Here is a 113,625-nt window from a genome sequence, read left to right on the forward strand (position 1 = left end):
CGTGAGCAGGCCCAGCTCCGGCGTGGCCGGAGCGGGCCGGTACACCAACACCTCGCGCGCCAGGGTGCGGGCCAGGGAGTTGTGCAGCCACTGGCGATAGAGCCGCTCGTAGGTGCCGGGGGCAAAATGCTTATCGAGCCGAAAGCGCGAATACTCACCGCTCTGGAGCGCCAGGCTTTCGAGCGGCGCGGTGGCAGCGGTGGCCGGATAAATGTTGGGGGATACGGCCAGCTGCTCCGCCTCCGCCTCAATCGGCATAGCGAACGTGACCTTGCGGTCGACCAGCGTAGCGCCGGCCTCGCGGGCGGCAGCGTTGCTGAGGGCGTCATCGGGCGAGCACACCAGGTAGAGCAGCCGCAGGCCGGCTTGCCGGGCATCGGCCACGCGCTGCCGTAAGGCCGTTGCCGCGAGGCGGTGCAGCAACAGCCGCGCCACGCCGAAGCCCAGAAACTGGCTGTCCCAGGCCAATAATTCGATGTCAGTGTCGGCCATTGCGTATCAGGGTTCCAGGTTCACGGCGCGGTCCACGAGGTACAGCGGCCGGTTTTTTACCTGCTCAAACATTTTCCCAACGTACAGGCCCACCACGCCCAGCACGGAAAGCAGCAGGCCCGAAAAAAACCAGATGGAAATAACCAGGCTGGTGTAGCCAAGCACCACAATCTGCCCCGTCAGGTAGCGAAACAGCGTTACCAGAACCATCAGAAAAGACGCGGCCGAAATCACCAGCCCCAGTTTCACGGTCAGGCGCAGGGGCTTGTCGGAATACGCCAGAATGACATCCAGTGCCAGATAAAGCCGCTGCTTGAAGCGGTAGCTGCTGCGGCCCTCGGGGCGCTCGGCGTGTGCCACGGCCACCTCGGCCGTGCGGAAGCCCACCCAGCGCACCATGGTGGGGAAGTAGCGGATGCTTTCGCGCAGGCTCAGCACGGCGTCAATCACGCGGCGGTGGTAGAGGCCGAAATTGGCCACGGCAGGGTCCTGCCGGGTGTCGGTGAGGTACGAAAGCGTTCGGTAGAAGGCCCAGGACGACAGGCGTTTGAGGGCGGTGTCCTGCCGGTTGGTGCGCCGGGCAAAAACGATGTCGCTGCCCTTCCGGGCTTCGGCCAGCAGCCGGGGTATTTCTTCGGGCTGGTCCTGCAGGTCGCAGTCCATCACCACCACCCATTCGCCCCGGCAATGTTCCAGCCCCGCCGTGATGGCGCGGTGCTGGCCAAAGTTGCGGCTCAGCTGCACGCCTCTGACGCGGCTGTCGCGCCGGGCCTGCGCCGTAATATGCTGCCAGGAATCGTCGGGGCTGCGGTCGTCAACCAGCACGATTTCGTAGTGCGTCGTTATCGGCTCCACGGCCTGCTGAATCCGCCGCACCAGTTCATCAACCACCTGCGCCGCGCGGTACACGGGGCTGACGACGGAGAGCAGGGGAGGAGCGGCAGCGGGCGAATCGGGCATGGACAGGGACAAGGACCTGCAATATTACTCCGTTGTGGGGTTCATGGCCTGCGCCACTTTCCGCGTGGGTCGCCACTGCCGTATCGGGGCCAAAAACGATGACTGCGCCAAGACTGCTGATAATGCGCGAACTTTGCTTCCCAAATGCACATGGGCACGCCACCGCGCGCGCTCCGAAACAATAAACGTTGATATGCTAACTACCTGTGTAATAGGCGGAGCCGGATTTATTGGGAAAATAGTGGTGGAGGAGCTCCTGCGCCGGGGCGACCGTCAGGTAGTGGTAGTGGGCCGCGAAGACGATGCGCCGCACCTGCCGGCCGCCGTGCGCTACATTCAGCACCCGCCCGACACCACCACCGAGCGGCTGGTGGAAACCCTGAGCGCTGTCGATGAGGTGATTGACCTGGCGTATGCCACCGTGCCCGGCACCAGCTTCCAGAACCCGGTGAACGACATTCTGGTGAACCTGCCCGAGGCCGTGCGCCTGTTCGAGCAGGCCGCCAGGCTGCCGCTGCGCAAGTTTGTGTGGGTGTCGTCGGGCGGCACCGTGTATGGCCCCGCCGACGTAATGCCCCTGCACGAAGACCATTCTACCAACCCGATTTCGCCCTACGGCATCACCAAGCTGGCCATCGAGAAGTACGCCCACATGTACTACCACATGAACAAGCTGCCCGTGGTGTGCGTGCGGCCCGCCAATGCTTTCGGCGAGGGGCAGCGGGTGTATGCCGGGCAGGGTTTCGTGGGCACGGCCATTGCCTCGCTGCTCGACGGCCGCACGATTGATATTTTCGGCACCGAAGGCACCATCCGCGACTACCTGCACCTGCGCGACATGGCCAGCGGCATCGTGGCCGCGCTGGTCGATGGCCAGCCCGGCGAAATCTACAACATCGGCAGCGGCGAGGGCCACAGCAACCGCCAGGTGGTGAACCTGCTGCTGCCCCTGGCGCGGGCCCAGGGCATCACGCCCCAAATCCGGATTCTGCCCGAGCGGCCGTTCGACGTGAAGATGAACGTGCTCGACATCAGCAAGATATACGACCACACCGGCTGGAAGCCGTCGCAGTCGTTTGCCCAGGCCCTGCGCCAAACCTGGGACTGGTACGTGCAGCACTACACCCGCGTGCCGGCCGGCAAATAATCCGGGCCGGCAAGTTCAGGCTTCGATTGCGCCTTACTTCCTATTCTATTTCTATTCGTGATGATAACTGGCAAACGCCTGCGCATCGGCTTCATATCCAGCACCGACCCGCTGAACCGCCGTTCCTGGTCGGGGGTGCATTATTCCATTTTTAAAGCCCTGGAGCGCAACATGGGCGAGGTAGTGGCCCTGGGGCCGGTCACGCTGCGCGTGCCCTTTGCGCTGGGCGACCGCCTCAACAGCTGGATTCTGAAACCCCTGACCGGCAAGCGCTACCACTATTCCTGGAGCGTATTTATTTCGCGCTGGTACGCCCGCATCTTCGGCCGCAAGCTGGCGAAGCAGCATTTCGACTTGCTGGTGGCCCCGGCCTCGTTCACCGAAATAGCCTACCTGCGCACCAAGGTGCCGGTGGTGTACATCGAAGACTCCACCCTCAATCAGCTCATCGACTTCTACCCCGGCCTGTCGCAGCTGCTGCCCGTGAGCAAAAAAGAGCTCAACTACATCGAGAAGCGGGCCCAGGACATGGCCAGCCTGGTGTGCTACTCTTCCGACTGGGCCGCGCAGTCGGCCCGCGACGACTACGGCACTCCTGCCGACAAGATTGTCGTCATCCCCTTCGGCTCCAACTACCCCGACCCGCCCACCCGCGAGCAGGCCCGGCACCACACCCCCGCACCCGATGGCAGCTGCCGGCTGTTTCTGCTGGGCGGCGAATGGGGCCGCAAAGGCGGAGCCATTGCCTACGACACCATGGTGGCGCTGCAAAAGCGCGGCATTCCGGCCACGCTCACGGTGGTGGGCTGCCGCCCGCCCGACCCCGAGAACTATACCAATCCCGGCTTCCGCACCATTCCGTTTCTGAACATGGGCGTGCCCGCCGACCGCGACCAGCTGCACGAGCTGTTCAGCACGGCCGACTTTTTCCTGCTGCCCTCGCGGGCCGAATGCGCGGCCATTGCCTTCTGCGATGCCAACTCCTTTGGCCTGCCCGTGTTCACAACCGACGTGGGCGGCATTGCCAGCTTCGTGCAGCCGGGCGTGAACGGCTACATGCTCCCGCTCTCCGCAACGGGCGAGGATTTTGCCGCGCAAATGCAACAGGTGCTGGCCGACCCGGCCTTGTACCAGCAGCTGCGCAGGCAAAGCCGTGAACAATACGAAGCCATTCTAAATTGGGACCATTGGGCGAATGGGCTGCGCAATGCCCTGATAACAAGGGGTATATTGCCTGAATAGAACGGTGTTAAGTAAGCGTTGCCAATAAGCAGGGCTACCTCCGTTATCGGTTTGGGCCTTACCTTTGACGGTAGTAATTGGACATTCTGACCTCTTTTCTCTGTCTTAAGCCTTAAAATTTACCCTGTGAAAGTAGTTATTCTAGCCGGAGGCCTCGGTACCCGCCTCTCCGAGGAAACCGTGCTCAAGCCCAAGCCAATGGTTGAGATTGGCGATATGCCCATTCTGTGGCACATCATGAAAATCTACTCGGCGCACGGTTACAATGATTTTGTTATCTGCCTGGGCTACAAGGGCTACGTAATCAAAGAATACTTTGCCAATTACTTCCTGCACAAGTCCGACGTAACCATCAACCTGAAGGAAAACTCCCTGAAGGTGCACGACAGCTACGCCGAGCCCTGGAACATCACCCTGGTTGATACCGGCCTGGAAACCATGACCGGTGGCCGCCTCAAGCGCGTGCAGCCCCACCTCAACAACGAGCCTTTCCTGCTGACCTACGGCGACGGCGTTTCGAATGTCAACATCCGCGAGTCGGTGGAGTTTCATAAAGCCCAGGGCAAGCTTTGCACCGTGACTGCCGTGCAGCCCAGCGGCCGCTTTGGCGCCCTCGACCTGGGCCCCGACGATGCCATTCACTCCTTTGCCGAGAAGCCCAAGGGCGACGGGGCCTGGATTAACGGCGGCTTCTTCGTGTGCGAGCCCGGCGTGCTGGACTACATCACCGAAGGCGACGCTACCATCTGGGAGCGCGGCCCCATGGAAGGCATTGCCCGCGACGGCCAGATGCACGCCTACAAGCACCACGGCTTCTGGAAGCCCATGGATACGCTCCGTGACAAAGTAGAGCTTGACACCGCCTGGACCAGCAAGCAAGCGCCCTGGAAAATATGGTAAGCGCGGCTGTGAAAAAATCGGCCACCGGCCTCAGCTGGGCCGAGCTGCGCGATACCTACGCCGGCAAAAAAGTGTTTCTCACCGGCCACACCGGCTTCAAGGGGGCCTGGATGCTGGCCTGGCTGCACCAGCTGGGGGCACAGGTAAAAGGCTATGCGTTAGCGCCCGAAACCGAACCCAGCCTGTATGCCCTGCTGGGGGGCGACACGCTGTGCGAATCGGTGATTGCCGACCTCGGCGAGCGGGCCACTTTGGAAAAAGCCCTGCTGGATTTTCAGCCCGACTTTATTTTCCACCTGGCTGCGCAGCCGCTGGTGCGGTTGTCCTACGATATTCCGGTCGAAACCTTCGCCACCAACGCCATCGGCACGGCCAACCTGCTCGATGCGGTGCGGCGACTGGAAAAGCCCTGTACCGTCGTGCTCATCACCACCGACAAGGTGTATGAGAACCAGGAGTGGGTGTACCCCTACCGCGAAACCGACCGCCTGGGCGGCTACGACCCTTACAGCGCCAGCAAAGCCTGCGCCGAACTGGTCATCAACTGCTACGTCCAGTCCTTTTTCAACCCGGCCGACTATGAGCGGCACCGCAAAGGCGTGGCCGTGGGCCGCGCCGGCAACGTCATTGGCGGCGGCGACTGGGCCAAGGACCGGATTATCCCCGACATTGTGCGGGCCCTTGGCCAGGGCCAGCCCGTGCAGGTGCGCAACCCGGCCGCCGTGCGCCCCTGGCAGCACGTACTGGAACCCATTGGCGGCTATCTGCTGCTGGGCGTGCGCCTGGCGACCGACCCGGTGCAGTACACCGGCGCCTGGAACTTCGGTCCGCATTTGCAGGATACATTGCCCGTAAGTGCCCTGGCCGATACTGCCCTGCAGGCCTGGGGAGCCGGCTCTTACGAAACGCCGGCACTGGCCGGCCAGCCCCATGAGGCTGGTTTGCTCAAGCTCGATATCAGCAAGGCCATCAACGGGCTGGGCTGGAACCCGCGCTTTAGCGCCGCCGAGTCTATTCGGAACACCATTGCCTGGTATAAGCAGCTGGCCGGTGGCAAGCCGGCGGCCGAGCTGGTGCAGGCTGACATCGAGGCATATTGCGCCCCAGCCTCGTGAAACCTCGGGTAGTGCTGACCGGGGCCACTGGTTTCATTGGCTCGTATCTGGCCGAGGAGCTGGTGGCCCAGGGCTACGAAGTGGCCGCGCTCCGGCGGGGGCAGTCGGACCCGTGGCGGGTGGCTGCTATTCAGGACCAGCTGACGTGGATAAACTTGGACGCCCCCGATTGGGAGCAGCAGCTCCTGGCCTGGCAGGCCGAATATCTTGTGCACTCGGCCTGGCTGGGAGTAGGCGTGGGGCAGCGCGACAACTGGCAAAGCCAGCTGAGCAACCTGACCTTCACCATGCAGCTGCTCCAGATACTGGCGCAGGGGCCCCTCAAAAAAGTTGTCGTCCTGGGTTCTCAGGCCGAATATGGTGCTTTCCACGGCCGTATCGACGAGACATGCCCGGCCCAGCCCACAGCGGCTTATGGCGCGGTGAAGGTGGCCACGCTGGCCCTGGTGCAGGCCTATTGCCAGGCGCATGGCCTGGAATGGTACTGGTTGCGGGTGTTTGCCGTATTCGGCCCCCGCGAAGACAAGCACTGGTTTGTTTCCTTCGTGGCCGCCAGCCTGCTCCGCCACGAAACGCCTGACCTGACCGGTTGCGAACAGCAGTATGACTACCTGTTTGTGAAAGACCTGGCGCGGGCCATTGTGCAAACCGTACCGGCGGCGTCCGGCCTGAGCGGGGTTTATAACATTGGGGCCAATCACGCCACTTCGCTGAAAAAAATCGTAGACACGTTGCGTGAGCTCACCGGTTCGGCTACGCCTGTAAACTACGGTGCCTTGCCCTACCGGCCCGGCCAGGTGATGCACATGGAAAGCAACTCCGAGAAGTTCGCGCAGGCCTTCGGGCCCATTGCACAGACGCCGCTACCGGTTGCTTTGGCTGCCTCCATCGACTTTGTTAAACAATTGGCCTAAGCAGTTGCTGAAGACCTGCTAATTATCTTTAATGTATGAAAGCATCTGACTATATCGCCTATTTTCTGGAGGCTCAGGGCGTCGATACCGTCTTCGAAATGTCGGGCGGCATGATTACCCACATGCTCGACTCCATGCACCAGCTCACGAAAATTGACATCGTGAGCATGCACCACGAGCAGTCGGCTTCGTTCGCCGCCGATGCTTACGCCCGTGTGACCGGCGTGCCCGGCGTGGCGCTGGCCACCAGCGGCCCGGGTGCCACCAACCTGCTTACCGGCATTGCTTCCTGTTTTTTCGATTCCGTGCCCGGTGTCTTCATCACGGGGCAGGTCAATACGTTTGAGCAGAAGGGCGACCGCGCCATCCGGCAGCTCGGCTTTCAGGAAACCGATATTGTGAGCATGGCCCGCCCCGTGTGCAAAGCCTGCTACGAAGTAAAAGATGCCCTGGAGCTACCCCAGGTGCTGGAAGATGCCTTCCGGACGGCCCTCGGCGACCGGCCCGGCCCGGTGCTGATTGACATTCCGATGAACGTGCAGCGGGGCGACATTCCGCCGCCCGCCAATGGCTTCCAGTGCGTAGTCCGCGAAGGCGTGAGCAATGAGCTAACGCCCGAAGTGCTGGAGGAGTTGGCCCAAGCGCTGGCCGCCGCCAAAAAGCCGCTGATTCTGGTGGGCCGGGGCGTGCGCTCGGCGTTTCAGGTAGAGGCGTTCCGTCAGTTCACCAAAATGGTGCAGGTGCCTGTAGTCGCCTCGCTGCTGGCAGTGGATGCCATGACGTATGACGACCCCTTGCGCGTGGGCTACATCGGCTCCTACGGCAACCGCTGGGCCAACATGGCCATTGGCCTGAGCGACTTTATCCTCGTGCTCGGTGCCCGCCTCGACATTCGCCAGACCGGCCCCGACACCAAGTTCTTCAAAGAAGGGCGCGCTATCTATCACGTCGATTGTGACCCGGGGGAAATCAACAACCGCGTGGTAGGCTGCCGCCCCATTGTGGCCGATTTGGCCGATTTCTTTGCCGCCGCCAACCGGTACTACAGCCCCACCGATTTTGAGGCCCGCCCTGAGTGGACCACCGAACTTCGCGACCTGCAAACCGAATGGGCTGATACCAAAGAGCACCCCAATCTGGTAGGCATCAACCCCAACGAGTTCATGCATGCGCTGTCGAAGCCCGGCCTGGGCTCCGGCTATGTGGCCGATGTGGGCAACCACCAGCAATGGGCCGCTCAGAGCTTGGAGCTCACGGGCGACCAGCTATTTCTGACTTCTGGCGGCTTGGGTAGCATGGGTTATGCGCTGCCCGCAGCGCTGGGCATGTGCTTCGCTACGGGCCGCAAGCCGGTCGTCGTCATTGCCGGCGACGGCGGATTTCAGATGAATATTCAGGAAATCCAGACCATTGCCCACCACAAGCTGCCCGTTAAAATGGTGGTGGTGAACAACAACTGCCTGGGCATGATTCGGCAGTTTCAGGATTCGTACTTCGAGGGCCGTTACCAAAGCACGTTCTGGGGATACAGTGCCCCTGATTTTATCAAGATTGCCGAAGCTTACGGAATTCCTGCTCTTTCGGTAAGCGACCCGGCTAAGCTGGACGAGGCCTCGGCCTGGCTCTGGCAAGACCCGCAGCAGCCTGCCCTGCTGCAAGTGATGGTTGACTCGCATACCAACTGCTACCCCAAGATTGCCTTTGGCCATCCCATCACCCAGATGGAGCCCTTCGTGAAGCCACTGGAAATGGAAGGCACCTGATTCTTCTGCCTGCTGAAAAGCCTGCTACTCAAATCACCTTACCTTTGCGGCACCAATAAGCCGACTGCTACATGCAAAAACAGGAAACCAAATACAAGAATATTAACGAGGCGCTGGAGGCTCAGCTTCAGGAAGCTATTCTACCCAATGTCACCAAAACCATCGTGCCCGGCCAGGATTACATCCCGGTAACCGGCAAGGTGCTGGACGTAGATGACCTGATGTACGGCGTGGATGCCACCATCGACGGCTGGCTGACAACCGGCCGCTTCGGCCCGAAATTCGAGCAGAAGCTGGCCAAGTGGTTCGGCTGCAAGTCGTCCATCGTGGTCAACTCGGGCTCGTCGGCCAACCTCGTGGCCTTCTACACCCTGACTTCGCCCAAACTGGGCGACCGCGCCATCAAGCCCGGCGACGAGATTATTACGGTGGCTGCCGGTTTCCCCACCACGGTCAATCCGATGATTCAGTTCGGCTGCGTGCCGGTGTTCATCGACGTTGACATTCCGACCTACAACATCAAGGCCGAGCTACTGGAGCAGGCCGTGACGCCCAAAACCAAGGCCATTATGATGGCGCACACGCTGGGCAACCCGTTCAACCTGGACGAGGTGATGCGCGTGGCCAAGAAATATAACCTGTGGGTGATTGAGGACGACTGCGACTCGCTGGGTGCTACCTACAACGGCAAAAAAACCGGCACCTTCGGCGACCTTGCCACCCTGTCGTTCTATCCGGCCCACCACATCACCATGGGCGAAGGCGGCGCGGTGCTCATCAACAACATCAAGTTGAAGATGATTGCCGAAAGCTTCCGCGACTGGGGCCGGGACTGCTACTGCGAGCCCGGCAAAGACAATACCTGCAACAAGCGTTTCTGCTGGCAGCTGGGCGAGCTGCCCTACGGCTACGACCACAAATACACCTACTCGCACATCGGCTTCAACCTGAAGGTGACCGATATGCAGGCTGCCATTGGCCTGAGCCAGCTCACCAAAGCCGACCACTTCGTGCAGCGCCGCCGCGAAAACCACGCCATGCTGTACCAGAAGCTGAAGCAGTTTGAAGAGCACTTCATTCTGCCCGAAGCCACGGAAGGCGCTGACCCGAGCTGGTTTGGTTTTCTCATCACGCTGCGCGACGACAGCCCGCTGAGCCGTCAGGACATTGTGGAGTACCTCGAAGAGCACAAGATTGGCACCCGTCTGTTGTTTGCCGGCAACCTGCTGCGCCAGCCCGCTTACCAGGGCATTGAGCACCGCGTGGTGGGCGACCTGGCCAACACCGACACCATTATGAACCGCTCGTTCTGGCTGGGCGTGTGGCCCGGCCTGCAGGAAGTGCACTACGACTACATTGTAGAGGTAATCGGCCAGTTCCTTGCTTCGCGCTAATTATACTATGACTGGGCTTGCAAGCCGTCTTTTTCGTCCCTAAAAGCGTTAGACCTCACCCGAGCACATTCGCTTAGGTGAGGTCTAATACTTGGTGGATAGCAGGAGCATTCCGGCAGGCTAATTCATTCTTTATCACTAACGCCATTTTCAGAATAAATAAAGCAAGCTAATGACTGAGCACATTCCCCAGGTAAGCGTATTAGTGCCTACTTACAACCGCAGGCAGCTTATTCAGGATACCATTGCGAGTATTTTAGCTCAGACCTTTCAGGATTTTGAAATTATTATTACCGATAACTGCTCACCCGACGATACGGAGCAGGTAGTCGCCGCTATTAACGACCCCCGGATTGTTTACGTTAAAAATGCCGTTAACATCGGGCCGGTTAATAACTATAACAAAGCCCTGCGGCTGGCGAAAGGCAAATACGTTTACGTATTTTCCGACGATGACACCATGGTGCCGGAAAATCTGGAATTGCGTGTGGCCGTCATGGAGCAGTATCCAGGCGTCGGGCTCGTGCATTCCGATATCAATGTAATTGATGGCAATGGTACGGTGACAGCTCCCAGCCACTGGGCTGCCCGCCACCCCGGCATGGCCAGCATGTGGCAGGAAATAGTAGCCCAGCCGTTAATGGACAAAAGCCGGGCGTTTCATTACCTGTACTACAATTGGAATTTCGTCTCGATGCCGGCCGTGCTGATGCGGCGGGAATTGCTGCTGAAGCACGGCTTGGAATTCAACAACCAGCTGCGCTACATCTGCGACTGGGATTTGTGGATGCGCGTGGCATTGTTCGGCGATTTCTATTTCATTAATAAACCGTTGGTTTCGTACCGGCTGCACGCCAGCAACGATGCCAAAACCCTCACGGCGAAACTCTACCTCCGCGAAATAGTGGTGAGCAAGCTGGGCATGGTGAACCTGTTCAATCGGCTGGACCTGCACAAAAAAAACTATCTGGCTGATATCGTGCGGCTAGCTAAACAGCAGCTGGTATATGCCGGCGAGAATGAAACCTTCTTCCAGGAGAAGTCGCAAGAGCTGCGCTCATACCTGAAAAAGAACCTGTCGCCGTCGTCTCTCGACTGGCTAAAAAAACTCAGAAAATAACGAGCTGCGAATTGCGTGGCGGCTGAAGGCCACATTCCCCGTTTATGTGCCGCGCGCCCCGGCGATGCCCGCACCGTTTCATGACTACCTATGGCCAATTCCGTTTCCCGTAGCCGTTCCGCGCTAATGGGTACTATTTCCTCGCAGGCGTTTACCATCATTTCCATGATGGTATCCATTGTCAGTACCCCCATGATGCTGCGGTATCTGGACAAGGATGCGTATGGCCTGTCTATCCTGTTCTTTCAGATAACCAATTATTTAGGCTCTTTCGATTTTGGCATCGGAACCGCCGTTATCCGGCAGCTGGCCATGTATCGCGGCGACGATGAGCACAATACGTTCATGGTGAACCAGGTATTGAGCACGGGCACTATTGCAGCGGGCGTTTTGGGGCTGGTGGTCACCATTGCGGCGTTTTTCTTTGCGCCGTTTGTGCCAAGCATCTACCACCTCCGCCCCGATTTGGCTTCGGATGCCGTGCCCATTATCTGCTGGATGGGTTTGTATGCCGGCCTGCAGTTTCTGCAGCGCGGTACGGGCGGGCTCTTCTTTGCGCACCACCGCCAAACGCTGATTGGCACCGCCACCTTCGTGGTTACCCTATCGGGCACTATTCTGACCGTCGTGTTTCTGTATTTTGGGGGCGGGCTGTGGTCATTTGTGTATAGTGCATTCTTTCAGTTGATTGCAAACGGAGTTGTGCAGTTTGTGCTGTTGCGACGCTATTACCCGCACCTGCGCATAACGTTCCGTTATTTCGATGCGAAGCTGTTGCGCGAGCTTTTCAACTATGGCATTTTCCTGTTTGTGAACGGAGTGGCCGGCCTGATTATCATGCAGACCGACCGCCTGGTCATCGGGCAGATTATCTCATTGGCAGCCGTATCGGTGTTTTCGCTTACTACGCGCATTCCGGAAATAGCCATGGGCCTCATTGCCAAAGTGATGGACAATGCTACGCCCGCGCTGATGGAAATCACTACCCGGGAAACGAAGGAGCAGGCCCTGGTGCAATACAAGCGCATTCTGGTGCTGGTGACAGCCCTGTGTATGCTCTTGTTCTGGCTCATCGTGAGCCTGAATGGCTGGTTCATCGCCCTTTGGGTAGGGCCTAGTTTCTTTGCCGGCAAGCTGGTGCTGGTGCTCGCGCTGGGCATTACGGTGCAGCAAACGCTGGTGCGGACCGGGTCTTCGTTTCTTTACGCCAAGGGCATTACCCGTTCCATAAGCCTGATGGGCCTGGTGGAGGCTCCCATCAACATCACGCTGTCCATATTCCTCGGGCATCGCATTGGGCTGCCGGGCGTGCTGATTGGTACGCTGGTGGCTTCGCTGCTCACCTCGGTGTGGTACACCCCCTACCTGCTGAAAAAACATCTGGACCTGACGCTGGGAGCCATCATGGGGGCCGTGGTGCGGCCGCTGATAGGCATAAGTCTGGCGGGGGCGGCCATCTATGGCCTGGTATGGGGCGTGCGCCAGGTACTGCCCGACTCGCTGTGGCTGTTTGGGGCGGTCGGAACCGTGGCTACGCTGCTGCTCACGGCATTTACCTGGCTGCTTTTCCTGCGCACGCCATTTGCCACCTACGTGCCTGCGCCGTTGCGCCGCTACCTGCTGGTGACGGCCTAAGCCGGAACGCCATCGCCAGAACTTTTTTGGCAGGCTGCGGGTGTTGTTCAACGCAATTGACGAAACGTGCTGGCTGATAGCGACCAACCAAAATTTGTTGACAGACTATGAAAATCCTGCTTACGGTGGAGGACCTGCGCACCGGCGGTGCCCAAACCTTCGTTCTCCGGCTGGCGCAGGCGCTGCACGCGGCCGGGCACAGCGTCCATCTCTACAGCCACTACGCTCACCATACCAACGAAGACCTGGTGCGCCAGCTGGCCCCCGATGTGCCGGTCATTGCCTTTGGCGGCAATGGCGTAGCCGATACTGCCCTGCGCAAAGCCGACGGCCTGCGCCGCCGCTTCGGCTTCACCTCTTCGTGGCGCGAAACCCAGCTGATACGGCACCTGCGCCAGACCATCGAGCGCCTGCGGCCCGATGTGGTGAACACGCACACCATCAAGGCCGATTATGCGGCCGCCAGGGCACTGCAAGGGCTGAATATTCCGCTGGTTATTACCATGCACGGCTGCTACGAGCTGTTTCTGCACAAAGCTGATGCGCCCGAAGTGACGCCCAAAGGCAACTACGCCCTGCAGCACGCGGCCAGCGTGGTGTACCTGACCGACAAGAACCTGGAAATTTTCCGGCAGCCGGGCGTGCGGCCCCTGGCCAGCCTGCCCCATGCAAAAATCTATAATGGGTTCGATGGGCAGTTTTCGGCGGCCAAAGCGGAGCACACCCGGCAAAGGCTGGGCATTCCGGCCGATGCCTTTGTGGCGGGTATGGTGGCGCGGGGCATCCCAGAGAAAGGCTGGCAGCACGCCATCGACTCTTTTCTGGCCCTGAGCGAAGCCTTCGAAAACCTGCACCTCGTGCTGGTGGGCGACAGCGACTACCTCACCGGCTTACGGGCGCAGTATCCGCATCCGCGGCTGCATTTCACGGGCTTCTCGCGTAATCCCATCGATTGGGTCGATTTGTTTGATGTGGGGTTGCTGCCCAGCTATTTCCACGCCGAAAGCCTGCCCAATTCCATTGCCGAATATCTCTCGTGCGGCAAGCCCGTGATTGCCAGCCGTATTGGTGAAGTGCCTGCCATGCTGGAAACCGACCAGGGCCTGGCCGGGGTAGTGCTCGACCAGGCCGACTGGCGGCTGACTGACCCGGCGCAGCTTACGGCTGCCCTGCGGGCTTACCTGCTCGACCCGGCCTTGCTGCGGCAGCACAGCCAGCTGGCCGAGCGGGCCTTCGAAAAATTCCGGATGGACCGTTGCGTAGCCGCCTACTTAAAGATGTACCGGCCTGGCTAAGCCGGCGGGACCACGCGCCGGGCTTCCCATCGTGTAATATCTTTGTTCTTCAACTTTAACCGGCCGGGCCTGAAGCGTATCAGCTGCACCGGTTTCTGTTAAGTCTAAATGTGTATATGCAAAATATTTTAACCCGTTTTACCCGCTTCGTTTTATGGCGTACCGGCCTGGGGCGTAAGATTGCCGCCCGGTTCTGGCAGATTCGCAGCGACGACTCGGTGCATGAGCAGCTGCTCATGCGGCAGGAAAACGTGTTCGATAATTTGCCTACGGAGTTTGACGACCCGGTTTTCAGCGCTTTCGTTGCCGAGGACAGCGCCAAATGGAATACCCAGACCGAGTACGTCATCGGCATCGACGATGTATTGATTGAGCCGGAGCGACTGCTCGGCACCAAGGGCTTCAATGAGCTGATAGAGCAAACGGTCGTGTTTAAGCACGACCGGCAATATCCCTACATCATGCCGCATCTGCTTAATCGCAACTCGGCCAAGCCCATTGAGAAAGCCGTGCTGTACGATGGCTCGGCCACGCGCAACTACTACCACCATTTTGTGGATGCGCTCAGTTCGCTCACGGTGTGGGACCGTACCAATCTGCCGCACGACCTGCCGCTGCTGGTGAACCGCTACGTGTACGAGCAGCCCTTTTTTCAGTACCTGTATAAGAGAAGCCACCAGTTCCGGAGCCTGAACTGGCGCATTGTGGAGCCCGGCGAATGGCTGCGCGTGGGCAAGCTCTACAAAATGCAGGCACTGCATTTCAGCAAGGAAACCTGGCGCCAGATGCGCCAGCTGTATGAAATGCCCGAAAGCCGCCCGCACCGCCGCGTATTCCTGAACCGCGACCGCAAGCTCTATACCCGCTACCTCACCAACGAAGACGAGGTGTGGGCCATGCTTCAGCGGCACGGTTTCGAGATGGTGCTGGCCGAGCACCTCACCATTGACGAGCAGGCCCAGCTTTTTCAGGAAACCGAACACATGGTGGCCCTGCACGGAGCGGGCATGATTCAGATGTTCTACATGAACCCCGAGTTCAGCCAGGTCATCGAGCTAATGCCGGCCAACTACCTCATGCCCTTGTACTACTGGCAGGCATATACCATGGGAATGCGCTACTACGACGTAGTGGTGGGCGGCGAGCTGCAGAACGGCAAAGACTACGCCGTGGACCTGCAGAAGCTGGAAGCAGCCGTGGTGCGGATGCTGGCCAACAACAGCCCCACCCCCGTGTACGGCAAGACGCAGCTACCTGCCTGAGCGCACGGCCTCGTTGATTTTCAAAAGTTAAGAAGCGGCAAACCCGGGTGGGTGCCGGAAGGCGTTTCAACGCCTGCGCGGCAAAAGTTGGCCGCCAGCTAGTTGTGCCACCGATTTTGCAAATGATGACAACCAATTCGGATACCCGGCCCCGGCTGCTGTTAATTATTCCAAACCGTGGCTTGGGCGGTGCCCAGCGCGTGTTCCACGACCACAGCGTGGAGCTGAGCAAAGACTATCAGGTAACGGAAGTCGTCTTCAATAAAGACGATGCTGACCTCTACCCCAGCGGCAACCCGGTAGTGAGCCTGGATGTGCCCGGTGGGGGCAGCCCCCTGGCCAAAGCCCGAAATTTCTGGCAGCGGGTGCAGCGCCTGCGCCAGCTGAAAAAAGAGCTGGCCTGCGACGTGGCTATCAGCCACCTGGAAGGGGCCGACTATATTAATCTGCTCAGCAAGGGCCGCGAAAAAGTGGTGCTGCTCATTCACGGGTCCAAGGTGCACGACCTCAACATCAGTGGGGCCGTGGGCTGGCTGCGAAAGAAGGTGCTGATGCCCCGGCTCTACCAGCGGGCCGACAAGGTGGTGACCGTGAGCCGTGACATTATTCCGGAAATGGCCGGGATATTCGGCGTGCCCCAGGCTAAGCTGCTGGCCATCAATAATTCATTTGAGGTAGAGCAGGTGCGGGCACTGAGCCGCAAGCCGCTCGATGCCGCCATGCAGGCCGTGTATGATGCCGCCCCGGTGCTGGTGACCTCCGGCCGCCTGGCGGTGCAGAAAAACCAGGCTCCCCTGCTCGATGTATTTGCGGCGCTGCTGAAGCGGCAGCCTGCCAAGCTGGTCTTCGTGGGCGATGGCGAGCTGCGCGAGCCGCTGGTGAGCCACGCCCGGGCGCTGGGCCTGCGGGTGTACCAGGCCATGAGCCAGCCCGCCGAGGCATTGACTCCGGACTACGACGTGTACTTCGTGGGGATGCAGAAAAACCCTTTCCAGTACATTCGGCCAGCGGCGGCGTTTGTGTTTCCCTCGGCCTGGGAAGGCTATCCGATGGCCCTGGGGGAGGCCATGATTTGCGGCATTCCGGTGGTATCAACCGACTGCCCCACCGGGCCCCGCGAAATGCTGGCCCCCACCACGGCCGCGCCCAAAACGCCGCTGCGCCACGCCGAGCGCGCCGATTTCGGCCTGCTGATGCCCATGCTGAACCAGCCCGCCAGCCTCACCGCCGACATTGCCTGCTGGACCGATACCCTGGACCAGCTGCTGCGCGATGCCCCGGCCCGTGAGCAGCTGGCCGTCGCTGCCCACCGCCGCGCCAACGATTTCACGCCCGAGCACATCTTTGCCCAATGGAAAAAGCTGATTTCCGGCTTATTGCCTGCCAAAGCACGTTAGGCAACGGTGCTTAGCGGCAAGGGCTTTTTCGATTTGCTATGAACCCAACTCCCCGTGCTGTTCCCGTCCGGCCCCTGGTTCTGCTCGTAGACAACTCGCGGGCGGTAACCGGTGCCCTCAATGCGCTGCGCCACGCCACCAGCCCGCTCCGCGACCGATTCGATTTTGCGTACGTGCTGCCCACCGGCAGCACCGGCCGCGCTGTGCTGGAGGCCGATGGCTACCGGGTACACGAGCTGCCGTTTGTAGAAATCAGCCGACGGCCGGCCGATTTGCTGCGCTACCTGCCCATGCTGCTGCTCAATGGCTGGCGGCTGCGCCGACTGGCGCGGCAGGAGGGCGCGCGGGCGCTGCACATGAATGACTTTTACAACCTGACCGGCTACGTGGCCCGCTGGCTGAGCCTGGGAAAGCTGCCCGTGCTCACGCACGTGCGGTTCCTGCCGCAGGTGTTGCCGCAGCTATTTGCGCGGCCGTGGCGCTGGCTGGCCGAGCACGCCGCTCAACGGGTATTGTGTGTGTCGGAGGCCGTGCGGAGCTACTTTGCTTCGACCAATGCCCACGTGCAAACCGTGTACGACCCGCTGCCTGCCCGGGGCGAGGAACTGCCGCCCTACACCGTTGGCACCAGCCCGGCGGCCTCCCTGCGGCTGCTGTACCTCAGCAACTACATCCGGGGCAAGGGCCAGGACCTGGCGCTGGCGGCGTTTCGCACTGCGTATGCTCAAAACCCGGGCCTGCGCCTGCATTTTGTGGGCGGCGACATGGGCATGGCTAAAAACCAGGAGTTTCGGCAGGAGCTGGAAGCGGCTGCCCGGGCAGCCGGCTTGCAGGATGCCGTTCAGTTTGACGGTTTCGCGGCGAATACCGAAGCGGCCATGAAGGGGCACGACATCGTGCTCAATTTCTCCGAAGCGGAGTCCTTCTCCCTCACCTGCCTCGATGCGCTGTACTACGGTGTGCCCCTCATTGCCTCCGACTGTGGGGGCCCGGCCGAGCTGTTTGAAAACGGCCAGTCCGGCCTGCTGGTACCCAACCGCGACGTGCCTGCCATGGCGGCCGCCATCGTCCGGCTGGCCGCCGATGCGGCGTTGCGGCAGCAATTCTCAAAAGCCAGCCGCCAATTTGTGCGGACAAAATTTGCCCCTGCCGGTACCTATGAGCTGCTTGCGGCGTGCTACCAGCGCCTCATCGGCCCTTTGCCGGCCTGATGGGCCTTGCCGTCGCCTTTGCCGCGCGGCGTACCTTTGCGGTTTATTTCCAAAGCCTATTCGCTCGTGCGTATTCTGTTTCTAGTGCCTTATCCGCCCGGCCGGGCTCCCTCGCAGCGCTTTCGTTTCGAACAATACCTCGGTTTGCTGACGGCGGCGGGCCATCAATATCACCTGGCGCCGTTTATATCGGTGGCAACCTGGGACATTCTCTACAAGCCCGGGCAGGCTGCCGCAAAGGCGATGGGTATTCTGGGTGGTTTTCTGCGTCGGGCCAAGCTGCTGTTTTCGGTGCCGAAGTATGATTTCGTGTTTGTGCACCGGGAGGCCGCGCCGGTGGGCCCGCCCGTGTTCGAATGGCTGATTGCCAGGGTGCTCGGCAAGAAAATCATCTACGATTTCGACGATGCCATCTGGCTGGCCAATACTTCCGAGGCCAATAAGATTGCCGCCGGGGTGAAGTGGCACCACAAAGTGGCCGACATCTGCCGCTGGGCCTACAAAAACAGCTGCGGCAATGCCTATCTGGCCGATTATGCCCGGCAGTTCAACCCCCGGGCAGTGGTCAACCCAACCACCATCGACACGGTGCATCTGCACAACCAAGTGCGCGACCAGGCTGCTCCCGGCCGCCTCGTCATTGGCTGGACCGGTACCCATTCCACCCTCAAATACCTCGACCAGGTAGTGCCCGTGCTGGCCCGCCTGGAGGCGGAGGGACTGGATTTTGAGTTCCGGGTTATCTCCAACCAGCCGCCCAATCTGCCCTTGCGCTCCCTGGTTTTCCTGCCTTGGCGCAAAGACACGGAAATCGCCGACCTGCTCGGCTTCCATGTGGGCCTGATGCCGCTGGAAGATGACCCCTGGGCCAAAGGGAAGTGTGCCTTCAAGGCCCTGCAGTACATGGCCTTGGGTGTGCCGCCGCTCGTGTCGCCGGTTGGCATGAACACGGAAGTGGTGCAGCATGGCCAGAACGGCTTTGTGTGCGCCACGCCGGCAGAGTGGGAAGCCAGCCTGCGCCAGCTATTGCAGGATGCCAGCCTGCGGCAGCGTCTGGGGGCGGCCGCCCGTACCACCATCGAGCAGCGCTACTCGGTACATGCCAACACAGCTAACTTTTTGGGCTTGTTTGCTTAAGCACGGGCCAGCTGCCGGGCTGTGAGTTGTTGGCGTTTGGGCTTGGCCGCGCTTACTGTTGCGCTTTGCAGGATGTAGAGGCCCGCGAGGTAGAACGGCATCAGCGGGACTTTATAGCGCACCAGCGTGCCGAAGTTGCCGCTGGAAATCCCCACGGAAATCGCAAAAATCAGGCTGAAAACGAAGCAAAGCGTTAGTATCGGCATGCTGCTGATGGCTTTCAACGTTTTGAAGAACCCCACGCGCCAGAATATGCGCAGGGTGAGGAACAGAAAATAGGTGGCTTCGAGTGCCGAAAGGGCCATGGTTGGGTTGCGGGCCTCCCACAGAAACGGCCGAAACAGCGAAACGATAATGGCCTGCGGGGCCAGCTTTACCATGCTGCCGATGGTTCCGTCCTGCACCCCGATGTTGTAGCCCGAGCCCTGTTCGGTTTTACTTACCTGCTGCAGGTAGTCGGCCGTGAGCTTGCTCTGAGCCCCAATGTTGTCGATATTGAAGCGGGCGTCGGCCGCCGAGAGCTGGGCAATGGCGTAAACGGCAATAAGCGCGCCCACTCCCAGAAACAGCGGTTTTACCAGCCAGCGCACGGCCGTGTTGCTGATGTCGCGGGTACTTTCGTTGAAGACCCATAGCAGGGCCGGCGGCAGAAAAGCCAGAAGAATGTAAATCTTCATGGCGAAAATCACCCCGATAGCACCTGCCCCCAGCAACACGCAGCGCAGGATATTCTTCCGCTCAATCGCCCCGCGGTAAAAGGCATAGAAAAGCCAGCCCAGCGCGCCCAGACAAAGTGAATCCTTCAGCAAGCCCGAGCCCCAGAAAAACACCGACGGCAGAAAAAAGACGGCAGTGGCAAGCTCCTTGTACGCCTGCGGCCGGATTTTGGCAAACGTCATGTACATCGCCCACATGCCGGTGAACGTAACCGCCGCAAACATTATTGCAATAACTGTGTAAGTATCAAAGGAAAGCAGCGCAAATACGGCCGCTACCCTAATGACGAAGTACTCGTTGCTGCCGTGCCCGAACCAGGTAAGCTGAGCCACATATTTGCTGATGGCAGGGGTTTCATCGCCTGCAGTGGTGACCAACTCCCAGCCCGCCGCAAACGAATCGAAAAAGGCATTGTACACGATGCCAGCCTGACGATAGTAGTTATTGGTATCGCCGCCGTAGAGGGTATGATATAGAATGCCCAGCGCAATGGCCCCGATAAGCTTAACCGATAGCGCCGGAATAAAATACTTTCTGGTGTAAACGTTGGTAACGGAAGCGCGTAGCGAATAGGCAATCAGGTAAATAATTGCCAGGTAGAAGGGCGTTATATAAAGGTCTTTTAATTCCATTCTGACCGGCGGCTACTTAGCTTTCTTCAGATACAACTTCGCCTCCTTGTATTGTTCCGACTTGTGGTCGGCTTTGTCGGCCACCACGGTGTAGTAGCGCTTGGCGGCGGCCAGGTCCTTCTCCTTAGCGGCCAGCCGGGCCAGGTTGATGTTGGCAAACAGGTAAAACCCGCCCGAGGTGTCGCCGGTGCTTTCGGCAAATACAATGCACCGCTGATAATAGTCTTTGGCCTTGGCAATGTCGCGGTAGCGGTTCTGCATCAGGTAGCCCAGGAAGTAGCTGGCGTAGCGCCCACTGATGCCTTCGTAGCCGGGCATGCCTTTGTTTATCTTGTCGAGAATCTCGCGGCTTACCCGCTCACAGTCGGTAAATTCGCCCTGGTCGTAGGCCAGCAAAGCATAGAAGCGCTGGAAGTATCCATTATCCGGAAACTTTGTGGCCAGGTATTTCGAAACCGGCATGGCCTCTTCGGCATTGTTCTCCTCATTTTTGAGAATACGCATGAGGAATACCCGCGCCTCGGTAGCGGTGTAAAACCCGTTGTTGGCCACACTGCGCAACTGTTGCAGGCCCAGCTTCTTATCGCCTTTGGGAAAGAACAGCAGCACGGGCTTCAGCAGCGGGTAGTTGTCAGGAATCCAGACGGCGTAGTAGTTAAACAGCGCCTGCCCGAACTGAAACTCCGGGCTCAGTCCATTGGCTTCCTGGCTTTTCTTCAGAAAGTTCAGCGAGCGCCGGGCCCCCACAGTGGCCTTGCGCCAGTCGTGCCGCTCGGCGTGCAGCCGCGCATCGAAGCCGTAGGCGGCCGAGAGGAAGAAGCTGGCTTCGTAGTTGTTGTTATCGGCATCGTAGAGCCGTTGCGCCTTGGTCACGGCCGTGTCCATGTAGGCGAAAAAGGTTTTGTCGTATTGCGACGACTGAAAATTGGTGGGCATAATCTTCCACCACGTGCTCAGCCCCAGCAGAAAGTAGGGCATGGGGTGGTTGGGATAGCGCCGCCGCAACGAGCGAAACTGCTTTTCGGCCCGGTCGTACTTGAAATTGTAAATATTCTGGACAGCTCCGTCCAATTCCAACTGAATATCCTTATCCAGCAGCAGCCAGCCTTTGGTATCAATGGCCGAGGGCAATACGCCCACCGAGTCGAGGGCGACGGTTTTCATGGCCGGAGGAGTGCGGATTGTATCAAGCTTCTGAGCTCTGCCCAGCAATGGTGTCAAAAGCAGACCCAAACAGATACAAAACAGCAAACGCAGCATAGAATAGAAATAGAAGACAGGCCTAACCGGAGGCCCGCCCGGCGCTAATATGACGGAAAAGGGAATGGTCCTGCTAAAGTACGGACTTTGGCCTAGCTTTGGGCGTAATTCTCTTTGCCCATGCAACTGCTTCACGACCTTTGCCGCATTCCGGCCCCCGCCGGCCACGAATCGGCCCTCACCAGATTTGTACTGGACTACGTTCGCCAGCATCAGACTTCCTGGCAACACCAGCCCGAAATAATCGCCGATGAGCGCTTTCAGGACTGCGTGCTGCTGGTGTTTGGCCAGCCGCGCACGGCCGTGTTTGCCCACCTCGACAGCATCGGGTTCACGGTGCGCTACGGGCGGCAGCTGGTACGCATTGGCGGCCCGCAGGCCGAAGCCGGCTACCGTTTGGTGGGGCAGGATTCGCAAGGATTGGTAGATTGTGAGCTAACCATAGACGAAGAAACCGGGCAGCTGGGTTACGCGTTCCACCGCGAAATAGACCGGGGCACGGAGCTTACCTTCTATTGCGACTTCCGCGAAACCGAAACTACCGTGCAAAGCTGCTACCTCGACAACCGCCTCGGGGTGTGGAATGCGCTGCGCCTCTGCGAAACCCTGGAGCACGGCATTATTGCCTTCTCCTGCTGGGAGGAGCACGGCGGCGGCTCGGTGGCCTACCTGGCTAAGTACATCAATGAAACGTACGGCGTGCGCCAGGCCCTGATTTCGGACATTACCTGGGTGACGGAGGGCGTGCACGCCGGGCAGGGCTGCGCCATCTCCCTGCGCGATTCGCTCATTCCGCGCCGCGCCTACGTGGACCGCATCCGGGCCATTGCGGCGGCCTCGGGCATTGCGCACCAGCTCGAAGTAGAAGGCAGCGGCGGCTCCGATGCCAAGGAATTGCAACACGCCGCCGCGCCCTGGGACTGGTGCTTCGTGGGTGCGCCCGAAGACCACGTGCACACGCCCGATGAGCTGGTGGATAAGCGCGATATTGCCAGCATGCTGGCGCTCTACCAGGTGCTGATGCAGGAGCTGTAGCCGGGCGGGTTAGCGGGCGGCTACAGTTCCTGTGCTTCGGCCACGGGCGAGCGCTCGGGCGCGAAAGTGTATTGAACGGCCTTTTCCAGCACGAGCTTGCGGCGGTAGTCCAGCAACTGGTTGAGAACCGGAATCTTATGTTTCTTGATGAAGCCCAGGGTTTGACCCATGAGGCTGTTGTTGGCTACGTAATCGATGTCGCTGGTGAAGCCGGCGGGTTTCATCAGAAAAGGCGTGACGCAGCGCAGGCTATGAATGGCTTTGTCGCGGTAAAAGGAATACCAGGCATCGGGGGCATCGCGCAGCGGAAGCACCCAGTTCATCATGCCCCGCGCCGCCTCCAGGCTGATAATGTAAGCGGCCGTCGAGCCAAAGGCCCACGGCATCATCGGGTACGCTATCCGGTAGGGGCCGCTGAGCTTCTCGGTGTCCTGCTCAGAAAATACGGTGAGCATGTGGTTATTCTGCGAGAACAGCAGAATGGCCTCGTTGGTCCTGATTTTCGGCTCTATCTCGGCCAGAATAGCTTTCAGGCCGGGCTCAATAATAATATCGTCTTCCATAACCAGGGCATACGGCAGGTTATCCGCCACAATGCGCTGATAGATATGGTAGTGGCTCAGAATGCAGCCGTACATGCCCTTGTGCATGAGGTGCTGCCGCTTATTAAGCTCTTCATAATCACACACCTGGTTGAGGTACTCATCCGTGAGGGTAGCGCCATCCACTGCCTTTACAAACTCAAATTCGATGCCTTGCGCATCAAGCTGCTGTTGCATAGAAGCCCGCCGGGCGGCCGAGCGCTCAAGATTAATTACAAATGCTTTCATAGAAATCAGGGCCTGATTTGCCGGTATAAATGGCGGTAGGGTAAAAACAAGCCCAAAGATATAGGCTAGGGGGAGAAGACCGGAAGAACTATCTTTTTATATGAATTGCCAATGCGCAGCCCAATCATATAAAAGCAAAGAATCAGCGGCCTTTGCGGCGCGTGGCTGGCCGTGAGCTGCCCTCGCGCCGTCTTGCTCTCAAACGGGTGGTAGCACCGGCTGGCATTCAGGTATTTGGTGGCATGCTGTCGCATTTAGCCGGGTGAATTTGACATTGTGCAGTAATCTGAGGCGAGTACGCTACTTTGCAGCGCAAATCCCACTCATTCTTACTGTTCTCTCTTATGACCCAATACCTTTACGCTGTGCCCGCGCTGGGCATTTTCGCCTTGCTCTATACCTGGCTGCGGGCGGGCTGGGTGGCCCGGCAGGATGCCGGCGACGCCCGCATGACCACCATTGCCGGCTACATTGCCGACGGGGCCATCGCCTTTCTTAAAGCTGAATACAAAGTGCTGGCCCTCTTTGGCTTGATTGCCGGGGCGTTTCTCTTTTACCTGGGCAGTACCAGCGGTAATTCCAGCCCGGTCATCGTCATCGCCTTTCTGATTGGTGCGGTTTTCTCCGCGCTGGCCGGCTACATCGGGATGAAAATTGCCACCAAAGCCAACGTGCGTACTGCGCAGGCGGCCAAAACCAGCCTCAGCGGCGCGCTCAACGTGTCGTTTTCGGGCGGCTCGGTGATGGGCATGGGCGTGGCCGGCCTGGCTGTGCTGGGGCTGGGCTCGCTGTTTATTGTTTTTTATAAGATGTTCGTGCCCAGTGGCCTTGCCAATGGTGCCGAGATGGAAAAAGCGCTGGAAGTCCTCACCGGCTTCTCGCTCGGGGCCGAGAGCATCGCCCTGTTTGCCCGCGTGGGTGGCGGCATCTACACCAAAGCGGCCGACGTGGGGGCCGACCTAGTGGGCAAAGTCGAAGCCGGCATTCCCGAAGACGACCCCCGCAACCCCGCTACCATTGCCGATAACGTGGGCGACAACGTGGGCGACGTAGCTGGCATGGGGGCTGATTTGTTTGGCTCGTATGTGGCCACTATTCTGGCTACCATGGTGCTGGGCCGTGAGGTAACCAATCTGGGTGAAAACGTCTTACACGATAATTTTGGCGGGCTTTCGCCTATTTTCCTGCCCATGGCTATTGCGGGCATGGGCATCCTGGCCTCGCTCGTTGGCATTCTGTGTGTGCGGGTGAAGGAAGGAGGCAACGTGCAGGGCGCGCTGAACCTGGGCAATTATATTTCAGTCCTTGTTTCGGCGGCGGCATCCTACGGCCTTATCATGTGGATTTTGCCGACTGGCAATTTTGAAATCCGGCACATCAGCTTCGATGCCATGCACGTATTCTACGCCGTGCTGGTTGGCCTCGTGGTCGGCACCCTGATGAGCATCATCACCGAGTATTACACCGCCATGGGCAAGCGCCCGGTGATGAGCATTGTGCAGCAAAGCAGCACCGGCCACGCCACCACCGTCATCGGCGGCCTGGCCGTGGGCATGGAATCGACGGTGCTGCCCATTCTGGTGCTGGCGGCCGGTATCGTGCTGAGCTTCAAGGCGGCCGGCCTCTACGGCGTGGCCATTGCCGCTGCCGGCATGATGGCCACCACCGCCATGCAGCTGGCCATCGACGCCTTCGGCCCCATTGCCGACAACGCCGGCGGCATTGCTGAAATGAGCGAGCTGCCCAAGGAAGTGCGCGAGCGCACCGATATTCTGGATGCCGTGGGTAACACCACGGCCGCTACCGGCAAAGGCTTTGCCATTGCCTCGGCGGCACTTACGTCGCTGGCGCTGTTTGCCGCCTTCATGGGCACGGCCCATATCGACACCATCGACATCTCGAATGCGGAAGTGCTGGCCGGCCTGTTTGTGGGCGCCATGATTCCGTTCATCTTCTCGGCGCTGGCCATCGCGGCCGTGGGCCGGGCAGCAATGGCCATGGTGCAGGAAGTGCGCCGGCAGTTCCGCGAGATTCCGGGCATCATGGAAGGCACGGGCCGGCCGGAGTACGAGAAGTGCGTGGCCATTTCGACGACGGCGGCTATTCGCGAGATGATTCTGCCGGGGGCCATTGCGCTGCTCACGCCCATTATTATCGGTTTCCTGTTTGGTCCGAAGGTGCTGGGCGGCCTGCTGGCGGGCGTGACGGTGAGCGGGGTGCTCATGGCCATGTTTCAGAGCAACGCGGGCGGCGCCTGGGACAACGCCAAAAAGTCCTTCGAAAAGGGGGTGATGGTGAACGGCAAGATGGAATTCAAGGGCTCCGACGCGCACAAAGCCTCGGTGACCGGCGACACCGTGGGCGACCCTTTCAAAGACACGTCCGGCCCCAGCATGAACATTCTTATCAAGCTGATGAGCATTGTGTCGCTGGTTATTGCTCCGCACATTGCCCAGAAAGGCGGGGAGCGGGGCATGGCTCCGGTGCAGCTCGAAAAGCGGGTTGAGGTAGCTGCCCGGCCGCACGTGCGCTACGCAGAGGCCCTGGCACCAGCGGCAGCCCAGGTGATTTATACGGTGTTGCGCGAGGTGAAATAGCCCGGAAAGTATTCGGCTTTCCCGGATTCTGCCCCCGCCCGAAGGCAAGGTGCCAGTTGCGGCGCGAAAAAAAGCCACTCCAAAGGGAGTGGCTTTTTTCATAAAAACGCTGCCGAGCGGGGCGCTGGCTGCATTGCGGTAAAGCAATCAACGGCTCCTTATAACGTCCATAAAATCTGGCAAATCTGATAAAGCCAAACGAATCCGTGGTTCAGACAGTAGCTTTGCACCCTCATTACTCACTTCCCGCGCCGCATGGGCCATTCAACCATTACCATCCATAACAAAGAATTTCGGCCGTATTTCACTGCCGCTCAGTTGGATGAGGTGGTGACCGGTCTGGCCGGCCGGCTCAGTGCCGACTATGCCGGGCATAATCCGCTGTTTGTGGTGGTGCTCACGGGCGGCTTCATGTTTGCCTCCGACTTGCTGAAGCGCTTTGTGGGCGAGTGCGAAATTGTTTTCATCCGCGTGGCCTCCTACGAAGGCACCGGCAGCACGGGCGTGGTGCAGGAAATTCTGGGCCTGCGCGAGGAAGTGCAGAGCCGCCACCTCATCATCGTAGAAGACATCGTGGACACGGGCACCACAATGCACCACCTCATGCCCACGCTGCTGGCCAAGGGGCCGGCCTCGGTCGAGATTGCCGCCTTGTTTTTCAAGCCCGCCAGCCTGCGCCACGAGCTGAGCGTGCGCTACGTGGCCAAGGAAATCCCCAACGACTTCGTCGTCGGCTACGGCCTTGACTACGACGGCCTGGGCCGCAACCTGCCCGATGTGTACGTGGCCGTGTAGTAACGTTTCTGGTAACGATTGAGTAACTTGCCCAAACCCACCTCACCAAATCATCTCCCGCGCACAACGCGTCTTCCACAATGTTGAATATCGTGCTGTTCGGCCCTCCCGGTGCCGGCAAAGGAACCCAGAGCCAAAAGCTCATTGCCCACTACAACCTCGTGCACCTGAGCACCGGCGACCTGCTGCGCGCCCAGATTGCCCAGGGCACCGACCTCGGCCTGCAAGCAAAAAAGCTGATGGATGAAGGCCTGCTCGTGCCCGATGCCGTGGTTATTGGCATGATTGGCAGTGCGTTGAAGGATAATCCCCAGGCCGGTGGCTTTATCTTCGACGGGTTTCCCCGCACCGTGGCCCAGGCCGAAAGCCTCGACCAGCTGATGGCCGCGCACAACACGCGCATCGGCTGCATGATTGCGCTGGAAGTGGCGGAGGAGGAGCTGGTGACCCGCCTGCTGGAGCGCGGTAAAACCAGCAACCGCCCCGACGACCAGGACGAAACCAAAATCCGCCGCCGCGTGACGGTGTACAACACCGAAACCGCCCAGGTGGCCGGCTACTACGCTGCCCAGAAGAAATTCCACGCCCTCAACGGCATCGGCCCGATTGACGACATCTTCGCTCAAATCTGTGGTCTGATTGACCAGCACCAGGCTGCCAAGCCCGAAGCCCCGGCCGCCGCAACCAACGAAGTAAAAGCTTAAGAAGTGTTGAATGTTGAGTTTTAAGTGTTGAATAAACACTGACGAGTTGCCGGGAAAGGGCCTTTGGCTCATTTCCGGCAACTCGTTTTTTAACTCGGTTCCTCAGCCGGGGACTCTCTAATCATTCAACCCTCAACCCTCAACACTCAAAATTTCAATACCCCGTGGCCTCCAATAACTTCATCGACTACGTCAAACTCATCTGCCGCTCGGGCAAAGGCGGTGCCGGCTCGCACCACTTTTTCCGGGCCAAGGGCCTGCCCAACGGCGGCCCCGATGGCGGCGACGGCGGCCGTGGCGGCCACATCATCCTCGAAGGCAACTCGCAGCTCTGGACGCTGCTGCACCTGCAGTACCAGAAGCACGTCTTCGCCAAAGACGGCGAGGGCGGGGGCGAAAACCTGCGCTCCGGCGCGCAGGGCGAAGACATTGTGCTGCAGGTGCCCCTCGGCACCGTGGCCCGCGATGCCGCTACCGGCGACCAGATGCTCGAAATCACGGAGCACGGCCAGCGGCTCATCCTCGTGCCCGGCGGACGCGGCGGCTGGGGCAACGACCATTTCAAGAATTCCATCAACCAGGCCCCGCAGTACGCGCAGCCCGGCGAGCCGGCCATCGAGGCCATCATCATCCTGGAGCTGAAGCTGCTGGCCGACGTGGGCCTGGTGGGCTTCCCCAACGCCGGCAAAAGCACGCTGCTGTCGGTGGTGAGCGCGGCCAAGCCCAAGATTGCCGACTACGCCTTCACCACCCTGGTGCCCAACCTGGGCGTGGTGGCCTACCGCGACTACAAGTCGTTCGTGATGGCCGACATTCCCGGCATCATCGAGGGCGCGGCCGAGGGCAAGGGCCTGGGCACCCGCTTCCTGCGCCACATCGAGCGCAACTCCATGCTGCTCTTTATGATAAGCTGCGACTCGCCCGACATCAACGCCGAGTACAACGTGCTCATCGGCGAGCTGGAGCAGTTCAACCCCGACCTGCTGGACAAGAAGCGCCTGCTGGCCATCACCAAGTCCGACATGATTGACGAGGAGCTGGAGGCCGAAATCCGCGCCACGCTGCCGGAAGAAGTGCCCGCCATCTTCATTTCCAGTCTCACAAATAAGAACATCCAGCCGCTGAAGGACCTGATTTGGAAGGCGCTGCATGACTGATTCCCATAGCCGATGCCTGGGGCTCAATAGGTGGCCAGCACAGTTGGCAGTTTCCGGACGGCCAAAGCCTTGCCGGGCTCAAACAGTACTGCTTTGATTTCGGGGTACCGCCGGGCCACTTGTTGCACGCGCTGGGGGTGAGCTGCGGGCACCTGCCCGGCAAAGAGCAGGATGGGCTTGCTCTGCATCTCAATCTGAATGGCAACCTGCTGGCGAAACTGCAGGTAGCAGCCGGTGGCTGGCACGCTGGGGTTGGGCAGGGCAGGGCAGGAGGTCGCCACCCACGTCACGTAGGCGGAGCCGGGGAAATAGCTGGCCACGGAATCGGGGCGGGGCGGGGTCCAGACCCATACGGCTGTGGTGTCGCCGCTGGCGCGGTAGGCGGTCACGAGCTGTTGCCAGGCCCGGCGGTAGGCCCAGGGGCTGCGCGCCGGCAGCAGCGGGCGCAGCAGCAGCTGGTTTTTGCGCTTGATGATGCCCTGCACCGCTTGCTGCAGTGCCTGGCGCTGGGCCAGGGAGCCATTGGCGGGCCAGGTAAGCACGGGAATGCCGCCGCGCTGATTGATTTTCTCAATCAGCCCGACCGGAACTTCGCTAGCGGCGGAGGGCAGCTGCAGGTTGACCAGCTGATTGGTTGAATTGGCAGCTTCGGTCCAGACGGCATCATTGCCAGGAGCTGGCTGGGCGGCCGGCGGCCGGGTGCCGGGCAGCTGGCCGCCGATGCGCAATGGCCCGAAACCAGTATGGGCCCAGATGTAGGCATCGGAAATGGAAACCTGCTCGTGCCACTGCGCCAGCACCAGGCCCGCCGTGCCCAGCACGTTGAGCACAGCCAGCCCGGCGGCAAACGCGATGGAGCCGGAGCGCAGGCGCCGGTTGATGATGCCCGCACCGTTGGCCAGGGCATGGTCGATGCTTTTTTTGAAGGCAAAAAGGGGCTGCCGCGACCATAAAAACTGGCGCAGGCGGTTCAGGAAAGCATGTTGCGCCATCAGTATCGACAGCAGCAGAATCACCACATTGATGAGGGCCAGCGTGGCCATCAGCTTGGTGTAGGGGCCGCGGGTGCCCGGCACCTGCATGCTCACCACCACCGCCACCAGGGATAGGCCAACCAGCACCAGATTGGGCAGGCACAGCAGCCATTCGTTTTTCACGGTGCCCTGCTTGGGCGTGGGAATGTAGGGCACCCGTACGTTAAAGATTGTGTAAACCAGCCCCAGCGAATACACCCACCAGGTGGCAATGCGCAGCAGCCCCCCCGCCAGGTGCAGGCCGGGCTCGTGCGGCTCGCGCAGCCAGTGCTGGGCGTGGTAGCGAATGAGCAGGCCAATGGAGGTGACGGGCACCATGTGCAAGGCGAACTCCGGCAACGAGAGGTGCCACGGAAACTGCAGCAGCAGCAGCGAGGCCACCGGCACCACAATATCGACCAGCGCCACCAGGCCCGAAATAAAGTACAGCGGCACCGTGAGGTAGTGCAGCCGCTGCCGCCCGCTGAACTGGCTGAATAGCTTCGGGTACACGTGGAACAGCAGGTCGAAGGTGCCGCGGGCCCATTTCAGCTGTTGCATGTAGAAGGCCCCGAGGGTGGACGGCACCAGGCCACGACTCACCACCACGGGGGCATATACCGATTTCCAGCCGGCGGCGTGCAGGCGCATGGCCGTGTGCATGTCTTCGGTGAGGCCCGCGGCGTGCCCCCCGATGCCATCGAGCGCCGCCCGCCGAAACGTGCAGTTGGCCCCGATGGCCTGCACGGTGTTGTAGTGGTTCATGCCCATCATCAAGGGGCCGTAGAAGTGGTAGGTTTGCTCGGCGGCGGCTTTCGCAATGAGGCTTTCCTTTTGGTTGCCATAGGCTTGCACCACTTGCACGTAGCCCACGGAGGGGTCGTCGAAGTAAGAAACCACCTGGTCCAGAAAATCGGGCATTACCTCGTGGTCGGGGTCCAGCACCACGCACAGCTCGCCCGTGGCCTGGCGCAGCGCGTTGTTGATATTGCCCGCCTTGGCGTTGCTTTTGTCGAGGCGGGTGACGTGTACCACACCCAGACGGGCGCACGCTGCTCGCAACTCGGGCTCGTCGCCTTCGTCGCACAGGTAGGTGGTGTGCGGGTAGCGCACGGCCACCAGCGCCTCCAGACTTCTGATAATCATGTCGTGCGGCTCGCCGGGGCAGGCCGTCGTGAGCATGTCCACGGTGCGCAGCCGGGTAGCCGGGCTCAGGGGCATTGGCACGGGCACTTTCACATAGGCATAGTGGTACCACTCCTGGAGCATGCGCAAGAGCTTGTAGCCCAGCGAGAACGTGAGCAGCCAGAAGAGCGGCGCATACCCGATGTGACTGCTGTCGGCAAACCACCACACAAAATGCCCCAGCAGCAGCACGCCGATGATGACCAGAATACGCATATGGCGCGCCCCGGCAGCGTGCTCAAACCGGACTTGGGGAAGCTGGGCCTGCTCAGGCTGTGTGGAGGCAAACGGAACGGTTGCTAAGGGGTCAGACATAAAAGGAGTAGCAACCGGATGATAGTGTCTTGCAATATATTATAAAAGAATGTTTTATTTTATTTATAACAAGGTTCTGTCGTAGATTAGCTTTGTAACCATTGCCTTCCTCCACTCTTATTGTTTCACCGCTGGGCTGATTTTGCCCGCCTGAGCCCGTTCTGGGTGGGCGGTCCGGCGGCATGCGCGCTTGCTGAAACAATATTTTTTCTGCTACCCCGTGGCCAATCTACCCCGTCTCGCCCCCGCTTTGCGAGGTTTTCTTGTGTGCCTGTGGGGTGCGGCCATTGGGCTGGGCTGCCGGCCGGCACCCGCGCCCATGGGCACCGACGTGGTGCCGCTTCAGCCGGAAGCGGGCGTGGTGCCGGTGCGGCTGGCGCACACCGCCACGGGCTACCAGCTGCTGCGCAATGGCAAGCCCTATTTCATAAAAGGCGCCAGCGGGGTGCAGCGCTTCGACCTGATTCGGCAATGTGGCGGCAATTCGGTTCGCATCTATTCCCCCAACTATGCCGATGTGCTGCTGGACGATGCGCAGCGCCAGGGCCTCACCGTCATGTTTGGCCTGTGGATGCGCCCGCCCTATGAAAAGTTCGACTACTACGACCCCCAGGCGGTGAGGGCCCAGCAGGAGGAGATATGTCGGCAGGTGATGCGCTACAAAAACCACCCGGCCCTGCTTATGTGGAACCTTGGCAATGAGCTGGATAACAACAACGGCGACTTCAAGGTGTATCAGGTGGTGAACGAAACCGTGCGCATGATTCACCAGCTCGACCCCAACCACCCGGTGACCACGGCCGTCACCGATGGCATTTACGCCATCCCGGCCATTGCCAACCTGTGCCCCGACCTGGACGTCCTCACCGTCAACGTGTTCGATAAGCTGGCCATTGAGCCGGCCCGCCTGGCAAAAGCCGGCTGGTCGCGGGCCTTTGTCATTGGCGAGTTTGGCGTGCGGGGCTGGTGGGAGTCGCCGCTCACCAGCTGGAATGCGCCCATCGAGCCAACCAATGCCGAAAAAGTGGCCACCATTGAGCGCGGCTACCGGGCGGCCATCGTGGGCGCCCCGGAGCGCTGCCTGGGCGGCTACGTGCTGTATTGGGGCAACCGCTTTGAGCAAACGGCCATGTGGTTGAGCCTGCTATCGCCGGCGGGGGAAAAAACGCCCCAGCTCGATATGATGCACTACCTCTGGACCAATCAGCGCTTTCCCAACCTGGCTCCGCAGGTGGGCACTGTCCGACTGGCCGGCCGGCAGCCGCTCGATGACGTGGCGCTGCTGCCCGATACCGACTACCCGGCCACCGTTAGCGCGACCGACGCCGAGGGCGACACGCTCCGGGTGCAATGGGCCGTGACGCGCGATGCCGATGAGCTGCACACGCTGCCCCAGAACCGCACCGCGCCCGAAACCATCCCCGGCGCCATTCGCCGCGCCACCGGCCTGCGCGCCGTGGTGCACACCCCCCGCGAGCGCGGGGCCTACCGCCTGCTGGTGAGCGTGCGCGACGGCCACGGCAGCCTGGGCACCGACAGCTTTCCCTTCTTCGTGGGCAAGCCCGACCATCCGGAGCTGGGCATTCATGCGCGCTAAAGCGGCTCGGGGCGCGTGGCCGAATGCCTGCGCTGAAGCTCCGCGTAAACAAGGTTGGGGTGTTGCTGTACGCGGCAGCGGAAGTGGCTAGCAAGCACATTAGCCGAAAAATCCAGCCCCGACTACTCCGGTACCGGCATCCGCAGTTTCGGGGCTGCCCATGGCTGCGCCACAGCTGCAAGTAGAATGCGGGAAACAACGGTCCACGTTGCCCTGCCGCCGGCAATGGAAGCCAGATAGCCGGACCGCCGAATGACCTTAATAATTGCTGGTAAGCTCGTAGTGTCAGCAACAGTCATTCCGCGCTGATGCGGCGCATCAGCGTCGTCACGCATTGCCACACTTTCGCGGGTTAGAATAATTTTCATCGCGCTTTGGCCATCGGTTTATCAAAAAATCTGTAGTGCCACTATGGCAGCCATTGCCGCTTTGGCCCACTCCTTGCGCCCGCCACCTGACTAACCGGCTAACCCCGTGAAAAACCCCTTCCGACGAATATTTCCGCAAATGGCTAACGAAACTAACCTGCCGCAGGACGACAACCTGACTGCTGACCCCAACCACGTAGCTGGCGAAATGGCCGATGCCGACGGCGAAACCACCGACCCGGACATGACCGCCACCGGCGCGCCCCAGCCCGAAGCCTCGCGCACCGATGCCGAGCTGGCCGACCTCAAGGACAAGTACCTGCGCCTGGCCGCCGAGTTTGAGAACTACAAGCGCCGCACCACCAAGGAGCGCATCGAGCTGTTTAAAACCGCCAACCAGGAGCTGATGACGGCCCTGCTGCCCGTGCTCGACGACTTCGAGCGCGCCCGCAACGCCACTGCCAGCACCACCGATGCCAACGCCGTGCGCGAAAGCATCGACATTATTCAGAACAAGCTGAACAAAACCCTGCAGCAAAAGGGTTTGACCGCCATGGATGCCAAGGGCGGCGACTTCGATGCCGAGCTGCACGAGGCCATCACCCAGATACCGGTGCCCAGCGACGACCTGAAAGGGAAAATCGTGGACGTGGTGGAGCAGGGCTACTATTTGGGCGATAAAGTCATTCGCCACGCCAAAGTGGTGCTGGGGCAGTAATTTTAGGGGTTGAATTGAGGTTGAAAAAATAAAATAGCTGTCATCCTGAGCGCAGCGAAGGACCTTATCACGATGGAACGATACGCAGTAATTACTGCGGCTGACATGATAAGGTCCTTCGCTGCGCTCAGGATGACAGACGATTGACAGACGGATTCATAAAGCAGAAGATGGCCAGCATTAAGCGCGATTATTACGAGGTATTAGGCATTGCCAAGAATGCGGAAGGCGACGTTATCAAGTCGGCTTACCGCAAGATGGCCATTAAGTACCATCCCGATAAAAACCCCGACGACCCCACGGCCGAAGACAAATTCAAGGAAGCGGCCGAGGCCTACGAGGTGCTCAGCAACGCCGATAAGCGGGCGCGCTACGACCGGTACGGCCACCAGGGCATGGGCGGCAACGGCGGCGGCTCGCCCAATATGGAGGACATCTTCTCGCAGTTCGGCGATATTTTCGGCGGGGGCGGCGGTTTTGAGGGCTTCTTCGGGGGCGGGCGCCAGGGCGGTCGGCGCCAGAAGAAGGGCTCGAACCTGCGCATCAAGCTGAAGCTCGATTTAGAGGAAATCGCCAACGGCGTGGAGAAGAAAATTAAGGTGAAGCGCTACGTGGCCTGCCAGCCGTGCAGCGGCACCGGCGCCAAAAATGGCACCGACCTCAAAACCTGCCCCACCTGCCAGGGCCAGGGCCAGACCAAGCGCGTGGTGAACACCATGCTGGGCCAGATGGTGAGCTCCAGCACCTGCCCCACCTGCAACGGCGAAGGCAAAACCATCGTGACGACCTGCGACGTGTGCAAGGGCGAAGGCCGCCAGCTGCACGAGGAAGTGATTCCCATCAACATTCCGGCCGGCGTGGCCAACGACATGCAGCTGAGCATGAACGGCAAGGGCAACTTCCCCGAGCGCGGCGGCGTGCCCGGCGACCTGCTCATCCAGATTGAGGAGGAGCCGCACGAGTTCCTGAAGCGCGACGGCAACAACATCATGTTCGAGCAGTACATCTCGTTTGTGGATGCGGCCCTGGGCGCCAGCCTGGAGGTGCCCACCATCGAGGGCAAGGTGAAAATCAAGGTGGACCCCGGCACCCAGCCGGGCAAAATCCTGCGCCTGCGTGGCAAGGGCATCAAGGACCTGAACGGCTACGGCCGCGGCGACCAGCTCATCCACCTCAACGTGTGGACGCCCAAAAACGTGAGCAGCTCGGAGCGCGAGCTGCTGGAGAAGCTGCGCGACTCGGACAACTTCACGCCCCACCCCGGCAAGAACGAGAAGGGCTTCTTCGAGAAAGTGAAGGAGTATTTCGCGTAACCTTGTAGCACCTGCTTTAGCTTGTGCCCGTCGAACGACGCACAAGCTAAAGCAGGTGCTACAAAGCAACTTTCTCTCAGAGAATTCTGTATATTTGACCAACAAAAAATGAGGGGCCGGGCACTCGGCCCAACCCCTCACTAACTACCGAAGCAACTGCGTGAGCAGGAACAGGCCAATGGCCTTTCCCACTCCGCTCGCCACTCCCAGCAAAACAGCTTTTCCAACCGTTTGCAGTAGTTTTCTCACGCGGTCCCTATTCATGTTCCAGAAGAAGTAAAGGGTTCCACTAAAACCCCCACACTTCTGAAGCCCCGGTCTGTTACAGCAGCCGGGGCTTCCTCTTTTCAGAGGACCCGGTTCGGCTGGGGGACATACCTAACGCGCTTAGGTCAAAGATACAGAATGGCCTAGGTGGCAGATAGTAATTGCTAATGTTTTTGGATGAGAAAAAAGACCGTCAACTTTTTTTGACAGTCGTGTAATGCCCGGCCGCGGCCGCCGATTCACCTCCCGAAACACTCTTACCCGCATGGCCTCCGCCACTCCGTCTGCTGATTTTCTGGCCGCGCTGCACGAGTACCAGCCGCTGCTGCGCCGCGTGGCCCGGCTGTATTGCCAAGATGCCGACGACCGCCAGGACTTGTTTCAGGAAATGGTGCTGCAGCTGTGGCGGGCGTGGCCGCGCTACGTGCCCCAGCCCAACGCCAAGCTCAGCACCTGGCTCTACCGCATTGCCCTGAACGTGGCCATCTCGAACCTGCGCCAGCGCACCCGCCGCCCCGCCCCGGTGGGGCTCGATGCCGAGGCGCTGGCCGTGGCCCAGGCCCCCGAAACCGGCTACGATGCCGACGACCGCGCCCAGCTCTATCGGGCTATCGGCCGGCTGTCGGACGTGGACAAGGCCTTTATTCTGCTCTACCTCGAAGACCGGCCTTATGAAGAGATGGCCGAGATTCTCGGCATCACCCAAAACAATGTGCGCGTGAAAATGCACCGCGTGCAGGAAAAACTCCGCGCCCTTTTAGTCCCCGCCGCCTGATGGAACTCGATGACCTTCGCCGCCAGTGGCAGCAGCCCGAACCCGCCGCGCCGCCGCTCGACCAAGCGGCGCTCAGCCACTTGCTGGCCCAACGCTCCGACGGGCTGGTGGAAAAGATGCGCCGCAACGCCCGCTGGGAAACCGCTTATGTGGCGCTCATTGCCGTGGCCATGCCGCTGCTAATTGGCTTTGCCGACAATTTCCTGGAGCGGGCGGAGGTGGTGAGCCTGTTTCTGCTGGCGCTGGTGATGCTGGGCTATTACTACCGCAAGCTGAAGATGCTGCGCCAGATGACCCAGCCCGACGGCCATGTGCTGGGCAACCTGCGGCGGCTGTGCGCCGGCCTGCGCAGCATGCTCCGCTTCAACTACCGGCTGACGCTGGGCACGGCCCCGGCCGCGCTGCTGCTGGTGTACGAATACGTGGTGGGCAAGGAGCTGAGCCGGCCCGGCGGCGTGCGCACCGCCCTGCTGCTGGGCCTGGGCGCGGCCCTGCTGGCGGTGGGCCTGCTGCTGCAATGGGCCGTGGTGCGGGCCGCCCGCTGGTACCTGCAGCGCCTCTACGGCCAGCACCTCGACCGCCTCGAAGCCAGCCTGCGCGAGCTGGACGAGCCCGAGCCGGTGGCCGCCCGCTAGGTCTTCGGCTCCCATTCATCGGCCTTATTCACCGTTTGGGGGCCGCTTTCGGCCGCTTGCTGCCTGCGGGGTTGTGCCCGGCGCGCAGAGGCGGCTACATTTGCTTTCACCCGGCTATTCTCACCTTTTTTCTCGCCATGCAACCAACTACTTCCCGGCCCATTCTCGAAGCCATCGACGTGCGGAAGGCCTACGCCAACCACGTCGCGCTGTCCGGCGTGAGCCTTGCCATTCCCGAAGGCAGCATCTTCGGCCTGCTGGGCCCCAACGGCGCGGGCAAAACCTCGTTCATCCGCATCATCACCCAGATTACGGGGGCCGACGAGGGCGAAATCCGCTTCCGGGGCGAGCGGCTCAACCCGAGCCACATTGCCCAAATCGGCTACCTGCCCGAGGAGCGCGGGCTCTACAAAAAGATGAAAGTGGGCGAGCAGCTGCTCTACCTGGCCCAGCTGCGCGGCCTGAGCCGGGCCGAGGCCACGGCGCGCATCAAGCACTGGCTGAATCGTTTCGAGATAAAGGAATGGGCCGGCAAAAACGTGGAAGACCTCAGTAAGGGCATGCAGCAGAAGGTGCAGTTCATTGCCACGGTGCTGCACGAGCCCAAGCTCATTATTCTGGACGAGCCCTTCTCGGGCTTCGACCCGATTAACGCCAACCTCATCAAAGACGAGATTCTGGAGCTGCGCAAGCAGGGCGCCACCATCATTTTCTCGACGCACCGCATGGAATCGGTGGAGGAGATGTGCGACAACATTGCCCTCATCAACCGCTCGCGCAAGGTGCTGGACGGGCCCATTGAGCTGATTCGGAACCAGTTCAAGACCAATACCTACGAGGTGGAGGGCGTGGGCAAGCCCATCGTCACACATCCCGACTTTGAAGTGGTGGAGCAGAAGGCCCGCGAAAACGGCCATTTCTACCTCCGGGTGCAGCTGCACGAAGGCGTGCGCCCCAACGAGCTGCTGCGCTACCTCATCAACTCGCCCGCTATCGAGATAGAGGCCTTCCGCGAGAAAATCCCGAGCATCAACGAGATTTTCATCCGGCGTGTGCGCGAAACCATGCCCGAAACGCTGGTGGAAGAGCCGGCCTAATCACGCCTGTCCGGCCGACGGAGGAAGCACCTTATCACGGCTGCCCGCGTCGGCAATTTCAATTCCAGCAGTGCGGGCGTGATAAGGTCCTTCGCTGCGCTCAGGACGACAAAAACAACCATCATGGCTTCTAAATTTTTACTCGTTGCCCAGCGCGAATACCTCACCCGGGTGCGCAAAAAGGCCTTTATTGTGCTCACGCTGGCTGTGCCACTGCTGCTGGCCGGCTTCGGCTTCGTCATTGCCAAAATGGCCAGCTCCGACAACGACACCACCGACGTGGTGGAAGTGCGCGACGACTCCGGCCTCAACATTGCCGGCCGCCTCGTGAGCACCCCGCAGCTGCGCTTTGTGCCCGCCACCGGCACCCTGGCCGAGGCCAAAAAAGGCTTCCAGAAAGCTAAGCACGACGGCCTGCTGGTGCTCCCCGCCGGCCTCGACGTGGAGAAGCCCGCCGGCGTGCAGTTCTTCGGCAAAGGCAACATCAGCCTCAAGAAGCAGCTGGCCGTGGAAACGGCCCTCAACAAAGCCTTCTCGGAGCTGAAAATGCAGAAGTCGGGCCTCTCGCAGGAGCAGCTCGACCGGCTGCGCTCGAAGGTCGATTTGCAGGCCATCAGCTTGGACGAAACGGGCAAGGAAGCCGACAGCAACGCCCTGGCCACCTCGGGCACGGCCTACGTGCTGGCGCTGGCCATCTACATGTTCATTTTCATCTACGGCGTGCAGATTATGCGCGGGGTGGGGGAGGAGAAGTCGAGCCGCATCATGGAAGTCATGCTCTCCTCGGTGAAGCCGTTTGACTTGATGATGGGCAAAATCGTGGGCATCGCGGCGGTGGGCCTTACGCAGTTTTTGCTATGGGGCGTGCTCTCGTTCGGGGTATCGTCGGTGGTGTTGCCGCTGCTGATGGGCAACGAAAAGCCCAAAACGGAGATGGCTGCTGCGCCCACAGCCCCTGGCGCTGCCAAAGCTTCGGCCGATGATGAGCCACGCTCGGCTGCCGCCGCCTTCGATAAAGGAATGGATGCGCAGAAGCAGCAGTCCGTGATGACCGGGCGTTTCAAGGCGTTCGAAGTATTGGCAAACCTGCCCATCGGCACCATCCTGTTCGGCTTCATCATCTACTTCCTGGGCGGCTACCTGCTCTACGGGGCCCTGTTCGGGGCCGTGGGCGCGGCCGTGGACGACCAGACCGACACCCAACAGTTCATGTTTCCCATCACGATGCCGCTTATTCTGAGCTACATCGTGGGCGTGTCCGTCATCCTGCGCAACCCCGACGGGCCGGTGGCCTTCTGGATGTCGATGATTCCCTTCACCTCGCCCATTGCCATGGTTATCCGGTTGCCATTTGGCGTGCCCATGTGGCAGCTGGCGCTGTCCATCGTGCTGCTCATTCTCGGCTTTGTCGGCACGGTGTGGGTGGCGGCGCGCATCTACCGCGTGGGCATTCTGATGTACGGCAAGAAGGTGACCTACAAGGAGCTGGGCAAGTGGATGTTTTATAAGGGGTAAGTTCGGTATCTCGCTTGACGACCTTTGAACGTCATGCTGAGCTTGTCGAAGCATCTCTACTGCTGTGGTATTCCAATCGAAAGGATTTACTACAGCAATAGAGATGCATCGACAAGCCCGGCATGACGTTCTTTGTTAATAATAGCCTCCGCCCGATTCTATGCGTTTCCTTCGCCTCACCAGTTGCCTGCTGCTGCTCATTGGCCTCGCCAGCTTCACCCTGCGCGGCGACCGGCCGGCCTACCGGCTCTTCACCGCCGCCGGCCCGCCCGCCGATTTCGACCAGATGATGCAGGACCTGGCCCAGGCCGATGTCGTGCTGTTTGGCGAGCAGCACAACGATGCCCTCGCGCACTGGCTGGAGCTGCAGGTGGCCAAGGACCTGGTGAAGCTGAAGAAGCCCGGCCAGCTGGTCATCGGCCTGGAGATGTTTGAGCGCGACGTGCAGCCGCTGGTGGCTGCGTATTCCACCGGCGAGCTGGCCGATACCGCCTTCGAGCGCCAGGCCCGCCCGTGGCCCAACTACGCCACCGACTACCGCCCGCTGCTGCGCTTCGCCCGCGAAAACCACCTGCCCGTCGTCGGCACCAACGCCCCGCGCCCCTTCGCCAAAGCCGTGGCCCAGCGCAGCCTCACCGCCCTCGACAAGCTGCCCGCCGCCGACCGCGCCCTGCTGGCCCCGCTGCCGCTGAAGGTGGACTACGACCTGCCCGGCTACAAAAACATGGCCGCCATGTTCGGCGGCGGTAGCCAGGCCCACGGCGGCGGCGCCCAGAACATCATCCAGGCCCAGGCGCTGAAGGATGCCACCATGGCCCACTTCATCATGGCCAGCCGCCAGCCCGGCCAGACCCTGCTGCACGTCAACGGCAGCTACCACTCCGACCACCACGACGGCATTGTGGCCTGGCTGCGTCAGTACGCGCCCAAGCTGCGCGTGAAAACCCTCAGCGTGGTAACGCAAGCGCAGCTCCAGACGCTGGAGAAGGAAAATGTGGATATGGCCGACTATGTGGTGGTGGTGCCGGAAGATGGGGCCAAGACGTATTGAGTGAAACCGGCCCGGCCTGTTAGCAGGGCGGGTGCCTGCCAACGGACACTTCGCTAAATTGCGCCGTTGACCTTTGTTGCTATTTTTTTAGACTTACCACATGCCCGACACCGACCCGCAAAAACGTGCCCTGTTCCAGCAGGTAGCCGAGACGCTGAAGCAGCAGGGTTTCACCATCGCCAAAGAAGACCCGACGCGGCCCTGGGGCGGCTTTTTCGTGATTGACGAAGACCAGGCCCAGCAATTTGCCAACGTCTATTTCGACGGTTTATCGGTTGATAACCTGCGGATTTCGGGCAAGCTTAGCCCCAAGGTATTGCTGGTGGCGCCGCACCAGCGCCTGAGCTGGCAGTACCACCACCGCCGGGCCGAAATCTGGCAGGTGGTGCAGGGCCCCGTGGGTGTGGCCATCAGCGACACCGACGAGCAGGGCGAAGTGAAAAGCTACCAGGTGGGCGAGCGCATCATCCTCAGGCAGGGCGAGCGCCACCGCCTGGTGGGCCTGAAAGACTGGGGCGTGCTGGCCGAAATCTGGCAGCACACCGATGCCGACAATCCGTCGGACGAGGACGACATCGTGCGCGTGCAGGACGACTTCGGGCGGTAGGACGAATCCTCCGAAACGTCCTGCTGAGCTTGTCGAAGCAGGACGTTCTTTACTTTTTCCCTTATTCAAGCCATGAACCCTTCTGATGCTACCACGGCCAGTGCCTTCGACAAAGCCCGCACCGGCCTGTGGGCGAGCCTGCAAAAGCACCTGGCCACCGTGTACGAGGCCGAAACGGCGTATGCCCAGGCCACGGCCTTTGCCGAGGGGTTTCCGTTTGCGGTGTCTTCGGCCAGCGAAGAGCAGCTGGCCACGTACTGGCTGCGCCGCCGCACGCTGCGCGATTTATTCACCGACGAAACCAGCCAGCTCGATACGCTGAACAAAGCCATCCGGACCAAGGGCTACGCCGAGGCGGAGAAAAAGCAGCTCTACCTGCTGCTGCTCGGCTACATGGACATTGCCGCCACCATCTTCGAGCGCCTGCACACGGAGGTGCCCAGGCCTTTGGCCAAAGACGAAGAGCTGGACGAAACCACCGCCCGCTTCGACCGGGTGCGCAAGTTTGCCCGGCTCAATGTGAAAGGCATTAGCGGGCTGCTGGCCCTGCCAGCGCACTAGCCGGCGGCTACTCCGGCTTCGCTTTTTTCAGGGCTTCGGCCAGCGACTGCTGCAGCTTGGCGCCCGAGTCGGCCGGGGCCTCTTCCCTGATGCCGTACTGCTTTTGCAGCCGCTCCCATTCCGCCAGCGGAATAAAAACGCCGGTGATTTTGCCTTTGTCGTCCGACAGGTATTTGATGTCCATGATGTAAAGAAAAAAGGGCAGTAGCACGGTGTAGAGACGCATATTTGCGTCTCGTCGTTGAACGGATACCGATGAACGGCTCGGACGACGAGACGCAAATATGCGTCTCTACACCGTACCGGCGCATTCGAACAGCCGCTAAGCAAAAAGCCCCGACTACTCAGCCGGGGCTCTTTTAGCAGAATCAGTGCCTTATTAGGCCGAGAACGACGAGCCGCAGCCGCAGGTGCTTTTGGCCTGGGGGTTGTTGAAGACGAAGCCGCGGGCGTTGAGGCCGTCCTGGAAATCAACCTCCATGCCCAGCACGTACATGGCGTGCTTCTTGTCCATGATGAGCTTCAGGCCGTCGAGGTCGTAGGTTTCGTCGGCATCCTTGGCCTTGTCGAAGCCCAGCAGGTAGCTCATGCCCGAGCAGCCGCCGCCCTGCACGCCAATGCGCAGGCCGTAATCGTCGGGGACGTTTTTCTCGATGATGATGTTTTTCACCTCCTGCACAGCGCGGTCGGTGAGGCTTATGGGGGCGAGGGTGGCAACGGAAGCCATAGTGAAAGTTGATTTAAAAAGAGATAATAACAAAGATACTGCCGCCGCCGATGTGGGCGTTACGACGGCCGCTGCAAGGAAACAGGAGTTGGGGCCCGGCGGTTCACGGCGTAAGTTTGCGCCGGGTGCGGCAAGCCTCAGCTTGCCCGCCCAAACCTGTTTCTCGCAACCAATGGCAAGCTAAAGCTTCCCTCCCAATGGACTCGACTACCTATTTCTTCGACCTGCTCAAAATTATTCTGCCGGCCCTCATCGTGGCCGGGGCCATTTACTTCCTGTTTAAAGAGTTTCTGGAGCGTGAGCAGCAGCGCCGCCTCATCGAGCTGCGCCTCGAGAGCAACAAAACCACGCTGCCGCTGCGCCTGCAGGCCTACGAGCGGGTGGTGCTGTTTCTGGAGCGCATCTCGCCCAATAATATTCTGGTGCGCCTGAGCAGCGCCGGCTCCACCGCGCCGGAGTTTCACCGCCTACTGCAACAGGAAATCCGGGCCGAATACGAGCATAACCTCTCGCAGCAGCTCTACATCTCGGCCGATGCCTGGACGCTGGTAAAAGAGTCCAAAGAAAACGTGCTTACGATGGTAAACCGCGCCTACCACGGCCTCGGCAACCCTGCCCAGGCGCGCGGCACCGAGCTCGCCAAGCGCATTCTGGAAGGCCTGATGTTGGACGGCGCCGAGCCCACCGCCCAGGCCCTGGCCGTGGTGAAGAACGAGGCCATCGGGCTGTTTTAACGTGCCAATGAGAGCGTCGAGCGCATTGTTGGTACTGGCAAGCGGGCTATGTACGTTGCCAGCCGCTGCCGAAGCCGGTAAAGGGCTCTCGCGCATATCTCAGGGAGAGATACTGTGGGCCATGTTTCTGTTTGGGGTGTGCGTGCCAGTTGCTTTAGGGCTGGGTTTATTCAGCCTTATGAACTTAAGCAAATCCACCAAACCTAATATGGTTGCCACGCTTCTGCTAGCTGTATTAGGCTGGTGGTTTGGACTATATTTGATGTTTAAAAGCAATAGCAGTGAGGTTGGCTGGTGGATACTGCTGCTCACAACCTTTGTTCCGGCCGCATTGGCTGGCTATGGCGCTGGGAAAGTAAAAATTGTAGATGCAGAAGAAGCTGAGGCTTCAGGGCAAGACCAATAACGTTCCCGCGGCTGCGGCTACACGCCCACGCTCACGGCCTCCATGGCTTTGCGGTAGCATTCCTCGTAGCGCGGCACAATGTTCTCCACCGCAAATTCCCTGGCCCGGGCCAGGGCGGCGGCCTTGAAGCGGGGCAGGTTCTCGTCGTCGAGCACGTAGAGGGCGTTTTTCACCATGTCGGCCACGTCGCCGATGTCGCTAATCATGCCGGTCACGCCGTGCACGTTCAGCTCGGGAATGCCGCCGGCATTGGTGCTCACCACGGGCACTTCGCAGGCCATGGCTTCGAGGGCGGCGAGGCCGAAGCTCTCGTTTTCCGACGGCATCAGGAACAGGTCGCCCACGCTGAGCACTTCCTCCACGGCTTCGAGCTTGCCCAGGAAGCGCAGGTCGCGGTGCACATCGAGGTCGCGGGCCAGCTTTTCCATGCGGTTGCGGTCGGGGCCGTCGCCCACGAGCAGCAGCTTGGCCGGAATCTGCTCCCGCACGCCCACGAAAATGCGCAGCACGTCTTCCACCCGCTTCACGGTGCGGAAGTTGCTGGTGTGGATGAGCAGCTTTTCACCCTCGGGCGCGATGGCGGCGCGGAAATGGCTTTTCTCCTGCTTCTTGAAGCGGTGCAGGTCGATGAAGTTCGGAATGACGGTGATGTTCTTCTCCACCGCGAAATACTGGTAGGTTTCGCGCTTCAAATCATCGGAAACCGACGTCACGCCGTCGCTCTGGTTGATGCTGAACGTCACCACCGGCTCGAAGCTGGCATCCTTGCCCACCAGCGTAATGTCGGTGCCGTGCAGCGTGGTCACTACCGGAATCTGGATGCCCCGGGAGCGCAGAATCTGCTTGGCCATGTAGGCGGCCGAGGCGTGCGGAATGGCGTAGTGAACGTGCAGCACGTCAAGCTTTTCGTTCTGCACAATATCGACCATCTTGCTGGTCAGGGCCAGCTCATAGGGCGGAAACTGGAACAGCGGATACGCCGGCACATACACCTCGTGGTAAAAGAGGTTTTCGTTGAAGAAATCGAGCCGCACCGGCTGGCTGTAGGTGATGAAATGCACGCGGTGCCCGCGCTGGGCCAGGGCCTTGCCCAACTCGGTGGCCACCACGCCCGAGCCGCCAAAAGTGGGATAACAAACGATACCGATGTTCATGAGGAAATGCTGTTGCGCTTAGCGAACCGGGAAACCGGCGCATTGTTGCGCCAGCCGCGAAGTGCCGTGGCTGACGGACGAGGAGTAGTTTTATTTGCTACAACCTCCCTACGTAATCCCGATGACCTTCCGACATCCGACCTGCCTGGTAGTTGCGTGGCTGCTGCTGCTGGCCAGCAATCGGGGGCAGGCGCAGCACCAGCAATGGTACACCTCTGAAGTTGCTGTAGAAACCGGCCATGCGCCGTGCGATAATTGCATGCTGGGCATGGGAAACGACACGCTGGTCGAAACCGGCTCAGGCCAGATAACCGCAGTGACCATGTTTGTATTCGACACCATTGCCACCTATGCGCAGGGCCGCATTGTCGACATTGCTACGGGCAAACCCATTGCAGGCGCCGTCATTCAAGCGCAACACGCCTGTCATAACGGATGCGACGTGAAAATGGCCGCCACCAATCAGGCCGGTTTTTTCCGCCTGGGCTGGGTAGGATGCCACGGTCCGAAAGACTGGCGCTCCAACCGACCGCTGCTGATACTGGCTCCCGGCTACAAATCCATCAGGACCGAGGCGGTGAAATTCGGTGGAGGTGCCTACCTGCATGTTGAGTTGGCAAAGGTTGACAAAAAGTGAGCGTGTCTCCCTTCACCAAAACCTTACCCTCGACGTGCAATACTGCGTGAATTATTCTCCGGCACGCAGGTCATTCAGCAAGGAGCAGCTCAACGGTTTGACCTCATTATCATTGCAATGCATGGTCAGAAAAACACCCCTTGCCGGCCTGTCGGCGGCCGTCGCCCTGTTGCTGATGCCCGGCCGCGCCGCCGCTCAGATTGGGGCCGAAGCCCAGGGCGGCAAGCTCACCAGCTGGGTCGCTTTTGGGTTCGATAAAGAGCTTTCGGAACGCTGGACGTCGGTGACGGACGTTGGCTTCGGCCGGCACAGCGACCCCACGGGCGACCTGAACCCCGTGAAGCGGCAGGGGCTGCTGGTGCTGACGCAGGACTTCATCTACCGGCTGAGCCCGCACTGGCGCACGGCCGTTTCGGCCGGCTACTGGCGGCGCAACGCGTACTCGGAAGAAGCGCCATACGACGCCAGCCAGCCCAACCGCTACCGCAACGAGCTGCGCCCGTTTCAAAAGCTGTATTACGATACCAAATTCGGCAAGGTGCTCTTCACCAACACGCTGCGGGCCGACTACCGGTTTTATTTTACGCCTGACTTTGGCCGCTGGCCCACGCCCTTCGAATTTCGGGCCCGCGACATGGTGAGCGCTGCCATTCCGCTCGACGAGGCGCACCGCCACTGGCTCATCGTCAGCGATGAGGTGCTGACGGCATCCGACGACTACAGCGCCGGCACCGCCGAAAAAATGGGCCACCACTGGAGCCCCTACAAGCTCACCGAAAACCGCGCCTCTCTCTATTACCGGCGCAGCTTTTCCGAGCACAAGCTCAATTGGGATATCGGCATCATGCACCAGCGCTGGCGCGAAACCCAGCAAACGGCCTTCGGCACCAGCTACAACCTGATGATGGACTTCCTCATAAAGTGAAAAACAGCACGGGCCCGCGACTTTGCAGTCGTGGGCCCGTTTTAATTCGATAAGACAAGAGGACTATTTCTGCGCCGCCGCGTTGGCCGAAGCCAGCTTCCTAGCGTTTTCCGCCGCCAGCGACTTGTAAATCACTTCGTGAATGCGCGTGCGGATGTTGTACTGGCGCAGCTTGTTGTTGCCCGCGTCGGGGTACACGCGGTTGGAGAGGAAGACGTAGAGAATCTGGTTGTCGGGGTCCATCCACACGCAGGTGCCCGTGAAGCCGGTGTGGCCGAAGGTGCTGGCCGGCGAGAGGTTGCTGGTGGGGCCTTCGGGCTTGCTGGGGTCGCCGTGGTCCCAGCCCAGGCCGCGCCGGCCGCCGTTCTGCGGGCGGGCAAACTCCGAAACCACCGGATTCTGGAAGTAGCGGGTGCCGCCGTAGTTGCCGTTTTGCAGGTTCATCTGCATCAGCACGGCCAAATCATTCGCGGTGGCGAAAAGGCCGGCGTGGCCGCCCACGCCGCCAACCAGCGCGGCGGTTTGGTCGTGCACGGTGCCTTGCAGCTGCTCGCGGCGGTAGTAGGTGTCGTTTTCGGTGGGCGCGATGCAGCTTTTAGGGAAGCGCTGCAGGGGGTTGTACGTCATACTGCCCAGGCCGAGCGGGCGGTAGAAATTGTCCTGCAAAAAGCCCTCAATCGGCTGCTTCAGAATCTTTTCGCACACCCGCTTCATCACAATGAAGCTCAGGTCGGAATACTCGGTGGGGTACTTGCCTTTGATTTTGGGCAGCAGGCTGGAGCGCATGGTCCAGGCCCACACGGAGTCGTCGGCAGCTTTGGTGCTGTACTCGCCGGGCGCCACCTCGTTGGGGAAGTCGTCGGAGCGGGTGCTGGCGTAGAACGTGGGTTTCAGGCCGTTGCCGTTGATGGTGCGCTCCCAGGTGGGAATGCCCGGCTTGAGGCCGGCCTGGTGCAGCAGCACGTCGCGCACGGTCATGTCGCGCTTGTTGGTGCGGGCCAGCTCGGGCAGGTAGGTGGCAACTTTTTCGTCAATGTTCAGCTTGCCCTGGTCCTTGAGGTACATCACGGCCTGCAGCGTGCCGGCCACTTTGGTCACCGAGGCCAGGTCGTATAAGGTGCTGCTGGTCACGGGCTGGCTCTGGTCGTAGGTGCAGTAGCCGTAGCTTTGGTCGAACACCACCGTGCCGTTTTTGGCCACCAACACCTGGCAGCCGGGCGCGGCGGCGTAGGTCTGGCTTTCGAGGGCGATGTTATCAATCTGGGCCAATACCCGCGAGCTCAGGCCCTGGCTTTCGGGGGCGGCGTAGCGCAGGCGGTGCAGGTCGGGCGTGGCAATGCCGGTAGCCACGGGCAGCGTGGGCGATACCGTGACCGGCAGCTTGCCCCGCGCCGGCAGCGCCCCGAACAGTACCTGCGGCACCACCAGCTGCGCGGCATAATGGTCCTCATAGCCGCACACCAGCGTGCGGGCATCCTCCAGAAACTTCAGCGAGTAGGCGTTGCCCATGGCCACCACCACCGTTTTGAAGCGCTTGCTGGCCTCCAGCTGCTTGATGAATTTCAGCGCCCCGTCGCCGATGCCGTAGTTGTGGCTGGGCGTATTGTTCATCTGGTGCAGGCTCACCACCACCACGTTGTAGCCACTGAGGCGGCTGCTGATGCGGGCAAACGTGCTGTCGGGCGCGTAGCGGTCGGCCACGGCATACACCGGGCCGGGCTGGTATTTGTTGAAAATAGTGGCATACGGCCCCTCCGCCTGCGTGCCGATGGTGATGGAGGCAATCCGCAGCGTATCGAGCCGCTGGAAGGGGAGGAGCTTGTCGTCGTTTTTCACAACGGTCACGGCGTGCTCAAAAATCTCCTGGGCCAGCACTTTCGATTTGGGCTGGTTCAGGCTGTCGCGCAGGGTCACCAGATTCACCGGCCGGTATTTGTCAAGCCCGGCCCAGTACTTGGCCCGCAGTATCTTCTTCACGCGCAGGTCCAAATCTTCCTGCTTCAGCGTGCCCGCCGCCACGGCCTCGTGAATGCGCAGCAGCGCCGAGGGCACATCTTCCGAAAACAGCAGAATGTCGTTGCCGGCGGCCAGGGCCATGGCGTCCAGCTCGCCGTCTTTGTAGAGCTTGCTCACGCTGCGCATGTTCAGCGCATCGGTGAATACCAGGCCTTTAAAGCCCATCTTGTCCTTCAGCAGGTCCGTTACCAGCGCGTGCGAGAGGGTGGTGGTTTTGGCATTGGTCGTGTCGAACAGCGGCATGTAGAGGTGGGCCACCATCACGCCCATGATGCCGTTCTCGAACGACTGCTGAAACGGCACCAAATCCACTTTCGTCAGCCGGGCCAGGTCGGTGTTGATAACCGGCAGGGCCACGTGCGAGTCGGTGTCGGTGTCGCCGTGGCCGGGGAAGTGCTTGGCCACGGCCATCACCTTGTTGTCCTGCAAGCCCTTGAGGTACTGCACGCCCAGCGCGGCCACGCGGTTCTGGTCTTCGCCAAACGAGCGGTTGCCAATCACGGGGTTGCCGGGGTTGGAGTTCACGTCGAGCACCGGCGCGAAGTCGATGTGCACGCCCAGCGCGCGCATTTTGCGGGCAATGTCCTGGCCCATCTGGTACACGTACCTGGGGTCGTCCATGGCGCCCAGCGTCATCTGCTTGGCAAAGTGGGCCGAGGAATCGAGGCGCATGTCGAGGCCCCATTCAGCGTCCATGGCCACCAGCAGCGGCACCTTGGCGGCGGCCTGCAGGCGGTTGGCCATCAGGGCCTGGCGCTTGGGGCCGCCCTGCATAAACATCACCCCGCCAATGCCCTGGTTGCGCACCAGCCGCTCGATGCGCTCGACGTGGCTGCGGTCCTTGTTGGAGTACGCGGCCACCATGAAAAACTGGCCCAGGCGCTGGTCCGGCGTGAGCGAGTTGAACACGCTGTCGACCCAGGCCACCTCGGCCGGCGTGTTGATGAACGGGTCGGCGGGCAGCTTTTTGATTTCCGAAAACGACAGCAGCAAACCCGCCGCCAGCAGCAGAGCCGCCGTGCTTAGCAGGAAAGGGATGCGCATCAGCCCCGTGGGGTTGGTGGGTTTATTCAAGGGGCAAACGGGCCGCGGAGGCCGTACTTTTGTCGTGGGTAGCAGCGGAACCCCCGGGCTGGGTTTGGAGGTTCCACTACCAGGAACATGTAATCCGTAGCGGGTGCCCAGTTGTTGGATAAGAACTTCTTTTTCCGACGACTAATTGCCCGATACTGACCACTTAAAAAACACCAATTTGGCCGCAAAGGTACGCACAAAACCCCGCCGAGGGTTTACAACGCGGTCGATTTTTGGTTATTGTTGGGCACGGTTTCGCTTGTCTCCGTGCTGGTTAGCTTTTCTCAGTTTCCCCGGCGCAAGCTGCTGCCTGCGCGACATTCTATGCCTGATATTATTCACCTGCTTCCCGAATACCTCGCCAACCAGATTGCGGCCGGCGAGGTAGTGCAGCGCCCCGCCTCGGTGGTGAAGGAGCTGCTGGAAAACGCCGTCGATGCCGGCGCTACTCAGGTTCAACTCATTGTGAAAGAGGCTGGCAAGCAGCTGGTGCAAGTGGTGGACAACGGGGCCGGCATGAGCCCCACCGATGCCCGCATGAGCCTAGAGCGCCACGCCACCAGCAAAATCCGCTCGACCGACGACCTGTTTCGCATCCGCACGCTGGGCTTCCGGGGCGAGGCGCTGGCCAGCATCGCGGCGGTGGCGCAGGTCGAAATCCGCACCAAGCAGCGCGACCAGGACACCGGCACGCTGCTGCTGGTGGAGGGCTCCCAAATCACCAGCCAGCAGCCCACGGCCTGCCCCGACGGCACCAGCATTGCGGTCAAGAACCTGTTCTTCAACGTGCCGGCCCGGCGCAACTTCCTCAAGAGCAACGCCGTGGAAATGCGGCACATTCTCGACGAGTTTCAGCACGTCGCGCTGGCCAATCCGCAGATTGCCTTTTCGCTCTATCAGAATGATTTGGAGGTGTTTGGCCTGCCCGCCGGCAAGCTGAGCCAGCGCATTGTGGGGCTGCTGGGCAACGGCTACAAGGAGCAACTGGCGGCCTGCGAGGAGGTGACGCACTCCATTTCGGTGCGCGGCTTCGTGGGCAAGCCGGAGTCGAGCAAGAAAAGCCGGGGCGACCAGTTTTTCTTCGTCAATAACCGCTTCATTCGCTCGGCCTACCTCAACCACGCCGTGCTGGCGGCCTACGAAGGCCTGCTGGCCCGCGACACGCACCCGTTCTACGTGCTGTTTCTGGAGCTCGACCCCAAGGCCATTGACATCAACGTACACCCCACCAAGACGGAAATAAAGTTTGAGGACGAGAAAACCGTCTATGCCGTGGTGCGCGCCGCCGTGAAGCAAAGCCTGGGCATCCACAACATCGCGCCGTCGCTGGACTTCGACGGCGACGTGAATTTTGCGCCCATCCGGCCGCTGCGGGCCGGCAAAGCCACCGCAGAAACGGAAGAAAACCTGCCCGTGGTGACGCCCCTGGCCCGTGCCGCCAGCGCCGACGGCTACCGCCCCGATGCCCTGGCCGATGCGGCGGCCTCGGCCTCCACGCGCGCGCCGGCCGGCCCGGCTGGCTTCGCCAACTTCAACGCCGATACCCGCCGCGACGGCTTCGAGCGCCCGCTGCCGCCGCGCCCCACCGAGCAGGCCAGGCGCGAGCTGGAGGCTTTTTACCGCGAACTGGGCCAGCCCGTGCGCGAAGACGCGGGCATCGACAGCGTGACGGCCCGCAGCTTCGAGGCCGCCGCGCCGGCGGCTGCCCCCGAAGCGCTCAGCTTTCACGTTGCGGGGAAAGAAGCGGCCAATCCGGCGGAATTGTCGCTGGGCCTGCCCGGGCCCGAAGCCCCAGCCAGCCGCCCCGCGCCGGCCCGCGAGGGCGGCAGCCCGGGCAGCCGCGCCGTACAGGTGCAGCAGCGCTACGTGCTGGTGCCCGTGAAGTCGGGCGTGCTGCTGATTGACCAGGAGGCGGCCCGCGAGCGGATTCTCTACGAGCAGTACCGGCAGGAGCTGGGCCGCGCCGTGGGCACTTCGCAAACGCTGCTGTTTCCGCGCACGGTGACTTTCAGCCCGGCCGATTTTGCCGTGCTGCGCGAGCTGACCGAGCCGCTGCACGCGCTGGGGTTCATCTTCAACGAGTTCGGCCCCAGTACCATTGCCGTGGAGGCCATTCCGGCCGGCATGCCGCCGCAGGACGAGAAAGACCTGCTGGAAAGCCTCATCGAGCAATTTCGCAACACGGCGGGCCCGCTCAAGCTCGACCAGAGCGAGGGCCTGGCCCGCGCCCTGGCCCGGCGCGTAGCCGTGAGCACCGCCACCGCCCGCCTGCCCGAGTCTGAGCTTAGCGCCCTGGCCGACCGCCTTTTCGCCTGTCAGACCCCCGGCTACACCCCCGACGGCCGCAAAACCCTCGTGCTGCTGGATGGCCAGCAGCTGGCCGACTTCTTCCGTAAATAACGCCTGGCCGCGAAGCATTCGCGGTGCCTACTTTCGCTGCATGTTCAATCTCACCCCCACGGTTCGCAACCTGCTGATTGCGAATGCTGCTTTTTTTCTGGCCCAAACCAGCTTATTGCCTTTGCTGACCCAGGTTGGCAGCCTGTACCCGATAGGCTCGCCGTACTTCTTTCCCTGGCAGTTCTTTACCTACATGTTTTTGCATGACCCGAACGATTGGAAGCATCTGGTTTTTAATATGTTCGGCCTGATATCCTTTGGGCCGCTGCTGGAGCAGCGCTGGGGCGCATCCCGCTTTCTTACTTTCTGGGTGATTTGTGGCGTGGGTGCTGGCATGTTCTACGAGGGCGTGCGCGGGTACGAGCTTTATAGGATGGACCAGGCCCGCCAGGAATTTCACCAGGACCCAAGCGGCGGCAATTTCTCCGCGTTTTTCCATGCCTACCTGCCCGAAGCGCGTGGCTATGAGGTCGTAGCCCGCGAGCTGGAGGCACACCCCGGCTCGCCGGAATACGTGTCGTCGGCCACGCAAACCATCGATGCCATCGTGAGCGAAAGCCGCGATTCTCCGCACGCCGGTATGCTGGGCGCATCCGGCGCACTGTTTGGGCTGCTGTTCGCCTTCGCCTACCTGTTTCCCAATACGGAGCTCATGATGCTCTTTTTCCCCTTTCCCATCAAGGCCAAATACTTTGTGTTCGGCTATGCGCTGCTTGAGCTTTACAGCGGTGTGCACCGCGTGCCGGGCGATAATGTGGCCCACTTTGCTCACCTCGGCGGCCTGCTCATCGGGTTTATTGTGGTCAAATACTGGGAAGGTAGCCGGAATCGGTTTTATTAGCCGGCGGTTGTTATTACAAAAGCGGCGTTGTTTCGGCGGCGTCCCGTCACCATTCGTTTCTCCCTCTAATCCGCGCTACGTGCCATGAGCATCGTTCAAGATATCCGCACCGCCTTCAGCCGCCGCGACAATGCCCTCGTTCAGCTCATTCTGCTGAACGTGCTGGTGTTTGCGGCCGTGGTTGTGCTGGAAGCCATTACCTACCTGGCCCAGGCCCCGGTGGTGCTGTTGCAGGTCATGCGTCAGCTGGAGCTATCGGCCAACCTAGGCATCCTCATCCGCCACCCCTGGACGGTGCTGACCTACGCTTTCACCCACCAGGGCTTCTTTCACATTCTATTTAATATGCTGAACCTCTATTGGTTCGGGCAATTGCTGCGCGAGTATCTGGGCGACCGGCGGCTGGTGAGCATCTACATTCTCGGCGCGCTGGCGGGCGCGGCGGTTTTCCTGCTGGCCTACAACCTGATTCCGATGCTGCAGCCGGCGGCGGCGGCGGGCCAGCCGGTGCTGGGCGCTTCGGCGGCGGTCACGGCCATCATCGTAGCGGCGGCCACGCTGCTGCCCGACTACACCTTCATGCTGATTCTCATCGGCCCGGTCAAAATCAAGTGGATTGCCGCCGCCGTGGTGCTGATTTCGCTGGCCGGCATCAACGGCGGCAACACGGGTGGCGAAATCGCCCACCTCGGCGGGGCGCTGCTGGGCTTCGTGTTCATCAAGCAATTGCAGGCTGGCCGCGACCTCGGCCGCCCGGTGCAGGCCGTCGGCAACTGGTTTAGCAACCTCACCAGCAGCCGGCCCGCCATGCGCGTGAGCAGCAGCACCCGCCGCCCCGAGCCGGTGGCAGCCTCCTCCACCGGCAGCGCCAAAAAGCCCGCCGCGCCCGGCCAGCCCCTGCAGGATGAGATTGACAACATCCTCGATAAAATCTCCCGCTCCGGCTACGAGAGTTTATCGAAGGAAGAAAAGCAGAAGCTGTTCCGGGCCAGCCAGCAGTAGCAATTGCTTGCGAATCAGGCCGTCATGCTGAGCGGAGCCGAGGCATGACGGCCTGATTTGTGGCTTCTTACGGACCGCCTTAGCCCTCCCGCAGCCAGGCTTTCGCCAGCTCAATATCCTGAAAAAGCCGCATCTCAAACTGCTTGCCTACGCGGGTAACCAGCTCAGCGGCTGAGGCTTGCCCAAAAATGCCGGGCGACACGATGTGCGCGAAACGCTTCAGCCCCAATGCCAGCACCTGCGGCACCCAATGCTGGCCAATCCACTCGTTGGCCGAGCTCCACGAGCCCACGACGGCGCGGTTGTCGTTGAGCATCAGCGAGCAGGGGTTTTCGCGTAGTGCCTCAATGGTCGCCTGGCAGCCCTGAATCACTTTTTCCGTCGGCAGCACGCCCACCCAGTTGTTATAAATCCACTGATTCGCCTCATCAAATTCGATGGTCAAATACACTTTGTCAAACGAATTGGTAAGTTCTTTTCTCATGGATGGCCGTGGAAAGCTGGCTGGGAACAGTGCAAGGTAAACATATTATTCCGGCTGTTCCGGCAACAACAAAAAAGGCCGGTACTGCACGTACCGGCCTTTTTGCGCCTCTCATTGAGTTGCTATGCTGGCTGGGCCGCGCTCATCTTGTCGAGGGCTTCCATTACCTCTTTCACGTGGCCGCGCGAGGTTTCGAGCAGGGCTTTCTCTTCGTCGTTGAGCTGCAGCTCAATTACGCGCTCGATGCCGTTTTTGCCCAGGATAACCGGTGCACCGAGGTACACGCCGCTGATGCCGTACTCGCCCTGCAGCTCCACGCACACGGGGAACACGCGGCGCTGGTCGCGCACAATGGCTTCTACCATTTGGGCGGCTGCCGCGCCGGGCGCGTACCAGGCCGAGGTGCCCATCAGCTTCACCAGCTCGCCGCCGCCCACGGCGGTGCGCTGCACAATGGCGTCAAGCTCTTCTTTGCCAATAAGTTCGGTAACCGGGATGCCGCCCACGGTGGTGTAGCGGGGCAGGGGCACCATGGTGTCGCCGTGGCCGCCCATCAGCACCGCCTGAATGTCTTTGGGGCTCACGTTCAGAGCCTCGGCCAAGAAGGCGCGGTAACGGGCCGTGTCGAGGATGCCGGCCATGCCGAACACTTTTTCGCGGGGCAGCTTCGAGGTGAGGTGCGCCTGGTAGGTCATCACGTCGAGCGGGTTGCTCACCACGATGATGATGGCGTTGGGCGAGTATTTCACTACCTGCTCGGTCACCGATTTCACGATGCCGGCGTTGGTCGAAATCAGGTCGTCGCGGCTCATGCCGGGCTTGCGGGGCAGGCCCGAGGTGATAACCACCACGTCGGAATCGGCGGTGCGGGCGTAGTCGTTGGTCACGCCCACGGTGCGCGAATCGTAGCCGATAATCGGGGCTTTCTGCCAGATATCGAGGGCTTTGCCTTCGGCGATGCCTTCTTTGATATCGACCAGGATAATTTCGTTGGCAATTTCACGAGTGGCGAGTACATCAGCGCAGGTTGCGCCCACGTTGCCGGCTCCGACTACGGTAACTTTCATTGGGAGGAGAGTTGGATGAGAAAACGTTATCGGCCGTAAAAGTAAGGCCGAATGCAGGTTGTGCCGGTAGAAAATCCGTGTTTTTCTGGGACGGGTGATACATTGCCCGCCCGGCTACAGGCGCTGCACGGTCAGCACCCGTTCGCTGGCCTCCTCTACCTTAAACCGGTCATCGACGCGCCAGCCCACCACCCAGCAGATTTTGCCGTCGGCCGAGGTGAGCACGCGCACTTCGTCCTTGAGGTTCAGCGGCACTTTCTGGTCGATGAGGAAGTCGCTGAGCAGCTTCTTGCCCTTCATGCCCAGCGGCATAAACCAGTCGCCTTCCTGCCAGCGGCGCAGCGTGAGCGGGAATTTCAGCTTGTCGGCATCGAGGGCGGCCGTGCTTTTCGAGCGCGGAATGATGAAGTGCTTGGCATCATCGTGCAGCTCGGCTTTCAGGCGCATGCCGTCGGCCAGCAGGTCGGTTTGGCCGGCCGCCAGCTGAAACGTGCCGAACTGTGCCAAGCGCCGTGGCGTGATAACCAGGTTTTCGCGGTCCTTCACCAGCCGGTGGGTGGGCGAGTCGAAGCGCCGGCCCGACTCGCCGGAAAACGCGGCCACAATGTCCTTCACTACCGGCCAGGCAAAGCCGAAGGGCCGCAGAATTTCGTGCAGCACCAGCGTGGTGGCGGCGGTTTTCTGCAGCGTGGCAATGTTGAGGTAGGTGACGTCGGCCTCGTCGCGCCGGGCCTGGGCGGCGGTGTCCTCCACGTAGCGGCGCACAATTTCTTCGGCCCCGCCCACGCGCTCGGCGGTGCCGTGCATGGTCTGGTCGAGGTTGGGGTTGATTTCGCGCAGCACGGGCAGCACCTCGTGGCGCAGCAGGTTGCGCTGGTACACGGGGCTGTCGTTGCTGTCGTCTTCGCGCCAGCGCAGGCCGCGCTCCACCAGGTAGTCGTGCAGGTCGTCGCGCCCCAGGCCCAGCAGCGGCCGGATGACGTGCCCATTCTTCACCTGAATGCCGTGCAGGCCGGCCAGGCCGGTGCCGTGCGTGAGGTTCAGCAGCATGGTTTCGGCCTCGTCGCGCTGGTGGTGGGCCGTGGCAATGTAGGCCAGTTGCTGCACCTGCCGCAGCTGCTCAAACCAGCGGTAGCGCAGAAAGCGGGCCGCCATCTGGGTCGAAATGCCTTCCTGCTCGGCGTATTCCTTGGTCCGGAAAAACTCGGCGAAGTAGGGGAGGCCGTACTGCTTGGCCAGCTTGCGCACAAACTGCTCGTCGGCGTCGGCATCTTCGCCGCGCAGGCCGAAGTGGCAGTGCGCCACCGCCACCTGCACGCCCAGGCGGTGCAGCACATCGAGCAGCACCACCGAATCGAGCCCGCCGCTCACGGCAACCAGAATGGGGTCGTTTTCGATGGAAAACAGGCTGTGCTCTTCAATGAATTGGCGGACGGATGCTAGCATGGACTATCGACAGGAGGAAGTTTCGGGCGCAAAAGTACCTGCTGTTTGCCGCGTTGCCGGGCACTATGGCGCCCGGCTGCGCGTTACGCCCCGCTGCCCGCTGTACCTTTGGGCCCCGAATGGCTTTTTTCCGCGTCTTTGCTTTTCTGTTGCTACTGGTGCCGCTGCTGGGGCAGGCCCAAACCCCGGCCCCGAAGCCACCCGCTGCGCCCGGCCCGCGCCCGGCGGCTACCCCGCCGCCCGCCGCCGCCAACGGGTCGCCCATCAAGCTGCTCACGGCCGGCGAGCTGGTAGGCGGCGACTTCAACGGCGTGAAAATCCGCAAGCTGCTGACCAACGTGAGCTTTCAGCAGGACGACGTGTTTCTGTACTGCGATTCGGCCTACCAGTACCTGGAGCGTAACCAGGTGGAGGCTTTCAGCAACGTGCGCGTGGTGCAGAGCGACACCATGACCATTACCGGCGACCACGGCTTTTATGACGGCGCCCGGCGCACCGCCCGCATGACCGGCAACGTGGTGATGCGCGACCCGCGCATGACCCTGACCACGCCGGCCCTCGACTACGACCTGAACCGCAAAACCGCGTCGTACACCGAAACCGGCCACCTCACCGACCCGCAGAATACCCTCGACAGCCAGCAGGGCTTCTACGACACCAATACCAAGGTATTCGTTTTCAAGCGCAACGTGCACCTAGTCACGCCCGATTCGGAACTGAACAACGACACGCTGCGCTACAACACCGTCAGCAAAATAGCCACCTTCAACGGCCCCACGCGCATCAAAGGCAAGCAGGGCAACCTGTACGCCGAAGCCGGCACCTACAACACCAAAACCCGCGTCTCAAACTTTCAGAAAAACGCCAAAATCGACACGCCCAACTACCTGCTGGGCGGCGACCGGCTGGTGTATGACGAGGTGAAGCTCTACGGCGTGGCCAACGGGCACGTCTCGCTCACGTCGAAGAAGGATAACATTGTGCTGCGCGGCGACGCCGGCAAATACTGGCGCGGCCTGGGCCGCACCAAGCTCTACGGCGGCCGGCCGGTGGTGCGCAACATCGGCACCCAGAAAGACACGCTTTATATGGCTGCCGATACGCTCATCAGCATTGAGGCGCGGCCCGGCCAGACCACTACGCGCAATATTCTGTACGCCTTCCCGAAGGTGCAGATTTTCCGGGGCAACCTGCAGGGCATCTGCGACTCGCTGACCTACGACCGGCAGGACAGCATCATTTACCTGAACCAGGACCCGGTGCTGTGGCAGGCCAAAAACCAGCTTACGGCCGACTCCATTCAGATTCGCTCGAAGAAGGGCAAGGTGGATGAGATGCGCCTCTACGCCAATGCGTTTGCCGTGAATCAGGACACGCTCCTGAACTTCAACCAGACCAAGGGCCGCAACATGATGGCCTACTTCCGCGACAACAAGATGCGGCGCGTGGACGTGCTCGGCAACGCCGAAAGCATCTTCTATGCCCTCGACGGCGATACCGTGACCACGGGCATGAACCGGGTGCTCTCGGCCAACATGCGCCTGCTGTTTGTGGATAGCAAGCTGAATAAAATCTCGGTCCTCACCAACCCCGACGCCAAGTTCATTCCGCCGCACGAGCTCAAGCCCGAAGACGAGCGCCTGAAAGGCTATACCTGGCGCGCCAAGGAACGGCCCACCCGCCGCCAGGTGTTGGGCAAGCAGTTCGATGACCGGCCGGTGAAGCGCAAGCCGGCGAAGAAGAACGCCAAACCTGCCGCCAAGCCGAAAGCCAAAACCCGGAAGCTGCCGCGGAAAACGGCTCCAAAAACAACCAGCCCTGCCGCCCGGCCACCAACCGCCACGGCTCCCACCAGGCGCTAGCTGCAACCTTTCGGCCGTTGGCGGTACTCCTTCGGCCGGGCGGGCCGGCCCGAACTGCCGGCGGGTTTGCCTCCGCCGGCTCAAATCGTTACCTTTGCACCCCTTATGCCGATTTCCCGCCTCACGGTTCTGTTTCTGCTTGTTAGTACGCTCGTGCTGGGCTCCTGCGCCAGCGGCTACCAGAAATTGCTGAAAAGCACCGACGTCAATAAAAAGTACGAAGCCGCCGTTAAGTATTACGACAAAGGCGACTTCTTCCGGGCCGGCACGCTGCTCGAAGACCTCATTCCGCTGCTGAAAGGCCGCCCCGAAGCCGAGAAAGCCCAGTTCTACTTCGCCAATACCAACTACAAGCAGCGCAACTACGTGCTGAGCGCCTTCTATTTCAAGTCGTTCACCGATACGTACCCCAACTCGGAGTACGCCGAAGAAGCCTCGTTTCTGCACGCCAAGTCGCTGTTTCTGGACTCGCCCAGCTACGAGCTCGACCAGACCAACACCATTTCGGCCCTCGAATCCATCCAGGACTTCCTGAACCGCTACGGCGAGAGCAAGTACAAGGCCGAAACCGAGAACATGGCCCAGGAACTCCAGAAAAAGCTGGAAAACAAGGCTTTCGAAAGTGCCAGGCTCTACTACCAGCTGCGCTACAACCAGGCCGCCGTGGTGGCCCTCACCAATTTCCAGCTGCAATACCCCGCCTCGGCCTATGCCGAGCAGGCCGCCTTTCTGCGCCTGACGGCCCAGTACGCCTGGGCGCAGGAAAGCGTGGAATCGAAGCAGCGCGAGCGTTTTCTCGAAGCCGTGAACTTCTACCAGCAGTTCATCGATAACTACCCGAAAAGCAAGAGCCTGAAGGCTGCCCAGGACATGTACGACATCAGCCAGGCCGCGCTGACCCGGCTGAAGGCAACTCCGGCCGCTGCCGCCAACTAATTTCCCTCGTCGCCGGTTTGGGGTAGCCAGTGCCCCGAGAGCCGGCCGCGAGCAACCAGCAACTAATTTAATAAGCCCATGAAACCTAATCCCAACACCCCTTCGAGCTCCATCGTGACGCGCAACATCGCCGACATCACCGGCGACAACGGCAACGTGTACGAAGCCATTGCCGTGATTTCGAAGCGCGCCAACCAGCTGTCGGTGAAGCTGAAAGAAGAGCTGAACGACCGGCTGGCCGAGTTCGCCTCTACCGTCGACAACCTGGAGGAAGTGTTCGAAAACCGCGAGCAAATCGAGGTTTCGAAGCAGTACGAGCGCATGCCCAAGCCCACCAGCCTGGCCATCGAGGAGTTTCTGCAAGGCAAAGTGTACTACAGCACGCCCGAGCCCGAAGAAGTGCCGGTGCCCCGCGAGCTGTTCTAAGCGCTGGCTGGCGGTTTGCCAGGCAACCCCATAGCTTGAGAAGAACGTCATGCGGAGCGAAGTCGAAGCATCCTTGTCGCGCAACTAATCAAATTTAGTAGTGCGGGAGAGGTGCTTCGACTTCGCTCCGCATGACGTTCTTTGTTGTGTAAAAACGATTCCTGACCAATGGCCGAAAGCAGCGACAAACAAGCTACCACTTCGCTTGCCGGCCGGCGCATTCTGCTGGGCGTGAGCGGCAGCATCGCGGCCTACAAAGCCGCCCCCCTCACGCGCCTGCTGGTGAAAGCCGGGGCCGAAGTGCAGGTCATTCTCACCGAAGCGGCCACGGCCTTCGTCACGCCGCTCACGCTGGGCACGCTGTCTAAAAAGCCCGTGCTGACGGGGTTCCTGCGCGATGCCGCCGCCGGCGAGTGGCACAACCACGTTGAGCTGGGCCTGTGGGCCGATGCGCTGCTGATTGCGCCCGCCAGCGCCAATACCATTGGCCAGCTGGCCAACGGCCTGTGCCCGAACCTGCTCTGTGCCGTGTACCTGTCGGCCCGCTGCCCGGTGTTTCTGGCCCCGGCCATGGATTTGGACATGTTTGCTCACCCGGCCGTGACGCAGAACCTGGCGCGGCTGCGCAGCTTCGGCAATCACGTTTTCGACTCGCCCAGCGGCGAGCTGGCCAGTGGCCTCAGCGGGGCCGGCCGCATGCTGGAGCCGGAAGATATTGTAGCGGCGCTGGCGCGTTTTTTTGAAAAATAATTGAACGTCATGCTGAGCGCAGCCAAAGCATCTCTAACGTAATAGTAATGATTACTCCTGCGGTAGAGATGCTTCGGCTGCGCTCAGCATGACGTTCTTGGTATTACTTGTTTCTTTAACAACAAATGCACGTTCTTCTCACCGCCGGCCCCACCTACGAGCCCCTCGACCCCGTCCGTTTTCTGGGCAACCGCTCTACGGGCAAGATGGGCTACGCGCTGGCCGCCGCCTTCGCGGCCGAGGGCGCAGACGTAACCCTGGTGAGCGGGCCCAGCCACCTGCCCGACCCGGCCAGCCCGCGCATCCGCACGGTGCGGGTGGAAACGGCCGCCGATATGTATGCCGCCGCGGCCAAAGTGGCGGCTGAGGCCGATGTGTGGGTGTTTGCCGCCGCCGTGGCCGACTACCGGCCGGCGCACGTGGCCACCGAAAAGATTAAGAAAGCCGGCGAAACCCTGACGCTGGAGCTGATGAAAAACGTGGACATCGCCGCCACCCTCGGCCAAAGCAAGCGGGCTGAACAATTTGCCGTTGGTTTTGCGTTGGAGACTACGAACGAGCTGGCCCACGCCCAGGACAAGCTGCACCGGAAAAACTTCGACCTCATTGTGCTGAACTCCCTGCGCGATGCGGGCGCGGGCTTCGGGCACGACACCAACAAGGTGACCGTGCTGGATGCCGCCGGCCAAATCGTTAATTTTGAATTGCAGTCCAAGGCCGAGGTGGCCCGCGGGCTGGTTAGCCTCATCTTGGCCCGTCTGGTCCCCACTAATTGATGCCCATGCTGCGAAAGTTCTTCGTCATTCTGCCGATGCTTGCCCTGCTGCTGGCCGGCCCCGCCGCCCACGCGCAGGAGCTGCTGGCCGAAGTGCGCGTTTCGACCGAAAACGTGACCATTTCGGACCCCACCATCGTGACGCAGATGCAGAACGACATCCGCAACCTGCTCAACACCCGCGCCTGGACCAACCAGGCCTACCGGCCCGAGGAACGCATCAAGCTGAAAATGTTCATCGGCATCACGGCCATCCCGCAGAACGGCACCTACAACTGCACCATGCGCCTGATTTCGACGCGCCCGGTGTACGGCACGGGCTACGATACCAACGTGGTCAGCCTCAGCGACCGGAACTTCAACTTCAATTATTCGCCGCAAAATCCGCTGGATTTTTCGCCCAACAGCTTCGTTTCCAACCTGTCGTCGCTGGTGGGCTATTATGCCTACCTCGTTATCGGGCTCGACCGCGACACCTTCTCGCGCCTCGGCGGCACGCCCTATTACGAGCAGGCCCGCACCGTCGTCAACTACACGGCCAACCAGACCCAGACCAACGAGCCCGACGAAGGATGGCGCGGCTCGGGCTCCCGCGAGCGCCACTGGCTGCTCGATAACATCACCGACCCGCAGCTGGAAGCCTTCCGCACCGGCCTCTACGACTACTACCGGCAGGGCATGGACGTGTTTATCGAAAAGCCGGAACAGGCCCGCGCCTCGGTGATGACGGCCCTGACGGGCGTGCAGAAGGCGGCGCTCACGCGGCCCGGCACCTTGTTTGCCCGCGCCTTCTTCGATGCGAAATCGGATGAAATTGCCAATATCTTCCGCACCAGCCAGGACCAGAGCCAGAAGCAGCAGCTCGTGACCATGCTCACGGAAGTGGACCCCACGAATTCAGCCAAATATCAAACCGTATTGAAGTAGATTGTGAATTATAAATTATGAATCATGAATTGCTTTTGGAGTGATTCTCTAATTCATAATTCATAATTCAACATTCATAATTACTGTAATGCTAGTCGATTTACGAATTAAGAATTACGCGCTGATTGAGCAACTGGAATTGCGTCCGTCTCCGCTGCTGAATATTATTACGGGCGAAACCGGGGCCGGCAAATCCATCATGCTGGGCGCTATTGGCCTGCTGCTGGGCAACCGGGCCGACTCGCGCATGCTGTTCGATACCGAGCGGAAATGCGTGATTGAAGGGCAGTTTGATATTGCTAACTACCAGCTGCAGGATATTTTCGAAGCCGAAGATTTGGACTACGACACGCACTGCATTCTGCGGCGTGAAATCAGCCCGAACGGCAAGTCGCGCGCGTTTGTGAACGACACGCCCGTGACGCTGGAAGCCCTGCGGAAGATTGGCGCCAACCTGATGGACATTCACTCGCAGCACGATACGCTGCTGCTGGGCGATGGCGTTTTTCAGCTGAACCTGCTCGACTTGTACGCCGGACTGGTGCCGCAGCGCACCCTGTACAGCAGCGCCTTCCGCCAATACCGCAAGCTGGAAGTTGATTTGCAAACCCTGGAAAGCCAGGCCGCGCAGGCCAGCAAGGAGCTCGACTACAATAGCTTTCTGCTGAATGAGCTCGAAGAAGCCCGCCTCGACAACGAGGACCAGGAAGCGCTGGAGCAGGAAATCAAGCAGCTGGAGCACGCCGAAGAAATCAAGTACAAGCTGAGCCAGGCCCTGCACGGCATGCGCGACAGCGAGACCTGCGCCACCGGCAACCTCAAGGAAGCTGTGACGCTGCTGGGCCAGGTGGCCAACTACGCCGAGAGCTTCCGCGAGCTGCGTGAGCGCCTGAACTCCTGCCTGATTGAGCTGCACGACATTGCCGACGAGGTGGAAACCGCCGAGCGCCGCACCGAGGGCGACCCCGCCCGCGCCGAGGAGCTGCAGGACCGCCTCAACGTGCTCTACACCCTGCAGCGCAAGCACCAGGCCCGCGACCTGGCGGCGCTGATTGAAGTGCGCGACAGCCTGCGCCAGAAGGTGAGCTCGGTGCTGAGCCTGGACAAGGAAATAGCGCGCCTGCGCAAGGATTCCGATGCGGCCCTGGCCTCGGTCACCAAGCAGGGGAGCAAGCTCTCGGAAAGCCGCCGCAAGTCGTTTCCGAATTTTGAGAAGCAGCTGGGCCTGCTGCTGGCCGACCTGGGCATGCCCAATGCCCGCATCGTCATTCAGCACAGCACCGGCGCGCCGGCTACCAGCGGCATCGACGTGGTAAGCATTCTCTTCACGGCCAATAAAGGTGCCCAGCCCCAGACGCTGAGCAAGGCCGCTTCGGGCGGTGAGTTCTCGCGCCTGATGCTGTGCATCAAGTACATGCTGGCCGACAAGACGGCGCTGCCGACCATCGTGTTCGATGAAATTGACACGGGTATTTCCGGCGAGATTGCCGTGAAGGTGGGCCGCATGATGCAGCAGATGGCCCAGAAGCACCAGCTTGTGGCCATTTCGCACCTGCCCCAGATGGCGGCGGCCGGCGACGTGCACTACTTCGTGTATAAGGAAGACCGCGCCGACCGCACCGTGAGCCGCATCCGCGAGTTGAACCAAGAAGACCGGGTGAAGGAGATTGCGCACATGATTGCGGGGGCCAAGCCCAGCGAAAATGCCTTCCAGAGCGCCCGCGAGCTGCTGGCGCTGCGGGGCGAAACGGTGAATGGGTGAATGAGTGAATGGGTGAATGGCTAACTTGCGCTGAAATGGAGAAGCTGTCGAAGTGACTGTGCCATTCACCCATTCACCCATTCCCCCATTCACTCAATGCCTAACAACCTCCTCGCCGGCAAAGTCGGCATCATTTCCGGCGCCCTCAACGAGAAATCCATTGCCTGGAAAGTAGCCCAGCGCGCCCACGCCGAAGGGGCCCGCTTTGTGCTCACCAATGCGCCGCTGGCCATGCGGATGGGCGAAATCAACAAGCTGAGCGAGGAATGCAACGCGCCCATCATCCCGGCCGATGCCACGTCGACGGAGGAGCTGGAAAAGCTGTTTGCCGGCGCTCAGGAGCAGCTGGGCGGCAAGCTCGACTTCGTGCTGCACTCCATCGGCATGAGCCCCAACATCCGCAAGGGCAAGCACTACGGCGAGCTGAACTACCAGTGGTTCCAGCAGACGATTGACATTTCGGCCCTGAGCCTGCACAAGATGCTGGCCGTGGCCGAGAAGCAGGATGCCTTCAACGAGTGGGGCTCGGTGGTGGCGCTGAGCTACATCGCGGCCCAGCGCGCCTTCCTCGACTACACCGACATGACCCAGGCCAAGGCCATGCTCGAAAGCATTGCCCGCAGCTACGGCCAGCGCCTCGGCAAGCTGAAAAAGGTGCGCGTGAACACCATCTCGCAGTCGCCCACTAAAACCACGGCCGGTACCGGCATCAGCGGCTTCGACGCGTTTTACGAGTTTGCCGACAAGATGTCGCCCCTCGGCAACGCCCCGGCCGAAGCCTGCGCCGACTACTGCATCTCGCTCTTCTCGGACCTGACGCGCTACGTAACCATGCAAAACCTGATGCACGACGGCGGCTTCAGCACCACCGGCATCTCGGCCGAAATCGTGGATTTGGTGAGCGCGGCAGCCGGCGCGCAGGAGTAGATTGGCCTTATTGAAAAGCGAAAGCCCGGCCACCTGGCCGGGCTTTTTTATTGATGGGGCTGTTTAAAAAGTCCGTTTGGAGGGCGCGTCTGTCGTCCTGAGCGCAGTGCAGGATGACAACGGTATTGACTTCCTGAGCAGCTTCGATATACGCCGGCATCGATTGCGCAGAAAATCCGTGCTTTCGGACCCGCCAGCCGCTAGGTTTACGGCAGAAAAACCGCTGAACCATGAAGCATCTGTTGTTGCTAGTGCTGCTGCTGAGCAGCCTTTCCCCGAGCCGGGCTTTCGGCTACGATTTTGTGGTGGCGCAGAACGGCAGCGGCCGGTTTCGCACGGTGCAGGAGGCGTTCAATGCCGTGCCGGACTTCCGGAAGAAAGTCACCACTATTTTCATCAAAAAGGGGATTTACAAGGAGAAGCTCATTCTGGCCGGCTCGAAGCAGCTGGTGAAAATTATCGGTGAAGACCGGGACCTGACCATCCTGACCTACGACGACTACAACCAGAAAAAGAACATTTTCGGGGAGGACAAGGGCACGTCGGGCTCGGCGAGCTGCTACATCTACGGCACGGATTTCTCGGCCGAAAACCTCACGTTTCAGAATTCGGCGGGGCCGGTGGGGCAGGCCGTGGCCGTGTGGGTCGACGGCGACAAGGCGGCGTTTGTGAACTGCCGGTTTCTGGGCTTTCAGGACACGCTGTACACCTATGGCCGCGGCAGCCGGCAGTTTTACAAGAGTTGCTACATCGAGGGCACGGTGGATTTCATCTTCGGCTCGAGCACGGCGTGGTTCGAGGACTGCGCCATTTTCTGCAAGCGCGGCGGCTTCGTCACGGCGGCCAGCACGCCCGACACGGCGCGGTTTGGCTACGTGTTCAGCCATTGCCGCATTGGTGGCGATGCCCCGGCGGGCAGCTTCGGGCTGGGCCGGCCCTGGCGGCCCTACGCCAAAACCGTGTACCTGCACTGTGAGCTGGGGGCCATGATTCGGCCCGAAGGCTGGGACCCCTGGGACAAGGAAGCCAACAAGAAAACGGCCTACTACGCCGAGTATAAATCGACGGGGCCAGGAGCCGCGCCCGCGAAGCGCGTGCCGTGGGCGCACCAGCTCACCGACGCCGAAGCCCGGCACTACACCCGCGATGAGGTGCTACACGGCTGGAACCCGCTCGCCAACTAAGCTTTTTTTCGGATGAAACTTCTGCCCCTGACGTTGCTGCTGACCGGTTTTTTCGCGCACGCCCAACCCGACCCCAAAACCGGCCCCATCACCGTGGCGCAGGATGGCTCGGGCACCTACCGTACCGTGCAGGCCGCCGTGGATGCCGTGTCCAATCAGGCGCAGCAAACCATCACCATCTTCATCAAAAGCGGCACCTACCGCGAAAAGCTGGTGGTGCCCACGCTCAAAACCTGCATCAGGCTGGTGGGCGAAAGCGCGGACAACACCGTCCTGACGTTCGACGACCACACCGGCGACGCGGCCGGGCACGACACGTACAGCTCGCACGCGGTACTGGTGCAGGCCAACGATTTCACGGCCGAAAACCTGACGTTTGAAAACAACGCGGGCTACACAGCCGGCCAGGCCGTGGCCCTGCACGTAGAGGGCGACCGGTGCACGTTCCGCAACTGCCGGGTGGTGGGCAATCAGGACATCCTGTTTCTGGCGGCGGGCCATACCCGGCAGTATTTCAGCGGCTGCTACCTGGAAGGCACGACGGATTTCATTTTCGGCGCCAGCACGGCCGTGTTCGACCACTGCACGATTAAGAGCAAGAAAAATTCCTTCATCACGGCCGCCTCCACGCCGGCTGAGCAGCCGTTCGGCTTCGTGTTTCTGAACTGCAGGCTGACGGCCGACACCGTGCTGGCCAAGCACGTACACCTGGGCCGGCCCTGGCGGCCCAACGCCAAAGTGGTGTTTCTGAACACGGAAATGGCCCGCCACATTGCCGCCGCCGGCTGGGACAACTGGAAAAACCCGGAGAATGAAAAGACGGCCTACTTCGCCGAATTCAGTTCAACCGGCCCCGGCGCCAATGCCCGCGGCCGGGTGGCCTGGTCGCACCAACTCACGGCCAAAGAGGCGAAACGGTACACGCTGAAGACAATTTTTGCGGCTGCTGAGCCGTGGATGCCGGCCGGCAAGCGCCCCTGACGACGGGCAATCAATAGCCCCGGCGCAAGTCCACCGGGTTCTCGAAGGGCTGGCCGGTGCGCAGGTTTTCCAGGTTGCGCAGCAGCACATCGGCTTTGCGCTCGTCCTCGAAAGCCTGGCCGCCGCCGGTGTGCTGGGTGAGCAGCACGTTGGGCAGCGTCCAGAGCGGACTATCGGCGGGCAGGGGCTCGGTGGCCGTCACATCCAGCACCGCGCCGCCCAGGTGCTGGCTTTGCAGCGCCGCAATGAGGGCGGGCTCGTCGGTGGTATTGCCGCGCCCTACGCTGGCGTAGATGCTACCGGGGCGCATGGCGGCAATAAGCGCGGCCGAGAAAAACCCCACGGCGCTGCCGGGCAGGGTGTTGATGACAATGTCGGTGTCGGGCAGGGCGGCCAGCAGGTCTTCTCTGGAATGCAGCTCAGCCTGCGGCGAGGTGCGGGCCAAAAGCTGCACTGCACATTCGAACCCGCCCAGCTGCTGGCGCACGGCCTGCCCAATGGCTCCCGCGCCCAGCACCACCACGCGCTTCCCGCGCAGCAGGCCCGAGCGGTTGCGCACGAAGGCTCCGCCCACCCACTTTTTTTCGGCCTGCAGCACGGCCAGCTCGGGCAGGTGGCGGTAGAGGGCCAGCAGGCCGCCCACCATGGTTTCGGCGCAGGGCCAGGCAAAGAAGTCGCCCATGTTGGCCACCGGCACGCTCACGTGCACGTCGCGGTAGCGCTCAAAGCCGGCTGAGTCGATTTGCCAGAACTTCAGGCTGGCCGGTGCGCCGGCCTGGAACCAGGCCGGCGGTGGGTTGCCGAGGAGCACATCGGCCGTCTGGAAGGCGGCCTGCTGCTGGTCGGCCGGCAGGTCGGGGCCGAAGGTGAGCGCCCAATCGGTAGGCAGCAGCTGCTGCAAATGTGCCCGGGCCGAAGCACTCAGGGGAGAATAAACAAAAAGATTCATAGAAAGGCCACCGTGACTGCGGCAGCTGGCATAAGGACGAGTGGACTATACGGGAGTTGCGCGGATTGTAGCGGGAGAATGGCGGAGCAGCCCGCAGCCGGGAGCTTCTAAACCTGCTGCAGAGGCCATTGTTGATTGGCGGCGCCGAAGTGGTTCCGGGAAAATATAGCTTTCTTGCAGGTTCCATTCGTTGAATTTTCCGGCTCCGGCGCCGCAACCCGGTGCTGGGGACAGACAGGCCTACCATTACCGATGCGCTTGAGGGCTATTTTTACTAAGTTGGCGATGTTGCCTGTGCTCTGGCCGGAGCCCGGGCGGCCGGCCGCTGCCCAGCGCCCGGCCGCCGGCCGGCCCACCACGATACTTTTTGTAGGCAATAGCTTTTTTCACGGCAAATACCAGCCGGTGCTGGCCTACAACGCGGCCCGCGTCACCGACGAAAACTTTGGCCTGCCCGCCGGCCATCCGCGCTGCGAAACAACCACCGGCGAGCCCGTGGTGTGGGGCGGCATTCCGGGCATCTTTCAACAGTTCACCGAAGAAGCCGGGCTGAATTACGAGGTGCATTTTGAGGAAATCAACGCCAAGCCCCTGCAGTACCACCACGAGCACGCGCTGGCCATCATTCAGCAGCCGCGCTGGAACAAGGTGGTGCTGCAGGAATACAGCACCGGCCCGCTGCCCGCCCGCCACGGCGGCCACCCCGATAACTTCCGCGACTACGCCACCCGCCTGGAGCAGGCCGTGCACGCCGCCAACGACGAGGCCCGCGTGTACCTGCTGCAAACCTGGCCCCGGGCCGACCTGTGCTACCCACCCGGTACCCCATTTGCCGGCCTGCCCCTCGACTCGATGACCCAGGAGCTGCACACGGCCTACTATGGCCTGCTGCGCCACAATGCCGGCTTTGCCGGCGTGGCTCCGGCCGGCGATGCCTGGCTGCGCGCCGTGCAGGCCGGCGTGGCCCTGCCCAATCCCTACGCCCCCGAATCAGGCAAGCTCGACCTGTGGGCAGCCGACCATTACCATCCCAGCAACTGGGGGGCCTACCTCACGGCCTGCGTGCTGTTTGGCGAAATCACCGACCACGACCCGTGTGCCTTGGGCGGGGCCGAGCAGGCTGCCGCCACGCTGGGCATTGCCCCCGCCGAAGCCGTGGCCCTGCAGCGCATCGCCTGCGAGCAGATTCGGGCGGCCCGCCCCACTGCATTCACTGGCCCGGCCGGAAGCCGGCCCCGCAAGTCCAAAACCCGGCTCAAATCCTGACCGCTGGGCGTGCTAGCGCGCGCTTTCGTCGCCATCTACCGGGGCGCTCTGCTTGTGCACCTGGGCAGCCACCAGCGGGTCGGGCATCACCTTGCTCATGCCCACCTGCACATTATTCATCAAGCCGGAGATGATGCGGCTTTCGCCGGCCATCAGGGCTTTGTAGCCGTCTTTGGCCACGTCGGCGGGGTCGGCGCCGCTGCCGTCGGCCACGTTCTTGGCGCGGGTCATGTCGGCTTTTTCGAAGAAATCGGTTTTCGTCACGCCCGGCAGCAGGTTGGTGATGGTGACGTTGCTGTCTTTGTTTTCCTCCTGAATGGACTCGGCGAAGGAATTCACGAAGGCTTTGGTGCCGTGGTACACGGCTTGCAGCGGGCCGGGCAGCTCGCCCGCAATGCTGCCCACCAGCAAAATCTTACCCTCGCCGCGCGCCTTAAACTCTTGCAGATACAGCTTGGTAAACACCACGTAGGCCCCGATGTTGAGCTGGATAATGTCGAGCTCGCGGTTTACGTCGGTGGTGTCGAAGGTGCCGTACTGGCCCTGGCCGGCATCGTTCACCAGCACGTCAATTTGAGTGCCTTTGGCCTTGATTTCGTTGTAGACCTCAAACGGAGCGTCACGCTGGAACAGGTCCTTGGCAATGGTCGTGACTTCGATGCCAAACTGTTGTTTGAGCTCCGAAGCCGTCCGGCTCAGCTCGCCCTGGTCGCGGGCCACGATGACGAGGTTGTATTTGTCCTGCGCGAAGCAGTTGGCCAGCGCGCGGCCAATGCCGCTGGTGGCGCCGGTGATGAGGGCGGTTTGTTGGGTTGCCATTCGATGTGGAAAGGTTTGGTTGGACCGGAATCCTAACGCAGGCCCCTGACCCGGAGTTATTGTCGCGCTTACGGCTGGTTAAGCTGAAATCGCAATGTCCCAGCTCCCTCCCGGCACTACCGCAATGGTTATCTTTTCGCCGGGCTCGTGCTCGGCGGTTGGCACGCGTACCCGCACGCTGTTCGCGCCCAATTCGGCTTCGACCTCATAATAGCTGCCCAGAAACCGCACGGCCCGCACGGTGCCGGTCGCCCCGCTGCCGTGCATCGGCCCCAGCCGCAGCTGCTCGGGGCGCACCAGCAGCGCCGTGTTTTTGCCAAAGCGCCGGCCGGGCAGCAGCGCCCGCCGTTCGGCCCCGCGCACCAGGTTGTAGTCGCCAAACAGGGCGGCCGTGGCCTCGTCCACGGGCTGGTGGTAGAGCTGCCGGGGCGGGCCCTGCTGCACCAGCCGGCCCCGGTGCAGCACCAGAATTTCATCGGCCCAGGGCAGCACGTCGGTGGCATCGTGCGACACGAGCAGGCAGGTGATGCCCAGGCGCGTGCCCAGCTCCTCAATAATGCCCTGCAACAGGCGCTTGTGCGTGCGGTCCAGGTTCGAAAAGGGCTCATCGAGCAGCAGCAGGCGCGGGGCGCCCAGCAGCAGCCGGGCCAGCGCCACGCGCTGCTGCTCGCCGCCCGAGAGCTGGTCGGTGCGGCGCAGCATCAGGTGGTCGATGCGGCACAGCGTGTACACGGCCTGGGCTTCGGCCTGGGGGCGCTGGTTGGCGTAGCGCAGCACCTGCTCCACGCGCAGGGAGTGCGGCAGGTCGGACTTCTGTGAGAGGTAGGCCACGCCGGGGTGGCCGGGCACCAGCACCTCGTGCGGCCCGCGCACCCGGCTGCCGAGCGCGTGCACCGTGCCGGTGCTGGGCTGAATGAGGCCGGCCACGAGCTGCAGCAGCGTGCTTTTGCCGGCCCCGCTTTCGCCGGCCAGCGCCAGCTTCTGCCCCGCTTTTTGGGTGAAGCTGATGGGCTGGAGCGCGGTGAAGCCGTTTTCGGTGAGGCTGAGGTTGGTGACGGTGAGGATGTCCATTCGCCGGCAAAGAAAGGGCCTGGCCGCTCGTTGCTGGCGCGCGTCTGCGACGCGTGCCGACTGGCGGCGAGCCTGTGGCTCGGGCGTTGGGCCGCTGGATAAGCCTTGCCGCAAGTCGTTCGAACCCGAGCCGCAGGCTCGAACCCAGCCGGCACGCGTCGCAGACGCGCGCCAGCAGCAACATCGTCATTTTGCCGCGCAGCGTCTGTAAACCGATTCGCGGCCTATGACAAGGGATTCGGAGCGTCTGACAAAGGCTTGTCGGCCTCAGCAACGGGTTGGCAGCGTCTGACAACCGATTTGCGGCTTCTGACTACGGCTATGCAGTACCTGACAACGGGCTCGTGGCCTCTGACAAGGGATTTACGGGGTGTGACGGCAGCTTCGCAGCGGCTTACGAAGCGAGCAGGAGTTGCTTGCCGGGCTTTTCGTGGGGGTAGTTGGCGATGATGTCGCGCAGGATGGCCATGTCGTGGGGGCAGGCCTGGGCGAAGACTTGCCAGTGCTGCAACACCACGGTATCCGGCATTTCGACCACGGCGATGATGGCATCCCAGAAAGCGTCCCAGTTCTCGCCGTACCAGTCCGGAAAGCCCAGCTGGCTTTTCATCGTCTGGTGAAAAGCGGCTTTGGTGTCGATGCCGGTGAGGTCAATGGTCATTTCAATGAGAAAAACTAAAACCCTTTTTGAGGGAGCTTTGGCAATTGAAATACATTGCTGCTGAGTTTCTTTTCTTGAATACTTATGGCAGTGTATGTAAGAGAGAAATTAGCTCCATTATAAACGTATTTCAAGTAAGGTGATTTGGCCTTTTCGTAATACACATTGAAATAGCCAAACTTATGGTTCTTGAAATTACTAGGGTCTATATAAATGGATGAATCAAACCAATATTGGTTTTGCGTTGTGCCTAAGTTATTGGTTAACAAGCGGCATTTATGGCTTAGGATAACTGCCGTTCCTGTTGTAATTGTCGAACTTACAAGCTGCCGTTTCTCCTCGGTACAATTCGTTATGAATAAGGTGTCAATATCGTTTCGCAGAGCATATTGCTTGTTCGTTGAACCCAAATAAAACACTTCTTTTAAATCCAGTCCACTATACGACATTCGGTATTTGTTGCCCTGTATTGATAGTGCCATTTGCTTACCATACAATTTCTGCAGGTTCTCCGTGGAAATATTAGGCGTCTTTGATTGCGCGTCAATCCGATACACTATGGTGCCTTCGAACGATTGTTTCTCTTGTGGCTTGAAGGAACTGATAGTAATTCCTGCGAGCAAGAAGGCAGAAGCGAAGTATGCTTTCATAGTGTGACCAACAGAGTTGTGATATTCTTCGAGAAGCAACTAAGATATAGCGGTTTATTCTCACGAAGCCGTATCCAGCACGTCGTCCCCGTCATCGGCCATGGTCTTAGCCAGCTTCTCGATATTTAAGCTGCGGGCCGAGGCGTCGAATATTTCGCGGTAGGTGCCGCGCATGTCGTAGAGCTCGTCGTGGGTGCCGCTTTCCACCATATGGCCTTTTTTCATGACGTAGATGCAGTCCGAATCCACGATTTGGGCGAGGCTGTGGGAGATGATGACCACCGTGCGGCCCTGCTTGATGGCGTCGAGCGAGTTTTTGATTTGCTCGGTGGCGATGGCGTCGAGGCTGGCAGTGGGCTCGTCGAGGAAGATGATGGGCGGGTTTTTGAGGAAGAGCCGGGCGATGGCGATGCGCTGCTGCTGGCCGCCGCTGAGCTGCTGGGCATCGGACTCGTACTGGCGCGGCAGGTCCAGAATCTGGTCGTGCAGGTAGGCCTGCTTGGCGGCTGCTTCAATCTGAGCCTGGGTGGCGGTGAAGTCGCCGTAGCGGATGTTTTCTTCGATGGTGCCCTTGAAAATGTGGTTTTTCTGGAGCACCAGGCCGATTTCCTGGCGCAGGGCGAAGGTGTCGTACTGGGCCAGCGGGTGGCCGTCGAGGAGGATTTCGCCGCTGTCGGGGCGGTAGAACTGGCAGAGCAGGTTGATGATGGTGCTTTTGCCCGCCCCGCTGAGGCCCACCAGCGCAGTAGTTTTGCCGGCCTGAATGGTGAGGCTCACGTCGTGCAGGGCGGCCGTGCCGCTGGGGTAGGTGAAGTTGACGTTGCGCAGCTCGAACTGGCCGCGCAGGTTGTCGCCGGGTTCGAGCGGGCCGGGGCGCTCGCGCTGGTCGTCGGCGTCGAGGATGGCGAAGAAGCCTTCGGAGTAGGTGAGGGCCTCGTTCATTTCGTCGTAGATGCGGTGGAGCTGCCGGATGGGCGCCGACACGTTGTTGAACAGCAAAATGTGGAACATGATGGCCCCGATGGAAATCTGGCGGCCGAGCACGAGGTAGGCCGTGAGCACGATGATGGCCACCACGCCAATCTGCTCGACGAAGGTTTTGAGGCCGTCGAAGCGGAAGTTGGTTTTGCGGGTCAGGAGCTGGGCGCCTTCGAGTCGGCTCTGCACGGCCGCCTGCTTGCGGCCCTCGTAGGGCTCGCGCACGAAACTTTTGATAACCACAATGCTGTCGATGATGCTGATGAGGCCGTGGTTTTTCTCCTCGCGCAGGCGCTGGAGGCAGCGCCGCACGCCCTGCAATTTCGCGGCCTGCGCGTAGCTGAGCCAGAAATACACCGGCAATACCGCCAGCGCCACCAGCCCCACCCACTTGTTGTTGAGGAAAATGACCACCAGCGCCACAATGGCGTTGGCGAAGAGCGGCATGATGTCGATGAAGAAGTTTTGCACCAGCTTCATGAGGCTCTCCACACCCCGGTCGATGCGGGTTTGGAGCTTGCCGGTCTGGTTGCCATCGTCGGAGAAAAAGCCGAGCTGGTAGCTCAGAATCTTGCTCACGGCCGTCTGGGCCAGCACGCCGGAAATCTGGATGCGGATTTTCTCGCCGTAGTATTTCTGCCCGAACTGGATGAAGGTGTTGATGATTTCCTTGCCTAGCAACAGCCCGCTCACCCAGGCCAGCAGCGTCCAGCCCTCGGCCAGGCCCTGGCCCTTGTCGAGCATGCCTTGCACGGTATCAACCGTGTAGCGCAGCACAAAGGGGTTGACCTGCGCGGCCAGCGAGCCCACCAGCGTGAGCAGCAGCGTAGCAATCACCAGGCGGCGGTAGGGCCGCACAAAAGGCAGCAGGCGTTGGATAATATGCCAGAGGCTCATCGGAAAGGCGTTTTGTAGGGGCGGGGGCAGGCCCCGCACTACAGTGGAGCCGGTTAGACGGGCGGGGCGGGGGTGGGGTTGTTGATTAAAAAAGAAGCTGGGCTACTTCTTCTTTATCCTTTATCACGCCCAGCCAATTCAAATTGGCTATTATTGGTCGTGTTACTTCGATTTCAAATTGTTTATGCCGCCGACCTTGCTCTATTCTAATTGACGCGAATACTTGGTCGTCACCTAGGAATCTGTAACTGCCAGAGAAATAGTAGCGGTAAATGCCAGCTGATATATTCTCAAAAGGCTGAAATGATAGCAGCTTTTTCAGCATCATGTAGCCAATCTCAGTTACGCTAAAGCGTAATTTAATGAATTCTCTTTTTAACTCAATTATAGCTTCGCATGAGTAAGAATTGGCAGCAACTTTCTGTGAGCCGATGATTTCAACCATGCCTTCACTATTATTTCTCATGTCGTAGCTTTAGGTTCCGGTATAGCATTTCTAAGATTATGCTCCGAAAGTAGCACCTGATGGGATTGTTCAGCCTACGAACCTTGCACGCATAAGTAGCGTTACACAACCACTCCGGCCGCTTATCTTTGGGGCAGGTAAAAAATAAGGGAGCCCGGCCCTGGGCCAAACTCCCTTACCAACTACCGGAGTAGAAGCGAAAGCAGTAGGGCCACCAGGGCCTTTCCGATTCCGCTAGCCGCTCCCAACAAAATAGCTTTGCCAGCCGCTTGTAGTAGTTTCATCGCGCGCTCCTTCTTCATTCTTGCTGGAAGTGAAGGGTTGTCAAATAACCCCCAACTTCTGAGGCCCCAACTGCTGCCAGGCGGTTTGGGGCCTCGTCTTTTTACAAAGAATCTCGGTAGGGCTGGGGGCGTACCCCCGCGCGACGCGGTAAAAGTAGCAACCAGTCGGCAGCGCGTCGCGGACGTGCGCCAGCTATTCGCCCTTAGCAGTCGAACCGGCCAGCAGCTCCGCCAGCGCGGCGGCTTCGGTTTCATAGGCTTCGGCTTGCAGGCGGAGCAAGTGATACTGGGCGGCGTGGCTGGGCTTGAAGCGGCGGGTGAAGCTGGGCAGCCACCGCCGCACGGAGGCCCCCGGGTCCTCCTCTTCCGGCAGGGGGGGGAGGAGGGCGGCGGCAGTTTCAAGGTCGGTGAGGATGGTGGGCAAGGCCTGCTGCCAGCGGCTGGCGTACACGGCGCGGGCCGTGAGCTTGCCGAGCTCGAGGCGCAAGCTGGCGGCTCGGTGCAGACACACTTTGCGGCGGAGCTCCAGCGGCGCGGCCTCGGGGGCGGGGGCCGTGGCGGGGAGCGGCTCGTGGTCGGGCACCAGCAGCGGCGGGGCCGGCAGGTGCCGGGTCAGGGGCAGTAGCCGGAGGCGCAGGGCCACGGTGAGGTCGCGGCGGCCGGCCTCGATGTGGCTGACAATGGCCCGGCTCACCTCCAGAAACAGGGCCAGTTCCTCCTGGCTGAGGCCAAAGTAGCGGCGCACGGCCCCAATCGGGCTTTCGGTGGAAATACGGCGGCGGGGCATAGGCAGGCGGAAGGATTTGTAGCGTTTTTCCAGAAAGTTACTAATAACGCTACACATCCGTAGCGTTATTAGTAACTTTCTGAAAAAACGCTACAAATATTCTGTTGCTTAGGGCTAAACTTGCGCCAACAGCGCAAAAAAAGACACCCCGGCCCACCGCAACCACGCGGCCCGCCGGGGTGCCTCTGCAACTGGCCGCAACCGGAATTACTTCCCGTACACGCCCGCCAGATAGGTTTTCAAATCCGTTGGCTTGCGGCCCAGCAGCTGCTCAAACGTGCCGCTGGCGGCATCAAATTCACCCTCCTTCATGGCCTTGCTCATGCCCAGCAGCAGGTTGATGAACGGCTCCGGCACCTGGTGCTCGCGCAGGCTGGCCGCAATTTCCTCGTCCGAAACGGGCGCGTATTCCACGGGTTGGCCGGTTACCTCGCTCAGGCCGGAGGCAATATCCTGGAAGGAATAAGCGGGGCCGGGTGCGATGTCGTAAATCTGATTGTCGTGGCCTTCGGAGGTCAGCACGTTGGCCAGGGCCTGGGCAATTTCTTCGCGCAGGGCGTAGCTCACCTTGCCATCGCCGGCCGAGGAGTAGAGCTTGCCGCTGGGCAGCGTGCCTTCGCCCACCAGCATCGGGATGATGTCGAGGTAGAGCGTGTTGCGGAAAATAGTGTAGGCGAGGCCCGAGGATTTCAGGTATTCCTCGGTAGCAAAGTGGCTGGGCGAGGCACCGAAAGCTGATTCCGGCGACGGATTCACCACGCTGGTGTAGATGAGGTGGCGCACGCCGGCCTGCTTGGCGGCGTCAATCACGTTCTTGTGCTCGCGCAGCCGGGCTTCGTATTCCAGCTCACTGGTGGAAATGAGCAGTACCGTTTCAACGCCCTGGAAGGCGGTGAGCAGCGCGGCCGGGTCGTTGTAGTCGCCCTGGCGCACGGCCACGCCTTGCGGGAGCGTGTTGGCGGCTTTCTGCGGGTCGCGCACAACGGCCACGATTTCGGAAGGGGCAATTTGGGCCGCGAGGGCTTTGATGGTGGCGAGGCCGAGGTGGCCGGTGGCGCCGGTGATGGCAATCATACAGTTGGAGGTTTAAGGACCAATGGTTACTTTTGGTAACTCAAAGGTATTCGGCTCTTCTGCCCCGGCGCAAGAAGGCATTTATTTCTGCTTAAGGCACATGGAGGTAACTACTGCTGACAATCAGCCCACTAAAATTCAGGCGGCGGCCAGGAAAATCATTACTGTGCCCGCCGATGGCTTCGGCCTGTGCCCGGTGCGCGACATCCTGGACCGCATCGGCGACAAATGGTCGTTGCTGTCCATTCTGCACCTGGGCAGCACCGAGAGCCTGCGCTTCAACGAGCTGCGCAAGCGCATCGACGGTATTTCGCAGCGCATGCTCACCGTCACGCTCCGCGCGCTGGAATCCGATGGGCTGGTGGCGCGCACCGTGTATGCGCAGGTGCCGCCGCGCGTGGAATACGAGCTCACGGAGCTGGGCCAGGGCCTGCTGGGGGCCGTTATTCAGCTGGGCAACTGGGCCGCCGCCCATGCGCCGGCCATTGCCGAAGCCCGGAAGCGGGTGGCAATGGCCGCGTAGCGCGTCGGGCGGCGGGCCTGCCGCCGGGCCGCCATGCCGGGCTGCGCTACGGCTGGGGAAACGCAAATGGAATAGGAATAATAACCAGCTTTATTATTCAATAAATAATGGCATAAGTGCTAACCAGCTCGGCCGCTAACGCGGCAAATGACAGTTAATCTGCTGCTTATTTCGAAAAAAGCGGAAAAATATCTCCGGCCTTTTACTAACTCATTTTCAGCCGTCCAGGTAGCGGATTGGTCGATTGGGGCGACGGAATGGGCGAGTAAAAACCCGCCCGATGTAATAATTCTGCGGTTTGTGGAGTTAGTAATGCAGTAGCAAGCCGCTACCGATGGCGAAAACCGCCGTTCGAAACGTGCCACCATTCACACCTTTTTGTATGCTGCGTACCGCTTTGTTGTTCTTCCTCCTGCTGGGTTTTGCGAGTGCCGAAACCTACGCCGCTTCGGCAGCGGCTGCTACGTCGCGGCCCATTCACCGGCGCAAGCCCATGGCCGGCAACTACGTGCCGGTGTACCGCTACTACCGGGGCCACAGCAGCCAGAAGTCGGGCTTCTTCGGCCTGTTCAAGCACAAGCCCACGGCGCGGCGCAGCGCCACGCCCCACACTAGGAGCCGGGCGCACCGCACGCTGTAAGGCAGCAGGTGGTTTCCTTTGTCGCACAAGCGGCTACTCCTGAGGCAGGGGTAGCCGCTTTTTTTGTGGCAGAAACCCGCCAGTGGCATGTAGCAACGCGGCACTTCGCGTCCCGTCATCTGCCCCGTGTGTTAAAGCTGCACGGTTGCAACGCACCCATTTCACCGGCCGTAAAGTGGCGGACCCTCGCCACCGCTCCATGGAAAACCACCTGCCCCCGCCTTCCGCAGCCATCGGCGAGCCACGCAGCCGCGTCGATGGGCGCCTGAAAGTGACCGGCCAGGCCCGCTACGCCGCCGAGCACGCGGTGCCCAACTGTGTGCACGGCGTGCTGGTAACCAGTGATATTGCCAGGGGCCGCATCAAGTGGCTGGACACTGCCGCGGCCGAACAAGCCCCCGGCGTGCTGGCCATCGTCTCACACCTGAACGCGCCCAAAGCCCCCGGCTACCAAAGCCCCCAAACCAATAAAAACCCTCGGGTGGAAGGCCAGGAATTCCGGGTTTTTTACGACGACCAGGTTCAGTTCAGCAACCAGCCCGTGGCCCTGGCCGTGGCCGAAACGCTGGAGCAGGCGCACTACGCCGCGTCATTGGTTCGGGTGGAGTATGAGGTGGCCGCGCACAAAACCAACCTGGCCCGGCATCTTGCCCGAAACGTAGCACCCAGGCAGGAAGCCAGCTACCTGCGTGGCCAGCCCGATGCCTACAAAACGGCCCCGGTGCGCGTGGAGCAGGAATACCGCACGCCCATGCAGGTGCACAACCCGATGGAAATGCATGCCGCCGTTGCGCTGTGGGAAGGCGAAAAGCTAACGGTTTACAACAAAACCCAGGGCCCGAAGCTGGCGCAGGGCGACCTGATGCGCATGTGGCAGCTGCCAGCCGACAGTGTGCAGGTGCATTCGCCGTTCGTGGGCGGGGCGTTTGGGGGCTCGTCGCGCATCTGGCCGCCCGAGATGGCCGCCATCATCGCCGCCAGGAAGCTGGGCCGGCCGGTGAAAGTGATGGGCCGCCGCGACCACGAGTACAACATGGTGGGCTACCGGCCGCAGTCCATTCAGAAAATCGGCATCGGGGCCACGGCCGATGGCACGCTGGTCGGCATCACGCACCAGGCTTACGGCAGCACCTCGCAGCACGAGCAGTTTGCCGAGCGCATCGTGCACCCCACCAAAACGGCCTACGCGGTGCCCAACCTCAACATCAGCTACCGCCTCGTGCCCCTCGACCTGAGCACGCCCTGCTGGACGCGCGGCCCCGGCGAAACCAGCGGCTCTTTTGCCCTGGAAAGCGCGATGGACGAGCTGGCCGTGGCTCTGAACATGGACCCGCTGGCCCTGCGCCTGAAAAACTACGCCGCCCGCGACCCCGAAAACGACAAGCCCTGGAGCAGCAAGCACCTGCGCGAATGCTACGAGCGCGGCGCCACGCTGTTCGGCTGGCACAAGCGCACCGCCGCGCCCGGCTCCATGCGCACCCCCGACGGCCACCTGCTGGGCTGGGGCATGGCCACCGGCATCTACAAAGCCGAGCGCAGCGCCGCCACGGCCCGCGCCCGCCTGCTGCCCGACGGCACCCTGCTGGTGCAAAGCGCCACTGCCGACACCGGCCCCGGCACCGCCACCATCATGACCCAGATTGCGGCCGATGCCAGCGGCGTGCCGGCCGCCAGCATTCGCTTCGAGCTGGGCGACTCATCATTGCCGGAAGCGCCGCTGCAGGCGGGTTCGCATACGGCTACGTCGGTGGGCTCGGCGGTGCATGAGGTGTGCGCGGCACTGAAAAAACAGCTGCTCGACCTGGCCGTTCGACTACCCGGCAGCCCGCTGGGCAAAACCGGGCCGGAAGACCTGACCACCGAAAACGGCTTTGTGGTATCGACGCGCAGGAAGGGGCGACGCCTGAGCTACGGCGAGGTGCTGAAGCAGCACCAGCTGCCCGCGCTGGAAACGACGCAGAAAGCCGATAAGTCGCCGGAGATGGAGAGCTATTCCGGCAAGTCCTTCTGTGCCAGCTTTGTGGAAGTGGAGGTGCACCCGCTCACCCGCGCCGTGCGCGTGAGCCGCGTGGTGTCGGTGGTGGATGCGGGCACCGTGCTCAACGCCAAAACGGCCCGCAGCCAGGTGCTGGGCTCGGTGGTGTGGGGCATCGGCATTGCGCTGATGGAAAGTGCGCAAATCGACCACCGCTACGGCCGCATCCTGAACCACGACCTGGCCGAATACCACGTCCCCGTCAGCGCCGACGTGCCCGAAGTCGAAGTCGAATTCATCAACCAGCCCGATTATCTGCTCGACCCCGTGGGCGCCAAAGGGTTGGGCGAAATCGGTTTGGTCGGTTTCCCGGCGGCGGTGGCCAATGCCGTGTATCACGCCACCGGCCGCCGCGTGCGCGAGCTGCCCATCACGCCGGACAAGCTGACGGGGCCAATGGCAGCAGCTGGTTAAGCCAGCCCATTGCCTGCAAACGCAAAAAGCCCCGGCCGAATGGCCAGAGCTTTTGCTTTCCGATTGAGCGGCAGGTGGTTAGTTCTCGGCTTTGGTCTTTACGCCATCTGCCTTCACTTTCACCTTGTCTTCCTTGGCTTTGATTTTATCGCCGTCCTTGGTTTTGGCTTTCATCTTGTCGATGTTGGCATCAGGACCGGGGCCGCCCATGCCGGGGCCACCGCCGCGGTTCATGCGGTTGGCCTGCATGCTGGTGTACTTGGTGTACTGGTCGGCGGTCAGCACTTCTTTGTATTGCGCGTCGTATTTGGCGCGGCTGGCCTGCATTTGCTCGCGCATCTTGTCGCGGTCGCCGCCGGCCTGGCCGCGCATGGCCTGCATTTCCTGGGCGCGGGCGGTCTGAATTTGCTGCACCTTGGCGGCCTGGTCGGCGTTCAGGCCCAGCTCCTGGGTCATGCGCTCGGTCTGGCGCTTGGCCATCTCTTCGGGGTTGCCTTGCATGCGGCCGTAGCCGCCGCCCGGCATCCCGCCCTCAGGCGCCTGGGCCGCAGCCGTTCCGATGGTGAGGGCAAAAGCGGCCAGCAGGGTCAAAAAAGAAGCTTTCATTGAGTTGGATGGGAAAAGTGAGAAAATGGGAGCCTAAAGTCCCGGGACTCAGGCGATGAGCCCCGGGGAGCATACGTTAGTGGCGGTCATTCCGATGAGCTTCTTCCCAACGGGCGCGCTCCTGGGGCGTCACCTTGTGGTTTTTGTCGAAGCCGTAATTGAAGTCTTTGTCTTTGCGCTCGTCTTTGCGAGCGTCTTTCATGTCTTCCCGGCGGTCCTTGCGCTCGTCTTTGCGCTCATTTTTGTAGTCTTTGCGGTCGTCCCTGAGGTCATTTTTGTGGGCCTCTTCCCAGCGCTTGCGCTCGTCCGGCGTCACTTTATGGTTTTTGTCGAAGCCGTAGTTGAAATCCCTGCTGTTGCGGTCGTTGAACCGGTCGTTGGGGTTTTGCTGCTCGGTGCGGAGCTCGGGGCCCGGCAAGGCAGGCGTGGCGGCCGATGCGCTGGCCGTCAGCAGGCTAGCGGCAGCAAGGATGGAGAAAAGGGCGGTTTTCATAGCGCTTTTGGGGTGAAGGGTACTGAAAATTGGGGGGATGGCTGGCGGCTGCTCGTTTCAGCAAATCAAAGCGTGCCGGTCAGCCAGCATGAGTGCAAACCTGCTACCGAAAGCAGGTGCTGAAAAGGAAGGTGGACCGAGACAGGCGAATCATCGACCAAACCCAACAAGTAGTGGATGAGTGGCCCGGAGCCAGGGGGGCCGGGCCTTATTGCCCGGCTCCCGGTGGCATTAGCGGTGGCCGTCGTAGCGGTGGGCGGCTTCCCAGCGCGCACGCTCCTGGGCCGTTACCCGGTGGCCTTTGTCGAAGCCGTAGTTGAAATCGCGGCTGTTGCGGTCGTCGAACCGGTCGTCGCGGCGGTCGTCGCGGCGGTCATTGCGGTATGCAGCTTCCCAGCGGGCGCGTTCCTGGGGCGTCACGCGGTGGCGCTTGTCGAAGCCGTAGTTGAAATCCTTATCGTTGCGGTCATTCAGCCGGTCGTAGGGGTTGCGGTTATCGAGCGGAAAAGCAGCCGGAGCAGCGGCCATCGAAGGCGTGGAGACGAACAGCGTAGCAGCGGCGAGGATGGAAAACAAAGTGGTTTTCATGGTTTCTGAAGCAGTGAAGTGAGGGGAGAGAAAAACGGTTGGAGCCTGACGGCTGCAGGCAGCGGGCTCCGGCTGTGGGAATCGAATCGTCCTGCCAAGGTATTTGCAAAGCATCGGCCACAACTGGCCCGGAAATAAAAAGGTGGACGGGCCAGCCGGAAATCCCGACCAGCCCGCCCACTTTCCGGACTTATTGCCTCTAATGACCGGTTGGCCCGGCATCATTTCTTATTCCACCAGCCCCAGCGTGCGGGTCAGGCCGTTCTTCGGAATGCTGAACCGGAGGCTGTGGTCGCGTTTTTCCGACCGCTCCTTGCGCCGGTCCAGCAGGGCCTGCACCTTGTCCTTGCCGTCATCATCGCGCGAGAACAGCACGCTGGCCACATCCGACACCAGCGACACGGCCCGGGGCACCGGCACGCTCACCTGCTGGTAGTCAGGGTCGCGAGGCGGCGGGCTCGTCGTTTGCGCCCGGCCGCTGACGGCTTTGAGCAGCAGCGCAACCAGCAAAACGGATACTTTTTTAGCAGACATGGGAAGCGGATGGACACTGCAAAGATGCCACCCAATGCCGCTCGGTTGTCTGGCTATCCCAGTTTTTCCTTGAAAAGGCGCAGCGTGCGCTCCCAGGCCAGCCTGGCGGCTTCGGCGTTGTAGCGGGCCGGCGAGGTGTCGTTGTTGAACGCGTGGTTCACGCCTTCGTACACGTACAGCTCGTACTTGGTGCCGGCCGCTTTCAGGGCCGCTTCGTAGGCCGGAATGCCGGCGTTGATGCGCTGGTCGAGGCCGCCGTAGTGCAGCATCACGGCGGCTTTGATTTTGGGTACGTCCTCGGCTTTGGGCTGCTGGCCGTAGTACGCCACGGCCGCGTCCAGCTTGGGGTCGTGCACGGCCAGCTGGTTGGCCAGGCCGCCGCCCCAGCAGAAGCCCACGGCCGCGGTGCGGCCGTTGCAGTCGGCCCGGCCGCGCAGGTAGGCGAGGGCCGCGAGGTAGTTGTTGAGGTTTTTGGTGGCATCGAGCTGGCCAATCAGCTCCCGGCCTTTGTCTTCATCGGCCGGCGTGCCACCTACTACCGACAGCGCATCGACACCCAGTGCCAGATAGCCGGCCTGCGCCACGCGCCGCGTTACATCCTTAATGTGCGGCGTGAGGCCCCGGTTTTCGTGAATGACCACCACGGCCCCGCGCTTTTTCCTGCTCTTCGGCTTGGCCAGGTAGCCGCGCACCGTGGCGCCATCGCCGGGCCAGCTCACGTCTTCGGTGTCCAGGTCGTCGGCTTCGGGCGCTACGGTGGCCGCCGCCGCATAGCCCGGCTCCAGCACCGACAGCGCCGTGAGGGCCAGGGCCGTGCCGCCGGCTAGCTTAATGAGCCGCTCCATAAACTCCTTACGGGTGAGCGGGGCGTGGGTGTATTCGTCGAAGAGGTTGATGATGCGCTGGTCCATGCGGCTAAAAGTAAGGGGGGTGAATCAGAAATTATTCGGCCTCCCGGTTCACCGTATCGGGGCTGAAGGCCGGCACGCAAATCGACCAGTACTCGCACTCTTCCCCAAACGGATTGGAGTAGCGCACCCGCGCCCCGCCCTTAATCAGCAGGGCCTGCCCGGCGTGCAGCTCCACCACGTCGCCGTCAATCTCAAACCGCTTCCGGCCGCGCACCACGATGGTGATTTCATCGAAGCTGGGCGTCTGGTGCGGTTCGCTCCAGTGCGGCGGGGCCACCATGTGGGCCAGGCTGTAGGCCGAGGTGCCGGTGCTGGCCCCGCCCACATGCTCTTCAATGAGCTTGCCGTCGGTGGTGGGTACAATGAAAGGGGAGGGGTTGAGGATATAGCGTTTTTCGCTCATGGGTTGGTGAGATTGGGAATAGGTTGCGTTAATGGGCCGTCACCCGGAATGAAACGCCGTTGAAAACGACGAAGCTGTTTAGAAAGGCTGATTTGCCCACACGTCTGTCATCCTGAGCGCAGCGAAGGATGACAGACGATTTTGACTTTCTAAACAGCTTCGACGTTTCTTCGGCTGGCAGGTGCTCTACGGCTTCAGCTTTTCTAACAGCTCAAAAAGCCGTGAATTATACTTCCAGACAAAAAAATACGGCGTCTGCACCGCCCCAAACCGCACCCGGATGCGCTCCACGCCCGGCAGCATGCTGCCCTCGAAATCGAAGCAATCGAGTCGCAGCACTTCGCTGGCGTAGCGAATGCACTCCCAGGCCAGCAGCACGCCCGCGCCGCTGGCCCGCAGGGCCGGGTCGTCGCCGGCCAGCAGGTAGTAGGCCGTGGTGGCATCCCAAATCAGGTACGCCACCGAATGCACCCGGCCCTGCTCATCCACGGCAAAGAACAGCTGCCGGGCCTGCCGGGCCACCAGCGCCGCATCGAGCCGCCGGAACTGCGCTTCGGAATACGGCGCGGGCAAGCCCTGCCGCGTGAAGCTGAGCTGGTTCACCTGGTAAAAGGTGCTCAGCGGCAGGTCGTGCGCCACGCGCACCTTCTGCCGGGCCAGCCGAATGTCGCGCCGGATGCCGGTGCTCAGGCCCGCCTCTACCTCTGCCAGGCGGCGCAGCCGGTGCAGGCGGTAGGTGTAGAAAGTAGTCTGCCGGAATTTCCCCCAGTAGAATGGCAGCCAGTTGGTGGCCGTGGGGTAGAAATTCTGCTTGAAGGCTGCAAACTCCGGCAGCTGCGCCAGCAGCAGCTGCAGCAGCTCGTGCTCCTTCGGCAGCCGGCCCCGGAACTCGGGCAGCACGTACGGCCCCAGCCATTTCAGGAAGAGCGGCATCGTGACGTAGCGAAACGGGCCTTTCTGCTTGTAGAAATACGGCAGTGCCGCCACTACCCGGCCTTTTTCCTCGGCCAGCACCACGTCCCAGCTGCCGCCTTCGGCGCAGGCATCTAGGTACCACGGTTGGGCAAATACCGGCACATCGGGCGCGGCGCGGCAGAAGTCGTGGTAGCGGGCTTTGGCCGACATGGCGGGGGTTACTTGCCGCCCGTGCAGGGGCCGGGCGTGGTGCGGCGCACGCCGGCGTTGGCGGCGGCGCAGGGGTTGGCGTAGGTCATGCCGTCGCAGCCGCACACGGGGTTGTATTCCATGGTGCAGATGCCCTGCGGGTTGATTTTGCTGGGGTCGATGCAGTCGGTAGTGGCCGTGGGCACGGCGTGGCGCTGGCAGGCACCGGCCAGCAGCAGGGCTGCGCCCAGAATCCAGGATGCTTTCATGTAGAGCCGGGGTGGGTGAAGGGCGAATCTACGCCGACCAGCTTAAATAGCCTTCACCATAGAAACCCCGGAAGGCCGGGATATAGCCGATTACGGAAAATTTACCCGCAAGCTCAACCCCTGGCAGTGCCTGCCGTATAGTCAGCCAGAACAACCGCCGCCCAGACACCCTGCCGGGTGCTAATCTGGCCCGGCGCTCCCTCTAGCCAATCTTTCAACACCCTTTCACCCTTCATTACCCCATTACCATGTCGTACCACGAAGAAGACAACAACGCCGGTAAAATTCTCCTCGCTGCTCTCGCCGGTGCCGGCGCGGGCATCATTGCCGGCATCCTGTTGGCCCCGGACAAAGGCTCGGCCACCCGCGAAAACTGGAAAGGCGCTGCCACCAAATACAGCAGCCAGCTCGGCGAGCAGGCCACGAAGCTGGGTTCGGACCTCGAAGCTAAATTCAAAGAATACGCCGGCAAGCTCGAAGACCTCGGCGTGACCCTGCCCGGCAGCAGCCTGAAACTGAAAGGCAGCTGGGACGAAATCAAAGGCAAGCTGAAGCAGCAGTACGCGCAACTCACCGACGAAGACCTGACCTACACCGAAGGCAAAGGCGACGAGCTGGTGGGCAAGCTGCAGGACAAGCTTGGCAAAGGCAAAGCCGAAATCACCAAGATGCTGAACGATTTGTAAGCCGGCTTTGACCTGATTACAGAACAGCCCCGCACCTGATGGTGCGGGGCTTTTTCGTGCCCCAACCACAAGGGCGGTTTCACCGTTATCGAATAGTTACATTCCTCCATTTTCCTGCAAAGCCCAACACCATGAAAGACGACAAAGGCAAAGTCATTTTCTCGCTCATCGCCGGGGCTACCGCCGGCATTGTGGCCGGCCTGCTGCTGGCTCCCGAAACCGGCGACGACACCCGCGCCAGCCTGCGCAAGTCGGCCGCCAAGTGGGGCGGCGACCTCAGCAAGCTGGCCAAAGACACCCTCGCCAAAGTGAAAGGCGAGGCTCCCGGCCACACCAACTCCGATGCCGCCGTGAGCGAAGACAAACAGGCCGCCGACCGCCTCCTCCAGGGCCTGAGCGGCACGCCCTCCACCGCCCACACCCACAATGAGGATAACCCGGACTATGACGGCTTCGGCGACGATACCCGCCACCAGCCCAATATGTAAGCTTCAAAAATATTTTTGCGCCAGCTGTAACCCACTCATCAGCACCTGCGTAAAATTCCCTACAATCGCCTTGAAAGAAGGCCGAAACGAATTACCAGTAAAATTGCCGGCCGTAGGAGCTTCTACTGAAATTGGTCAAACAATCAGGTAGTAAAATCAGACGTTCCATCGCAAGCTTCTCGTAAAAACGACGGTTTGAAGGGTAAGGAGGTTGTAAAAAGAAAAGCCCCGCACGACATTTCGTGTGGGGCTTTTCTGATTTTATACTTCCATCAATCGCCTGTCATCCTGAGCGCAGCGAAGGACCTTATCACGTTAGCATAAGCCATTCAGCCGTGATTAGGTCCTTCGCTCCGCTCAGGATGACAGATGCGAGGTCTATTTCTCCTCCTGTTTTTCTTTCTGCACGTTCTCCGGCTTCATCTGCGGGAAGAACAGCACGTCCTGAATGGAGTGCGAGTTGGTCATAATCATGCTCAGGCGGTCGATGCCGATGCCCAGGCCGGCCGTGGGCGGCATGCCGTACTCCAGCGCGCGCAGGAAGTCGTCGTCGAGCACCATAGCCTCCGTGTCGCCGCGTTTGCCCAGCTCCAGCTGGTCCTCGAAGCGCTTGCGCTGGTCGATGGGGTCGTTTAGCTCCGAGAAGGCGTTGCAGATTTCCTTGCCGTTGCAGATGGCTTCGAAGCGCTCCACCATGCCGGGCCGGTCGCGGTGCTTTTTGGCCAGCGGCGACATTTCCACCGGGTAGTCGGTGATGAACGTAGGCTGGATGAGCTTGGGCTCGACGTGCTCGCCGAAAATCTCGTCGATGATTTTGGCCTTGCCCATGCTGGGGTCGAGGTGCACGTTCAGCTCCTGCGCGGTTTCGCGCAGGGCGGCCTCGTCCATCTCACCGATGGCCTTGCCCGTGTATTTCTCAATGGCCTCGAACATGGTGTAGCGCTGCCAGGGACGCTGGAAGTTGATGACATTCTGGCCCACCTGCACTTCGGTCTTGCCGTGCAGGGCCATGGCTACGCGCTCCACCATTTCCTCCACCAGGTCCATCATCCAGGCGTAGTCCTTGTAGGCTACGTACAGTTCCATCTGGGTGAACTCGGGGTTGTGGAAGCGCGACATGCCTTCGTTGCGGAAGTCCTTGCTGAACTCGTACACACCATCGAAGCCGCCCACAATCAGGCGCTTGAGGTACAGCTCGTTGGCGATGCGCAGGTACAGCGTCATGTCCAGCGTGTTGTGGTGCGTGGTGAAGGGCCGGGCCGCCGCGCCGCCGTAGAGCGGCTGCAGAATCGGCGTTTCCACCTCCAGGTAGCCCTTGTCGTTGAGGAAATTCCGCATCGACTGCACCAGCTGCGTGCGCTTGATGAAGGTGTCGCGCACATGCGGGTTCACCACCAGGTCCACGTAGCGCTGCCGGTAGCGCTGCTCGGGGTCGGTGAAGGCGTCGTAGGTGGTCACCTCGCCGGTGGCTTCATCCTTGTGGGTTTTCACCACGGGCAGCGGGCGCAGGGCTTTCGAGAGCAGCTTCAGTTCCGTGACGTGCACCGAGGTTTCGCCTACCTGCGTCTTAAACACGTGGCCTTTCACGCCGATGAAGTCGCCCAAATCGAGCAGCTTCTTAAACACGACGTTGTATAGCGTCTTGTCCTCACCGGGGCAAATTTCATCCCGGTTGATGTAGAGCTGAATGCGGCCCGAAGTATCCATCAGCTCCGCAAACGAGGCTTTGCCCATCACCCGCGACGACATCAGCCGGCCGGCCAGGGCCACTTCCTGGAAATTGTTCAGCTCCGGGTGGTAGTTGTCGTGAATTTCCTTGGCATAAAACGTCACGTCAAACAATTCCGACGGATAGGCCTCGATGCCCAGCTTTTCCAGCTCTTCAAGTTTCTGGCGGCGCTGAATTTCCTGTTCGCTAAGGTGTTGCATAAATAATCTGAACCACGGATTCGCTCGGCTTTTTCAGATGCCACAGGCTTTGTGGACCATTCCTTCGGCAAATCATCTTCTTGGCCTGAGCGAAGAAGTGCGCAGTAAAATTTGAAGTGAACCGCAAAAGTACGGCACGAAAAAGCCGCTCCGAAACCGAAGCGGCTTTCCATGCCCAAAATCAATGGCCTTAGGCCGCCATACGGTACTGCGGAGCCTCGGCGTTGAGGGCCGGTGCGCTCGGCGGCGTGGGGGCCAGCACCGGCTCGACGCGGGTGCGCAGCCGTTCCTGCACGAAGCCGGCCTGCAAATGCACCGGCAATTCGGCCACCAGCTGGCGGTAGCGCTCCAGGCCCAGGGCCTTGGCCACATACGTTTCGTGGATGCCGTTGAGGTAGCTCACAATGTTGAGCAGCGAGGCGTGGAAAAGGCGGAAGTCAATGTCGGCCTCCACGTAGCGCTCAATCTCGCGGCTGGTTTGCGAGATGCGCAGGCGGCCCAGCAAGTCGAAAATGGTGGTATAGCCCAGGCGCCAGGTAATCTGCTGCCAGTGCGAAGCCGTCCATTTGTCGAGCGGACGCCCGGTTTTCTGGCTGCGGATGGCCGTGTTCGGGTTGGCCTGCACTTGGGCACGGGTCCACTGCGCTTTCATCTTGCGGGTAGTGCGGAGGAACTGGCCAATCTGCGCCTGCGCGTCAATCTCCTTGCTGGCAATGTGCAGCCCGGCCTTGTAGCCTGCCAGCGGCAGGCGGTGAATGCTGAAGTCGCCATAGGCCCCGGCCGCGTAAAACGAAACCGGCCGCGGATAGGCGCTTTTCACCACCAGCCGGCCCACCTCGCGGTGAATGAGCTGACTGTTGTTGGAATGCACGCCGATAGTGTACAGAAATGCCTGTAACCCCGACCAGATGGTGTGGTACGCCTGCGGAAACGTCCAGTGCAGCGCGTTGCGCAGAAAATTCTCATCGCCCAGCTCGGCCGTGGCGCGTAGCGCATACTCCGTGCTCCAGCTGGCGTGCAGCAGCTTGGTAATGGCGGCAGCATCGGCGTCGCTCAACTCAGCCGTGTGGCTGCGGAAAAACGGCAGGTTCTGCAAGCCGCCCAGCACGTCCTCGCTTTCCTGAATGTGGTAGTTGATGGCAAAGAAATAGTTGAGGAAAACCTGCGCCGGAATCGACTTGCGCCAGTTTTCGTCAGCCAATTTCTGCTGTTGCTCGTCGCCGATAGCTGCTACCTGCGGGTTGAGCGGAATGATGCGGGTTTCCTCTTTCGTAGTCATGCCAAGTAAACACATTCGCGCTGGCTTTTAGTTTCTGATTTACTAAAAATATTGACAAATTTTACTAAAGAAAATAGTGCTGATAGTCAGATGACTACGCACATAAGGTTGGGCTATGGGGTGCTGGCCGATACAGGTGGTTTTACTAACGAGGTTGACAGGAGTGGCTGAGCTAAAAAAAACGCCCTCGCTCAATCAGAGCGAGGGCGCTAACAAGCAGCCAAATCAAGAAATTATTTGTTTATCTCGTCCTGAATCACGGCCACGGCCTCGCCAATGGTGATGTCCTTTTTCAGGCCTTTGGTGAAGCGAGCGGCCCGGTTCACTTTCACCGTATCGCCATTCACGGCCCGCACATCGGCAGACAGAGGCGAGAAAATAAGGGCCGTAGCCGTTTTTTGCGCCGCTTCGTAGCGGTCCGAAATAGCTTTCGACTGCAGCTGCTCGGCGCGGTAGGCGCTGAGCTTCAGCGACACCGTGGTTTCGTCCTTGCGCTTGCGCATGCTGTTCACCATCTCGTCCATCACCTTGAAGCTGGAGTTGTTGGCCACGCGGGCTTTGCTGCTGGCGCGGAGCTTTTCCAGGTTCGGCGCGTCGGCCCACGGGCGGTAGCGAGCGGGCTGAATCTCATCCCATTTCAGCGGGTAGTCCGATTCTTTTTCGCCCTGGTCGAGGTAGGAGTAGAGGTCGGGCACCACAATGTCCGAAGCCACGCCCTTGAACTGGGTCGAGCCGCCGTTCACGCGGTAGAATTTCTGAGTGGTGAGCTTCAGCGAACCAATGGGCTTGATGCTGTTCAGCTCTGTCGGCAGGGCATCGTCGAGGTCGAAAATGCGCTGCACGGTGCCCTTGCCATACGTGCTGGTCGAGCCCATGATGATGCCGCGGTGGTAGTCCTGAATGGCAGCGGCCAGAATCTCGGAAGCCGAAGCGCTGTACTTGTTCACCAGAATCACGAGCGGGCCGCTGTACTGCACGCGGGGGTCGTTGTCGGTCAGCACCTGCGTGCGGCCCTGGCCGTCGCGCACCTGCACCATCGGGCCACTGTCGAGGAACAGGCCGGCCATCGATACGGCATCGCTGAGCGAGCCGCCGCCGTTGAAGCGCAGGTCCATCACCAGGCCTTTCACGCCTTCGGCCGTGAGCTTGGCCAGTTCCTTCTTCACGTCATCCGACGAGCTGCGGCCGCCGTTGTCGTTGAAGTCGGCATAGAAGCCGGGCAAGCGCAGGTAGCCGATTTTCTGGCCCTTGTCCGTAATCACCGACGACTGCGCGTACTTGTCATCAACTACCACCACGTCGCGGATAATGGGAATAATCTTGGTGCTGCCATCGGGCTTTTTCACCGTGAGGCGCACCTCCGAGCCTTTTTTGCCGCGAATCAGCGTCACCGCCTTCGCCGTGTGCCAGCCCTCAATGCTTACCGGCTCAGCCGCGCCCTGGGCTACACGCAGAATGGCGTCGCCTTTTTTCAAGTCGCCCTGCCGGGCCGAAGCCGAGCCGGGAATGATTTCCTCGATGTAAATCAGGCCATCCTTCTCCTTCAGCGTGGCCCCGATGCCCTCGAAGCGGCCGGTCATTTCGTAGTCGAAGTCCTCCTTGGCCTTGGGCGCGAAATATTCGGTGTGCGGGTCGTAGGTGTTGGCAATGGTGTTGGCATACGTAGCCAGCCGCTCATTGGCGTCGATGTCGTTGATTTCCTCGAACTGCTCGTCGTAGTATTTCAGCACGCGCTTGCGGGCTTCGGCTTCCATCTGGGCAGGCGTGCGGACGGGTTCGGCTTCGGTGGGGGCCGAGGCGTTGGCGGCAGCCGGGGCGGCGGTGGCTCCGGTGGGTTTGGCTTCTTTGGCCTTCTCCTGGGCTTCCATCATTTCCGAAACGCGGCTCAGGGTTTCGTACTTCAGCAGCTTGCGCCACAGTTCGCGCTGGGCAGCCTTGTCGGCGGGAAAGCTGGCTTTCTCGAAGTCGGTCTGGAAGGTTTCATCCACTGTGAAATCGAAGGGCTTGGCCAGCAGCTCACGGTAGAGGCCCTGCATTTCCTTGGTGCGGTCGGCCATCAGCCTGGTGCTGAGGTCGAGGAACTCATGGGTGCCGGCCTTCACCTCGTCGTCGATGCGGGTCTGGTAGCGGCGCAGCTGCTCCACATCCGAAGCCAGCAGAAACTGCTTGCGGTAGTCGAGGTGCTTCAGATACAAATCGAAAACGCGCTTGGAAAACACGTCGTCAACCTTCTCGGGCTGGTAGTGGGCAGCCGTGAGGCCTTGCAGCATGGTGCCAATCAGCACCTGGTCTTTCGTCGGAACCGCCGAGTCGGACCGGCGCAGGAGCCGGTAGGAAGCCAGAACAAACACGGCTGTCACCAAAAAAGCGTACAGCCCGACTTTCAAGCGGGGAGAAGACATCAGCAAAAAAGAAAACGGGAAGTGAAAATCAAATATACGGAGAGTACGAGGCAATCCGGGGCCGCATTACTACGATTCAAAACGCCTTGGTGCAGGAAATAAGTGCCCGCAGTAAAGCGTCGGTTAGCCATCGGTTTACTAACCCAAAGAAGCGGCTTAGGGTTGCAAGAAAAAAGCCTTCCCCGGATGGAGAAGGCTTTTTTGCAGACTTACGGGCCGAAGCCCGGGACCAGACTAGTACTTGTAGATTTTGTCGCCGTTGTTGCGGCGGAACTCGTCTTCAAAATACTTGGCGTCTTCTTCGTTGCGGGGCTTCACGCCCATCACAATGCCGCCATCCTTGATGCCGCTTTCGTACTCAGCCGCGTGCTCTTCGGGGATGCCCGAGCCTACCAGCGCACCTACCAGGCCGCCCGTGAGGCCACCGGCACCGGCACCAGCCAAAGCGGCTGCCAGCGGGCCGGCAATAATCAGGCCCAGACCGGGCAGGGCTACCGAAGTACCGATGGCCGCGATTGCACCGATAACAGCGCCCGCCGTGCCACCAATGGCCGAGCCTACGCCGGCACCTTCCATGGCTTTGTCGCCGAGTTCGGTATGAGCGGTGTCGTCACCGAAATGGGTTTTGCGGGTTTCGTCCGACATGAGCAGGTTCACATCATCTTTGCCGTAGCCGCGCGAGTGCAGCGACTGATATGCTTTCTCGGCGCTGCTCCGGTCACGGAACATGCCGGTCATCGTGCTGCCGTCGCGGTAGGGCTCGCCGGTTACGGCGTGAGCGGCGCTGTCGGCCGTGTTCTGCACGCCGTCGATGGCGCGGCCTACTACGGCACCGGGGGTGCCGGCAATAGCAGCACCTTTGGCCGTGGCGCTGAAGTCGTCGCCGTCAACATTGTTGGTAGGAGTGGTTACCGAAGCACCCGAGGCCGAGTTTACACCCGTGCCGGAAGTGGAGCCGGTGCCAGCGTTGTAGCTGGTGCCTTCATTGCTCAGGCCGGTGCTGTTGCCGAGGCCGGTGCCGGTGGTGCTGGTGCCATAATTAGCGCCAGCTCCGGTACCAGAATTTTGCGGGTTGTTCGAATCGTTCGTATTCATTGGGAAAGAATAGTAAATGTGGAAAAAGAAATCAGCCTTCCAGCCGATATGTGTCCCTTAACGCGGTCGGTTCGGCAGGGGTTACGTCAGGCCCGAATTCTATTTCATCCTCGTTTTGAGCAATAATTCAAAAAGTCGGTAGTAGCTACAAATGCCAACGGCCGTGCTACAGCACGGCCGTTGGGACAGTTTCCGGAATGATAACCGCGAGAATTAGTCGTTGGACAGAGCGTCCGAAAACTGTTTGAAATTGGCCTCATCGCGCCAGAAGGCACGGCAGTCGCGAATGAGGTTTTTCAGAAAGTCCTCATCCTGTTTCAGACTGCGCCATTCGCCCATGCCCATCTTTTCGCAAAGCTTGTAGAAATTGTCGCCCTGGCCTTTCGAGCCCTGCACTTTCACGAGGGCGCTGAGGGGTGGGCGGCCAGCCTCATGCTCAATCAGTGAAATCTCAGCGAGCATTTCGTTGAGCCGGGATTTCTCGTGTGAAATTTCCAGGTTGAGCCCCAGCTCGGCTTCCTGCACCAGGGTGAGGTAGCTGACGGTTCCGGTTTGTAGCCGGGAATAGCGAATTAAGTACGTGCGAATACGACCAATCATGGCAGGGTTACAAGTGAACAAAAAACCGTTTGGGGGCTGAAAATTAGTGATTTTTAGTTGCGTAATGCTACATCGCTGCAACGATTTCGCTACTCATCTTCAGCCCAGCGGCTTGCACCGTACCACAATCGTTCCTAAATTCTACGAAGCCATTTTTTAATGCCAAAAAGCGGGTATTTCCGGCCCTGTTCAGGTGCAAAATTCCGGCTTCAGATGTACAGAATTACTGCCAACTGTTTCGACGGATTTCCTTCAGAATTACCGTTTCTGCAAGCGCAGATTTCCTTCAGAATTAATTGTTTTTCCGACGCTGCATTTCTTTCTGAATGAGCAGAAACTCACGGCTGCTCTGGCCCGCAATAGCGGTATTTTCATCGGCCCGGCGCAGCAGGTAAGGCATCACGGCGGCTACCGGGCCGTAGGGGAGATATTTGGCGGTGTTGTAGCCGGCATTGGCGAGGTTGTAGGTGAGGTTGTCGCTCATGCCGTAGAGCTGGGCAAACCAGATGCGCGGGTCGCTGGGCGCGAGGCCGGCCTCCTGCATGAGTTGCGTGAGCAGGAGGGAACTGGCCTCGTTGTGGGTGCCGGCGCAAATGCTGATGCGGTCAATATGCTGCACGCAGTAGCGCAGGGCTTCGTCGTAGAGGTCGTCGGTGGCCTGTTTGGTGGGGTTGATGGGGTTTTGGTAGCCGCGCTGCCTGGCTACGCGGGCTTCTTTTTCCATGTAGGCGCCGCGCACCAGCTTGGCCCCGATGTAGTAGCCGGCTTCGGCAGCGGCATCGTGGGCGGCTTTGAGGGCGTCGAGGCGGTCGTGGCGGTAGAGCTGGTACGTGTTCCAGACAATGGCCTTCTCGCGGTTGTAACGGGCCATCATGTCGTAGGCCAGCAGGTCGATGGTGTGCTGAAACCAGCTTTCCTCGGCATCGATAAACAGGCGGATGCCATGCTGATGGGCACGGGCGCAAATGGCCTCCACGCGCGCTACAGCGCGGCTGTGAGCGGCTTCTTCGGCGGCGGTGAGCAGCTGGCCGGCCTGAATTTTTTCCAGAATGGCTACGTCGGCCACACCGGTGACTTTGAATACCGAAAAGGGAATGTTTCTGGAGCGATGAGCCTCTTCGATGGTGGCGAGGATTTCGTCGCGGGTGTGGTCGTAGCTTCGGTCGCTGCCTTCGCCCTCCACCGAGTAGTCGAGGATGGTGCCGATGTTGTACTTGCCCAGCTCGGCCGTGACGGGGCGGCATTCGGCAATGGTTTCGCCGCCGCAGAACTGCTCGAAGATGCTGTGCTTGATGAGGAACTTCGTGCCGGGCAGGTGCCACTTCAGGGCCGTTTTCATCAGGCCGCTGCCGACTTTGACCAGACTGCCGTTGTTCATGGCCGCAAACAGGGCATATACTTTGCGCAGCTGCGCATCGGACTTGGACGCGAAGGCGACGCGGGTGTCTTCGAACGAGATGGGTGGGGCTTGGATGGAAGAAGCGGAGGGCATGGGCAGGGGCTCTGTGGTGGGAAGCAGGACCGTATGCGACGGGCCGGCGAAGGTAATCGGTAAACAACGTTTCGGGGAAACGAGTTACGTTTGCCCTGCTTTCCGGCCACTCCGCCGGGAAAATTCCCCGCCATACGCGCGCTCGAAATGCCTACTGTCTCTAATACGTTCTTTACCCGGCTTTTGGCTCAAAAGGGCCAGCCCATTCTCATCGCCGGGCCGTGCTCGGCCGAAACCGAAGAACAGGTAATGGCCACGGCACACGGGCTGAAGGCGCTGGGAAAAATTGATTTGTTTCGGGCCGGCATCTGGAAGCCGCGCACCCGGCCGGGCTCGTTTGAGGGCATGGGCGCGGCCGCACTGCCCTGGCTGCAGCGCGTGAAGGCCGAAACCGGCATTCCGACGGCCATTGAGGTGGCTACGCCGCGCCACGTAGAGGAGGCGCTGGCCCACGGCATCGACGTGCTCTGGATTGGGGCCCGCACTACCGTCAATCCCTTTGCGGTGCAGGAGCTGGCCGATGCCCTGGCCGGCACCGGCGTGCCCGTGATGGTGAAAAACCCCGTGAACCCCGACGTGGCCCTGTGGGCCGGCGCGCTGGAGCGCCTGGAGCGGGCGGGAATTACGGATTTGGCGGCTATTCATCGCGGATTCAGCACGTTTGCACCCAGCCGCTACCGCAACGCGCCCACCTGGATATTGCCCATCGAGCTGAAAACGCGCTTCCCCCATATTCCGCTCATCTGCGACCCCAGCCACATCGGCGGGCGGCGCGATTTGCTGCTGCCCATTTCCCAGAAAGCGCTGGACCTGGATTATGATGGCCTCATCATCGAAACCCACCCCGACCCCGACCATGCCCTGAGCGATGCCGAGCAGCAGGTGACGCCCCAGCGTCTGGGCGAGATTCTGAGCGAGCTGAAGTACCGCTACCGCTCCTCTGACAACGCCGACTACCTCAACAAAGCGGAGGAGCTGCGCCTGAAAATGGACGTGGCCGACCGCGAGATTGTGGAAGCCCTGGCCCGCCGCATGGCGCTGGTGGAAGAGCTGGCCGAATACAAGAAGGAAAACAACGTCAAAATCCTGCAATTTGACCGGTGGCAGGAAATCTTTAATACGCGGCCCGAGTGGGCCGAGAAGCTGCGCGTGAACCCGCAGTTTGTGGCTGAGCTCTACAAGCTCATTCACATTGAGAGCATCCGCAAGCAAACCGAGGTGCTGAACGGCCGGCCGCTGGATGGTGTGGTAAACCACCTGGGCCCGGGGCTGTAGTAGCGGGGCTACAAGTGGTGCCAGCGATAATATTCTACGGCACCCCCATCAACACAATTCGACTCGCCCGTTATGGTGAGCGTCGTATCGGTGGCCGAAAAATTTAGCCGATACCGCCGCAGTGGGTCGTTGGGGACCTGGGGCTCAGCGGTATATTCGACCAGGGGCTGGGCTACGGGACTGACGCAGATATGAGTCAGGCCGGTGCGAAGCGCAAAGGATGGCTTGAGGACTAGCTGGCGGTTGTGGTAGATGTCCAGGTGGCCGTCAGCTTTAAAAATGAGCTGACGCGTGAAACCGGTTTCGGTAGGGGTAATGGTTCCGCTCATGCGAACGTTTTGCAGCCACTCCCAATACCCATGAGCCCTGGCCAGCTCGTCGTTGCCCCCGGTAAGCGGCACCACGGCCGGCTTGGGAGCAGGCTCAGGCTTGGCAGGCGAAGATTTGCAGCTGCCGACGGCCAACAGGCTCAGCAGCAGCAGTGAATAAGCGGGTGTTTGCATAGCTCGTTGAGTGGTAACGAACAGAAAAAGAAGCAGAACCGAAAGGTATTGCCTTATGGCTTCGTGCGCAATAGCCCCCCGCAATTTAGCGTGCTACTGCACCCGCTCGTAGGTGTCGCGCGGAGCATCGCAGGGGCCGCCGTAGTCCAGAATAAGCCGGTTGCCGGTGAGGGTGTACTGCACCTCGGGCGAGCCAACATTGGGCTGGTTGCTGCTGAGGCGCAGGCCCGGCCCGGAGCCCGCCATGCCGCACACGCTGACCGTGGCCGGGGCGTAGGTACCGCTGGATTTGAGCTGGCCGTTGGCCGTGAATGCGAAAGCCGTGGGCGTAAACACCGCGGTTTCGTGGGGAGTGGGTGCCGGCACGCAGTAGCATTGCCGGTCCACCAGCTTCCAGGTGCCCACCAGGCCCTCGCCGGAGGGCGCAGAATGGTCTTTGCTGCAGCTGGCCAGCGAGATGCCTGCAGCGGCAAGCAGGGAAGGCAGGAAAAGGCGTTTCATGAGCAGGAAAATGGGGGGAACAGAAAAAGCGTTAGCGCCGGACGTAATGGTGGCTGAAGCCATCGTAGACGTTGTCTGACAGCCAGAAATCGGTAGCGGAAACTTCGATGGGGCCATTGGCGAAAAAGCCAGGGATGCCATTGCAGGTGAGAAAAGTCTTGTTGGTCCCCGTAATGGCGTCGGCCTGGTGAAGGGAGTAGGGCGCAGTGGCGGTGCCTGGGCCATTGAGCAAGCCAATGGCTTGACCGCCAGAGGTGAAAATGATTTCACGCTTCCGGGCCGGGTCGGCGGCATAGGTCTTTCCGGCGAAGCCGCCGCTGCTTTCCACAAATTCCCAGCGCCCAGTCAATAACGTGCGGGTAGCGTTTTCGGGTGAGGCATCTTCTTTCTTACAAGCGCTGAAACCGAGTAAAATGGCCAGCAGCAAGCAGTGGCGCGCGAGGCAGGAAAACCAGACCATGACGAAGGGGGTAAACGATGGAAACAGCATCTGGCCCTTCTGACCGGCTGCCTCGCCGGCAGGTTGCACGGCCACTGGCTTGCCACAATTTTTTGTGCCGACTTTTGCCCCATGGATAATTCTGTCATCATCGGCCCCGAGGCCCTGCCCGCGCTGGGCGAACTGCTGCACCGCCCGGCCGTGAGCCGTGTGTTCGTACTGGCCGACGGCAACACGACCCGCCTGTGTTTGCCCCTGCTCGAAAAATCCCTGCCGACCGATTATAAGCTCATCGAAATTCCGGCCGGGGAGGAGTATAAAACCCTGACCAGCTGCGATGCCGTGTGGTGCGAGCTCACCGAGCAGCACGCCGACCGCCACGCCGTGCTGGTGAACGTGGGCGGGGGCGTGGTCACCGATTTGGGCGGCTTCGCGGCGGCGCTATACAAGCGGGGCATCCGGTTTGTGCAGGTGCCCACCACGCTGCTGGCCCAGGTCGATGCCAGCGTGGGCGGCAAAACGGGCGTCGATTTTCAGGGCTTTAAAAATCAATTGGGCGTATTTCAGGAACCGGCCGGGGTGTTCATCGAGCCCGGGTTCCTGCAAACCCTGGACCCGCGCCAAGTGAAATCCGGCTACGCTGAAGTCATCAAGCACTGGCTCATTGCCGATGCCGAAGGCTTCAACACCAACCGCCGCCTGGGCTGGCTCACCGACGACTGGACCCCGATTATCCGCGAATCGGTCGCCCTCAAGCAGCGCATCGTGGCCGCAGACCCCCTCGAAGCCGGCCCGCGCAAGCTGCTCAACTTTGGCCACACCGTGGGCCACGCCCTCGAAAGCTACCTGCTCACCCAGCCCGGCCGCGAAGTGCTGCACGGCGAAGCCGTGGCCGCCGGCCTGGTGTGCGAAAGCTGGCTGTCGGTGCAGCACGGGCTGCTGAGTGCCGACGAGCTGGACAAAATCGAAACCTTCGTTTTTTCGGTGTTCGATAAAATTCCGTTTATCAGCCTCGAAACCGAAGCAATTGCTGAATTCGCCTTGCAAGACAAGAAAAACACGGGCTCCACCATCAACTGTACCCTGCTCCAAAGCATTGGCAGCGGCGTGTACGACCAGCCCGTGACGCTGGCCGAGCTTGCGGAGTCGCTGCGCTATTATCATCGCCTGCAGGCGTAGAGGCTTTCGCTTGCCCCCGCCCTTAAAACTGAACGCTCAAAAGCGCAAGCGGTAGCCTGCGCTGCAATTCTATGCACCTATCCTGGCCCGGCGGCCCGCTCAGCGGCACCGCCCAACTTCCGGCTTCCAAAAGCGAAGCCAACCGTGCCCTCATTCTGCAAGCCCTGGCCGGCGGCGGCACTATCGGCAACATCTCCGATGCCAACGACACGCAGCTCATGCGGCGCCTGCTGCTCGCGGCGCCCGCTGCCAATGAGCTTGATGCCGAGGATGCCGGCACCGTGATGCGCTTCCTCACGGCTTATCTGGCCGTGAGCAACTGGCACGGGCACCTGACGGGCACCGCCCGCGCACAGGAGCGGCCCATTGCGGTGCTGGTTGATGCCTTGCTGCAGGCCGGCGCCCGTATCAGCTACCTGAATAATGAGGGTTTTCCACCCTTAGCGTTTGCCGGTTTCACGGCGGCGGCCGATGCGACGCAGCCTACCGAATTATCCGTTCGCGGCGACATCAGCAGCCAGTACATCTCGGCGCTGCTCATGGTAGGGCCGCTGCTGCCCGGCGGCCTGCGCCTTGCGCTCACCGGCCACATCGGCTCGCGCCCCTACATCAACATGACGCTGGCGCTAATGCAGCTGTTCGGTGCCGGTTATTCGACTCAAAGCGATGTATTAACTGTGCCGCCCGGCACCTACCAGCCCACCGATTACACGGTGGAAGCTGATTGGTCGGCGGCCAGCTACTGGTATTCACTTGTCGCATTAGCCCCGGCTGGCTCGGAGATTACGTTGCCCGGCCTGCGGCAGAAATCATTGCAGGGCGACCAGGCCATTGCAGAAATAATGACGCATTTCGGTGTAGAAACCACCTTTCTGCCCGATGCTGTCCGCCTGAAACAGCTGCCCCGCGCACCCCAGGCCGAAATCCAGACCATCGATTTCACCGACTGCCCCGACCTGGCCCAGACCGTGGCGGTTGTGGCCGCCGCCCTCGGCCGCCCCGTGGACATGACCGGTCTGGAGAGCCTGCGCATCAAGGAAACCGACCGCATTGCCGCGCTGCAAACCGAGCTGGCCAAATTCGGCGGCGAACTGCGCGACCTAGGCGAAGGCCGCTTTCGGGCCGATTCGAAGGGTTTTGCGGTAAATAGCCAGTCGGTGGCTACCTACCACGACCACCGCATGGCCATGGCCTTCGCACCGCTGGCCCTGCGCGGCCCACTTGCCATCGAGGCGCCGGCGGTGGTGCGCAAATCGTACCCGCAATTCTGGAATGAATTGGCGAAAGCCGGATTTGTAATTAGCGAAGCGAATTGAAATAAGCGGACGATTTCCGTAGCCGGCTGCCATACCAGCTAAATAATTCGCCGTCCACAATTTCAATTTTTGCAGCAGGGCAAATAGCTTTAAAATCGGCAATATGCTTCTCGGCAAATGGGTACGGCTCGGAGGATAGCAGTATGCGGCGCGGTGCGGCAGCGGCTAATTGTTCGGCCGTTATTTCCGGGTAGCGCTGCTGGCTGGCAAATGCATTTGCAAAGCCGACGCGGCGCAGCATATTGTCAATAAATGTGCCCGTGGCGGCTACCATGTACGGTTTTCGCCAGATGAAATAGGCGACTGCTTCAGCCGGCTCATTCGAGGCGGCAGCTGCCAATGCGGCAAACGATGCCTCAATTTCTGCTGCAATTAATTCGGCTTTTTCTTTAGCGCCGCTGATAAATCCAACCCGCCGAATCATATCCAATGCCTCTGCCAGGCTGCTGATGTCGCTCAGCCACACCGGATAATCAGCGGCTAATTTCTCGATGCCCGCCTGATAGTTTTCTTCTTTATTGCCGATAATTAAATCGGGCGTAAGAGAGGCTATTTTTTCGAAATCGAAATTTTTTGTGCCGCCGATTACAGCAGCATTTGCGCGCGCTTCGGTTGGGTGAATGCAGAATTTGGTGACGCCAACTACTTTCTTCCCTACTCCTAAATCGAACAATAATTCCGTTTGCGAAGGCACCAGCGACACAATGCGCTGCGGTGGAAACGGCACGGTCACGCGCCGGCCCATTTGGTCGGTGACGGTGAGCGGGAGGGAAGGAATTATTGGTAGCTCCATCTGAAAAATGCTGTAATCCTGAACGCAGTGAAGGACCTTATCACGGCTGAGCGAACTGTCTCAACGCGATAAGGTCCTTCACTGCGTTCAGGATGACAAAAAATGGAAAAGATTTACTTGAAATACCGGAAATCCTGCCCGTCCTCAATGCGCAGCAGCGTTTCGTAAATCAGCTTGGTCACGCTCTCCACGTCGTCTTTGTGCACGGTTTCCACGGTGGTGTGCATGTATTTCAGCGGCAGCGAAATCAGGGCCGACGCCACGCCGGAGCCGGAGTAAGCGAAGGCATCGGTGTCGGTGCCGGTGGCGCGGGTGGCGGCGGCGCGCTGGAAGGGAATTTCGGCCTGCCTGGCGGTTTCAATGATGAGGTCGCGCAGGTTATTCTGCACGGCCGGGCCGTAGGTAATCACCGGGCCTTTACCGCAGCTGATGTCGCCGGCCGTCTTTTTCTCGTACATCGGCGACTGGCTGTCGTGCGTCACGTCGGTGATGATGGCCACGTCGGGGTTGATGCGGTGGGCCACCATTTCGGCGCCGCGCAGGCCGATTTCCTCCTGCACTGCGTTCACGATGTAGAGGCCGAAGGGCAGCGTTTTATTGTTCTCTTTCAGCATGCGGGCCACCTCGGCCACCATGAAGCCGCCCACGCGGTTGTCGAGCGCGCGGCCCACGTAGAATTTGTCGTTCAGCACCGTGAATTCGTCCTCAAACGTCACCACGGAACCGACGTGAATGCCCATCTCGGCCACTTCGTCGGCGCTGCTCGCGCCGCAGTCCAGGAAAATAGTTTCGATGGTGGGCGCTTTGTCCTGCTCCACTTTGCGCACGTGAATGGCCGGCCAGCCGAAAATGCCTTTCACGATGCCTTTTTCGCCGAAGATATTTACCCGCTTGCTGGGCGCTACCAGGGCATCGGAGCCGCCGTTGCGGCGCAGGTAGAGGTAGCCTTCTTTGGTGATGTAATTCACGAAATAGGAAATCTCATCGGCGTGCGCCTCGATGACGACTTTGTATTTCGCTTCGGGGTTGATGACGCCCACCACCGTGCCGTAGGTATCCACGAAATACTCGTCGATGTAGGGCTTGATGTACTCCAGCCACAGTTTCTGGCCTTCTTTTTCGAAGCCGGTGGGGGAGGGGTTGTTGAGGTAGTTTTGGAGAAAGGTGAAGGATTCGGGACGCATACGCGAGGGGAAAAATTAAATTGTCTTGCTGGCGAATGTACGGAGCGCCAGTCCGAGCAGTAGGCTGAGGCTTCCGCCTAATAGCCAGTAATTGCTGGCTTTGATGGGGTCGTTGCTATCCGGGGGGTCGGCAAAGTCGCCACTCAGCAGCGAAATGACTGTCAGTATTAGCAGCAACGCCACTAACAGCCAGCGCCCCGCCTGAAACCGCAGCAGCACGCCCACCACCAAGGCAAAGACACCCAGAGCCGAAAGAATGTTGCCGGTGTCCTGCCAGTTCATCGCGTGGAGATTATAGCGGAATGTTGCCGTGCTTCTTACGCGGCATGGTATCCACTTTGTTTTCCAGCATCTTGAAGGCGCGAATCAGTTTCTGGCGCGTCTGGGAAGGCAGAATCACTTCGTCCACGAAGCCGCGGTGGGCGGCGCGGTAGGGCGTGGCGAATTTCTCCTGGTACTCGTCCACCTTTTCCTGCAGCTTGGCTTCGGGGTTTTCGGCAGCGGCAATTTCGCGCTTGAAGATGATTTCGGCCGCACCCTTGGCGCCCATCACGGCAATTTCGGCAGTAGGCCAGGCGTAGTTCATATCGGCGCCGATGTGCTTGGAGTTCATCACGTCATACGCGCCGCCGTAGGCCTTGCGGGTAATCACGGTGATGCGCGGCACGGTGGCTTCGCAGAAGGCGTAGAGCAGCTTGGCCCCGTTGGTGATGATGCCGCGCCACTCCTGGTCGGTGCCGGGCAGGAAGCCAGGCACGTCTTCCAGCACCAGCAGCGGAATATTGAAGGAGTCGCAGAAACGTACGAAACGGGCGGCCTTGGTGCTGGCATTGATGTCGAGCACGCCGGCCAGCACCGCCGGCTGGTTGCCCACGATGCCGATGCTGCGGCCCGCCAGCCGCGCAAAACCCACCACAATGTTCTCGGCGAAATTCTGGTGCACCTCCAGGAAAGTGCCCTCGTCGATAATGCCCTCAATCACCTCGCGCATGTCGTAGGGCTGGTTGGCATTCTCGGGAATCAGCTTGTCCAGCGCCGGGCGGCTTTCGTCGCCGCTGGCCTCGTAGGGCTGGTGCGGCGTGGTTTCCTCGCAGTTCTGCGGCATGTAGCTCAGCAGCTGCTTGATGTGGTTGATGGCCACCACCTCATTGGCACACGAGAAATGCGTGACGCCGCTCTTGGCCGAGTGCGTGCTGGCGCCGCCCAGCTCCTCGCTGGTCACTTCCTCGTGGGTCACGGTTTTCACCACGTTCGGGCCGGTCACGAACATATAGCTCGTGTTTTCCACCATCAGAATAAAGTCGGTGATGGCCGGCGAATACACCGCGCCGCCCGCGCACGGCCCCATAATGGCCGAGAGCTGCGGCACCACGCCGCTGGCCAGGGTATTCTTGTAAAAGATGTCGGCGTAGCCGCCGAGGCTCACCACGCCTTCCTGAATCCGGGCCCCGCCCGAGTCGTTCAGGCCAATCACGGGCGCGCCGTTCTTCATGGCGAGGTCCATGATTTTGACGATTTTCTCGGCGTGCGTTTCGCTCAGCGAGCCGCCAAACACGGTGAAATCCTGCGAGAAAACGTACACCAGCCGGCCATGCACGGTGCCATAGCCGGTTATCACGCCATCGCCGAGGTAATGCTCTTTGTCCAGGCCGAAGTCCTTGGAGCGGTGCATGACGAATTTGCCGATTTCTTCAAAGGAGCCTTCATCCAGCAGCAAATCAACCCGTTCGCGGGCAGTGAGCTTGCCTTTTTTGTGCTGGGCATCGATGCGGGCTTGGCCGCCGCCGAGGAGGGCTTCCTCGTTTTTGCGGGCCAGCAGCTCGGTTTTGGAAAGATGGGCGTGGGCGTGTGGGTCGGGCATAAATCAGGGTAAGCGCGCGGGTGGGAGGGATGCGCGGGAATGGGAGGCCAAAGGTAGGTTACGGGCGGAATGTAGCACATGCTTCAGCTTGTGCGTGAAAGCGAAAAAGCCGACCCCATTGCTGGAACCGGCTTTTTCTAACGGGCGCAAGCTAAAGCGTGCGCTACAACTTACTTCTTCGAGTCCGAGTCGGGCGCTTCCGGCGTTTCGGCCGGGCGCTCGTCGCTGGCGAGGTTCTGGGCTTCACCGCTCTTGCTTACGGCGAAGGTCAGCTCCTCGGCACCTTCGGTATAGTCGGCAGTGATAACGTCGCCGTGCACCACCTGAGCTTTGAGGATTTCCTCGGCAATCGGGTCTTCGATGTACTTCTGGATGGCGCGGTTCAGCGGGCGGGCACCGTATTTGGGGTCGTAGCCTTTATCGGCCACGAAATCCTTGGCGGCTTCCGTCAGCTCGACACGGTAGCCCAGGGCCTGCACCCGCGAGAGGAGCTTGCTGAGGCTGATGTCGATGATGCGGTGAATATCCTTTTTCTCCAGCGAGTTGAAGACGATGACGTCATCCAAGCGGTTGAGGAATTCGGGCGAGAAAGTCTTTTTCAGGGCGTTGGTGATGGTGCCCTTGGTCAGCTCGTCCATATTCTCCTGGCGGGCCTTGGTGCCGAAGCCGATGCCGGCGCCGAAGTCCTGCAGGTCACGCGCCCCGATGTTCGAGGTCATGATGATGATGGTGTTGCGGAAGTCCACCTTGCGGCCGAGGCCGTCGGTCAAAATGCCGTCGTCCAGCACTTGCAGGAGCAGGTTATATACGTCCGGGTGCGCCTTCTCAATCTCGTCGAGCAGGATTACCGAATAGGGCTTGCGGCGGATTTTCTCCGTCAGCTGGCCGCCTTCTTCGTAGCCCACGTAGCCGGGAGGCGCGCCCACCAGGCGCGACACGCTAAATTTCTCCATGTACTCCGACATATCCACGCGCACCAGCGCGTCTTCCTTGTCGAAGAGGTAAGTAGCCAGCACCTTGGCCAGCTCCGTCTTGCCCACGCCCGTCGGGCCGAGGAACACGAACGAGCCAATCGGCTTCTTGGGGTCTTTCAAACCCACGCGGGTACGCTGAATGGCTTTCACCAATTGCTTGATGGCTTTATCCTGGCCAATTACCTTGCCCTGCAGCTCCTCGTTCATGTTGAGGAGTTTCTGGCTTTCGTTCTGGGCCACGCGCGAAACGGGGATGCCGGTCATCATGGCGATAACCTCGGCCACGTTCTCCTCTTTCACCGTGTAGCGCTTCTTCTTGGTCTCTTCTTCCCACGACTTTTTGGCCGTGTCGAGCTGGTCCAGGAGTTTCTTCTCGGTGTCGCGGAGCTTGGCAGCTTCCTCGTATTTCTGCGATTTCACCACCCGGTTCTTCTCGCCCTTGATGTTCTCAATCTGCTCTTCGAGCGTGAGAATGTCCTCGGGCACCACGATGTTGTTGATGTGCACGCGGGCACCGGCCTCGTCGAGAATATCGATGGCCTTGTCCGGCAGGAAACGGTCGGACATGTAACGGTCCGACAGCATCACGCACTGCTCGATAGCCTTATCGGTATAGATAACGTGGTGGTGGTCCTGATATTTATCCTTGATGTTGTGCAGGATTTCGATGGTTTCCTCGGGCGTGGTGGGGTCCACCATCACCATCTGGAAACGACGGGCCAACGCGCCGTCCTTCTCGATGTATTGGCGGTACTCATCCAGCGTAGTAGCGCCGATGCATTGAATCTCGCCGCGGGCCAAAGCCGGCTTGAACATGTTGGAAGCATCGAGCGAGCCCGAAGCCCCGCCGGCACCCACGATGGTGTGCAACTCGTCAATGAACAGAATCACGTCGGGCGACTTTTCCAACTCGTTCATCACGGCCTTCATGCGCTCTTCGAACTGGCCCCGGTACTTGGTGCCGGCCACCAGCGAAGCCAGGTCGAGCGTCACCACGCGCTTGTTGAACAGCACGCGGCTTACTTTCTTCTGGATGATGCGCAGGGCGAGGCCTTCGGCAATGGCCGTTTTGCCCACGCCGGGCTCACCGATGAGGATGGGGTTGTTTTTCTTGCGGCGGCTCAGGATTTGGGCTACGCGCTCAATCTCCTTTTCGCGGCCCACGATGGGGTCGAGCTTGTCTTCCTCGGCCAGCTTGGTGAGGTCGCGGCCGAAGTTGTCGAGCACCGGGGTTTTCGACTTTTCGCCGGGGCGCTTGGCGCCGGCGCCGGCATTGCCGGCCCCACGGCCACCGCCGGGACCCGACGAGCCGAAGAGTTTGTCGTTGTCGTCGTCGTCGGTGTCGGGGATGCGGTTTTGCGGGGCCGCGCCGGCGTTACCGTGGTAATCCAGCGAGTCGCGCACAGTTTCGTAGTTCACGTTGAATTTGCTGAGAATTTGGGAAGAAATGTTGTCCTCATCCCGCAGGATGGACAGCAGAAGGTGTTCGGTACCAATTATTTCCGATTTGAAAATCTTGGCTTCGAGGTAGGTTATTTTCAGCACCTTCTCGGTCTGCTTGGTGAGCGGAATCGAGCCGGTGATGCTGGTGCCTTGCGTAGCGGTGTTGCGGGTGGCCTGTTCGAGCGAAAACTTCAGCTCGTCGATGCTCACGCCCAGCTTGCGCAAAAGGCCAAGGGCGGTGCCTTCGGCTTCGCGAATCATGCCGAGCAGCAGGTGCTCGGTACCGATATAGTCGTGGCCGAGACGGATGGCCTCTTCCCGACTGAGGGAAATAACCTCTTTGACGCGGTTTGAGAATTTAGCTTCCATGCCAATAAACGTAGTGAAAAATCAGATAAGCCCCGCGTCGGGCATGTAAACACGAATAACGGGTTGGGCCGAGGTGACTTGAAAACAAGCCGGTTCGGGCGAAGGTTCGGATGGCGTGCGGTAAGCGGTGGCCTGCCGTGGGAGAAAAGCTGCTCGGGAAGGGGTGAGCGGGCTTTACGTCGGACGGCAAGCTAAAGCTTACCTCACAATAAAAAAACTGCCGGCGGCCAGGCCCTGCGAAAAGAGCAGGTCCAGCACACTAAGGCCGGGCTCAAAACCTGGGCCAAACACCTGCGGATAGGGCCGCACAAGGGCGGAGGCTGCCGGAGTGTCAGGTTCGGAGGTTCTGGTGGCGGCTTTGGGTGTCAGCCAGTCGCGCCGGTCGGCGATGCTGGACGGGGTAGAAACAAGACCGGAATTCCCGGCAGAAGGTTGCGCGGGGTAGTGGGCGTGGTACTCGGTGGTGAGGCGTACCGGCAGCGTTAGCCGAAAGCACTTGAGCAATAAACGTAAAAACTGCTGGTTGAGGTCGAAAAGCAGGGCAGGCTTACCTACGTAAATATCGTGCAGGTAGTCGGCGTAATACTCAAAATACGGGCTGTTGCCGTAGGCCGTTTGCAGGGTGCGCCAGTGCCGGTGAATCCAGTTCTGCCGGTAATCGATTTCGATTTCGGAAATGCTGACCTTTTCGGCCCGGTTGCCATCGACCACCGGCACCGTGAGCGGCTGCACGCCCTGCGCCGTGCGGATGAGGCAGCGGTTGCGGTAGGTTTGCTTGCGGTAGTGCTCGTGGCTTTCCAGCAGCAGGCCGTCAGCGTTGGCCAGGGCGGCGAAGAAGGCGGCCGGCGGGTGGTAATGGAGCTCGGAAAGAATAATCATGGCTGGGTGCAGAGACGCATAGTTGCGCCTCGTCGTCGAACGGGTGGTGCATAAATCGTGCGCTGACGGCGTTCAACGACGAGACGCAAATATGCGTCTCTACTCATCTCCGCCCTGGCCTTTGCTGCGCTCGGCATCCAGAAAATAGGCCCCCTTGATGACCAGATGGGTGGTGTCGGCCAGCTTATCGAGCAGGCGCACGGCTACCTGGCCCTGGTCGGTGGCGCCGGGGCGGAGGCTGAAGCGCCGGAAAGTGCTGCCACTGGCATCGGATTTTATTTGGTAGTAGCCGTAGCTCACCTCGCCGCCGGGCACCAGGGCGTCTTCGGGCAGGGTGCGCTGGGGCTGGCGGCCGGTAAGAATGCGGGCACTGACGTATTGGCCGGGGAGCAGGGCGGCGGTGGCAGCGGCATCGGGGCCGGTGTCGTGCAGGTGGGCGTGCACGGGCACGGTGCGGCCGTCGTCGTCGAAAGACTTGCCAACCAGGAAAACCGTGGCGGGCAGCGGCCGGGCATCAGCGCCCTGCGCCGGCACGCGGAACAGGATGTCCTGGCCCACTTTCACTTTGGCAATGTCGCGCTCGAAAACCTTGAGCTCGAGGTGCAGGTCGGAGCGGTCCACCAGCTCAATCAGGACATCCTGCGGGTTCACAAACTGGCCGGGGTTGGCCAGCACGGCCTTCACAAAGCCGCTGATGGGCGCAATGAGCGGCACGCTGGGCCGGATGCTGGTGGCCGTGATGCGCTCCGGCTTCAGGCCGATGAGGCGGAGCTGGGCGGCGAGGCTGCCGGCGGCGGCCTGCTCGGTGCGCAGCTCGGAAGTGGCCTGCTGGAGCTTGCGGCGGGCTCCCACGTCCTCGTCGTTGAGGACTTGCTGGCGGGCGGTTTCCTGCTTCAGAAACACAATGCGGGCCTGGCTCTGCAGGTAGTCCTGCTGCAGCTTGATGTAGTCGGGGTTGCGCAGGGTGGCCAGCACACTGCCCTGCATGACGTGCTGGCCGGGCAGCACCGGCAGGCGCTCCACGTAGCCGCCCATCACGGCCGTAACGGATACGCGGTGGCTGGGCGGCACGTCAATCTGGCCGGTGGCCTGCACTTCGGTGCCAAGGGCGCGCCGGGTGAAAGTGCCGAGCTCGATGCCGGCGGCCTGCAGCTGGGCTTTGCTGAGGAAGACCTCATTGGGGGCGCGGGGCGGCGGAGCGGCGGGCTTTTGGGCAGCGGTTTCGTCTGCTTTTTTGCCGCAGGCGATGAAGAAGGGAAGGAGGGCGAGGTAAGGCAGGAATTTCATGGTGAGTTAGTTCTTTAAATTTGTTGGACCGGTCCTGCGGAGCGCAGTCGAAGCCTCTCTGCGCTTTGTTGCGATACCATTGATTGCTGCTGCATCCGGGATGCTTCGGCTGCGCTGCGCAGGACCTTCTGATTTGATTCGTAGTCTACGGCGCATCCGCTCCGGCCAGGGCCTGTATGCTGGCCACCAGCTCGTTGTACTGCCGGAGCTGCTCGAAGTATGCCTCCTGAATCTGCCAGGCAGGCTGGGTGTTCACCACGTATTCCACGTATTCGATGTCGCCGGCGCGAAAGCTTTTTTCGGCCGTGTCGAGGATGAGGCGGGCTTGCGGCAGCGCGTAGTTTTCGTAGTAGAGCAGCGAGGCCTGGGCGCGGGCCAGCTGCTGGCGTAGCGTGCTAAGCTGGGTGCCGAACTGCGTATTAGCGTAAGCCAGCTGCACTTGCGCGGCTTCTTCGCCGATTTTGGCGGCGGCGATGCGCGCACGCTGGGCCCCGCCCAGTATTGGCACTGCAATGCCGGCCTGGGCCACGTTGAAGCCCCTTTCCTGGTTGATGCTCTGGTTAAAGTAGCCGGCGCGGAGGTCGGGCAGGCGGCGCAGCTTTTCGAGCCTGGTTTGCTGCTGGCTGAGGGTGAGCTGCTGCTGGTAGAGCGCCAGGGTGGGGTTGGCAGTGGGATTGAGGGCGGCCGTGTCGGCGGGGAGCAGGGCGGCGCGGGGGCTGGCCGTGGTGTCGATGCTGGCCAGGCTGGGCTGGCCCAGCAGCAGGGCCAGCTGGCGGCGCTGCACCAGCAGCTCGGAGCGCAGCGTGGCGAGGCGGTTCTGCAGCTCGCGCGACCGCGCTTCGGCCGAAACCTGCTCCAGGCGGTTGGTTTCGCCCACCTGGTAGCGGATGCGGGCGGCCCGGGCGGCACGCTGGTAGAGGCTGTCCTGGCGGCGGAGCAGGGCCGTGAGGCGGTAGGTGACCAGCAGATTGTAGTAGGCCGAGCGGATGCTGCGGCTCAGCTCGCGGCGCTGGGCGCGGGCCCGGATGCTGGCCCCCTCGGCGGTGGTTTGCAGCACCTGGCGCTGCGCCCCATACACGGTGGGAAAGGCCGACTGCTGCAGAATGTTGAAGCTTTGGTCGTTGAGCGGGCCGGAAATCTGGCCGTACTGGTAGTCGAACACCAGGCGCGGCACATCGTAGCCGGTGCGGGCCAGGGCGGCCTGCTGCTGCGCCTGCAAAGCAGCCGACTGCACCAGCGGGCTCTGGGCCAACCCCGTGCTCAGGGCCTGCGAAATACTCAGCGGGGCATCCGTCGGGGCTTTCTGGGCGTGGCTCTGCTGCGGCACAAGGGCCGCCAGGGCGCACAGCAGCAGCAGCACGGCCGAAGCCGCTGCCGTGCCGGAGCTGTTGGAATCGGGGCGTTTCGGATTATCCGCTCCATCATTTTTCGCGGCGGGCTCGCCACCGGTTTCTTCGGCTACTTTGGCCTCGTGCGCTGCTTTGGCAGCTTCTACCGGGCTGGGCTCGTCGTCCTTCACAAAGAAGGTGTAGAGCACTGGCAGCACCACCAGCGTGAGCAGCGTGGCCGTTATCAGCCCGCCGATGACGACGGTGGCCAGCGGCTTCTGCACCTCCGCACCGGCCGAGCCGGACAGGGCCATCGGCAGAAAGCCCAGCGAGGCCACCGAGGCCGTGAGCAGCACCGGCCGGAACCGCTCCTCCGTGGCCCGCAGCACCCGTGCGCGGATTTTGTTCACCCCGGCTGCGGCCAGCTCGTTCAAACTGGCCACCAGTACGATGCCATTCAGCACCGCCACGCCAAACAGCGCGATGAAGCCCACGCCGGCCGAAATGCTGAACGGCATCCCGCGCAGCCACAGCGCCAGCACCCCACCAATGGCCGCCAGCGGAATGCCCGTAAAAATCAGCAGCGCCTCCTTCACCGAGCGGAAGGCCAGAAACAGCAGCATGAAAATGAGCACCAGCGACACCGGCACGGCCACCGCCAGCCGGGCCTTGGCGTGGTTCAGGTTTTCGAACTGGCCGCCGTACACGATGCTGTAGCCGGCGGGCAGGCGCAGGCCGGCTTTCAGCTTGCCCTGAATTTCCTGCACGAGGCTTTGCACGTCGCGCCCGCGCACGTTCACGCCGATGTTGACGCGGCGGCGGGCGTCGTCGCGCGATATTTGAGCGGGGGCCGGTTTCAGCGCCACGGTGGCTACTTCGGCCAGCGGAATCTGCTTGCCGTCGGGCAGCGACACGAGGAGCTGGTTGAGGTCGTCGGCCCCGCGCCGGTGCAGCGAGTCGAGGCGCAGCACGAGGTCGAAGCGGCGCTCGCCTTCGTACACCTGGCCGGTGGTCTGGCCGGCGAAGGCGGTTTGCAGCAGGGTGTTAAGGTCCATCACGCGCAGGCCGTACTGGGCCAGCTTGGCGCGGTCGTAGCTCACGCGCAGCTGCGGCAGGCCGATGATTTGTTCCACTTTGAGGTCGCCCACGCCGGCCAGCGGGCGGATGAGGGCGGCCGCTTCGTCGGCTTTGGCTTTCAGCAGGTCAAGGTCGTCGCCGTAAATTTTTACCGAGATATCCGACTTCACGCCCGAAATCAGCTCGTTGAAACGCATCTGGATGGGCTGCTGAAATTCCAGGCTCACGCCGGGCACGCCGGCCAGGGCCTTCTGCATCTTGTTGGCCAGCTCCTCGCGGGTGCTGGCGCTGGTCCAGTCGGCGTGGTCTTTCAGGATAATCATCTGGTCAGAATCTTCCAGCGACATGGGGTCGGTGGGGATTTCGGAGGTGCCGATTTTTCCCACCACCTGCAGCACTTCCGGAAACTGGCTTTTCAGAATGCGCTGAATGCGCGAGGTTAGCAGGATGCTTTCATCGAGCGAGGAGCCCGGCGACAGCGTCACGTTCATGGCGAAATCGCCCTCGTCGAGCTGCGGAATGAACTCGCCGCCCAACCGCGAAAACACGAAACCGCCCAGCGCCAGCAACCCCACGGCCACGCCCACCACCAGCCAGCGCGCCCCCAGCGCCATCCGAATAATGGGGTCGTAGAGCCGGTGCAACGCGCCCACGATGCGGTCGGCCAGGTTGGGCTTCTCGCTGATATCCTTCTTCAGGGCCCAGGCCGTGACGGCCGGCACGTAGGTGAGGCACATGAGCATGGCGCCCACAATGGCGAAGCTCACGGTGAGGGCCATGGGCCGGAACATCTTGCCCTCGACGCCGGTGAGCGACAGGATGGGCAGGTACACAATAAGAATAATGAGCTGGCCGAACAGCGCCGAGCGCATGAGCCGCGTGGTCACGCCCTCGGTGATGTCGTCCATGGTTTCGTGGGCGGCTTTGGCGCGCTCGTGCAGCAGGTGGGCGATGACGGCCTCCACGATAATCACGGCCCCGTCCACGATAAGGCCGAAGTCCAGCGCGCCCAGACTCATGAGGTTAGCCGACACGCCGAAGAGCTTCATCATGGCCAGCGCGAAAAGCATGCACAGCGGAATCATGCCCGCCACCACCAGCCCGGCCCGCAGGTTGCCGAGCAGCAGCAGCAGGACGATGATGACGATGACGCCGCCCTCAATCAGGTTCTTCACCACCGTGTGAATGGCCTTATCCACCAGCTTGGTACGGTCCAGAAAAGGCTCGATGACCAGGCCTTTGGGTAGCGTTTGCTGAATTTCGGCCACCCGCGCCTTCACGTTTTTGATGGTGGCTTCGGAGCTGGCGCCTTTCAGCATGAGCACCACGCCGCCCACGGTTTCGCCCTGGCCGTCGCGGTTCATGGCCCCGTAGCGCACGGCGTGGCCGAAGCGCACGGTTGCGATGTCGCGCACCAGCAGCGGCGCGCCGCCCTGGCCGGGCACGCCCACGGGCTTCACCACGATGTTGCCGATGTCCTGCAACGAGGTGGCCCGCCCCTCGCCCCGAATGAAAAACGCCCGGGGGCCGCGCTCCAGGTAGCTGCCGCCGGCGTTGCCGTTGTTGGCCTGCAGGGCCTCGTAGAGCTCGGCCATGCTCACGCCCGCGCCGGCCAGCCGCGCCGGGTCGACGCTCACCTCGTACTGCCGCACG

General features: G+C 60.9%; 102 protein-coding genes (2 of these 102 running past the window's edge). 55 read left to right on the plus strand and 47 right to left on the minus strand.

Annotated elements, in window-relative coordinates; all coding sequences use genetic code 11:
- Both ACYVHT_RS10135 and ACYVHT_RS10140 read right to left on the minus strand, forming a co-directional pair.
- On the minus strand, nt 1-492 hold the 5' portion of the coding sequence (locus tag ACYVHT_RS10135) for a GNAT family protein (protein ID WP_460550684.1). It extends 240 nt beyond the left edge of the window; 492 of the gene's 732 nt are visible here — the first part of the coding sequence; its start codon is at nt 490-492; its stop codon lies off the left edge, out of view.
- Between the two features lie 6 nt (nt 493-498).
- A complete protein-coding gene (locus ACYVHT_RS10140; RefSeq protein ID WP_460550687.1) occupies nt 499-1,452 on the minus strand; it encodes a glycosyltransferase family 2 protein in 954 nt (317 codons plus the stop codon).
- Nucleotides 1,453-1,645: 193 nt separating this feature from the next.
- Between ACYVHT_RS10140 and ACYVHT_RS10145 the strand changes: the two genes are divergently transcribed.
- The 14 genes from ACYVHT_RS10145 (at nt 1,646) to ACYVHT_RS10210 (ending at nt 18,984) form a co-directional block, all read left to right on the plus strand.
- Entirely contained in the window at nt 1,646-2,599 is a 954-nt protein-coding gene (locus tag ACYVHT_RS10145) for an NAD-dependent epimerase/dehydratase family protein (protein ID WP_460550690.1), read from the plus strand.
- 60 nt (nt 2,600-2,659) lie between these two features.
- Nucleotides 2,660-3,841 carry a glycosyltransferase family 4 protein gene (locus tag ACYVHT_RS10150; RefSeq protein WP_460550693.1) on the plus strand — a complete coding sequence of 394 codons (1,182 nt, stop codon included), beginning with the start codon at nt 2,660-2,662 and terminating at the stop codon, nt 3,839-3,841.
- A 126-nt stretch (nt 3,842-3,967) separates the two neighbouring features.
- Nucleotides 3,968-4,741, plus strand: a complete 774-nt coding sequence (rfbF, locus tag ACYVHT_RS10155) for a glucose-1-phosphate cytidylyltransferase (RefSeq protein WP_460550696.1) — start codon at nt 3,968-3,970, stop codon at nt 4,739-4,741.
- 8 nt (nt 4,742-4,749) lie between these two features.
- The gene (gene rfbG / locus ACYVHT_RS10160; RefSeq protein WP_460550699.1) at nt 4,750-5,856 is read left to right on the plus strand and encodes a CDP-glucose 4,6-dehydratase; all 1,107 of its coding nucleotides are present in this window, start codon (nt 4,750-4,752) and stop codon (nt 5,854-5,856) included.
- Nucleotides 5,853-6,770 carry an NAD-dependent epimerase/dehydratase family protein gene (locus tag ACYVHT_RS10165; RefSeq protein WP_460550702.1) on the plus strand — a complete coding sequence of 306 codons (918 nt, stop codon included), beginning with the start codon at nt 5,853-5,855 and terminating at the stop codon, nt 6,768-6,770. The genes rfbG and ACYVHT_RS10165 overlap by 4 nt, the downstream gene beginning before the upstream one ends.
- A gap of 35 nt (nt 6,771-6,805) precedes the next feature.
- Complete coding sequence (locus tag ACYVHT_RS10170; RefSeq protein ID WP_460550705.1) at nt 6,806-8,533, plus strand: thiamine pyrophosphate-binding protein; 1,728 nt, start codon at nt 6,806-6,808, stop codon at nt 8,531-8,533.
- 71 nt (nt 8,534-8,604) lie between these two features.
- Nucleotides 8,605-9,927 carry a DegT/DnrJ/EryC1/StrS family aminotransferase gene (rfbH, locus tag ACYVHT_RS10175; RefSeq protein ID WP_460550708.1) on the plus strand — a complete coding sequence of 441 codons (1,323 nt, stop codon included), beginning with the start codon at nt 8,605-8,607 and terminating at the stop codon, nt 9,925-9,927.
- Between the two features lie 172 nt (nt 9,928-10,099).
- The gene (locus ACYVHT_RS10180) at nt 10,100-11,047 is read left to right on the plus strand and encodes a glycosyltransferase family protein (RefSeq protein WP_460550711.1); all 948 of its coding nucleotides are present in this window, start codon (nt 10,100-10,102) and stop codon (nt 11,045-11,047) included.
- 126 nt (nt 11,048-11,173) lie between these two features.
- Nucleotides 11,174-12,682 (plus strand): MATE family efflux transporter, encoded by a 1,509-nt coding sequence (locus tag ACYVHT_RS10185; protein WP_460550714.1) that lies wholly within the window; start codon nt 11,174-11,176, stop codon nt 12,680-12,682.
- 107 nt (nt 12,683-12,789) lie between these two features.
- Nucleotides 12,790-13,977, plus strand: coding sequence for a glycosyltransferase family 4 protein (locus ACYVHT_RS10190; protein WP_460550717.1), 1,188 nt, complete (start codon nt 12,790-12,792; stop codon nt 13,975-13,977).
- A gap of 116 nt (nt 13,978-14,093) precedes the next feature.
- Nucleotides 14,094-15,239 (plus strand): glycosyltransferase family 61 protein, encoded by a 1,146-nt coding sequence (locus tag ACYVHT_RS10195; protein WP_460550720.1) that lies wholly within the window; start codon nt 14,094-14,096, stop codon nt 15,237-15,239.
- Between the two features lie 122 nt (nt 15,240-15,361).
- Nucleotides 15,362-16,636, plus strand: a complete 1,275-nt coding sequence (locus tag ACYVHT_RS10200; protein ID WP_460550723.1) for a glycosyltransferase — start codon at nt 15,362-15,364, stop codon at nt 16,634-16,636.
- A gap of 38 nt (nt 16,637-16,674) precedes the next feature.
- Nucleotides 16,675-17,847: a glycosyltransferase family 4 protein gene (locus ACYVHT_RS10205; RefSeq protein ID WP_460550726.1), complete on the plus strand. Its 1,173-nt coding sequence runs from the start codon at nt 16,675-16,677 to the stop codon at nt 17,845-17,847.
- Between the two features lie 66 nt (nt 17,848-17,913).
- Nucleotides 17,914-18,984, plus strand: coding sequence for a glycosyltransferase family 4 protein (locus tag ACYVHT_RS10210; protein WP_460550729.1), 1,071 nt, complete (start codon nt 17,914-17,916; stop codon nt 18,982-18,984).
- Here the strand turns inward: ACYVHT_RS10210 and ACYVHT_RS10215 are convergent.
- Complete coding sequence (locus ACYVHT_RS10215; RefSeq protein WP_460550732.1) at nt 18,981-20,333, minus strand: hypothetical protein; 1,353 nt, start codon at nt 20,331-20,333, stop codon at nt 18,981-18,983. The genes ACYVHT_RS10210 and ACYVHT_RS10215 overlap by 4 nt on opposite strands.
- Before the next feature lie 12 nt (nt 20,334-20,345).
- Nucleotides 20,346-21,497 (minus strand): tetratricopeptide repeat protein, encoded by a 1,152-nt coding sequence (locus ACYVHT_RS10220; protein WP_460550735.1) that lies wholly within the window; start codon nt 21,495-21,497, stop codon nt 20,346-20,348.
- A 216-nt stretch (nt 21,498-21,713) separates the two neighbouring features.
- Here ACYVHT_RS10220 and ACYVHT_RS10225 point away from each other — a divergent pair, with 216 nt between their 5' ends.
- The gene (locus ACYVHT_RS10225; protein WP_460550738.1) at nt 21,714-22,628 is read left to right on the plus strand and encodes a M20/M25/M40 family metallo-hydrolase; all 915 of its coding nucleotides are present in this window, start codon (nt 21,714-21,716) and stop codon (nt 22,626-22,628) included.
- Nucleotides 22,629-22,648: 20 nt separating this feature from the next.
- On the opposite strand, the gene ACYVHT_RS10230 is transcribed toward ACYVHT_RS10225, so the two are convergent.
- Nucleotides 22,649-23,458 (minus strand): glycosyltransferase family 25 protein, encoded by an 810-nt coding sequence (locus ACYVHT_RS10230; RefSeq protein ID WP_460550741.1) that lies wholly within the window; start codon nt 23,456-23,458, stop codon nt 22,649-22,651.
- Between the two features lie 344 nt (nt 23,459-23,802).
- On the opposite strand from ACYVHT_RS10230, the gene ACYVHT_RS10235 reads away from it, so the two are divergent.
- The 4 genes from ACYVHT_RS10235 (at nt 23,803) to obgE (ending at nt 28,711) form a co-directional block, all read left to right on the plus strand.
- The gene (locus ACYVHT_RS10235) at nt 23,803-26,055 is read left to right on the plus strand and encodes a proton/sodium-translocating pyrophosphatase (RefSeq protein ID WP_460550744.1); all 2,253 of its coding nucleotides are present in this window, start codon (nt 23,803-23,805) and stop codon (nt 26,053-26,055) included.
- A 255-nt stretch (nt 26,056-26,310) separates the two neighbouring features.
- Nucleotides 26,311-26,850 carry a phosphoribosyltransferase gene (locus ACYVHT_RS10240; RefSeq protein ID WP_460550747.1) on the plus strand — a complete coding sequence of 180 codons (540 nt, stop codon included), beginning with the start codon at nt 26,311-26,313 and terminating at the stop codon, nt 26,848-26,850.
- A gap of 80 nt (nt 26,851-26,930) precedes the next feature.
- Nucleotides 26,931-27,554: an adenylate kinase family protein gene (locus ACYVHT_RS10245; protein WP_460550750.1), complete on the plus strand. Its 624-nt coding sequence runs from the start codon at nt 26,931-26,933 to the stop codon at nt 27,552-27,554.
- 164 nt (nt 27,555-27,718) lie between these two features.
- Nucleotides 27,719-28,711 (plus strand): Obg family GTPase, encoded by a 993-nt coding sequence (gene obgE / locus ACYVHT_RS10250; RefSeq protein WP_460550753.1) that lies wholly within the window; start codon nt 27,719-27,721, stop codon nt 28,709-28,711.
- A 23-nt stretch (nt 28,712-28,734) separates the two neighbouring features.
- Here obgE and ACYVHT_RS10255 read toward each other — a convergent pair whose 3' ends face one another.
- Nucleotides 28,735-31,125, minus strand: a complete 2,391-nt coding sequence (locus tag ACYVHT_RS10255; protein ID WP_460550756.1) for a glycosyltransferase family 2 protein — start codon at nt 31,123-31,125, stop codon at nt 28,735-28,737.
- A 349-nt stretch (nt 31,126-31,474) separates the two neighbouring features.
- On the opposite strand from ACYVHT_RS10255, the gene ACYVHT_RS10260 reads away from it, so the two are divergent.
- The 10 genes from ACYVHT_RS10260 to ACYVHT_RS10305 all read left to right on the plus strand — a co-directional run bounded on the left by ACYVHT_RS10260 (nt 31,475) and on the right by ACYVHT_RS10305 (nt 41,728).
- The gene (locus ACYVHT_RS10260; protein ID WP_460550759.1) at nt 31,475-32,821 is read left to right on the plus strand and encodes a glycoside hydrolase family 2 TIM barrel-domain containing protein; all 1,347 of its coding nucleotides are present in this window, start codon (nt 31,475-31,477) and stop codon (nt 32,819-32,821) included.
- 507 nt (nt 32,822-33,328) lie between these two features.
- Nucleotides 33,329-33,907: a nucleotide exchange factor GrpE gene (locus tag ACYVHT_RS10265; RefSeq protein WP_460550762.1), complete on the plus strand. Its 579-nt coding sequence runs from the start codon at nt 33,329-33,331 to the stop codon at nt 33,905-33,907.
- Between the two features lie 170 nt (nt 33,908-34,077).
- Nucleotides 34,078-35,220: a molecular chaperone DnaJ gene (gene dnaJ, locus ACYVHT_RS10270; RefSeq protein WP_460550765.1), complete on the plus strand. Its 1,143-nt coding sequence runs from the start codon at nt 34,078-34,080 to the stop codon at nt 35,218-35,220.
- Nucleotides 35,221-35,752: 532 nt separating this feature from the next.
- A complete protein-coding gene (locus tag ACYVHT_RS10275; protein WP_460550768.1) occupies nt 35,753-36,262 on the plus strand; it encodes an RNA polymerase sigma factor in 510 nt (169 codons plus the stop codon).
- Nucleotides 36,262-36,897 (plus strand): hypothetical protein, encoded by a 636-nt coding sequence (locus tag ACYVHT_RS10280; protein WP_460550771.1) that lies wholly within the window; start codon nt 36,262-36,264, stop codon nt 36,895-36,897. The genes ACYVHT_RS10275 and ACYVHT_RS10280 overlap by 1 nt, the downstream gene beginning before the upstream one ends.
- A 137-nt stretch (nt 36,898-37,034) precedes the next feature.
- Nucleotides 37,035-37,994: an ABC transporter ATP-binding protein gene (locus ACYVHT_RS10285; RefSeq protein ID WP_460550774.1), complete on the plus strand. Its 960-nt coding sequence runs from the start codon at nt 37,035-37,037 to the stop codon at nt 37,992-37,994.
- A 123-nt stretch (nt 37,995-38,117) separates the two neighbouring features.
- Nucleotides 38,118-39,509 (plus strand): ABC transporter permease, encoded by a 1,392-nt coding sequence (locus ACYVHT_RS10290; RefSeq protein WP_460550776.1) that lies wholly within the window; start codon nt 38,118-38,120, stop codon nt 39,507-39,509.
- A gap of 160 nt (nt 39,510-39,669) precedes the next feature.
- Nucleotides 39,670-40,560: a ChaN family lipoprotein gene (locus ACYVHT_RS10295; protein WP_460550779.1), complete on the plus strand. Its 891-nt coding sequence runs from the start codon at nt 39,670-39,672 to the stop codon at nt 40,558-40,560.
- 100 nt (nt 40,561-40,660) lie between these two features.
- Nucleotides 40,661-41,167 carry a cupin domain-containing protein gene (locus ACYVHT_RS10300; protein WP_460550782.1) on the plus strand — a complete coding sequence of 169 codons (507 nt, stop codon included), beginning with the start codon at nt 40,661-40,663 and terminating at the stop codon, nt 41,165-41,167.
- Nucleotides 41,168-41,239: 72 nt separating this feature from the next.
- Nucleotides 41,240-41,728, plus strand: a complete 489-nt coding sequence (locus ACYVHT_RS10305) for a hypothetical protein (RefSeq protein WP_460550785.1) — start codon at nt 41,240-41,242, stop codon at nt 41,726-41,728.
- A gap of 7 nt (nt 41,729-41,735) precedes the next feature.
- Here ACYVHT_RS10305 and ACYVHT_RS10310 read toward each other — a convergent pair whose 3' ends face one another.
- Both ACYVHT_RS10310 and ACYVHT_RS10315 read right to left on the minus strand, forming a co-directional pair.
- Entirely contained in the window at nt 41,736-41,912 is a 177-nt protein-coding gene (locus tag ACYVHT_RS10310; protein ID WP_460550788.1) for a hypothetical protein, read from the minus strand.
- A 195-nt stretch (nt 41,913-42,107) separates the two neighbouring features.
- Complete coding sequence (locus ACYVHT_RS10315; RefSeq protein WP_460550791.1) at nt 42,108-42,455, minus strand: HesB/IscA family protein; 348 nt, start codon at nt 42,453-42,455, stop codon at nt 42,108-42,110.
- A 197-nt stretch (nt 42,456-42,652) separates the two neighbouring features.
- Between ACYVHT_RS10315 and ACYVHT_RS10320 the strand changes: the two genes are divergently transcribed.
- Nucleotides 42,653-43,189, plus strand: a complete 537-nt coding sequence (locus ACYVHT_RS10320; protein WP_460550794.1) for a DUF7935 family protein — start codon at nt 42,653-42,655, stop codon at nt 43,187-43,189.
- A 121-nt stretch (nt 43,190-43,310) separates the two neighbouring features.
- Nucleotides 43,311-43,595 (plus strand): hypothetical protein, encoded by a 285-nt coding sequence (locus ACYVHT_RS10325; RefSeq protein WP_460550797.1) that lies wholly within the window; start codon nt 43,311-43,313, stop codon nt 43,593-43,595.
- 17 nt (nt 43,596-43,612) lie between these two features.
- Here the strand turns inward: ACYVHT_RS10325 and bshA are convergent, their stop codons facing one another.
- Nucleotides 43,613-44,749: an N-acetyl-alpha-D-glucosaminyl L-malate synthase BshA gene (bshA, locus tag ACYVHT_RS10330; protein ID WP_460550799.1), complete on the minus strand. Its 1,137-nt coding sequence runs from the start codon at nt 44,747-44,749 to the stop codon at nt 43,613-43,615.
- A gap of 121 nt (nt 44,750-44,870) precedes the next feature.
- Here bshA and ACYVHT_RS10335 point away from each other — a divergent pair, with 121 nt between their 5' ends.
- Together ACYVHT_RS10335 and ACYVHT_RS10340 are read left to right on the plus strand one after the other, a co-directional pair.
- A complete protein-coding gene (locus tag ACYVHT_RS10335; RefSeq protein ID WP_460550802.1) occupies nt 44,871-45,386 on the plus strand; it encodes a carboxypeptidase-like regulatory domain-containing protein in 516 nt (171 codons plus the stop codon).
- A gap of 121 nt (nt 45,387-45,507) precedes the next feature.
- Nucleotides 45,508-46,311, plus strand: coding sequence for a DUF2490 domain-containing protein (locus tag ACYVHT_RS10340; RefSeq protein WP_460550805.1), 804 nt, complete (start codon nt 45,508-45,510; stop codon nt 46,309-46,311).
- 63 nt (nt 46,312-46,374) lie between these two features.
- On the opposite strand, the gene ACYVHT_RS10345 is transcribed toward ACYVHT_RS10340, so the two are convergent.
- The gene (locus ACYVHT_RS10345) at nt 46,375-49,401 is read right to left on the minus strand and encodes a glycoside hydrolase family 3 N-terminal domain-containing protein (protein WP_460550808.1); all 3,027 of its coding nucleotides are present in this window, start codon (nt 49,399-49,401) and stop codon (nt 46,375-46,377) included.
- A 324-nt stretch (nt 49,402-49,725) separates the two neighbouring features.
- Between ACYVHT_RS10345 and mutL the strand changes: the two genes are divergently transcribed.
- The 3 genes from mutL (at nt 49,726) to ACYVHT_RS10360 (ending at nt 53,644) form a co-directional block, all read left to right on the plus strand.
- Nucleotides 49,726-51,801 (plus strand): DNA mismatch repair endonuclease MutL, encoded by a 2,076-nt coding sequence (gene mutL / locus ACYVHT_RS10350; protein WP_460550811.1) that lies wholly within the window; start codon nt 49,726-49,728, stop codon nt 51,799-51,801.
- A 40-nt stretch (nt 51,802-51,841) separates the two neighbouring features.
- Entirely contained in the window at nt 51,842-52,642 is an 801-nt protein-coding gene (locus tag ACYVHT_RS10355; protein ID WP_460550814.1) for a rhomboid family intramembrane serine protease, read from the plus strand.
- An 84-nt stretch (nt 52,643-52,726) separates the two neighbouring features.
- Nucleotides 52,727-53,644: a rhomboid family intramembrane serine protease gene (locus ACYVHT_RS10360; protein WP_460550817.1), complete on the plus strand. Its 918-nt coding sequence runs from the start codon at nt 52,727-52,729 to the stop codon at nt 53,642-53,644.
- Between the two features lie 79 nt (nt 53,645-53,723).
- On the opposite strand, the gene ACYVHT_RS10365 is transcribed toward ACYVHT_RS10360, so the two are convergent.
- The 3 genes from ACYVHT_RS10365 to tilS form a co-directional block, all read right to left on the minus strand.
- Entirely contained in the window at nt 53,724-54,128 is a 405-nt protein-coding gene (locus tag ACYVHT_RS10365; protein ID WP_460550820.1) for a hypothetical protein, read from the minus strand.
- A gap of 122 nt (nt 54,129-54,250) precedes the next feature.
- Complete coding sequence (gene mdh, locus ACYVHT_RS10370; protein WP_460550823.1) at nt 54,251-55,195, minus strand: malate dehydrogenase; 945 nt, start codon at nt 55,193-55,195, stop codon at nt 54,251-54,253.
- Between the two features lie 114 nt (nt 55,196-55,309).
- Complete coding sequence (gene tilS / locus ACYVHT_RS10375; RefSeq protein WP_460550826.1) at nt 55,310-56,641, minus strand: tRNA lysidine(34) synthetase; 1,332 nt, start codon at nt 56,639-56,641, stop codon at nt 55,310-55,312.
- Between the two features lie 119 nt (nt 56,642-56,760).
- Here tilS and ACYVHT_RS10380 point away from each other — a divergent pair, with 119 nt between their 5' ends.
- The 10 genes from ACYVHT_RS10380 to ACYVHT_RS10425 all read left to right on the plus strand — a co-directional run bounded on the left by ACYVHT_RS10380 (nt 56,761) and on the right by ACYVHT_RS10425 (nt 67,171).
- Nucleotides 56,761-58,503, plus strand: a complete 1,743-nt coding sequence (locus tag ACYVHT_RS10380; protein WP_460550829.1) for an OstA-like protein — start codon at nt 56,761-56,763, stop codon at nt 58,501-58,503.
- A 105-nt stretch (nt 58,504-58,608) separates the two neighbouring features.
- On the plus strand, nt 58,609-59,439 hold the full coding sequence (locus ACYVHT_RS10385; RefSeq protein WP_460550832.1) for an outer membrane protein assembly factor BamD: 831 nt from the start codon (nt 58,609-58,611) through the stop codon (nt 59,437-59,439).
- Nucleotides 59,440-59,517: 78 nt separating this feature from the next.
- A complete protein-coding gene (locus ACYVHT_RS10390; RefSeq protein ID WP_460550835.1) occupies nt 59,518-59,865 on the plus strand; it encodes a DNA-directed RNA polymerase subunit omega in 348 nt (115 codons plus the stop codon).
- 168 nt (nt 59,866-60,033) lie between these two features.
- Nucleotides 60,034-60,615, plus strand: coding sequence for a phosphopantothenoylcysteine synthetase/decarboxylase family protein (locus ACYVHT_RS10395; protein ID WP_460550838.1), 582 nt, complete (start codon nt 60,034-60,036; stop codon nt 60,613-60,615).
- 125 nt (nt 60,616-60,740) lie between these two features.
- Nucleotides 60,741-61,391: a phosphopantothenoylcysteine synthetase/decarboxylase family protein gene (locus tag ACYVHT_RS10400; protein WP_460550841.1), complete on the plus strand. Its 651-nt coding sequence runs from the start codon at nt 60,741-60,743 to the stop codon at nt 61,389-61,391.
- A gap of 5 nt (nt 61,392-61,396) precedes the next feature.
- Nucleotides 61,397-62,317, plus strand: coding sequence for a type IX secretion system protein PorD (gene porD / locus ACYVHT_RS10405; RefSeq protein WP_460550844.1), 921 nt, complete (start codon nt 61,397-61,399; stop codon nt 62,315-62,317).
- 88 nt (nt 62,318-62,405) lie between these two features.
- Nucleotides 62,406-64,079, plus strand: coding sequence for a DNA repair protein RecN (gene recN / locus ACYVHT_RS10410; RefSeq protein ID WP_460550847.1), 1,674 nt, complete (start codon nt 62,406-62,408; stop codon nt 64,077-64,079).
- 96 nt (nt 64,080-64,175) lie between these two features.
- The gene (locus tag ACYVHT_RS10415) at nt 64,176-65,006 is read left to right on the plus strand and encodes an enoyl-ACP reductase FabI (protein ID WP_460550851.1); all 831 of its coding nucleotides are present in this window, start codon (nt 64,176-64,178) and stop codon (nt 65,004-65,006) included.
- A gap of 230 nt (nt 65,007-65,236) precedes the next feature.
- Nucleotides 65,237-66,190, plus strand: a complete 954-nt coding sequence (locus ACYVHT_RS10420; RefSeq protein ID WP_460550854.1) for a pectinesterase — start codon at nt 65,237-65,239, stop codon at nt 66,188-66,190.
- Nucleotides 66,191-66,202: 12 nt separating this feature from the next.
- Nucleotides 66,203-67,171: a pectinesterase gene (locus tag ACYVHT_RS10425; RefSeq protein ID WP_460550857.1), complete on the plus strand. Its 969-nt coding sequence runs from the start codon at nt 66,203-66,205 to the stop codon at nt 67,169-67,171.
- 10 nt (nt 67,172-67,181) lie between these two features.
- On the opposite strand, the gene ACYVHT_RS10430 is transcribed toward ACYVHT_RS10425, so the two are convergent.
- Nucleotides 67,182-68,120 (minus strand): D-2-hydroxyacid dehydrogenase, encoded by a 939-nt coding sequence (locus ACYVHT_RS10430; protein WP_460550860.1) that lies wholly within the window; start codon nt 68,118-68,120, stop codon nt 67,182-67,184.
- A 285-nt stretch (nt 68,121-68,405) separates the two neighbouring features.
- Between ACYVHT_RS10430 and ACYVHT_RS10435 the strand changes: the two genes are divergently transcribed.
- Nucleotides 68,406-69,386 (plus strand): hypothetical protein, encoded by a 981-nt coding sequence (locus tag ACYVHT_RS10435; RefSeq protein ID WP_460550863.1) that lies wholly within the window; start codon nt 68,406-68,408, stop codon nt 69,384-69,386.
- 12 nt (nt 69,387-69,398) lie between these two features.
- Here the strand turns inward: ACYVHT_RS10435 and ACYVHT_RS10440 are convergent, their stop codons facing one another.
- The 8 genes from ACYVHT_RS10440 to ACYVHT_RS10475 all read right to left on the minus strand — a co-directional run bounded on the left by ACYVHT_RS10440 (nt 69,399) and on the right by ACYVHT_RS10475 (nt 77,073).
- Nucleotides 69,399-70,205, minus strand: coding sequence for an SDR family NAD(P)-dependent oxidoreductase (locus ACYVHT_RS10440; RefSeq protein WP_460550866.1), 807 nt, complete (start codon nt 70,203-70,205; stop codon nt 69,399-69,401).
- A gap of 78 nt (nt 70,206-70,283) precedes the next feature.
- Nucleotides 70,284-71,276: an ABC transporter ATP-binding protein gene (locus ACYVHT_RS10445; RefSeq protein WP_460550869.1), complete on the minus strand. Its 993-nt coding sequence runs from the start codon at nt 71,274-71,276 to the stop codon at nt 70,284-70,286.
- Between the two features lie 394 nt (nt 71,277-71,670).
- Nucleotides 71,671-71,937 carry a barstar family protein gene (locus ACYVHT_RS10450; RefSeq protein WP_460550872.1) on the minus strand — a complete coding sequence of 89 codons (267 nt, stop codon included), beginning with the start codon at nt 71,935-71,937 and terminating at the stop codon, nt 71,671-71,673.
- Nucleotides 71,938-71,951: 14 nt separating this feature from the next.
- Nucleotides 71,952-72,587 carry a hypothetical protein gene (locus ACYVHT_RS10455; RefSeq protein WP_460550875.1) on the minus strand — a complete coding sequence of 212 codons (636 nt, stop codon included), beginning with the start codon at nt 72,585-72,587 and terminating at the stop codon, nt 71,952-71,954.
- Nucleotides 72,588-72,647: 60 nt separating this feature from the next.
- Nucleotides 72,648-74,462 (minus strand): ABC transporter ATP-binding protein, encoded by a 1,815-nt coding sequence (locus tag ACYVHT_RS10460; protein WP_460550878.1) that lies wholly within the window; start codon nt 74,460-74,462, stop codon nt 72,648-72,650.
- An 85-nt stretch (nt 74,463-74,547) separates the two neighbouring features.
- Complete coding sequence (locus ACYVHT_RS10465; protein ID WP_460550881.1) at nt 74,548-74,907, minus strand: hypothetical protein; 360 nt, start codon at nt 74,905-74,907, stop codon at nt 74,548-74,550.
- A gap of 498 nt (nt 74,908-75,405) precedes the next feature.
- Entirely contained in the window at nt 75,406-75,999 is a 594-nt protein-coding gene (locus ACYVHT_RS10470; protein ID WP_460550884.1) for a helix-turn-helix transcriptional regulator, read from the minus strand.
- A 207-nt stretch (nt 76,000-76,206) separates the two neighbouring features.
- The gene (locus ACYVHT_RS10475; protein ID WP_460550887.1) at nt 76,207-77,073 is read right to left on the minus strand and encodes an SDR family oxidoreductase; all 867 of its coding nucleotides are present in this window, start codon (nt 77,071-77,073) and stop codon (nt 76,207-76,209) included.
- A 100-nt stretch (nt 77,074-77,173) separates the two neighbouring features.
- On the opposite strand from ACYVHT_RS10475, the gene ACYVHT_RS10480 reads away from it, so the two are divergent.
- The 3 genes from ACYVHT_RS10480 (at nt 77,174) to ACYVHT_RS10490 (ending at nt 80,685) form a co-directional block, all read left to right on the plus strand.
- Complete coding sequence (locus tag ACYVHT_RS10480) at nt 77,174-77,596, plus strand: winged helix-turn-helix transcriptional regulator (RefSeq protein ID WP_460550890.1); 423 nt, start codon at nt 77,174-77,176, stop codon at nt 77,594-77,596.
- Between the two features lie 382 nt (nt 77,597-77,978).
- Complete coding sequence (locus ACYVHT_RS10485) at nt 77,979-78,236, plus strand: hypothetical protein (RefSeq protein ID WP_460550893.1); 258 nt, start codon at nt 77,979-77,981, stop codon at nt 78,234-78,236.
- Nucleotides 78,237-78,435: 199 nt separating this feature from the next.
- Entirely contained in the window at nt 78,436-80,685 is a 2,250-nt protein-coding gene (locus ACYVHT_RS10490; protein ID WP_460550896.1) for a xanthine dehydrogenase family protein molybdopterin-binding subunit, read from the plus strand.
- A 78-nt stretch (nt 80,686-80,763) separates the two neighbouring features.
- Here ACYVHT_RS10490 and ACYVHT_RS10495 read toward each other — a convergent pair whose 3' ends face one another.
- From ACYVHT_RS10495 to ACYVHT_RS10530, 8 genes are all read right to left on the minus strand, one after another.
- The gene (locus tag ACYVHT_RS10495; RefSeq protein ID WP_460550899.1) at nt 80,764-81,291 is read right to left on the minus strand and encodes a periplasmic heavy metal sensor; all 528 of its coding nucleotides are present in this window, start codon (nt 81,289-81,291) and stop codon (nt 80,764-80,766) included.
- Nucleotides 81,292-81,367: 76 nt separating this feature from the next.
- Nucleotides 81,368-81,784, minus strand: coding sequence for a hypothetical protein (locus tag ACYVHT_RS10500; protein WP_460550902.1), 417 nt, complete (start codon nt 81,782-81,784; stop codon nt 81,368-81,370).
- A 231-nt stretch (nt 81,785-82,015) separates the two neighbouring features.
- Complete coding sequence (locus tag ACYVHT_RS10505; RefSeq protein WP_460550905.1) at nt 82,016-82,372, minus strand: hypothetical protein; 357 nt, start codon at nt 82,370-82,372, stop codon at nt 82,016-82,018.
- A gap of 228 nt (nt 82,373-82,600) precedes the next feature.
- Nucleotides 82,601-82,906 carry a hypothetical protein gene (locus tag ACYVHT_RS10510; protein WP_460550908.1) on the minus strand — a complete coding sequence of 102 codons (306 nt, stop codon included), beginning with the start codon at nt 82,904-82,906 and terminating at the stop codon, nt 82,601-82,603.
- A gap of 53 nt (nt 82,907-82,959) precedes the next feature.
- Nucleotides 82,960-83,817 (minus strand): dienelactone hydrolase family protein, encoded by an 858-nt coding sequence (locus tag ACYVHT_RS10515; protein WP_460550911.1) that lies wholly within the window; start codon nt 83,815-83,817, stop codon nt 82,960-82,962.
- Nucleotides 83,818-83,848: 31 nt separating this feature from the next.
- Nucleotides 83,849-84,220: a cupin domain-containing protein gene (locus ACYVHT_RS10520; protein ID WP_460550914.1), complete on the minus strand. Its 372-nt coding sequence runs from the start codon at nt 84,218-84,220 to the stop codon at nt 83,849-83,851.
- 186 nt (nt 84,221-84,406) lie between these two features.
- Nucleotides 84,407-85,345 carry a GNAT family N-acetyltransferase gene (locus ACYVHT_RS10525; RefSeq protein WP_460550917.1) on the minus strand — a complete coding sequence of 313 codons (939 nt, stop codon included), beginning with the start codon at nt 85,343-85,345 and terminating at the stop codon, nt 84,407-84,409.
- An 8-nt stretch (nt 85,346-85,353) separates the two neighbouring features.
- Nucleotides 85,354-85,593, minus strand: coding sequence for a Kazal-type serine protease inhibitor family protein (locus ACYVHT_RS10530; protein WP_460550920.1), 240 nt, complete (start codon nt 85,591-85,593; stop codon nt 85,354-85,356).
- A gap of 248 nt (nt 85,594-85,841) precedes the next feature.
- On the opposite strand from ACYVHT_RS10530, the gene ACYVHT_RS10535 reads away from it, so the two are divergent.
- Both ACYVHT_RS10535 and ACYVHT_RS10540 read left to right on the plus strand, forming a co-directional pair.
- Nucleotides 85,842-86,279, plus strand: a complete 438-nt coding sequence (locus ACYVHT_RS10535; RefSeq protein ID WP_460550923.1) for a CsbD family protein — start codon at nt 85,842-85,844, stop codon at nt 86,277-86,279.
- Between the two features lie 131 nt (nt 86,280-86,410).
- Nucleotides 86,411-86,767 (plus strand): YtxH domain-containing protein, encoded by a 357-nt coding sequence (locus ACYVHT_RS10540; RefSeq protein WP_460550926.1) that lies wholly within the window; start codon nt 86,411-86,413, stop codon nt 86,765-86,767.
- Between the two features lie 378 nt (nt 86,768-87,145).
- Here ACYVHT_RS10540 and lysS read toward each other — a convergent pair whose 3' ends face one another.
- From lysS to ACYVHT_RS10570, 6 genes are all read right to left on the minus strand, one after another.
- Nucleotides 87,146-88,696, minus strand: coding sequence for a lysine--tRNA ligase (gene lysS / locus ACYVHT_RS10545; protein ID WP_460550929.1), 1,551 nt, complete (start codon nt 88,694-88,696; stop codon nt 87,146-87,148).
- Between the two features lie 190 nt (nt 88,697-88,886).
- Nucleotides 88,887-89,975, minus strand: a complete 1,089-nt coding sequence (locus ACYVHT_RS10550) for a hypothetical protein (RefSeq protein WP_460550932.1) — start codon at nt 89,973-89,975, stop codon at nt 88,887-88,889.
- Between the two features lie 233 nt (nt 89,976-90,208).
- Nucleotides 90,209-92,377: a carboxy terminal-processing peptidase gene (locus ACYVHT_RS10555; RefSeq protein WP_460550935.1), complete on the minus strand. Its 2,169-nt coding sequence runs from the start codon at nt 92,375-92,377 to the stop codon at nt 90,209-90,211.
- A 234-nt stretch (nt 92,378-92,611) separates the two neighbouring features.
- Nucleotides 92,612-93,106, minus strand: a complete 495-nt coding sequence (locus ACYVHT_RS10560) for a hypothetical protein (RefSeq protein WP_460551069.1) — start codon at nt 93,104-93,106, stop codon at nt 92,612-92,614.
- A gap of 579 nt (nt 93,107-93,685) precedes the next feature.
- Entirely contained in the window at nt 93,686-94,072 is a 387-nt protein-coding gene (locus ACYVHT_RS10565) for a hypothetical protein (protein WP_460550938.1), read from the minus strand.
- Nucleotides 94,073-94,364: 292 nt separating this feature from the next.
- The gene (locus tag ACYVHT_RS10570; RefSeq protein ID WP_460550941.1) at nt 94,365-95,564 is read right to left on the minus strand and encodes a proline dehydrogenase family protein; all 1,200 of its coding nucleotides are present in this window, start codon (nt 95,562-95,564) and stop codon (nt 94,365-94,367) included.
- Nucleotides 95,565-95,711: 147 nt separating this feature from the next.
- On the opposite strand from ACYVHT_RS10570, the gene ACYVHT_RS10575 reads away from it, so the two are divergent.
- On the plus strand, nt 95,712-96,839 hold the full coding sequence (locus ACYVHT_RS10575) for a chorismate mutase (protein ID WP_460550944.1): 1,128 nt from the start codon (nt 95,712-95,714) through the stop codon (nt 96,837-96,839).
- A gap of 8 nt (nt 96,840-96,847) precedes the next feature.
- Here ACYVHT_RS10575 and ACYVHT_RS10580 read toward each other — a convergent pair whose 3' ends face one another.
- The 3 genes from ACYVHT_RS10580 to ACYVHT_RS10590 form a co-directional block, all read right to left on the minus strand.
- A complete protein-coding gene (locus tag ACYVHT_RS10580) occupies nt 96,848-97,342 on the minus strand; it encodes a hypothetical protein (RefSeq protein WP_460550947.1) in 495 nt (164 codons plus the stop codon).
- A 93-nt stretch (nt 97,343-97,435) separates the two neighbouring features.
- The gene (locus tag ACYVHT_RS10585; protein WP_460550950.1) at nt 97,436-97,843 is read right to left on the minus strand and encodes a hypothetical protein; all 408 of its coding nucleotides are present in this window, start codon (nt 97,841-97,843) and stop codon (nt 97,436-97,438) included.
- A gap of 31 nt (nt 97,844-97,874) precedes the next feature.
- Entirely contained in the window at nt 97,875-98,303 is a 429-nt protein-coding gene (locus ACYVHT_RS10590; protein ID WP_460550953.1) for a hypothetical protein, read from the minus strand.
- Between the two features lie 111 nt (nt 98,304-98,414).
- Between ACYVHT_RS10590 and aroB the strand changes: the two genes are divergently transcribed.
- Complete coding sequence (gene aroB / locus ACYVHT_RS10595) at nt 98,415-99,461, plus strand: 3-dehydroquinate synthase (protein ID WP_460550956.1); 1,047 nt, start codon at nt 98,415-98,417, stop codon at nt 99,459-99,461.
- 71 nt (nt 99,462-99,532) lie between these two features.
- Entirely contained in the window at nt 99,533-100,777 is a 1,245-nt protein-coding gene (locus ACYVHT_RS10600; RefSeq protein ID WP_460550959.1) for a 3-phosphoshikimate 1-carboxyvinyltransferase, read from the plus strand.
- On the opposite strand, the gene ACYVHT_RS10605 is transcribed toward ACYVHT_RS10600, so the two are convergent.
- The 8 genes from ACYVHT_RS10605 to ACYVHT_RS10640 form a co-directional block, all read right to left on the minus strand.
- Nucleotides 100,761-101,570 (minus strand): TroA family protein, encoded by an 810-nt coding sequence (locus ACYVHT_RS10605; protein WP_460550962.1) that lies wholly within the window; start codon nt 101,568-101,570, stop codon nt 100,761-100,763. The genes ACYVHT_RS10600 and ACYVHT_RS10605 overlap by 17 nt on opposite strands.
- Before the next feature lie 113 nt (nt 101,571-101,683).
- Nucleotides 101,684-102,754: a M42 family metallopeptidase gene (locus ACYVHT_RS10610; RefSeq protein WP_460550965.1), complete on the minus strand. Its 1,071-nt coding sequence runs from the start codon at nt 102,752-102,754 to the stop codon at nt 101,684-101,686.
- A gap of 15 nt (nt 102,755-102,769) precedes the next feature.
- Nucleotides 102,770-103,036: a hypothetical protein gene (locus ACYVHT_RS10615; protein ID WP_460550968.1), complete on the minus strand. Its 267-nt coding sequence runs from the start codon at nt 103,034-103,036 to the stop codon at nt 102,770-102,772.
- A 10-nt stretch (nt 103,037-103,046) separates the two neighbouring features.
- The gene (locus ACYVHT_RS10620; RefSeq protein WP_460550971.1) at nt 103,047-104,615 is read right to left on the minus strand and encodes an acyl-CoA carboxylase subunit beta; all 1,569 of its coding nucleotides are present in this window, start codon (nt 104,613-104,615) and stop codon (nt 103,047-103,049) included.
- Nucleotides 104,616-104,785: 170 nt separating this feature from the next.
- Entirely contained in the window at nt 104,786-107,401 is a 2,616-nt protein-coding gene (locus tag ACYVHT_RS10625; RefSeq protein ID WP_460550974.1) for an ATP-dependent Clp protease ATP-binding subunit, read from the minus strand.
- A gap of 198 nt (nt 107,402-107,599) precedes the next feature.
- A complete protein-coding gene (locus ACYVHT_RS10630) occupies nt 107,600-108,280 on the minus strand; it encodes a WbqC family protein (protein ID WP_460550977.1) in 681 nt (226 codons plus the stop codon).
- A gap of 99 nt (nt 108,281-108,379) precedes the next feature.
- Nucleotides 108,380-109,567, minus strand: coding sequence for an efflux RND transporter periplasmic adaptor subunit (locus ACYVHT_RS10635; RefSeq protein WP_460550980.1), 1,188 nt, complete (start codon nt 109,565-109,567; stop codon nt 108,380-108,382).
- 145 nt (nt 109,568-109,712) lie between these two features.
- Nucleotides 109,713-113,625: the 3' portion of a CusA/CzcA family heavy metal efflux RND transporter gene (locus ACYVHT_RS10640; RefSeq protein WP_460550983.1), read on the minus strand. The gene runs 560 nt beyond the window's last position; only the last 3,913 of its 4,473 coding nucleotides appear in the window; its start codon lies off the right edge, out of view; its stop codon occupies nt 109,713-109,715.

This window comes from Hymenobacter daeguensis, from assembly GCF_054780555.1.

Excerpts from the sequence above, each read along its gene's own strand:
- ACYVHT_RS10440 (WP_460550866.1), bottom strand. The coding sequence starts at position 70,205 with ATGGCAACCCAACAAACCGCCCTCATCACCGGCGCCACCAGCGGCATT.
- ACYVHT_RS10575 (WP_460550944.1), top strand. The coding sequence starts at position 95,712 with ATGCCTACTGTCTCTAATACGTTCTTTACCCGGCTTTTGGCTCAAAAG.
- ACYVHT_RS10605 (WP_460550962.1), bottom strand. The coding sequence starts at position 101,570 with ATGGAGCTACCAATAATTCCTTCCCTCCCGCTCACCGTCACCGACCAA.
- ACYVHT_RS10335 (WP_460550802.1), top strand. The coding sequence starts at position 44,871 with ATGACCTTCCGACATCCGACCTGCCTGGTAGTTGCGTGGCTGCTGCTG.
- ACYVHT_RS10580 (WP_460550947.1), bottom strand. The coding sequence starts at position 97,342 with ATGCAAACACCCGCTTATTCACTGCTGCTGCTGAGCCTGTTGGCCGTC.
- ACYVHT_RS10355 (WP_460550814.1), top strand. The coding sequence starts at position 51,842 with ATGTTCAATCTCACCCCCACGGTTCGCAACCTGCTGATTGCGAATGCT.
- ACYVHT_RS10190 (WP_460550717.1), top strand. The coding sequence starts at position 12,790 with ATGAAAATCCTGCTTACGGTGGAGGACCTGCGCACCGGCGGTGCCCAA.
- ACYVHT_RS10490 (WP_460550896.1), top strand. The coding sequence starts at position 78,436 with ATGGAAAACCACCTGCCCCCGCCTTCCGCAGCCATCGGCGAGCCACGC.
- ACYVHT_RS10520 (WP_460550914.1), bottom strand. The coding sequence starts at position 84,220 with ATGAGCGAAAAACGCTATATCCTCAACCCCTCCCCTTTCATTGTACCC.
- ACYVHT_RS10395 (WP_460550838.1), top strand. The coding sequence starts at position 60,034 with ATGGCCGAAAGCAGCGACAAACAAGCTACCACTTCGCTTGCCGGCCGG.
- ACYVHT_RS10470 (WP_460550884.1), bottom strand. The coding sequence starts at position 75,999 with ATGCCCCGCCGCCGTATTTCCACCGAAAGCCCGATTGGGGCCGTGCGC.
- ACYVHT_RS10495 (WP_460550899.1), bottom strand. The coding sequence starts at position 81,291 with ATGAAAGCTTCTTTTTTGACCCTGCTGGCCGCTTTTGCCCTCACCATC.
- ACYVHT_RS10325 (WP_460550797.1), top strand. The coding sequence starts at position 43,311 with ATGTTTCTGTTTGGGGTGTGCGTGCCAGTTGCTTTAGGGCTGGGTTTA.
- ACYVHT_RS10525 (WP_460550917.1), bottom strand. The coding sequence starts at position 85,345 with ATGTCGGCCAAAGCCCGCTACCACGACTTCTGCCGCGCCGCGCCCGAT.
- ACYVHT_RS10515 (WP_460550911.1), bottom strand. The coding sequence starts at position 83,817 with ATGGACCAGCGCATCATCAACCTCTTCGACGAATACACCCACGCCCCG.
- ACYVHT_RS10390 (WP_460550835.1), top strand. The coding sequence starts at position 59,518 with ATGAAACCTAATCCCAACACCCCTTCGAGCTCCATCGTGACGCGCAAC.
- ACYVHT_RS10570 (WP_460550941.1), bottom strand. The coding sequence starts at position 95,564 with ATGCCCTCCGCTTCTTCCATCCAAGCCCCACCCATCTCGTTCGAAGAC.
- ACYVHT_RS10420 (WP_460550854.1), top strand. The coding sequence starts at position 65,237 with ATGAAGCATCTGTTGTTGCTAGTGCTGCTGCTGAGCAGCCTTTCCCCG.
- recN (WP_460550847.1), top strand. The coding sequence starts at position 62,406 with ATGCTAGTCGATTTACGAATTAAGAATTACGCGCTGATTGAGCAACTG.
- ACYVHT_RS10400 (WP_460550841.1), top strand. The coding sequence starts at position 60,741 with ATGCACGTTCTTCTCACCGCCGGCCCCACCTACGAGCCCCTCGACCCC.
- ACYVHT_RS10285 (WP_460550774.1), top strand. The coding sequence starts at position 37,035 with ATGCAACCAACTACTTCCCGGCCCATTCTCGAAGCCATCGACGTGCGG.
- ACYVHT_RS10195 (WP_460550720.1), top strand. The coding sequence starts at position 14,094 with ATGCAAAATATTTTAACCCGTTTTACCCGCTTCGTTTTATGGCGTACC.
- ACYVHT_RS10425 (WP_460550857.1), top strand. The coding sequence starts at position 66,203 with ATGAAACTTCTGCCCCTGACGTTGCTGCTGACCGGTTTTTTCGCGCAC.
- ACYVHT_RS10385 (WP_460550832.1), top strand. The coding sequence starts at position 58,609 with ATGCCGATTTCCCGCCTCACGGTTCTGTTTCTGCTTGTTAGTACGCTC.
- ACYVHT_RS10455 (WP_460550875.1), bottom strand. The coding sequence starts at position 72,587 with ATGAAAGCATACTTCGCTTCTGCCTTCTTGCTCGCAGGAATTACTATC.
- ACYVHT_RS10205 (WP_460550726.1), top strand. The coding sequence starts at position 16,675 with ATGAACCCAACTCCCCGTGCTGTTCCCGTCCGGCCCCTGGTTCTGCTC.
- ACYVHT_RS10530 (WP_460550920.1), bottom strand. The coding sequence starts at position 85,593 with ATGAAAGCATCCTGGATTCTGGGCGCAGCCCTGCTGCTGGCCGGTGCC.
- ACYVHT_RS10380 (WP_460550829.1), top strand. The coding sequence starts at position 56,761 with ATGGCTTTTTTCCGCGTCTTTGCTTTTCTGTTGCTACTGGTGCCGCTG.
- ACYVHT_RS10225 (WP_460550738.1), top strand. The coding sequence starts at position 21,714 with ATGCAACTGCTTCACGACCTTTGCCGCATTCCGGCCCCCGCCGGCCAC.
- mdh (WP_460550823.1), bottom strand. The coding sequence starts at position 55,195 with ATGAAAGTTACCGTAGTCGGAGCCGGCAACGTGGGCGCAACCTGCGCT.
- ACYVHT_RS10220 (WP_460550735.1), bottom strand. The coding sequence starts at position 21,497 with ATGAAAACCGTCGCCCTCGACTCGGTGGGCGTATTGCCCTCGGCCATT.
- ACYVHT_RS10200 (WP_460550723.1), top strand. The coding sequence starts at position 15,362 with ATGATGACAACCAATTCGGATACCCGGCCCCGGCTGCTGTTAATTATT.
- ACYVHT_RS10480 (WP_460550890.1), top strand. The coding sequence starts at position 77,174 with ATGGAGGTAACTACTGCTGACAATCAGCCCACTAAAATTCAGGCGGCG.
- ACYVHT_RS10360 (WP_460550817.1), top strand. The coding sequence starts at position 52,727 with ATGAGCATCGTTCAAGATATCCGCACCGCCTTCAGCCGCCGCGACAAT.
- ACYVHT_RS10435 (WP_460550863.1), top strand. The coding sequence starts at position 68,406 with ATGTTGCCTGTGCTCTGGCCGGAGCCCGGGCGGCCGGCCGCTGCCCAG.
- bshA (WP_460550799.1), bottom strand. The coding sequence starts at position 44,749 with ATGAACATCGGTATCGTTTGTTATCCCACTTTTGGCGGCTCGGGCGTG.
- ACYVHT_RS10615 (WP_460550968.1), bottom strand. The coding sequence starts at position 103,036 with ATGAACTGGCAGGACACCGGCAACATTCTTTCGGCTCTGGGTGTCTTT.
- ACYVHT_RS10145 (WP_460550690.1), top strand. The coding sequence starts at position 1,646 with ATGCTAACTACCTGTGTAATAGGCGGAGCCGGATTTATTGGGAAAATA.
- ACYVHT_RS10265 (WP_460550762.1), top strand. The coding sequence starts at position 33,329 with ATGGCTAACGAAACTAACCTGCCGCAGGACGACAACCTGACTGCTGAC.
- ACYVHT_RS10280 (WP_460550771.1), top strand. The coding sequence starts at position 36,262 with ATGGAACTCGATGACCTTCGCCGCCAGTGGCAGCAGCCCGAACCCGCC.
- ACYVHT_RS10230 (WP_460550741.1), bottom strand. The coding sequence starts at position 23,458 with ATGAAAGCATTTGTAATTAATCTTGAGCGCTCGGCCGCCCGGCGGGCT.
- ACYVHT_RS10275 (WP_460550768.1), top strand. The coding sequence starts at position 35,753 with ATGGCCTCCGCCACTCCGTCTGCTGATTTTCTGGCCGCGCTGCACGAG.
- ACYVHT_RS10510 (WP_460550908.1), bottom strand. The coding sequence starts at position 82,906 with ATGTCTGCTAAAAAAGTATCCGTTTTGCTGGTTGCGCTGCTGCTCAAA.
- ACYVHT_RS10235 (WP_460550744.1), top strand. The coding sequence starts at position 23,803 with ATGACCCAATACCTTTACGCTGTGCCCGCGCTGGGCATTTTCGCCTTG.
- ACYVHT_RS10430 (WP_460550860.1), bottom strand. The coding sequence starts at position 68,120 with ATGAATCTTTTTGTTTATTCTCCCCTGAGTGCTTCGGCCCGGGCACAT.
- ACYVHT_RS10620 (WP_460550971.1), bottom strand. The coding sequence starts at position 104,615 with ATGCCCGACCCACACGCCCACGCCCATCTTTCCAAAACCGAGCTGCTG.
- ACYVHT_RS10585 (WP_460550950.1), bottom strand. The coding sequence starts at position 97,843 with ATGAAACGCCTTTTCCTGCCTTCCCTGCTTGCCGCTGCAGGCATCTCG.
- ACYVHT_RS10590 (WP_460550953.1), bottom strand. The coding sequence starts at position 98,303 with ATGGTCTGGTTTTCCTGCCTCGCGCGCCACTGCTTGCTGCTGGCCATT.
- ACYVHT_RS10320 (WP_460550794.1), top strand. The coding sequence starts at position 42,653 with ATGGACTCGACTACCTATTTCTTCGACCTGCTCAAAATTATTCTGCCG.
- ACYVHT_RS10500 (WP_460550902.1), bottom strand. The coding sequence starts at position 81,784 with ATGAAAACCGCCCTTTTCTCCATCCTTGCTGCCGCTAGCCTGCTGACG.
- ACYVHT_RS10215 (WP_460550732.1), bottom strand. The coding sequence starts at position 20,333 with ATGGAATTAAAAGACCTTTATATAACGCCCTTCTACCTGGCAATTATT.
- ACYVHT_RS10635 (WP_460550980.1), bottom strand. The coding sequence starts at position 109,567 with ATGAAATTCCTGCCTTACCTCGCCCTCCTTCCCTTCTTCATCGCCTGC.
- ACYVHT_RS10290 (WP_460550776.1), top strand. The coding sequence starts at position 38,118 with ATGGCTTCTAAATTTTTACTCGTTGCCCAGCGCGAATACCTCACCCGG.
- ACYVHT_RS10540 (WP_460550926.1), top strand. The coding sequence starts at position 86,411 with ATGAAAGACGACAAAGGCAAAGTCATTTTCTCGCTCATCGCCGGGGCT.
- ACYVHT_RS10140 (WP_460550687.1), bottom strand. The coding sequence starts at position 1,452 with ATGCCCGATTCGCCCGCTGCCGCTCCTCCCCTGCTCTCCGTCGTCAGC.
- ACYVHT_RS10610 (WP_460550965.1), bottom strand. The coding sequence starts at position 102,754 with ATGCGTCCCGAATCCTTCACCTTTCTCCAAAACTACCTCAACAACCCC.
- ACYVHT_RS10475 (WP_460550887.1), bottom strand. The coding sequence starts at position 77,073 with ATGATTGCCATCACCGGCGCCACCGGCCACCTCGGCCTCGCCACCATC.
- ACYVHT_RS10460 (WP_460550878.1), bottom strand. The coding sequence starts at position 74,462 with ATGAGCCTCTGGCATATTATCCAACGCCTGCTGCCTTTTGTGCGGCCC.
- ACYVHT_RS10550 (WP_460550932.1), bottom strand. The coding sequence starts at position 89,975 with ATGACTACGAAAGAGGAAACCCGCATCATTCCGCTCAACCCGCAGGTA.
- ACYVHT_RS10255 (WP_460550756.1), bottom strand. The coding sequence starts at position 31,125 with ATGCGTATTCTGGTCATCATCGGCGTGCTGCTGCTGGGGCATTTTGTG.
- ACYVHT_RS10315 (WP_460550791.1), bottom strand. The coding sequence starts at position 42,455 with ATGGCTTCCGTTGCCACCCTCGCCCCCATAAGCCTCACCGACCGCGCT.
- ACYVHT_RS10555 (WP_460550935.1), bottom strand. The coding sequence starts at position 92,377 with ATGTCTTCTCCCCGCTTGAAAGTCGGGCTGTACGCTTTTTTGGTGACA.
- mutL (WP_460550811.1), top strand. The coding sequence starts at position 49,726 with ATGCCTGATATTATTCACCTGCTTCCCGAATACCTCGCCAACCAGATT.
- ACYVHT_RS10240 (WP_460550747.1), top strand. The coding sequence starts at position 26,311 with ATGGGCCATTCAACCATTACCATCCATAACAAAGAATTTCGGCCGTAT.
- ACYVHT_RS10565 (WP_460550938.1), bottom strand. The coding sequence starts at position 94,072 with ATGATTGGTCGTATTCGCACGTACTTAATTCGCTATTCCCGGCTACAA.
- dnaJ (WP_460550765.1), top strand. The coding sequence starts at position 34,078 with ATGGCCAGCATTAAGCGCGATTATTACGAGGTATTAGGCATTGCCAAG.
- ACYVHT_RS10485 (WP_460550893.1), top strand. The coding sequence starts at position 77,979 with ATGCTGCGTACCGCTTTGTTGTTCTTCCTCCTGCTGGGTTTTGCGAGT.
- ACYVHT_RS10365 (WP_460550820.1), bottom strand. The coding sequence starts at position 54,128 with ATGAGAAAAGAACTTACCAATTCGTTTGACAAAGTGTATTTGACCATC.
- ACYVHT_RS10305 (WP_460550785.1), top strand. The coding sequence starts at position 41,240 with ATGAACCCTTCTGATGCTACCACGGCCAGTGCCTTCGACAAAGCCCGC.
- ACYVHT_RS10465 (WP_460550881.1), bottom strand. The coding sequence starts at position 74,907 with ATGGTTGAAATCATCGGCTCACAGAAAGTTGCTGCCAATTCTTACTCA.
- ACYVHT_RS10150 (WP_460550693.1), top strand. The coding sequence starts at position 2,660 with ATGATAACTGGCAAACGCCTGCGCATCGGCTTCATATCCAGCACCGAC.
- ACYVHT_RS10445 (WP_460550869.1), bottom strand. The coding sequence starts at position 71,276 with ATGGACATCCTCACCGTCACCAACCTCAGCCTCACCGAAAACGGCTTC.
- ACYVHT_RS10170 (WP_460550705.1), top strand. The coding sequence starts at position 6,806 with ATGAAAGCATCTGACTATATCGCCTATTTTCTGGAGGCTCAGGGCGTC.
- porD (WP_460550844.1), top strand. The coding sequence starts at position 61,397 with ATGCTGCGAAAGTTCTTCGTCATTCTGCCGATGCTTGCCCTGCTGCTG.
- rfbH (WP_460550708.1), top strand. The coding sequence starts at position 8,605 with ATGCAAAAACAGGAAACCAAATACAAGAATATTAACGAGGCGCTGGAG.
- ACYVHT_RS10600 (WP_460550959.1), top strand. The coding sequence starts at position 99,533 with ATGCACCTATCCTGGCCCGGCGGCCCGCTCAGCGGCACCGCCCAACTT.
- ACYVHT_RS10295 (WP_460550779.1), top strand. The coding sequence starts at position 39,670 with ATGCGTTTCCTTCGCCTCACCAGTTGCCTGCTGCTGCTCATTGGCCTC.
- aroB (WP_460550956.1), top strand. The coding sequence starts at position 98,415 with ATGGATAATTCTGTCATCATCGGCCCCGAGGCCCTGCCCGCGCTGGGC.
- ACYVHT_RS10630 (WP_460550977.1), bottom strand. The coding sequence starts at position 108,280 with ATGATTATTCTTTCCGAGCTCCATTACCACCCGCCGGCCGCCTTCTTC.
- ACYVHT_RS10300 (WP_460550782.1), top strand. The coding sequence starts at position 40,661 with ATGCCCGACACCGACCCGCAAAAACGTGCCCTGTTCCAGCAGGTAGCC.
- ACYVHT_RS10185 (WP_460550714.1), top strand. The coding sequence starts at position 11,174 with ATGGGTACTATTTCCTCGCAGGCGTTTACCATCATTTCCATGATGGTA.
- ACYVHT_RS10245 (WP_460550750.1), top strand. The coding sequence starts at position 26,931 with ATGTTGAATATCGTGCTGTTCGGCCCTCCCGGTGCCGGCAAAGGAACC.
- ACYVHT_RS10450 (WP_460550872.1), bottom strand. The coding sequence starts at position 71,937 with ATGACCATTGACCTCACCGGCATCGACACCAAAGCCGCTTTTCACCAG.
- ACYVHT_RS10625 (WP_460550974.1), bottom strand. The coding sequence starts at position 107,401 with ATGGAAGCTAAATTCTCAAACCGCGTCAAAGAGGTTATTTCCCTCAGT.
- ACYVHT_RS10535 (WP_460550923.1), top strand. The coding sequence starts at position 85,842 with ATGTCGTACCACGAAGAAGACAACAACGCCGGTAAAATTCTCCTCGCT.
- ACYVHT_RS10415 (WP_460550851.1), top strand. The coding sequence starts at position 64,176 with ATGCCTAACAACCTCCTCGCCGGCAAAGTCGGCATCATTTCCGGCGCC.
- ACYVHT_RS10560 (WP_460551069.1), bottom strand. The coding sequence starts at position 93,106 with ATGTTCCGTGACCGGAGCAGCGCCGAGAAAGCATATCAGTCGCTGCAC.
- lysS (WP_460550929.1), bottom strand. The coding sequence starts at position 88,696 with ATGCAACACCTTAGCGAACAGGAAATTCAGCGCCGCCAGAAACTTGAA.
- tilS (WP_460550826.1), bottom strand. The coding sequence starts at position 56,641 with ATGCTAGCATCCGTCCGCCAATTCATTGAAGAGCACAGCCTGTTTTCC.
- ACYVHT_RS10340 (WP_460550805.1), top strand. The coding sequence starts at position 45,508 with ATGGTCAGAAAAACACCCCTTGCCGGCCTGTCGGCGGCCGTCGCCCTG.
- ACYVHT_RS10505 (WP_460550905.1), bottom strand. The coding sequence starts at position 82,372 with ATGAAAACCACTTTGTTTTCCATCCTCGCCGCTGCTACGCTGTTCGTC.
- ACYVHT_RS10310 (WP_460550788.1), bottom strand. The coding sequence starts at position 41,912 with ATGGACATCAAATACCTGTCGGACGACAAAGGCAAAATCACCGGCGTT.
- ACYVHT_RS10180 (WP_460550711.1), top strand. The coding sequence starts at position 10,100 with ATGACTGAGCACATTCCCCAGGTAAGCGTATTAGTGCCTACTTACAAC.